General features: G+C 71.0%; 94 protein-coding genes, 1 tRNA gene, 1 pseudogene and 1 riboswitch (1 of these 97 only partly in view). Of the genes and pseudogenes, 37 read left to right on the top strand and 59 right to left on the bottom strand.

Going from position 1 to position 114,731, the window contains the following annotated elements; translation table 11 throughout:
• From ACFVXE_RS06860 to ACFVXE_RS06850, 3 genes are all read right to left on the bottom strand, one after another.
• Positions 1-765, bottom strand: partial view of a DUF5719 family protein gene (locus tag ACFVXE_RS06860; protein WP_389669872.1) — the 5' portion only. Its footprint begins 759 nt before the window's first position; only the first 765 of its 1,524 coding nucleotides appear in the window; it begins with the start codon at positions 763-765; its stop codon lies off the left edge, out of view.
• Complete coding sequence (locus ACFVXE_RS06855; RefSeq protein ID WP_389669870.1) at positions 762-4,616, bottom strand: glycosyltransferase; 3,855 nt, start codon at positions 4,614-4,616, stop codon at positions 762-764. Before ACFVXE_RS06855 ends, ACFVXE_RS06860 begins: the two co-directional genes overlap by 4 nt.
• A gap of 323 nt (positions 4,617-4,939) precedes the next feature.
• Positions 4,940-5,203: a WhiB family transcriptional regulator gene (locus tag ACFVXE_RS06850; RefSeq protein WP_030927001.1), complete on the bottom strand. Its 264-nt coding sequence runs from the start codon at positions 5,201-5,203 to the stop codon at positions 4,940-4,942.
• A 724-nt stretch (positions 5,204-5,927) separates the two neighbouring features.
• Here ACFVXE_RS06850 and ACFVXE_RS06845 point away from each other — a divergent pair.
• The 3 genes from ACFVXE_RS06845 to ACFVXE_RS06835 are packed head-to-tail and all read left to right on the top strand — an operon-like array spanning position 5,928 to position 8,758.
• Positions 5,928-6,428, top strand: coding sequence for a cysteine dioxygenase (locus ACFVXE_RS06845; RefSeq protein WP_389669868.1), 501 nt, complete (start codon positions 5,928-5,930; stop codon positions 6,426-6,428).
• Positions 6,429-6,485: 57 nt separating this feature from the next.
• Entirely contained in the window at positions 6,486-7,442 is a 957-nt protein-coding gene (cofD, locus tag ACFVXE_RS06840; protein ID WP_389669866.1) for a 2-phospho-L-lactate transferase, read from the top strand.
• The gene (locus tag ACFVXE_RS06835) at positions 7,439-8,758 is read left to right on the top strand and encodes a coenzyme F420-0:L-glutamate ligase (RefSeq protein ID WP_389669864.1); all 1,320 of its coding nucleotides are present in this window, start codon (positions 7,439-7,441) and stop codon (positions 8,756-8,758) included. The genes cofD and ACFVXE_RS06835 overlap by 4 nt, the downstream gene beginning before the upstream one ends.
• Positions 8,759-8,779: 21 nt before the next feature.
• Here the strand turns inward: ACFVXE_RS06835 and ACFVXE_RS06830 are convergent, their stop codons facing one another.
• The 3 genes from ACFVXE_RS06830 to ACFVXE_RS06820 all read right to left on the bottom strand — a co-directional run bounded on the left by ACFVXE_RS06830 (position 8,780) and on the right by ACFVXE_RS06820 (position 12,416).
• The gene (locus ACFVXE_RS06830; protein ID WP_389669862.1) at positions 8,780-9,778 is read right to left on the bottom strand and encodes a DNA-3-methyladenine glycosylase family protein; all 999 of its coding nucleotides are present in this window, start codon (positions 9,776-9,778) and stop codon (positions 8,780-8,782) included.
• A 58-nt stretch (positions 9,779-9,836) separates the two neighbouring features.
• Complete coding sequence (locus tag ACFVXE_RS06825; RefSeq protein WP_389669860.1) at positions 9,837-10,928, bottom strand: sugar phosphate nucleotidyltransferase; 1,092 nt, start codon at positions 10,926-10,928, stop codon at positions 9,837-9,839.
• Positions 10,929-11,063: 135 nt separating this feature from the next.
• Positions 11,064-12,416 (bottom strand): peptidoglycan recognition protein, encoded by a 1,353-nt coding sequence (locus ACFVXE_RS06820; RefSeq protein ID WP_389669859.1) that lies wholly within the window; start codon positions 12,414-12,416, stop codon positions 11,064-11,066.
• 138 nt (positions 12,417-12,554) lie between these two features.
• Between ACFVXE_RS06820 and ACFVXE_RS06815 the strand changes: the two genes are divergently transcribed.
• The 4 genes from ACFVXE_RS06815 to ACFVXE_RS06800 all read left to right on the top strand — a co-directional run bounded on the left by ACFVXE_RS06815 (position 12,555) and on the right by ACFVXE_RS06800 (position 18,541).
• Positions 12,555-13,307 carry a TIGR03089 family protein gene (locus ACFVXE_RS06815; RefSeq protein WP_389669857.1) on the top strand — a complete coding sequence of 251 codons (753 nt, stop codon included), beginning with the start codon at positions 12,555-12,557 and terminating at the stop codon, positions 13,305-13,307.
• 180 nt (positions 13,308-13,487) lie between these two features.
• Positions 13,488-14,753: an LCP family protein gene (locus tag ACFVXE_RS06810; RefSeq protein ID WP_389669855.1), complete on the top strand. Its 1,266-nt coding sequence runs from the start codon at positions 13,488-13,490 to the stop codon at positions 14,751-14,753.
• 223 nt (positions 14,754-14,976) lie between these two features.
• Positions 14,977-16,782 (top strand): LCP family protein, encoded by a 1,806-nt coding sequence (locus tag ACFVXE_RS06805; RefSeq protein ID WP_389669853.1) that lies wholly within the window; start codon positions 14,977-14,979, stop codon positions 16,780-16,782.
• Positions 16,783-16,831: 49 nt separating this feature from the next.
• Positions 16,832-18,541 (top strand): LCP family protein, encoded by a 1,710-nt coding sequence (locus tag ACFVXE_RS06800; protein ID WP_389669851.1) that lies wholly within the window; start codon positions 16,832-16,834, stop codon positions 18,539-18,541.
• 129 nt (positions 18,542-18,670) lie between these two features.
• Here the strand turns inward: ACFVXE_RS06800 and ACFVXE_RS06795 are convergent, their stop codons facing one another.
• Positions 18,671-19,696 carry a glycosyltransferase family 2 protein gene (locus ACFVXE_RS06795; RefSeq protein ID WP_389669849.1) on the bottom strand — a complete coding sequence of 342 codons (1,026 nt, stop codon included), beginning with the start codon at positions 19,694-19,696 and terminating at the stop codon, positions 18,671-18,673.
• A gap of 275 nt (positions 19,697-19,971) precedes the next feature.
• On the opposite strand from ACFVXE_RS06795, the gene ACFVXE_RS06790 reads away from it, so the two are divergent.
• Entirely contained in the window at positions 19,972-21,336 is a 1,365-nt protein-coding gene (locus tag ACFVXE_RS06790; RefSeq protein ID WP_389669847.1) for an LCP family protein, read from the top strand.
• A gap of 86 nt (positions 21,337-21,422) precedes the next feature.
• Here ACFVXE_RS06790 and ACFVXE_RS06785 read toward each other — a convergent pair whose 3' ends face one another.
• On the bottom strand, positions 21,423-21,971 hold the full coding sequence (locus ACFVXE_RS06785; RefSeq protein ID WP_389669845.1) for an acyl-CoA thioesterase: 549 nt from the start codon (positions 21,969-21,971) through the stop codon (positions 21,423-21,425).
• A gap of 120 nt (positions 21,972-22,091) precedes the next feature.
• On the opposite strand from ACFVXE_RS06785, the gene ACFVXE_RS06780 reads away from it, so the two are divergent.
• Positions 22,092-23,396: an LCP family protein gene (locus ACFVXE_RS06780; protein ID WP_389669843.1), complete on the top strand. Its 1,305-nt coding sequence runs from the start codon at positions 22,092-22,094 to the stop codon at positions 23,394-23,396.
• 51 nt (positions 23,397-23,447) lie between these two features.
• Here the strand turns inward: ACFVXE_RS06780 and ACFVXE_RS06775 are convergent, their stop codons facing one another.
• A complete protein-coding gene (locus tag ACFVXE_RS06775; RefSeq protein ID WP_389669841.1) occupies positions 23,448-23,933 on the bottom strand; it encodes a hypothetical protein in 486 nt (161 codons plus the stop codon).
• Between the two features lie 202 nt (positions 23,934-24,135).
• Positions 24,136-25,293, bottom strand: coding sequence for an acyl-CoA dehydrogenase (locus ACFVXE_RS06770; RefSeq protein WP_389669839.1), 1,158 nt, complete (start codon positions 25,291-25,293; stop codon positions 24,136-24,138).
• A gap of 190 nt (positions 25,294-25,483) precedes the next feature.
• On the opposite strand from ACFVXE_RS06770, the gene ACFVXE_RS06765 reads away from it, so the two are divergent.
• Positions 25,484-26,827, top strand: coding sequence for a UDP-glucose dehydrogenase family protein (locus tag ACFVXE_RS06765; RefSeq protein WP_389669837.1), 1,344 nt, complete (start codon positions 25,484-25,486; stop codon positions 26,825-26,827).
• Between the two features lie 19 nt (positions 26,828-26,846).
• On the opposite strand, the gene ACFVXE_RS06760 is transcribed toward ACFVXE_RS06765, so the two are convergent.
• The 4 genes from ACFVXE_RS06760 to ACFVXE_RS06745 all read right to left on the bottom strand — a co-directional run bounded on the left by ACFVXE_RS06760 (position 26,847) and on the right by ACFVXE_RS06745 (position 31,054).
• Complete coding sequence (locus ACFVXE_RS06760; RefSeq protein ID WP_389669835.1) at positions 26,847-27,983, bottom strand: dipeptidase; 1,137 nt, start codon at positions 27,981-27,983, stop codon at positions 26,847-26,849.
• Positions 27,984-28,105: 122 nt separating this feature from the next.
• The gene (locus tag ACFVXE_RS06755; RefSeq protein ID WP_389669833.1) at positions 28,106-29,338 is read right to left on the bottom strand and encodes a dipeptidase; all 1,233 of its coding nucleotides are present in this window, start codon (positions 29,336-29,338) and stop codon (positions 28,106-28,108) included.
• Positions 29,339-29,378: 40 nt separating this feature from the next.
• A complete protein-coding gene (purE, locus tag ACFVXE_RS06750) occupies positions 29,379-29,918 on the bottom strand; it encodes a 5-(carboxyamino)imidazole ribonucleotide mutase (RefSeq protein WP_389669831.1) in 540 nt (179 codons plus the stop codon).
• Entirely contained in the window at positions 29,915-31,054 is a 1,140-nt protein-coding gene (locus tag ACFVXE_RS06745) for a 5-(carboxyamino)imidazole ribonucleotide synthase (RefSeq protein ID WP_389669829.1), read from the bottom strand. Before ACFVXE_RS06745 ends, purE begins: the two co-directional genes overlap by 4 nt.
• A gap of 257 nt (positions 31,055-31,311) precedes the next feature.
• On the opposite strand from ACFVXE_RS06745, the gene ACFVXE_RS06740 reads away from it, so the two are divergent.
• A complete protein-coding gene (locus ACFVXE_RS06740) occupies positions 31,312-31,842 on the top strand; it encodes a GtrA family protein (RefSeq protein WP_389669827.1) in 531 nt (176 codons plus the stop codon).
• A gap of 101 nt (positions 31,843-31,943) precedes the next feature.
• Here ACFVXE_RS06740 and ACFVXE_RS06735 read toward each other — a convergent pair whose 3' ends face one another.
• The gene (locus ACFVXE_RS06735; RefSeq protein WP_389669825.1) at positions 31,944-33,209 is read right to left on the bottom strand and encodes an ATP-binding protein; all 1,266 of its coding nucleotides are present in this window, start codon (positions 33,207-33,209) and stop codon (positions 31,944-31,946) included.
• A 15-nt stretch (positions 33,210-33,224) separates the two neighbouring features.
• On the bottom strand, positions 33,225-33,902 hold the full coding sequence (locus ACFVXE_RS06730; protein WP_389669823.1) for a response regulator transcription factor: 678 nt from the start codon (positions 33,900-33,902) through the stop codon (positions 33,225-33,227).
• Positions 33,903-34,393: 491 nt separating this feature from the next.
• Between ACFVXE_RS06730 and ACFVXE_RS06725 the strand changes: the two genes are divergently transcribed.
• Entirely contained in the window at positions 34,394-35,884 is a 1,491-nt protein-coding gene (locus ACFVXE_RS06725) for an oligopeptide:H+ symporter (protein ID WP_389669821.1), read from the top strand.
• A 513-nt stretch (positions 35,885-36,397) separates the two neighbouring features.
• Here the strand turns inward: ACFVXE_RS06725 and ACFVXE_RS06720 are convergent.
• Together ACFVXE_RS06720 and ACFVXE_RS06715 are read right to left on the bottom strand one after the other, a co-directional pair.
• Positions 36,398-36,901: an ATP-binding protein gene (locus ACFVXE_RS06720; RefSeq protein ID WP_389669819.1), complete on the bottom strand. Its 504-nt coding sequence runs from the start codon at positions 36,899-36,901 to the stop codon at positions 36,398-36,400.
• A gap of 224 nt (positions 36,902-37,125) precedes the next feature.
• The gene (locus ACFVXE_RS06715; RefSeq protein WP_389669817.1) at positions 37,126-37,494 is read right to left on the bottom strand and encodes an STAS domain-containing protein; all 369 of its coding nucleotides are present in this window, start codon (positions 37,492-37,494) and stop codon (positions 37,126-37,128) included.
• Positions 37,495-37,801: 307 nt separating this feature from the next.
• Here ACFVXE_RS06715 and ACFVXE_RS06710 point away from each other — a divergent pair, with 307 nt between their 5' ends.
• On the top strand, positions 37,802-38,758 hold the full coding sequence (locus ACFVXE_RS06710) for an RNA polymerase sigma factor SigF (protein ID WP_389669915.1): 957 nt from the start codon (positions 37,802-37,804) through the stop codon (positions 38,756-38,758).
• 119 nt (positions 38,759-38,877) lie between these two features.
• On the opposite strand, the gene hutI is transcribed toward ACFVXE_RS06710, so the two are convergent.
• The 4 genes from hutI to hutU are packed head-to-tail and all read right to left on the bottom strand — an operon-like array spanning position 38,878 to position 44,391.
• A complete protein-coding gene (gene hutI / locus ACFVXE_RS06705) occupies positions 38,878-40,050 on the bottom strand; it encodes an imidazolonepropionase (protein WP_389669815.1) in 1,173 nt (390 codons plus the stop codon).
• Positions 40,051-40,082: 32 nt separating this feature from the next.
• Entirely contained in the window at positions 40,083-41,483 is a 1,401-nt protein-coding gene (locus tag ACFVXE_RS06700) for a formimidoylglutamate deiminase (RefSeq protein WP_389669812.1), read from the bottom strand.
• Positions 41,474-42,688, bottom strand: a complete 1,215-nt coding sequence (locus tag ACFVXE_RS06695; protein WP_389669913.1) for an allantoate amidohydrolase — start codon at positions 42,686-42,688, stop codon at positions 41,474-41,476. The genes ACFVXE_RS06700 and ACFVXE_RS06695 overlap by 10 nt, the downstream gene beginning before the upstream one ends.
• 44 nt (positions 42,689-42,732) lie before the next feature.
• A complete protein-coding gene (gene hutU, locus ACFVXE_RS06690; RefSeq protein ID WP_389669810.1) occupies positions 42,733-44,391 on the bottom strand; it encodes a urocanate hydratase in 1,659 nt (552 codons plus the stop codon).
• Between the two features lie 267 nt (positions 44,392-44,658).
• On the opposite strand from hutU, the gene ACFVXE_RS06685 reads away from it, so the two are divergent.
• From ACFVXE_RS06685 to ACFVXE_RS06670, 4 genes are all read left to right on the top strand, one after another.
• Positions 44,659-45,078: a hypothetical protein gene (locus ACFVXE_RS06685; RefSeq protein WP_389669808.1), complete on the top strand. Its 420-nt coding sequence runs from the start codon at positions 44,659-44,661 to the stop codon at positions 45,076-45,078.
• Entirely contained in the window at positions 45,075-45,866 is a 792-nt protein-coding gene (locus ACFVXE_RS06680; RefSeq protein ID WP_389669806.1) for a winged helix-turn-helix domain-containing protein, read from the top strand. The genes ACFVXE_RS06685 and ACFVXE_RS06680 overlap by 4 nt, the downstream gene beginning before the upstream one ends.
• A 38-nt stretch (positions 45,867-45,904) precedes the next feature.
• Positions 45,905-46,369 carry a roadblock/LC7 domain-containing protein gene (locus tag ACFVXE_RS06675; RefSeq protein ID WP_389669804.1) on the top strand — a complete coding sequence of 155 codons (465 nt, stop codon included), beginning with the start codon at positions 45,905-45,907 and terminating at the stop codon, positions 46,367-46,369.
• Positions 46,370-46,451: 82 nt separating this feature from the next.
• Positions 46,452-46,826: a hypothetical protein gene (locus ACFVXE_RS06670; RefSeq protein ID WP_389669802.1), complete on the top strand. Its 375-nt coding sequence runs from the start codon at positions 46,452-46,454 to the stop codon at positions 46,824-46,826.
• A gap of 54 nt (positions 46,827-46,880) precedes the next feature.
• Here the strand turns inward: ACFVXE_RS06670 and ACFVXE_RS06665 are convergent, their stop codons facing one another.
• From ACFVXE_RS06665 to ACFVXE_RS06655, 3 genes are all read right to left on the bottom strand, one after another.
• Positions 46,881-47,444 (bottom strand): hypothetical protein, encoded by a 564-nt coding sequence (locus tag ACFVXE_RS06665; protein WP_389669800.1) that lies wholly within the window; start codon positions 47,442-47,444, stop codon positions 46,881-46,883.
• 143 nt (positions 47,445-47,587) lie between these two features.
• Positions 47,588-48,433 carry a MurR/RpiR family transcriptional regulator gene (locus ACFVXE_RS06660; protein ID WP_389669798.1) on the bottom strand — a complete coding sequence of 282 codons (846 nt, stop codon included), beginning with the start codon at positions 48,431-48,433 and terminating at the stop codon, positions 47,588-47,590.
• On the bottom strand, positions 48,430-50,010 hold the full coding sequence (locus tag ACFVXE_RS06655; RefSeq protein WP_389669911.1) for an aromatic amino acid ammonia-lyase: 1,581 nt from the start codon (positions 50,008-50,010) through the stop codon (positions 48,430-48,432). Before ACFVXE_RS06655 ends, ACFVXE_RS06660 begins: the two co-directional genes overlap by 4 nt.
• Before the next feature lie 141 nt (positions 50,011-50,151).
• On the opposite strand from ACFVXE_RS06655, the gene ACFVXE_RS06650 reads away from it, so the two are divergent.
• From ACFVXE_RS06650 to ACFVXE_RS06625, 6 genes are all read left to right on the top strand, one after another.
• Positions 50,152-51,282, top strand: a complete 1,131-nt coding sequence (locus tag ACFVXE_RS06650) for an ABC transporter ATP-binding protein (protein ID WP_389669909.1) — start codon at positions 50,152-50,154, stop codon at positions 51,280-51,282.
• Positions 51,279-51,920: an ABC transporter permease gene (locus ACFVXE_RS06645; RefSeq protein WP_389669796.1), complete on the top strand. Its 642-nt coding sequence runs from the start codon at positions 51,279-51,281 to the stop codon at positions 51,918-51,920. The genes ACFVXE_RS06650 and ACFVXE_RS06645 overlap by 4 nt, the downstream gene beginning before the upstream one ends.
• A gap of 1 nt (position 51,921) precedes the next feature.
• On the top strand, positions 51,922-52,584 hold the full coding sequence (locus ACFVXE_RS06640; protein WP_389669794.1) for an ABC transporter permease: 663 nt from the start codon (positions 51,922-51,924) through the stop codon (positions 52,582-52,584).
• An 11-nt stretch (positions 52,585-52,595) separates the two neighbouring features.
• Positions 52,596-53,555 carry an ABC transporter substrate-binding protein gene (locus ACFVXE_RS06635; RefSeq protein WP_389669792.1) on the top strand — a complete coding sequence of 320 codons (960 nt, stop codon included), beginning with the start codon at positions 52,596-52,598 and terminating at the stop codon, positions 53,553-53,555.
• Positions 53,556-53,577: 22 nt separating this feature from the next.
• Positions 53,578-54,984 (top strand): purine-cytosine permease family protein, encoded by a 1,407-nt coding sequence (locus tag ACFVXE_RS06630; protein ID WP_389669790.1) that lies wholly within the window; start codon positions 53,578-53,580, stop codon positions 54,982-54,984.
• A 99-nt stretch (positions 54,985-55,083) separates the two neighbouring features.
• On the top strand, positions 55,084-55,506 hold the full coding sequence (locus ACFVXE_RS06625; protein ID WP_389669789.1) for a hypothetical protein: 423 nt from the start codon (positions 55,084-55,086) through the stop codon (positions 55,504-55,506).
• A gap of 26 nt (positions 55,507-55,532) precedes the next feature.
• Here ACFVXE_RS06625 and ACFVXE_RS06620 read toward each other — a convergent pair whose 3' ends face one another.
• Positions 55,533-56,294 carry an SDR family oxidoreductase gene (locus ACFVXE_RS06620; RefSeq protein WP_389669787.1) on the bottom strand — a complete coding sequence of 254 codons (762 nt, stop codon included), beginning with the start codon at positions 56,292-56,294 and terminating at the stop codon, positions 55,533-55,535.
• A gap of 151 nt (positions 56,295-56,445) precedes the next feature.
• Here ACFVXE_RS06620 and ACFVXE_RS06615 point away from each other — a divergent pair, with 151 nt between their 5' ends.
• Positions 56,446-57,282, top strand: a complete 837-nt coding sequence (locus ACFVXE_RS06615; protein ID WP_389669785.1) for a helix-turn-helix transcriptional regulator — start codon at positions 56,446-56,448, stop codon at positions 57,280-57,282.
• 296 nt (positions 57,283-57,578) lie between these two features.
• Here the strand turns inward: ACFVXE_RS06615 and ACFVXE_RS06610 are convergent, their stop codons facing one another.
• A complete protein-coding gene (locus ACFVXE_RS06610) occupies positions 57,579-58,982 on the bottom strand; it encodes a cystathionine beta-synthase (RefSeq protein ID WP_389669783.1) in 1,404 nt (467 codons plus the stop codon).
• A 156-nt stretch (positions 58,983-59,138) separates the two neighbouring features.
• Here ACFVXE_RS06610 and ACFVXE_RS06605 point away from each other — a divergent pair, with 156 nt between their 5' ends.
• The 3 genes from ACFVXE_RS06605 (at position 59,139) to ACFVXE_RS06595 (ending at position 62,861) form a co-directional block, all read left to right on the top strand.
• Positions 59,139-60,278, top strand: a complete 1,140-nt coding sequence (locus ACFVXE_RS06605; RefSeq protein ID WP_389669908.1) for an SGNH/GDSL hydrolase family protein — start codon at positions 59,139-59,141, stop codon at positions 60,276-60,278.
• A 211-nt stretch (positions 60,279-60,489) separates the two neighbouring features.
• Positions 60,490-61,710: an acetyl-CoA C-acetyltransferase gene (locus ACFVXE_RS06600; protein ID WP_389669781.1), complete on the top strand. Its 1,221-nt coding sequence runs from the start codon at positions 60,490-60,492 to the stop codon at positions 61,708-61,710.
• A gap of 290 nt (positions 61,711-62,000) precedes the next feature.
• Entirely contained in the window at positions 62,001-62,861 is an 861-nt protein-coding gene (locus tag ACFVXE_RS06595; RefSeq protein WP_389669779.1) for a hypothetical protein, read from the top strand.
• A gap of 88 nt (positions 62,862-62,949) precedes the next feature.
• Here the strand turns inward: ACFVXE_RS06595 and ACFVXE_RS06590 are convergent, their stop codons facing one another.
• Positions 62,950-63,267, bottom strand: coding sequence for a hypothetical protein (locus ACFVXE_RS06590; RefSeq protein ID WP_389669777.1), 318 nt, complete (start codon positions 63,265-63,267; stop codon positions 62,950-62,952).
• A gap of 100 nt (positions 63,268-63,367) precedes the next feature.
• Here ACFVXE_RS06590 and ACFVXE_RS06585 point away from each other — a divergent pair, with 100 nt between their 5' ends.
• Positions 63,368-63,595: a DUF4287 domain-containing protein gene (locus tag ACFVXE_RS06585; protein WP_389669775.1), complete on the top strand. Its 228-nt coding sequence runs from the start codon at positions 63,368-63,370 to the stop codon at positions 63,593-63,595.
• 158 nt (positions 63,596-63,753) lie between these two features.
• Here the strand turns inward: ACFVXE_RS06585 and ACFVXE_RS06580 are convergent.
• The 8 genes and pseudogenes from ACFVXE_RS06580 to ACFVXE_RS06545 all read right to left on the bottom strand — a co-directional run.
• Positions 63,754-64,176, bottom strand: a pseudogene (locus ACFVXE_RS06580) (Bax inhibitor-1/YccA family protein); the annotation flags it as partial.
• Between the two features lie 316 nt (positions 64,177-64,492).
• Positions 64,493-64,578: transfer RNA gene (locus ACFVXE_RS06575), tRNA-Leu, on the bottom strand.
• A gap of 251 nt (positions 64,579-64,829) precedes the next feature.
• On the bottom strand, positions 64,830-67,235 hold the full coding sequence (locus tag ACFVXE_RS06570) for a glycoside hydrolase family 2 protein (RefSeq protein ID WP_389669773.1): 2,406 nt from the start codon (positions 67,233-67,235) through the stop codon (positions 64,830-64,832).
• Positions 67,232-68,143, bottom strand: coding sequence for an ATP-binding cassette domain-containing protein (locus tag ACFVXE_RS06565; RefSeq protein ID WP_389669771.1), 912 nt, complete (start codon positions 68,141-68,143; stop codon positions 67,232-67,234). The genes ACFVXE_RS06570 and ACFVXE_RS06565 overlap by 4 nt, the downstream gene beginning before the upstream one ends.
• The gene (locus ACFVXE_RS06560; protein WP_389669769.1) at positions 68,125-69,069 is read right to left on the bottom strand and encodes an ABC transporter ATP-binding protein; all 945 of its coding nucleotides are present in this window, start codon (positions 69,067-69,069) and stop codon (positions 68,125-68,127) included. The genes ACFVXE_RS06565 and ACFVXE_RS06560 overlap by 19 nt, the downstream gene beginning before the upstream one ends.
• A 4-nt stretch (positions 69,070-69,073) precedes the next feature.
• Positions 69,074-69,973, bottom strand: coding sequence for an ABC transporter permease (locus ACFVXE_RS06555; RefSeq protein ID WP_389669767.1), 900 nt, complete (start codon positions 69,971-69,973; stop codon positions 69,074-69,076).
• Entirely contained in the window at positions 69,970-70,965 is a 996-nt protein-coding gene (locus ACFVXE_RS06550) for an ABC transporter permease (RefSeq protein WP_389669765.1), read from the bottom strand. Before ACFVXE_RS06550 ends, ACFVXE_RS06555 begins: the two co-directional genes overlap by 4 nt.
• 144 nt (positions 70,966-71,109) lie before the next feature.
• Positions 71,110-72,846: an ABC transporter substrate-binding protein gene (locus ACFVXE_RS06545; RefSeq protein ID WP_389669763.1), complete on the bottom strand. Its 1,737-nt coding sequence runs from the start codon at positions 72,844-72,846 to the stop codon at positions 71,110-71,112.
• A 222-nt stretch (positions 72,847-73,068) separates the two neighbouring features.
• Here ACFVXE_RS06545 and ACFVXE_RS06540 point away from each other — a divergent pair, with 222 nt between their 5' ends.
• The 3 genes from ACFVXE_RS06540 (at position 73,069) to ACFVXE_RS06530 (ending at position 77,648) form a co-directional block, all read left to right on the top strand.
• Complete coding sequence (locus tag ACFVXE_RS06540; protein WP_389669761.1) at positions 73,069-74,088, top strand: LacI family DNA-binding transcriptional regulator; 1,020 nt, start codon at positions 73,069-73,071, stop codon at positions 74,086-74,088.
• 205 nt (positions 74,089-74,293) lie between these two features.
• Complete coding sequence (locus ACFVXE_RS06535; RefSeq protein WP_389669759.1) at positions 74,294-75,064, top strand: ABC transporter ATP-binding protein; 771 nt, start codon at positions 74,294-74,296, stop codon at positions 75,062-75,064.
• Between the two features lie 58 nt (positions 75,065-75,122).
• Positions 75,123-77,648, top strand: a complete 2,526-nt coding sequence (locus ACFVXE_RS06530; protein ID WP_389669757.1) for an ABC transporter permease — start codon at positions 75,123-75,125, stop codon at positions 77,646-77,648.
• Positions 77,649-77,730: 82 nt separating this feature from the next.
• On the opposite strand, the gene ACFVXE_RS06525 is transcribed toward ACFVXE_RS06530, so the two are convergent.
• The 16 genes from ACFVXE_RS06525 to ACFVXE_RS06450 all read right to left on the bottom strand — a co-directional run bounded on the left by ACFVXE_RS06525 (position 77,731) and on the right by ACFVXE_RS06450 (position 96,642).
• Entirely contained in the window at positions 77,731-79,035 is a 1,305-nt protein-coding gene (locus tag ACFVXE_RS06525) for a class I SAM-dependent methyltransferase (protein WP_389669755.1), read from the bottom strand.
• 290 nt (positions 79,036-79,325) lie between these two features.
• Positions 79,326-80,711, bottom strand: coding sequence for an NAD(P)/FAD-dependent oxidoreductase (locus ACFVXE_RS06520; protein WP_389669753.1), 1,386 nt, complete (start codon positions 80,709-80,711; stop codon positions 79,326-79,328).
• A 665-nt stretch (positions 80,712-81,376) separates the two neighbouring features.
• On the bottom strand, positions 81,377-82,318 hold the full coding sequence (locus tag ACFVXE_RS06515) for an exopolyphosphatase (protein ID WP_389669751.1): 942 nt from the start codon (positions 82,316-82,318) through the stop codon (positions 81,377-81,379).
• A 94-nt stretch (positions 82,319-82,412) separates the two neighbouring features.
• A complete protein-coding gene (locus tag ACFVXE_RS06510) occupies positions 82,413-82,955 on the bottom strand; it encodes a DUF501 domain-containing protein (protein ID WP_389669749.1) in 543 nt (180 codons plus the stop codon).
• A gap of 72 nt (positions 82,956-83,027) precedes the next feature.
• On the bottom strand, positions 83,028-83,498 hold the full coding sequence (locus ACFVXE_RS06505) for a septum formation initiator family protein (RefSeq protein WP_389669748.1): 471 nt from the start codon (positions 83,496-83,498) through the stop codon (positions 83,028-83,030).
• Between the two features lie 123 nt (positions 83,499-83,621).
• Positions 83,622-84,908: a phosphopyruvate hydratase gene (gene eno, locus ACFVXE_RS06500; protein ID WP_389669746.1), complete on the bottom strand. Its 1,287-nt coding sequence runs from the start codon at positions 84,906-84,908 to the stop codon at positions 83,622-83,624.
• 303 nt (positions 84,909-85,211) lie between these two features.
• On the bottom strand, positions 85,212-85,925 hold the full coding sequence (locus tag ACFVXE_RS06495) for a transglycosylase family protein (RefSeq protein WP_389669744.1): 714 nt from the start codon (positions 85,923-85,925) through the stop codon (positions 85,212-85,214).
• Between the two features lie 3 nt (positions 85,926-85,928).
• Positions 85,929-86,100, bottom strand: a riboswitch (cyclic di-AMP (ydaO/yuaA leader).
• Between the two features lie 300 nt (positions 86,101-86,400).
• Positions 86,401-87,333 carry a transglycosylase family protein gene (locus ACFVXE_RS06490; RefSeq protein ID WP_389669742.1) on the bottom strand — a complete coding sequence of 311 codons (933 nt, stop codon included), beginning with the start codon at positions 87,331-87,333 and terminating at the stop codon, positions 86,401-86,403.
• Positions 87,334-87,438: 105 nt separating this feature from the next.
• Positions 87,439-88,731 carry a cytochrome P450 gene (locus ACFVXE_RS06485; protein WP_389669741.1) on the bottom strand — a complete coding sequence of 431 codons (1,293 nt, stop codon included), beginning with the start codon at positions 88,729-88,731 and terminating at the stop codon, positions 87,439-87,441.
• 43 nt (positions 88,732-88,774) lie between these two features.
• Entirely contained in the window at positions 88,775-89,749 is a 975-nt protein-coding gene (locus tag ACFVXE_RS06480) for a nucleoside triphosphate pyrophosphohydrolase (protein WP_389669739.1), read from the bottom strand.
• Positions 89,750-89,857: 108 nt separating this feature from the next.
• Complete coding sequence (locus tag ACFVXE_RS06475) at positions 89,858-90,511, bottom strand: SurA N-terminal domain-containing protein (RefSeq protein ID WP_389669737.1); 654 nt, start codon at positions 90,509-90,511, stop codon at positions 89,858-89,860.
• A gap of 128 nt (positions 90,512-90,639) precedes the next feature.
• Positions 90,640-91,029, bottom strand: coding sequence for a GtrA family protein (locus tag ACFVXE_RS06470; RefSeq protein WP_389669735.1), 390 nt, complete (start codon positions 91,027-91,029; stop codon positions 90,640-90,642).
• Positions 91,026-91,985, bottom strand: coding sequence for a glycosyltransferase family 2 protein (locus ACFVXE_RS06465; RefSeq protein ID WP_389669733.1), 960 nt, complete (start codon positions 91,983-91,985; stop codon positions 91,026-91,028). Before ACFVXE_RS06465 ends, ACFVXE_RS06470 begins: the two co-directional genes overlap by 4 nt.
• 207 nt (positions 91,986-92,192) lie before the next feature.
• Positions 92,193-93,725: a protein kinase gene (locus ACFVXE_RS06460; RefSeq protein ID WP_389669731.1), complete on the bottom strand. Its 1,533-nt coding sequence runs from the start codon at positions 93,723-93,725 to the stop codon at positions 92,193-92,195.
• Complete coding sequence (locus tag ACFVXE_RS06455) at positions 93,722-94,345, bottom strand: hypothetical protein (RefSeq protein ID WP_389669730.1); 624 nt, start codon at positions 94,343-94,345, stop codon at positions 93,722-93,724. Before ACFVXE_RS06455 ends, ACFVXE_RS06460 begins: the two co-directional genes overlap by 4 nt.
• Positions 94,346-94,500: 155 nt before the next feature.
• Complete coding sequence (locus tag ACFVXE_RS06450) at positions 94,501-96,642, bottom strand: N-6 DNA methylase (RefSeq protein ID WP_389669729.1); 2,142 nt, start codon at positions 96,640-96,642, stop codon at positions 94,501-94,503.
• 227 nt (positions 96,643-96,869) lie between these two features.
• Between ACFVXE_RS06450 and ACFVXE_RS06445 the strand changes: the two genes are divergently transcribed.
• Positions 96,870-97,715: a DUF4190 domain-containing protein gene (locus ACFVXE_RS06445; RefSeq protein WP_389669727.1), complete on the top strand. Its 846-nt coding sequence runs from the start codon at positions 96,870-96,872 to the stop codon at positions 97,713-97,715.
• Positions 97,716-97,794: 79 nt separating this feature from the next.
• Positions 97,795-98,526, top strand: a complete 732-nt coding sequence (locus ACFVXE_RS06440; RefSeq protein WP_389669725.1) for a hypothetical protein — start codon at positions 97,795-97,797, stop codon at positions 98,524-98,526.
• A 103-nt stretch (positions 98,527-98,629) separates the two neighbouring features.
• Here ACFVXE_RS06440 and ACFVXE_RS06435 read toward each other — a convergent pair whose 3' ends face one another.
• The 3 genes from ACFVXE_RS06435 to ACFVXE_RS06425 all read right to left on the bottom strand — a co-directional run bounded on the left by ACFVXE_RS06435 (position 98,630) and on the right by ACFVXE_RS06425 (position 101,233).
• A complete protein-coding gene (locus ACFVXE_RS06435) occupies positions 98,630-99,376 on the bottom strand; it encodes an N-acetyltransferase (protein ID WP_389669723.1) in 747 nt (248 codons plus the stop codon).
• Between the two features lie 93 nt (positions 99,377-99,469).
• The gene (locus tag ACFVXE_RS06430; RefSeq protein ID WP_389669721.1) at positions 99,470-100,243 is read right to left on the bottom strand and encodes an HNH endonuclease family protein; all 774 of its coding nucleotides are present in this window, start codon (positions 100,241-100,243) and stop codon (positions 99,470-99,472) included.
• Positions 100,244-100,366: 123 nt separating this feature from the next.
• Entirely contained in the window at positions 100,367-101,233 is an 867-nt protein-coding gene (locus ACFVXE_RS06425; RefSeq protein WP_389669719.1) for a hypothetical protein, read from the bottom strand.
• Positions 101,234-101,336: 103 nt separating this feature from the next.
• Between ACFVXE_RS06425 and ACFVXE_RS06420 the strand changes: the two genes are divergently transcribed.
• Positions 101,337-101,912, top strand: coding sequence for a TetR/AcrR family transcriptional regulator (locus tag ACFVXE_RS06420; protein ID WP_389669717.1), 576 nt, complete (start codon positions 101,337-101,339; stop codon positions 101,910-101,912).
• Here ACFVXE_RS06420 and mfd read toward each other — a convergent pair.
• The 3 genes from mfd to ACFVXE_RS06405 all read right to left on the bottom strand — a co-directional run bounded on the left by mfd (position 101,890) and on the right by ACFVXE_RS06405 (position 109,169).
• Positions 101,890-105,420, bottom strand: coding sequence for a transcription-repair coupling factor (gene mfd / locus ACFVXE_RS06415; RefSeq protein WP_389669715.1), 3,531 nt, complete (start codon positions 105,418-105,420; stop codon positions 101,890-101,892). The two genes, ACFVXE_RS06420 and mfd, sit on opposite strands and share 23 nt — an antisense overlap.
• Positions 105,421-105,798: 378 nt before the next feature.
• A complete protein-coding gene (locus ACFVXE_RS06410) occupies positions 105,799-108,384 on the bottom strand; it encodes an ABC transporter permease (protein ID WP_389669713.1) in 2,586 nt (861 codons plus the stop codon).
• The gene (locus tag ACFVXE_RS06405) at positions 108,381-109,169 is read right to left on the bottom strand and encodes an ABC transporter ATP-binding protein (RefSeq protein ID WP_389669711.1); all 789 of its coding nucleotides are present in this window, start codon (positions 109,167-109,169) and stop codon (positions 108,381-108,383) included. The genes ACFVXE_RS06410 and ACFVXE_RS06405 overlap by 4 nt, the downstream gene beginning before the upstream one ends.
• Before the next feature lie 435 nt (positions 109,170-109,604).
• Here ACFVXE_RS06405 and ACFVXE_RS06400 point away from each other — a divergent pair, with 435 nt between their 5' ends.
• From ACFVXE_RS06400 to ACFVXE_RS06390, 3 genes are all read left to right on the top strand, one after another.
• Positions 109,605-111,224: an MFS transporter gene (locus tag ACFVXE_RS06400; protein WP_389669709.1), complete on the top strand. Its 1,620-nt coding sequence runs from the start codon at positions 109,605-109,607 to the stop codon at positions 111,222-111,224.
• A 144-nt stretch (positions 111,225-111,368) separates the two neighbouring features.
• Positions 111,369-111,857 (top strand): DUF485 domain-containing protein, encoded by a 489-nt coding sequence (locus ACFVXE_RS06395; RefSeq protein ID WP_389669707.1) that lies wholly within the window; start codon positions 111,369-111,371, stop codon positions 111,855-111,857.
• Positions 111,854-113,482 carry a cation acetate symporter gene (locus tag ACFVXE_RS06390; protein ID WP_389669705.1) on the top strand — a complete coding sequence of 543 codons (1,629 nt, stop codon included), beginning with the start codon at positions 111,854-111,856 and terminating at the stop codon, positions 113,480-113,482. Before ACFVXE_RS06395 ends, ACFVXE_RS06390 begins: the two co-directional genes overlap by 4 nt.
• Before the next feature lie 113 nt (positions 113,483-113,595).
• Here the strand turns inward: ACFVXE_RS06390 and ACFVXE_RS06385 are convergent, their stop codons facing one another.
• Complete coding sequence (locus ACFVXE_RS06385) at positions 113,596-114,489, bottom strand: cellulose-binding protein (RefSeq protein ID WP_389669703.1); 894 nt, start codon at positions 114,487-114,489, stop codon at positions 113,596-113,598.
• Between the last annotated feature and the right edge of the window lie 242 nt (positions 114,490-114,731).

The following is a 114,731-nucleotide window of genomic DNA, read 5'->3' as shown; positions in this document are numbered from 1 at the left end:
GCCGACGCGCCCGGTCCGGGTGGTGACGTGGATGGTCACGTCGTCGGCCGCTGTGCTGCTCAGGGTGGAGATCAGCACCGGAACGCTGGACCTGGCCGGGACGGTGATGCCCTCCCCCACATCGGACTTGAGCGAGCCGTCCGGCCCGTAGAGCTCGATGTCGGCGACGGCGGCGGTGTCGTCGGGGTTGGTGAGGTGGACGTAGTCCTCACGGGACTTCGCGGTGCTGGCTGCCGGGAACCAGAAGTCCGTGTCGGGTGCGGTGCAGCTGACGCCGAGCAGACCGCGGGAGGCACCCACGCCGACCGTGGTGGTCTGCTGAGTGGTCCAGCCGGGGGCCAGCGCGCCGGTGGCGGTGCCGACCAGGGCGGGGGCGTCGGAGCCGGACGCATCGGCGGTGGCCGGCTTGCCCGACTTCTTCAGCGAGACGGCCGGCTTGTCGGAGTCGGCCTTCTTGCTCTTCTTCCCGCTCTTCCCGGCGGCGGTGTCGCTCGCGTCCGTCGCGGCGGACACGGACGGCTTCAGTTCGGCGATGCCCGCCGCGCCGCTGCCGCCGGCCGCCGGGGTGAAGGAGGTGTACGTCGTCTCGGCGAGCTCCGAGAGGCCGGGCGCCGGGCACAGCAGGCTGGACCGCTCCACCGGAAGCCGTGCGGCGGCCTTCGCCCCGTCGGCATCCGCGTCGCCGGGCGCGGTGAACGCGGCGAACCCGGTCACGGCGGCGAGGGCAACCGTGCCCGCGATGAGGGACAGATAGGTGGACTTCACTCGGACTCGCCTCGCGATGCGTTACCGGTCGGCCAGGGGTTCTGGGCCGGGTCGGGATTCTCGTCGGGGTTCTGCGGGTCGTACGGGGGCTGCTGGGCGTAGGGGGCCTGCGGGTCGTACCCGGGCTGCTGGGCGTACTGGCCGTACTGACCCTGGTCGTAGGCGCCCTGGTTCTGCCCGTACGGGTCCCGCTGGTCGTACTGCTGCTGCGGGTAGCCGTACGGGTCGTACCCGGGTGCGGCGCCCTGCTGGTACGGATCGGCGGCGGGCTGCTGCTCGCCCTGGTACTGCGTGTAGTCGGCGCCCGCGTACTGCTGTCCGTCCCACTCCCCGTACTGCTGTTGCTGCGGCACGGGCGCGTACTGGCCGGTGTCGTCCTGCCCGGGCGCGTACTGACCGGTGTCGTCCTGCCCGGGCGCGTACTGACCGGTGTCGTCCTGCCCGGGCGCGTACTGACCGGTGTCGTCCTGCTGCGCATACGGATCCTGCGACCCGTCCTGCTGCGCGTAGGGGTCGGCGGTCTGCTGTGCGGGGATGTACTCCCCCGCCTCTTCCGGAGTCGGCTCGGTGTCCCCGGACGCCGCCTCCGCCTCCGCGGCCGCCCGCAGCCGGCGGGCCCGGCGTCCCTCACCCGGGACCGGCTCCGACGGAACGGACGCGTCGGCCTCGGGGAGGTCGTCGTCGATCTCCCGGCGCCGGCCCGGCAGGGCCAGGACCACCAGGACCACGCCGAGCGCCGCCTGGGCCCAGATCCACGCGGCGTGGGTGATCGGCGTCTCGTACGTGAGGTCCAGCGTGCCGCCCTCGGTGGGGAGCTCGAAGCCCTGTGCCCAGCCGTCCACGGTCCTGGCGGTCAGCGCCCGGCCGTTCAGCGTGGCGTGCCAGCCGGGGTCGGCCGCGTCGGCGATCCGCAGCACCCGGCCGGAGCCGCCGGCCGGGATCGTGGAGTGCGCCTCGACGGGCTGGGAGCCGACGGGCAGCTGCTCGCCGCCGGTGCCGGAGGGGACGATCATGATGCGTGCGACCTGCCGGTCCACACGCCACAGCGCGCTGCCGTCGAGCTGGCTCAGCCGGCTCAGCCCCGGGGTCGCGTCGAGCACCCGGCTCATCTCGCGCGGTGCGCCGTCCCGCACCAGGACGTAACGGATGGCGAAACCGCTGAGCTGGCTGCCCTGGTCGGCGCCGGAGCCCGCGACCAGGTTGGCGACCACCTTGTCGAGGTGACTGTTGGAGCCGCCCGACTCGGCCAGTTCCGCGTCACCGAGCCGCGCGCCGGAGCCGCGGACGAGGGTGTAGGCGACGGAGCCGGGCGAGGTGCCGCCGAGTACCAGGGTGCGCGGCTGGTCACGGGTACCGCTCTCCTCCGCGACGAACGCGGGGACCTGCACCGGGTCGCGGCGCTCCAGCGGACCCGCGGCGCCGCCGATCATCCAGCCGACGGCTGCCAGCGCCGGGGCCAGCAACGCGGCCAGTGCGATCAGCCCGGCGACGGGCTGGCGCCAGCCGAAGCTGAGCTCGGCGACCCGTACCCGGGCACCGTCGGCGCCGACGAGTGCGGCGGCGATCAGCGCGATGCCGTAGACGAGGGTGGCGGGCCCGGCCCAGCCGGACCCGTTGGCGATCCCCGCGAAGACCAGGGCGACGAGCGCGACGGCCCAGGAGGCGCGGACCGCGAACTGACGCTCCCCGCGCAGCAGCGCGGCCAGGGCCGCGAGCACGACGCCGAGCAGCAGCACGCCGCCCGCCGCCTTCGGGCCGCCGGGGCTGATCCCGAGCAGGTCGAGTGCGGAGGCCGTACCCGTACCGGCTTCCAGGCCCGCCTCGTTCAGGAACGACGAGGGGCTGCCGAGCAACGACAGTGACCACGGTGCGAGGACGAGCAGCGGGGTGGCGGCCGTGGCGACGAAACGGAGACCGTACGCGGCGATGTCGTCACGGCGCAGCACGAGGACACCGATGCCGAGGACCACGGCGAGCGGCCAGACGATGGGCGTGAAGGCCATCGCGAGGGTGAGGAGCAGCGTGTACGCCCACGTGGCGCGCCAGCTGCCGCGGGTGCCTCCGCTGCCGCGCATGCCGTGTGCGGAGACGGCGGCACGGGCGATCAGCGGAAGCAGGATCGCCAGGACGGCGGTGCCGAGGCGACCGGTCGCGAGGGCTCCGGTCGCGGCGGGCAGGAAGGCGTACGCGATGCTCGCCCAGGCCCGCAGCAGCCGTGATTCGAGGAGCGGGCGGGAGACGAAGTACGCGGTGAGTCCGGCGAGCGGGACCGAGCAGACCAGCAGCAGAGTGAGCGCGAAGCCGGTCGAGCCGAGGAACAGCGCGGACAGGGCGGAGATCACGGCGAGGTAGGGCGGTGCGGTCTGGGTTCCGCCGGTGCCGACCGGGTGCCAGCCGTCCGCGTAGCGGCCCCACAGGTCGGATACGTCCGCGGGGGCGGGGAGCAGCGCGCCGCCCGCCAGCGCACCGCCGCCGAGGAGGCCGCGGCAGGCGACGAGCGAGACGAGGAGCAGGACGGCGAAGAGGACCGGGCCGGGCTTGCGGCCGATCCGCTTCAGCCGGGCGAACTGCTCGATCTCCAGGAAGTCGGCGTCGTCACCGCCCGGTCCGGACTCGACGGCGCCGTGCCGTGAGCCGCCGGAGTCGGCATCGGAGCTGCCGAAGTTCCCGGCGACCTGTTCCACGGTGGCGCGGACGGTGGCGCCGGGCGGCGGGAACAGCCCGCGCAGTTCGGCCGCGTCCACGACGCCCTTGCCGCGCATCCGGCGGGCGGCGAGGATCCTGCCGGGCCGCAGCAGGGTGCCGAGGAGTCCGGCGACCTCGTCGAGCGCCTGGCCCGGCACCTTGCCGACGAGGTAGGCGAGGGTGCGCAGCAGGGTGCCGAGGACGAGCCGGAGCAGCACCCAGGGCAGCATCTTGCCGCGGGCGTTGACGATCATCGTGTAGACGGCGCCGGCCTTGTCGACGCGGTGCGGGGAGGCGACGGAACGTCCGGCGCAGTCGATGGGACGGCGTTCGCGCGCGGAGGCCTCTGCGTGCCGCATCATGGCGTCGGGGGCGACGAGGACCCGGTGCCCGGCGGCGTGCGCGCGCCAGCAGAGGTCGACGTCGTCACGCATCAGCGGGAGCCTGCGGTCGAACCCGCTGAGTTCCTCCCAGATGTCACGGCGGATCAGCATGCCCGCGGAGGAGACCGAGAGGACGGTACGGACCTGGTCGTGCTGGCCCTGGTCCTGTTCCCGCCGGTCCAGCCCGGTCCAGCGGCGCCCGCTGTTGGCGATGGAGACGCCGACTTCCAGGAGCTGCTTGCGGTCGTACCAGCCGCGGAGTTTGGGGCCGACGATCGCGGCGTGCGGGTCGGTCTCGACGACCCGCAGCAGTTCGGCGAGCGCGTCGGGCTCGGGTGCGCAGTCGTCGTGGAGCAGCCAGAGCCACTGCACCGGTTCGCCGTGCGGCAGTTCGGGAAGGTCGTACGCGTCGTCGCGCCAGCTCCTGGTGACCGGGTCCCAGCCGCTGGGGCGCTTCAGGTACGGCAGGTCGTCGGGCCCGAGCCCGCCGGTCGTGCGGACCGCCTCGTCGACGGCCGTGCCGAAGCTCGTACGGCGTGCGAGGTGCAGGACGCGTTCGGCTCCGATCGCCTCGGTGACCAGCCGCGCGGAGTCGTCGGCGCTGCCGGTGTCGGCGGCGATGACCTGCTGTACGGGGCGTTCCTGCCCGAGCAGCCCGCCGAGCACGGAGGGCAGCCAGCGTGCGCCGTCGTGGGAGACGAGCACGGCGGTGACGACATGCCGGGGGAACTCTGGGGCGGCGGCGGCCGCGTACGGCGCCGTCGATTGGCTGTGCACGGACATCGAGGTACGGGCCCTCCGGCCGGGTCCGGGGGGCGTCCCCCCGGGGGCTGCATCGGTGTACACGCGCGCTCCGTCGGGGCGTTGGCGCGTCTCGGACGGGGCCCCACACTAACGGTACGGATAACCGGGGTGGCGCCGAGCGGTTGAACGAGGGCGGCGACAGGGTGGTGGTACGGGGCGCGGGGACACGGCAATGGCCCGCCGCCTGCGGGCAGGGTGCAGGCGGCGGGCCATGGGGCCGGGGCCCGGAGCGAGGCCGGTGGCGCTCCGGTGTCCGGGAGGTTCCGGCGGATCGGGGGTCGGTTGCCGTGCGGGCTCCGCGATCAGACCGCGGCCTTCTTCAGCCGCCGCCGCTCCCGTTCGGAGAGACCGCCCCAGATACCGAACCGTTCGTCGTTGGAAAGGGCGTACTCAAGGCATTCGGACCGGACTTCGCAGGCGAGGCAGACCTTCTTCGCCTCGCGGGTCGACCCGCCCTTCTCGGGGAAGAAGGACTCGGGATCGGTCTGGGCGCACAGCGCGCGCTCCTGCCAGCCGAGTTCCTCGTCCGCGTCCTCGACCAGCAGTTGCTGGAACAGCTCGGTCATGTGCGCCCCTCGTCTGTCTCTTGCGTCCCGTGATGCAGCCGTTATCGATTCGGCCGAACGACACGAGTGAAATTACAAGTGTGTGGATCCGAGCGAGTCAAGCGGAGATCTGCTATTGGGCCCGGTATTCACTCTGCGGAACCAAGCCTATGCAGAAAGTGTGCAAATCACCAAAAACCTGACATATGCCATGGGCCTCGACCGCACCCCCACCCGCCACGGAGTCAGACTTCCGGGAGGGCGACCACGTTTCGATTCGATCACCGAAGCGATCAAGATCACAGTCGGGTCACGAGGCCGCCGCGACGTTTGAGGGTGCCGTTGCTGCGCCACATCTCCGGCGCGGTGGCTGCACAAACCTTTCTCTGACTGGATTAACTGGATGAGGTGAAGCATTGCCGCCAAATCGGGCATTGAGTTGACAGTGGGCGCTTAGCTCGGTTCTCCTTGATCCCATGCCAGCGACCTCAGCCATGCGCCCCACCCACATCCGTGGGTTCCGCAGCGCTGTGCAGGCCCGCTGTTGCTGTTCCAGCTGTCTCAGCTGTTGAGGCTTTCGCGCTCCAGCTAGTTGCAGCCCTGCCGGACACCGATCTTTCCGGACATTCCCACCCAGCGGCTTCGCCGCCCCGGTGGCAGCCCGGCCCCTCGGTCCCCGGTCCTCGCGACACCCCTGCATCTGCATTCCTGCCCTGCATCCCCTTGCCGAGGAACCACCGCACCCATGAACAGCAGCAGCGACCTCCAGATCGCCGGCGACATCCTCGAGGTACAGCACCTCCTCCAGCCGGCCCGCCCGCACCCGGCCACGGTGGCCGAGTTCGCCGGTCTCGCCCGCACCATCGCCGCCGACCGCGCACAGTGGGCACCGCTCGTCCGGTACGACGCGACCACCCGCTGGTACCACCGGCTCCGCACCGGCCCCGGCTACGAGGTGTGGCTGCTCAGCTGGGTCCCCGGTCAGGGCAGCGGCCTGCACGACCACGGCCCGTCCTCCGGCGTACTGACCGTCCTGGAAGGCGAGTTGACCGAACGCACGGAACGCACCGCTCGATCGCTGGACGCCGGCACGCAGCGCGTCTTCGCGCCCGGCTACGTCCACGAAGTGGTCAACGACTCCCTCGAACCGGCTGTCAGCCTGCACATCTACTACCCGGGCCTGACCGAGATGCCGATGCACGCGGCGCGGTGCGCCGCGGCGAACACCGGCGCCGTACCCGCCTGACCCCCCGCCCGCCACCACCCCGACCCTCGTCCGGCTCCGCCTGACAGACTGTCGCCCATGCGCATTGTGGTTCTGGCCGGTGGTATCGGTGGTGCTCGTTTTCTGCGTGGCCTCAAGCAGGCCGCGCCCGACGCGGACATCACGGTGATCGGCAATACCGGTGACGACATCCATCTCTTCGGGCTGAAGGTCTGCCCCGACCTGGACACCGTGATGTACACCCTCGGCGGTGGCATCAACGAGGAGCAGGGCTGGGGACGTACCGACGAGAGCTTCCACGTCAAGGAGGAACTCGCGGCGTACGGCGTGGGGCCCGAATGGTTCGGACTCGGCGACCGGGACTTCGCGACACACATCGTCCGCACCCAGATGCTGGGCGCCGGCTACCCGCTGAGCGCCGTCACCGAGGCGCTCTGCGCCCGCTGGAAGCCGGGGGTCAGGCTGCTGCCGATGTCCGACGACCGGGTCGAGACGCATGTGGCGGTCGACGTCGACGGCGAGAGCCGGGCGATCCACTTCCAGGAGTACTGGGTGAAGCTGCGCGCCTCCGTCGAGGCACGGGCGATCGTGCCGGTCGGCGCGGAGCAGGCGAAGCCGGCGCCCGGTGTCCTGGAGGCCGTCGCCGAGGCCGATGTCATCCTCTTCCCGCCGTCCAACCCCGTCGTCTCCGTCGGGACCATCCTCGCCGTGCCCGGCATCCGGGAGGCGATCGCCGAGGCCGGGGTGCCGGTCGTCGGCCTCTCCCCCATCGTCGGGGACGCTCCGGTGCGCGGCATGGCGGACAAGGTGCTCGCCGCGGTGGGCGTCGAGTCGACGGCCGCCGCCGTCGCCCAGCACTACGGCTCCGGGCTGCTCGACGGATGGCTCGTCGACACCGTGGACGCCGGGGCGGTCGACGAGGTGGAGGCCGCGGGCATCCGGTGCCGGGCCGTGCCGCTGATGATGACCGACGTGGACGTGACCGCCGAGATGGCGCGGCAGGCACTGGCGCTGGCCGAGGAGGTACGGGCGTGAGCGCGGCCGCCGACCGGGCGCCCTCGTACCGGGTGTGGGCGCTGCCCGGGATGCCCGAGGTGCGGCCCGGGGACGACCTCGCGAAACTGATCGCCGCCACCGGGCCGGGGCTGGCCGACGGCGACGTCCTGCTCGTCACCTCGAAGATCGTCTCCAAGGCGGAGGGCCGGATCGTCGAGGCCACCGACCGGGAGGCGGCGATCGACGCCGAGACGGTACGGGTGGTCGCGCGCCGCGGCACGCTGCGGATCGTCGAGAACCGGCAGGGACTGGTGATGGCCGCCGCCGGGGTCGATGCGTCGAACACCCCCGCGGGGACGGTGCTGCTGCTGCCCGAGGACCCGGACGCCTCGGCGCGGTCGATCCGCGAAGGGCTGCGGGACACGCTCGGCGTCGAGGTCGGGGTCGTGATCACGGACACCTTCGGGCGGCCGTGGCGCAACGGGCTGACCGATGTCGCGATCGGGGCCGCGGGGATCCGGGTGCTCGACGATCTGCGGGGCGGGACGGACGCCTACGGCAATCCGCTCAGCGCCACCGTGGTCGCCACCGCGGACGAGCTGGCCTCGGCCGGTGATCTGGTCAAGGGCAAGGCGGAAGGGCTGCCGGTCGCCGTGGTGCGGGGACTCCCGCACCTGGTGGACCCGGCGGACGCCGGGGACGGGGCCCGGGCGATGGTGCGAGTCGCGGCCGACGACATGTTCCGGCTGGGCACGTCCGAGGCGGTACGGGAAGCGGTGACGCTGCGGCGTACGGTCCGGGAGTTCACGGACGAGCCGGTGGACCCGGGGGCGGTACGGCGGGCCGTGGCCGCGGCGGTGACCGCGCCGGCGCCGCATCACACGACTCCGTGGCGGTTCGTGCTCCTGGAGTCCGAGGAGTCGCGGACCCGGCTGCTCGACGCGATGCGGGACGCGTGGATCGCGGATCTGCGGCGTGACGGCAAGAGCGAGGAGTCGATCGCCAAGCGGGTGCGGCGGGGCGATGTGCTGCGCCGGGCCCCGTATCTGGCGGTGCCGTGCCTGGTGATGGACGGCTCCCACACGTACGGGGACGCCCGGCGGGACGCCGCGGAACGCGAGATGTTCGTGGTCGCGGCCGGGGCGGGCGTTCAGAACTTCCTGGTGGCGCTGGCCGGTGAGCGGCTCGGATCGGCGTGGGTGTCGTCGACGATGTTCTGCCGGGACGTGGTGCGTGAGGTGCTGGACCTGCCTGCGCAGTGGGATCCGCTGGGGGCGGTGGCCGTGGGCCGGGCCGCGGGCGAGCCGGCGGCCCGCGCGGTACGGGACGCGGAGGGGTTCGTCGCGGTGCGGTGAGGGGCGGGCGCCCGGCGGGGCTCAGAGCCGGGCGATGTCGCCTCTCGTCATGCGCGGGGCCCTGCGGGACGGGGTGCGGCCCGAGAGCAGGATCAGACGGGTGGCCCGATGGCGCTGGCCCTCGTACGGGGCGAGGAGCGTCAGCATCTCCGCGTCGTCGGCGTCCCTGTTGTCTGCCAGGGCGTGGCCGATGATGCCGGGGAGGTGGATGTCGCCCACGGTGACCGCGTCGGCGGCGCCGTTGGACCGCTGCAGGGTCTCGGCCGAGGTCCAGGGGCCGATGCCCGGGACCAGCTCCAGACGGGCACCGGCCTCGGGCAGCGCCATCGTCGCCGCCTCCTCGAGGCGGCGGGCGACACGTACCGCACGCAGGATCGTGGCCGCGCGTTTGCCGTCGACGCCCGCACGGTGCCATTCCCAGGACGGGATCAGGGACCAGGTGCGCGGGTCCGGCATCACGTGCAGTCCGTGCGTGCCGAACAGGGCCGCCGCCGGGCCGGGCGCCGGCGTGCCGTACGTACGGACCAGCAGGCGCCAGGCCCGGTAGGCCTCGTCGGTGGTGACCTTCTGTTCCAGGATCGACGGGATCAGCGACTCCATCACCAGACCGGTGCGCAGCAGGCGCAGGCCGGGGCGGCGGTGCCTGACCGCGGCGACCAGGCGGTGGCGGGGGCGGAAGGCCTCCGGGTCGTCCTCGGCTCCGAGCAGGGTGGGGAGCTGGTCCAGCAGCCACGGGGCGCCGGGCCCCCAGGCCGCTGCCTCGATCCGGCCGCCCCGGTCGGTGACGTGCAGCGTGCCCGGTCCGGCCGGCGTACGGGTGGCCCGCCAGACCGAGCCGTCGCGGTCGATGCGGAACGTCGGGTCGGCCGGGCCGCGGCGCAGCGGGGAGAGGACGAGCCGCAGGTCGAACGGGCCCGGCGGGGTCCAGTCACGGGTCAGCGCCCCGGGCGCAGGACCCGTCGGCGCCTGGTGCGGGACGGGCGCGTGCGGGCCGCTGCGGGGGGCGAATCGTCCTGCCACGGTTGAGGTCCTCGGTCGTCGGGGGTCGCTGTCGAGGGTACGCGCCGCGGCGGACCCATCACTCGTCGGACGAGAAACGGACCGACGCGTCGGGCAGCACCGCGCCGCACCAGACGCGGACGCCGTCGCGCAGTTCGTTGTCGGCGCCGACCTGCGCGCCGTCGCCGACGACCGCGCCGGCCAGCACCGTACGGCTGCCGATCCTGGCGCCGGCTCCCACCAGTGAGTCCGTGATCACCGCGCCTGGTTCGACCACCGCACCGGCCAGCACCGCGGAGCCGTCGATCCGGGCTCCTCCGCCGATCAGGGCACCCTCGCAGACGACCGTACCGCCGCTGAGCTTCGCGTCGGCGGCGACCGAGGCGGTCGGCAGGACGAGCCGGTCGCCGCAGCGGCCGGGGACGGCCGGGGACGGGGCGCGGCCGAGGACCAGATCGGCGGAGCCGCGTATGAACGCCTGCGGGGTGCCGAGGTCCAGCCAGTACGTGGAGTCGACCATGCCCTGGAGGTGCGCGCCGGAGGCGAGCAGTCCGGGGAAGGTCTCGCGCTCCACGGAGACCGGGCGGTCGGCGGGAATGGTGTCGATGACCGAGCGCCGGAAGATGTACGCGCCGGCGTTGACCTGGTCGGTGACGATCTCCTCGGGCGTCTGCGGCTTCTCCAGGAACGCGGTGACCCGGCCGGTGCCGTCCGTCGGCACGAGTCCGAAGGCGCGCGGGTCGTCGACCCGGGTGAGGTGGAGCGAGACATCCGCTCCGGAGCCGGCGTGCGACGCGACCAGGGCCCGGATGTCGAGGCCGGTGAGGATGTCGCCGTTGAAGATGAGAACCGGTTCGTCGGGGCCCGAGACGAGGCGGGACGCCACGTTGCGGATGGCTCCGCCGGTGCCGAGCGGCTCGCGTTCGGTGACGTACTCGATGTGCAGACCGAGCGACGAACCGTCGCCGAAGTACGGCTCGAAGACCTCCGCCAGGTACGACGTGGCGAGCACGATGTGCTCGACCCCGGCGGCCCGGGCCCGCGCCAGCTGGTGCGTGAGGAACGGGACACCCGCCGCCGGAACCATGGGCTTGGGAGTGTGCACCGTGAGCGGGCGCAGCCGGGTGCCCTTGCCACCGACCAGGAGAATCGCTTCTTTTGCCTCTGTCACAGCACTGTCTCTGCTTCCTGCTGGGGCCGGGCCTCGTTTTGGCTGGCCAGTGTATGCAGACCGGTCGGACCGTCCCGGTGCCGCAGCCCCCCCAGCAGTGTGCAGTGGCCGACGGATCCCGCAGGGGCGGATCCGTCAGCGGCCTTGCAGATGGGCGGAGCTGGTCCGGGCCGTGCCGAGCTTCTTGTAGAGACGTGATCCCGGGCATTCGGTTGCGAAGCCGTCCCGATGGCCGGAGATGACGTTCAGTCCGACCTTCGCCCCCTTCTTGAACCGGTTCCCGCCGCCCGAGACGAGCGTGGTCCTGCCGCTGGGGTCGGCGCCGAACAGGCCCAGCTTCCAGGCGGTGAGCTCGGCGATGGCGTTCACCACGGCGGAGGGCGGGTTGGACGTGTTGAAGGTACCGAGCACCGCGACGCCCATGCTGTTGGTGTTGAAACCGAGAGTGTGCGCGCCGAGGACGGCCTTCGTCACGCCTCCGGCGCGGCCTTCGTAGATGTTTCCGCACTTGTCGACGGCGAAGTTGTAGCCGATGTCGCGCCAGCCGCTGCTCTTGACGTGGTAGCGGTAGATACCGCGAAGGACGGAGGGCGCCTGGGAGCAGGAGTAGGTGTTGCCCGTGGCGGTGTGGTGGACGAAGGCGGCCTTGACGGTCTTCGTGTACGCGAACGCCCGCTCGCGGAGCTTCTCGTCGGCGCCCCAGCCCTTGCGGGTGATGATCCGCGGGCGGGCGCCGATGTAGGGCCTGGCGCCGGGGGCGACACCCGCTGCGGCCTCACTCCGGGCTTCGGTCTCCGCCTTGCCGAGCGCGGGCAGGACGGCCGGTTCGAGGACGCCGGCACGGTCGCCGTCGCCCGCGGATCCGGTGGCCTCCTCGCCGGCTGCCGGGCCGGCGTCCGCGGTACGGCTCTGCCGGGGGTCCTGGCCGGGGTCGACGAGTTCGAGCCGCAGCCCCTCGGGCAGCGGTATACGGGGGCCGGCGCCCCGGTCCCGTACGCCTGCGGCCCCGGGACTCACGCGGACCTCGACGCCGTCGCTCTCGCCGACCCAGAGCGGGGCGGTGGAGCCGCGGACGGTACGGGAGTCGCGCTCGGCGGTGCCGAGGTCGGCTCCGTGCTCGGCGTTGTGCGTCTCCAGGTCCTGCCAGCCCGACCAGTGGGTGGAGCCGGTGGGGCGGGTGCGGACCTGCACGGTGCCGTCGAGTTCGGCGTTCACGTCGTCCCAGACGACGCCGACCAGCGAGAAGGGGCGGACGTCCCGTCGGGGCAGACCCTGTTCGGCGAAGGGGGCGCCGGAGGCCCGGGTGGACGCGGTGGACAACGGCGACAGGTGCAGGGACTGGGTCGACCCGGGCACCTCGCCGGGATCGGCGGCCTCGGTCGTCGAGGTGGCTGCGGTGTCGGGGGCGGCGCCCGCGGGCGCGGCGAGCGGCAGGACGAAGGCTGCCGAGCAGGTGACACCAATGGCGGATGCAAGGAAGGAACGCATACGAACGATACTGACCACAAGCCGACAACTCCGGCGACTGGGGCATTTCCTCGCAATTGACGGGCCGTCTGCCGAACCGGTGTACGCGACGCCGGTGGCACCCTGCCCCGTCCGACGCCGCCGCGTACCCTTGCGCGGATGAACGCCAGCGACCGCACCCCTGCCGACCTGCTGCGTTCCGCGCTCGCCGCGGACCCGGCCCGCCCCATGGTCACTTTCTACGACGACGCCACCGGAGAGCGCGTCGAACTGTCGGTGGCCACCTTCGCCAATTGGGTGGCCAAGACGGCCAACCTCCTCCAGGGCGATCTCGCCGCGGAACCCGGTGACCGGCTCGCCCTCCTGCTGCCCGCGCACTGGCAGTCCGCGGTCTGGCTCCTCGCCTGCTCCTCGGTCGGCGTCGTCGCCGAAGTGCAGGGCGACCCCGCCTCGGCCGACCTGGTCGTGTCCGGACCGGACACGCTGGACGCCGCCCGCGCCTGCCGCGGCGAGCGGATCGCCCTGGCGCTGCGTCCGCTGGGCGGCCGGTTCCCGCAGCCGCCCGAGGGTTTCGCCGACTACGCCGTCGAGGTGCCGGGCCAGGGCGACCGGTTCGCGCCGTTCGCGCCGGTGGACCCGGACGCGCCGGCGCTGGCCGTCGGCGGCACCGTGCTGACATCGGCGCAGCTGGTCGCGCGCGCCCGCCAGGACGGCGCGGAACTGGGCCTGGAGCCCGGTTCACGGCTGCTTACGGGACGCACGTACGACAGTTGGGAAGGGCTCAGCGCCGGGCTCTTCGCGCCACTGGCCACCGGTGGTTCCGTGGTCCTCTGCCGCAATCTGGAACAACTGGACGCGGACGGGCTCGCCAAGCGCGTCGAGAGCGAGCGGGTCACCGGCACCGCGGTATGACAAGCACCCCGAGGGCACTCGTCCGGCCCACAGCGGGCCGAGCCCTCCGGGCTGCACGTCGACTCCGGTACATCATCTGCGGTACAGACCACTCAAGGCACAACCAAGCGTGAGGCTCAGCCGTCTACTCCTGCGACCGGCGGCCCAGCGCGCTGCCGAACGTGAAGGATGGACGCAGACGTGACCGAAAGCGCCGGCACGCCACCGGACCCCGACCGCTCGGCCGCGGGTGACGAGGACGGGCCGCAGGACGAGCCGCAGCACGGGCCGCAGGACAAGTCGCAGGACGGGCCGGGCGCGGATCCCTCCGGGGTGGAGTGGCAGACCGGCGGCGTACCGGTGCGGCGCAGGCGCCGCTGGGTGCGCTGGGTCGCGCTCGCCGCCTCGTTCCTCGTCCTGGTCGCCGCGGGCCTCGGCTGGTGGCTGTACCGGAAGCTCGACAACAACATCAGGACCGACACCTCCGCCGCCTCCGAACTGCGCGCGTACGAGAGGGAGCGCCCCGCGTCCGTCGTGCACGACGCGGAGAACATCCTGCTCATCGGCTCCGACAGCCGCGCCGGCGACAACCGCCGGTACGGCCGCGACGACGGCGGCAGCCAACGCTCCGACACCACGATCCTGCTGCACCTCGCCGCGGACCGGAAGAGCGCCACCGCCATGTCCGTGCCCCGCGATCTGATGGTGGAGATCCCCAGCTGCCGGCAGCCGGGCGGGAAGCGCACAAGGAAGCAATTCGCCCAGTTCAACTGGGCCTTCGAGTTCGGCGGCACCGCCTGCACGATCCGTACGGTCGAGCGGATGACGGGCATCCGCGTCGACCACTACATGGTCGTCGACTTCAACGGCTTCAAGGACATGGTCGACGCCGTCGACGGCGTCGAGATCTGCCTCAAGAAGTCGATCGACGACCCCGACGCGCACCTGAAGCTCCGCGCGGGACGGCAGAAGCTCGACGGCGAGGAGGCGCTCGGATACGTACGGGCCCGCAAGTCCCTCGGCAACGGCAGTGACACCGACCGGATGGACCGCCAGCAGCGCTTCCTCGGCGCCCTGGTGAACAAGGTGCAGAGCAACGGCGTCCTGCTCAACCCGACCCGGCTCTACCCGGTGCTGGACGCGGCCACCAAGTCGCTGACCACGGACCCGGGGCTGGACACCCTCAAGGACCTGTACGAGCTGGTGCGCGGCATGCGTAACGTACCAACCGAAAAGGTGCAGTTCCTGACTGTCCCTCGGCAACCGTACGCGGTCGACCCGAATCGGGACGAACTCGTCCAACCCGAAGCCCGCAAACTCTTCAAGCGGCTCCGCGACGACACCCCCGTCACCGTGGTCCCGGCGGACGAACTCAAGCGGGACGCGGACGCCTCGGGCTCCACGAGCCCGACACCCACCCCCACCTATTCGGGCACGAATGCGGCCACCGGGCTGTGCAAGCGGTAAAGCAATTTCCAAAGAGACATCGACGATCAGCGTGTAATGAGCAGAATGACCGGTTGTAAGTGCCGTGGAATGTGTCACGCCCGTCGCTCGACTCCGAATCGGACGGATAGTGTGACGCGATCCGGTGCTTCCGGCCATCAGGTCGCGCACTGCTGGAGCGAAAGAACGAGCGCCTTGTCGGGGGAGGCGCCTCGCGTGGCACCGACGGAGGACTCACACAACCGTGGATGCGCAAAGCCGTGGGCGGGCGGACGAAATCGACCCCGCAGACCAGTGGGTCCTGAACCCGCAGACCGGCGATTACGAATTGCGACTGAACCATTCCGGAGCGGATTCGGGGCGCACGCCCGGCGCTCCGGCCCCCCGCGGATCCAGGCGCGCAGGCGCGGACCGTGAGAGCGGCGGCGAGCGCGGAGACGCGGTTCGTGACGGCGACGGCTCGCGCAGAGGCGGCGCACGCGGTGGTTCCGGGCGCAACACCGGTCCGCGCCGCGAGGTGCCCGGACAGCGCGGCCGTCGTGCGGCCAACGGCCCGCGCGGGCCGGAGGGTTCCGGCCCGGACACCGCGGGCCGGCGCAAGCGCAAGCAGCCGAAGGGCCGCCGCAGGAAGGCGCTCATCTGGACGGGCGGCGTGATGGCTTTCCTGCTCGTCGGCGTCTCGGTCGGCGGATACGCGCTGTACCGGCACTTCAACGGCAACCTGAGCACCGTGGACGTCGGCGATGCCGGCAACAAGGACGTCGTCACGGCCAACGCGCCCCTCAACATATTGGTCATCGGTACGGACAAGCGCACCGGTAAGGGCAACGAGGGCTACGGCGACAAGGGCAGTACCGGCCACGCCGACACGAACATCCTGTTTCACGTGTCCAAGGACCGGACCAACGCCACGGCGCTGAGCATCCCCCGCGACCTCATCACCAACATCCCGGACTGCAAGACCAGGCAGCCGGACGGCTCGGACAAGGTCATTCCGGGTACCGAGAACATCCGGTTCAACGTCAGCCTCGGCCAGGACGGCCGCGACCCGGGCTGCACGATGGAAACCGTCAAGGAGCTCACCGGTCTGAAGGTCGACCACTTCATGATGGTCGACTTCAACGCGGTCAAGGAGCTGTCCACGGCGGTCGGCGGCGTCAAGGTCTGCCTCGCCCACGCGGTCAATGACCCGAAATCCCACCTGAAACTCCCGAAGGGCGAGAGCACGATCCAGGGCGAGGACGCGCTCGCCTTCGTGCGTACCCGGCACAGCTTCGGCAATGAGAGCGACCTGGACCGGATCAAGGTCCAGCAGCAGTTCATCGGGTCGATGATCCGGCAGATGAAGTCGGACGACACGCTGACCAGCCCGACGAAGCTGTTCAAGCTGGCGGACGCGGCGACGAAGGCCCTGACGGTCGACAAGGCGATCGGCTCGGTGCCGAAGCTGACCTCGCTCGCCAAGGAGCTCAAGAAGATCGACACGAAGAACATCACCTTCGTCACGCTGCCGGTGATCGACAACCCGGCCGAGCCGACGCCGATCACGGTGGTCGTGGACCCGGTGAAGGCGCCTCAGCTGTTCTCGATGATGCAGGACGACACCTCGCTGACCGAGGTGGCCGCACAGAAGAAGGCCGCCAAGAGCAAGCAGGACGCACTCCTCAAGGGCACCAAGGCCGCTGCGGCCGACGTACGCGTCGATGTCTACAACGGCGGCGAGATCCCCGGCGGGGCTCAGCAGACCGTCACCTGGCTGCAGAACGACAAGGGCGTCCTCAAGTCCACGAACAAGGCCAACGCCCCGGCGAAGGTCGCCAGGACGACGCTGGCCTACGCACCGAACCAGGCGGACCAGGCCCGCGCCCTCGCCGAGATGATGGGGCTGCCCGGATCCGCCATGAAAAAGGGCACCAAGGATGCCGAGGGGCTGCAAGCGATGGTCCTGACGCTGGGCGCGGACTTCAAGGGAGCGGGCACTCCCCTCACCGGGCCGGCGAAGATCGACATTCCGAAGGCCAGCGCCGACAAGGCAGAGTGCGCCAAGTGACACCGGGTCACCGCGCGATAACGCGAGTCTGAGCAGCAGGGGGGTCCTGGTGGGACGGAGCAGCACACCCGGGGAGGGGACGCGACCACGCGTCCGGCATGCCGGCCAGCTCGGCTGGGACGACAGCCTGTACGGCGACGGCCCGTCCGCCGGCTCCGACGACGGGCACGGCAGCGGACGGGACGGCCGGCGGAGCAACGGCGGCGCCGGGGACCGGGACCGTCCGGGGGGCCACGGCGGGAGCCGCCGCGGGCAGTCGCACCGGCGCGGTCGACGCGGGAAGCGCCGCGTACTGCGCTGGGTCGCCTGGATTCTCGCCGTGGTCATACTCGGCGGCGCCGGCGCCGGATACCTCTACTACCAGCACCTCAGCGGGAACATCAAGAAGGCGGACCTGACACTCGGCGACAACAAGATGACCGAGCACAAGGCCAACGCCGCCGGTCAGACCCCGATGAACATCCTGCTCATCGGCTCGGACGCGCGGGACTCCAAGGAGAACCAGAAGCTCGGCGGGGCCAAGGAAACCTTCGGGGCGTCGCCGCTGGCCGATGTGCAGATGCTGCTCCATCTCTCCGCCGACCGCAGCAACATGTCGGTGATCAGCATGCCGCGCGACACACTGCTGAAGATCCCGAAGTGCACCGACTCGAAGACGAAGCACGTCTACCCCGCAACCACGGGCCTGGCGATGACCAACGAGACGCTCGGCCGCGGCGGTCCCGGATGCACCGTGGCCACCTGGTACGAAAGCACCGGCATCACCATCGACCACTTCATGATGATCGACTTCTCCGGTGTGGTCTCGATGGCCGACGCGATCGGCGGCGTCCCGGTCTGTGTCAAGGGCAACGTCTACTCCCACACGCGCGCCGGCAAGGGCTCCGGGCTGAAGCTGAAGAAGGGCACCACGAAGGTCAAGGGCAAGCAGGCCCTTCAGTGGCTGCGGACCCGCTACGGCTTCGAGGACGGCACCGACCTCGGCCGCACCCACGCCCAGCACATGTACATGAACTCGATGGTCCGTGAGCTGCGCAAGGGCACCAAGCTCACCGACCCGGGCAAGCTGATGGGCCTCGCCGAGGCCGCGACCAACGCGCTGACGGTCGACAAGGGCCTCGGCAGCCCCAAGAAGCTGTACGACCTCGCGAGCGAGCTCAAGAAGGTGCCCACCAAGCGCATCACGATGACGACGATGCCGAACGTCTACGGAACGGGTGCGAACAGCGGCCGGGTGCTCCCCAAGCCCGTCGACGCGGACCAGCTGTTCCAGATGGTCCGCGATGACATCCCCCTCGATGGCAAGGCATCCAAGCGCAAGGCTCCGGCCGCCAAGGAGCCCACGTCGCCCGTCGCCGAGATTCCGGTCAGCGTCCGCAACGGGACCCGTACCGACACCGAATACCCGGTCAAGGGCCGCGCCTCGGCAGTCAAGGAGCTGCTGGCCGGGAAGGGCTTCACCAAGGCCACGGTCGACGCGCCGAACACCGACGCGACGGCACGGACCGGAGTGCTCTTCCCCAGCGAGGACGTGGAGGGCAACGCCCAGGCCGTCGCCAAGGCCCTCGGTATCCCGCTGACGGCGGTGAAGAAGTCGACCGACGTCTCGGGTATCACGCTGACCGTGGGGGCCGACTGGCGCGAGAGCGGGCCCTATTCCGCCCCCAGCGCCGAGGAGAAGGCCCCCGAGAGCGCACGGGCCCTGAACGGCGACGACGAGACGGCCTGCATGGCCATCCAGCCGGGCTTCGGCTGGTAGCTCCGAACCGGGCACAACGCACTGTGGGGGCCTTCCGGCACATCGGAGGGCCCCCACAGTGCCGACACGACTTGGGTGGAGCCCTGACCGAGCGCCTCGGGGCTCCGCCCAGTGAACGTGTGCGTCGGCTCAGGCCCTGCCGGAGACCTTCACCGCGGGGCGGCGGCCGGCCATGACCTTCTTCGCCAGCGAACGCGGACTGGTCAGGAAGCCGTAGCCCCAGGACATGTGCATGGTGGCCAGCGCCACCGGGATCCGGACCCGTGCCTTCAGCGGCAGGCCCTTGCCCGCCGGGAGGGATCCGGCCACGATGGCGGCGACGTAACCGGCCGGGACGACGAGGGCCCACGGGGTGACGGCCGCGCCGACGACGATGCCCGCCGCTATCGCGCAGACGGCGGCCGGCGGGGCCAGGTAGCGCAGGTTGATCGAGCCGGCGTGGTAGCGGGCGACGACGTGGCGCCAGCGGCCGTAGTCCTTGTACTGCTTGGCGAGGGCCCGCACCGAGGGGCGCGGCCGGTACTGCACCTTCAGCTCAGGCGAGAACCAGATCAGCCCGCCCGCCTCGCGGATCCGGAAGTTCAGCTCCCAGTCCTGGGCGCGGATGAACTCCACGTTGTAGCCGTCGGCCTTCTCCAGCGCCTCTCGGCGGAAGACACCCAGGTAGACGGTCTCGGCCGGGCCCGCCTGGCCGCCGGTGTGGAAGGCCGCGTTGCCGACGCCGATCTTCGATGTCATGGCCGCGGCGACGGCGTCCTCCCAGGCGTTCTCACCTTCGGCGTGCATGATGCCGCCGACGTTCTGCGCGCCGGTCTCCTCCAGGAGGCGGACGGCGGTCGCGATGTAGTTCGGCGAGAGCATGCCGTGGCCGTCGACCCGCACCACGATGGGGTGCGAGGAGGCCTTGATCGCGGCGTTGAGCGCCGCCGGGGTACGGCCGGTCGGGTTCGGCACGGTGTGGACCCGGGAGTCCTCCCGGACGAGCTCGGCGGCGATCTCGTCCGTGCGGTCCGTCGACGGGCCGAGCGCGATCACGACCTCCATCTCGCCGGCGTACTCCTGCTCCAGGATGTGCCGGACCGAGTTCCTGAGATGGCGTTCCTCATTGAGCACCGGCATGATCACGGAGACGGCGGGGCACTGCGCGGCAGACATGTGGTCCTCGGGGGGTCCTCGGGGGCGCCGGGGGTTTCACACCCCAGGATGCGGCGTTATTCGGCCGCCACGTTACCGCGAATGGGGGATGCGGGCGCGCCCCACCGGGTGGCTTCGCGGAGTGGAGATCGTATGGGCCTACTGTCTGAAAAATCCACTTTGCCCCGCGGAGGTCCACCGTGCCCACACCGCACCGCTCCCCTCGTCCGCCGCGCCCCCGCACCGCTCCCCCACAGCGCAGGTCGCGAAAACAGGACGAGCGGCCCCGCTGGGGCATGCGGATGGCGACCGGTCTGTCCGTGCTGGTGCTCGGGGCCGGCGGGATCGGCCACGCGGTGGTGACCAACCTGGAGAACGGGATCGACCGGATCGATCCGTTCAAGGACATGAAGAACCGGCCGCGGGCCGGGAGCGGCACGAATCTGCTGCTCGTCGGCACCGACGGCCGCGACAGGATCAGCCGGGTCGAGAAACAGCGGTACCGCCTGGGCGGCGCCCCCTGCCACTGCACCGACACGATCATGCTCGTGCATCTGTCGGCGGACCGGCATCGCGCGAGCATCGTCTCCCTGCCGCGCGACAGCTACACCGAGCTCCCGGAGCGCCGGGACCGGACCACCGGGGACGAGCACGCCGCCCATGCGGTGAAGCTGAACGCCGCCTATGCGGAGGGCGGGCCGAACCTGACCGTACGGATCGTCGAGCACATGACCGGCATCAAGGTCGACCACTACCTGGAGGTCGACTTCGCCAACTTCATGAAGACCGTGGACGCCCTGGGCGGGGTGCAGATCTGCACGGCCCGGCCGATGAGGGACTCGTACACCGGCCTCGACCTCGCCGCGGGCACCCACCGGCTGAACGGCGGACAGGCGCTCCAGTACGTGCGCTCGCGCCATGTCGACGGCGCCGCGGACATGGGCCGGATGCAGCGCCAGCAGAGGTTCCTCGCCTCGCTGATCGACCGGACGACCAGCAGCGGCGTGCTGCTCAACCCGGTGAAGTTCCGGGACGTGGCGTCGACGATGCTCAATTCGGTCCGGGCCGACCGCGGTTTCGGCACGGAGCAGATGCTGGAGCTCGGCGAGGCGATGCGCGGGTTCACCCCGGCGTCCTCCGAGTTCGCCTCCGTGCCGGTCAGCAATGTCTCGTACCCGGTGAAGGGCATCGGCTCGACGGTCAAATGGGATGTGCGCAAGGCGAGGAAACTCTTCGACGCGCTGCGCGAGGACAGGCCGCTCGCGGTCCGGCGGCCGGTGCAGGCCCGGGCGAAGACGGTCGATGTCGCACCGCAGCGGATCCGGGTCCAGGTCTACAACGGGACCCCGCGGGACGGCCTCGGCCGGACGGCCGACGACGCGCTGCACGCCACCGGCTTCCGTACGACGCGGCTGCCGCTCAACGGGCCTCCGCGGAACCTGAAGCACACCCTGATCGAGTACGACCCCCGGTGGGACAGGTCGGCGAGGTCGCTGGCGGTGGCACTGCCGGGGGCCGAGCTGCGGGCCGTCAAGGGGCAGGGCGCGATGATGAAGGTGACCACGGGCACGGACTTCGGCACGGTGGAGCGGGTACGGGCCGAGGCCCCGCACCGCGGCGAATTCGGCGCGGTCACGGGCGACCAGGAGGTGTGCTCGTAGCCGAGGCCCCCGGCCCCGCCGTCAGCGCCCGACGCCGCCGGTCGTCGACGCCGCCGGTCGACGCCGCGGGTCCTCGTCAGTCCTCGTCAGTCCTCGATGCCGTCCGCCGCGCGCTTCTCGCGCAGTTCCTTGATCGCCCGGCGCCGGGCGAGGCGGTGCGTGCGCCGGATCTGTGCCTCCTGGTAGCGCCGCTTGTCGCGCTCCGTCTCCGGGATCACGGGCGGTACGGCGCGCGGCCTGCCGTCCCCGTCGACCGCGGCGAACACCAGGTACGCGCTGCCGACCTGCTGGGCCGGGGTCGACTCGTTCCACCGCTCGGCCATGACCCGGACGCCGACCTCCATCGAGGAGCGGCCGGTCCAGTTCACCTGCGCGCGCACGTGAACAAGGTCACCGACCCGGACCGGCTCCAGGAAGACCATCTCGTCCATCGAGGCCGTCACGGCGGGTCCGCCGGAGTGCCGGCCGGCCACGGCGCCCGCCGCGTCGTCGACCAGCTTCATGATCACGCCGCCGTGCACCGTACCCAGCAGATTGGTGTCGCTGCCGGTCATGATGTGGCTGAGGGTGGTCCGGGACGCCGCGGTCGGCTTGCCCGGAATGTCGCCCTCCGGGCGCGGGGCGTGGTCTGTCATGACGTCCACCTTATTGCGGGGCCGCGCAGCCGCGGACATTGCATCAGCTTGGCAACAGCCCTGGCCCGATATCTCACACCCCCTGTAATACCGGCACGCCCGGACTGCACACTGGACCGCATGAGCGACAGGCCCGGTGGATGGACCGACGACAACCGCGATGACCGCTACGGGCGGGGCAGCGACAGCGCCCAGCCCGAGGGCGCCCGCGTCATGCGGCACGTCCAGCGGAACCCCGTACCGCCCCAGCAGCGTCCCGCGCCGCCCCAGCAGTATCCGGCGGCGCCGCGCCAGCGCCGGCCGGAGGCGCCGCAGTACCCGGGCGGCTACGACGACGACCCGGGGTACGACAACGGCTACAACTCCGGTCAGGTCTACGGCGGCGGCCACGGTGGCGGTGGTCACGGTGGGGGCCGGGGTGACAGCGGATACGTCCAGGGCCGGCCGGCGCCGGACTGGCGGCGCCGAATAAAGGTGGGTGCCCTGACTCTCGTGGTCGTGGTGCTGGCCGTCTCCATCGGCACGTACTTCTGGGCCGACTCCAAGCTGAAGCGTGAGGTCGACCTCTCCAAGGTCATCGAGCGGCCGGGCGGGGGCGACGGCACCAACTACCTGATCGTCGGTTCCGACAGCCGAGCCGGCATGTCGGCCGAGGACAAGAAGAGGCTCCACACCGGCTCCGCCGAAGGCAAGCGGACCGACTCGATGATGATCCTGCACGACGGGTCCAACGGCCCGACCCTGGTCTCGCTGCCGCGTGACTCGAACGTCGAGATCCCCTCGTACAAGGGCTCCGAATCCGGCAAGCTCTACCCGGGCCGCGGCCGCTTCACCAAGCTGAACGCCGCCTACGCCGAGGACGGGCCCGAGCTGCTGGTCCGCACCGTCGAGTTCAACACCGGTCTGCACATCGACCACTACGTCGAGATCGGCTTCGGCGGCTTCGCGAGCATCGTGGACGCGATCGGCGGGGTGGAGCTCGACATCCCCAAGGCGTTCAAGGACAAGTACTCCGGCGCCGACTTCCAGGCGGGCAAGCAGACCCTCGACGGCCAGCAGGCCCTCGCCTTCGTCCGCACCCGGCACGCGTTCACGTCCGACCTGGACCGTACGAAGAACCAGCAGAAGTTCCTCGCGGCGCTGGCGAGCCAGACGGCGACGCCGTCCACGATCCTCAACCCGTTCAAGCTGTACCCGACGATGAGCGCCGGGCTGGACACCCTGACCGTCGACAAGGACATGTCGCTGTGGGACCTGGGCCAGATGTTCTTCGCGATGAAGGGCGTCACCGGTGGTGACGGCACGTCGATGAACATGCCGATCTCGGGATCCACCCACGGGAACCTGGTCTGGGACAAGGCCAAGGTCAAGCAGTTGGTGGAGCAGCTCAAGAACGACGAGAAGGTCACCGTCTCCGGCAGCTGACGGCGTGGCGTGCAGGGCCCGGACGGTTCGCCGTCCGGGCCCTGCCGCGTGCTACGGCCGGACGCCGTCCTGCCCCTGGGGCGCTGCGGGGTCGACCTCGTCCAGGTCCTCGTAGAGCGCGTCCAGGATCCGTCCGGTGGGCGTGCCCTCCGGGGACAGCTCGGCCAGGCACCAGCCCGGCAGCTGCTCCTCGACGCCGGGCGGCAGCCGTCCGTCCGTGGGGTCGGCGAGGCCGTAGAGGATGCCGAACGCGGTCTCCTTCGCCACCTCACGGGCTATCTCGCCCAGCTCCTGGTGGCTCAGGCCCAGCCGGAGCGCCCGCCCGACCGCCCCGTCGGCGCGGCCCTCCTCCGCGTACGCCCCGGCCCAGTCCGTTGCCGCCGTGCTCCAGGCGTCGATGTCCTGCCAGACCATGCGGAGGAACCGGTAGCGGGCGAGCTGCGGAATGTTCTCCTCCGCCTCGGAGTCCGCCCAGCCCGCTGCGTCATCGGCGCCGAGCGCGGTGAACAGCGCGGTGAGCCTGTCGATGTCGTTCATGGACAGGGAAGGTACGCCACGACGGAGGGCGGGCCCACGGCTTCCGGCCGGTCCCGGCCCACGGACGGACCGGCCGGCACCGGCGCCTGGCACGGCTACCCGCGCGGTGTCCCCTCCGGTCGCCCGGGAGTCCCGGACAGTCGTGAAAGACGGCCCCCGGCATGGCGCCGGGGGCCGTCTCGTCAAAGCTGCGTCGGGGCCGTTACGGCAGGTTCCTGGCCATCACGATCCGCTGGACCTGATTCGTGCCTTCATAAATCTGCGTGATCTTGGCGTCGCGCATCATCCGCTCCACCGGGTAGTCCCGCGTGTAGCCGTAGCCGCCGAGCAGCTGGACGGCGTCCGTGGTGATCTCCATCGCGACGTCGGAGGCGAAGCACTTGGCCGCTGCGCCGAAGAAGGTGAGGTCCGCGTCGAGGCGCTCGGACTTGGCGGCGGCCGAGTAGGTGAGCTGGCGGGCCGCCTCCAGCTTCATCGCCATGTCGGCGAGCATGAACTGGATGCCCTGGAAGTCCGCGATCGGCTTGCCGAACTGCTTGCGCTCCTGGACGTAGCCCTTGGCGTAGTCGAGGGCGCCCTGCGCGATGCCGAGGGCCTGGGCCGCGATCGTGATGCGGGTGTGGTCCAGGGTCTTCATCGCGGTGGCGAAGCCGGTGCCCTCCTCGCCGATCATGCGGTCGGCGGGGATCCGGACGTTGTCGAGGTAGACCTCGCGGGTCGGGGAGCCCTTGATGCCGAGCTTCTTCTCCGGCGCGCCGAAGGAGACGCCCTCGTCCGACTTCTCGACGACGAAGGCGGAGATGCCCTTGGACCGCTTGGCCGGGTCGGTGACGGCCATCACCGTGTAGTAATCGGAGACGCCCGCGTTGGTGATCCAGCGCTTCACACCGTTCAGGACCCAGAAGTCGCCGTCGCGGACGGCCTTGGTCTTCATGCCGGCGGCGTCGGAGCCCGCGTCGGGCTCGGAGAGGCAGTACGAGAACATCGCGTCGCCCTTGGCGAGCGGGCCCAGGTACTTCTTCTTCAGCGCCTCGGAGCCGGAGAGGATCACCGGGAGCGAGCCGAGCTTGTTCACGGCCGGGATCAGGGAGGAGGAGGCGCAGGCGCGCGCCACCTCCTCGATCACGATCACGGTGGCGAGGGCGTCGGCACCCGCGCCGCCGTACTCCTCGGGAACGTGCACGGCCTGCAGATCGGAGGCGACCAGTGCGTCCAGGGCCTCCTGCGGGAAGCGGGCCTCCTCGTCGACCGCAGCGGCGAACGGGGCGATCTTCGCCTCGGCGAGCGCGCGGACCGTCTCGCGGAGCATGTCGTGCTCCTCGGCCGGACGGTACAGGTCGAAATCGGTGGAACCCGCCAAGACTCTCACTCCCCAGGGATGCTAACTACCGTTAAGTAACCCAATTTTATGCGCCATGCCTCGCAAAGACCTATGCGAGCTGTACGTGAGCTACGCGACAGGGGTACCGCAAGGCCGGTAAAACGGGGCGTCCGGGGGCACGACTATGCTCGTTCACCGCACGTCTGTCCGCATCTCCCAGGAGCACTCGATGGCCCTCAGGATCACTGTGATCGGCACCGGCTACCTCGGCGCCACCCACGCCGCGGCCATGGCGGAGCTCGGCTTCGAAGTGCTCGGCCTCGATGTGGTGCCCGAGAAGATCGAGATGCTCGGCAGCGGCAAGGTCCCGATGTACGAACCGGGACTGGAGGAGCTGCTCCGCAAGCACGTCGCGGGCATCGAGGGATCCACCGGACGGCTGCGCTTCACCACCTCGTGGGAAGAGGTCGGCGACTTCGGCGATGTCCACTTCGTCTGCGTGAACACCCCGCAGAAGCACGGCGAGTACGCCTGCGACATGTCCTACGTGGACGCCGCCTTCGAGTCGCTGGCTCCGCAACTGACCCGGCCCGCGCTGGTCGTCGGGAAGTCGACCGTGCCGGTGGGTTCCGCGGCCCGGCTCGCGGCGCGGCTGGCTGAGCTGGCACCGGTGGGGGCCGACGCGGAGCTGGCCTGGAACCCGGAGTTCCTGCGCGAGGGCTTCGCCGTGAAGGACACCCTGCACCCGGACCGGATCGTCGTCGGCGTGGAGAGCGAGCGCGCCGAGAAGGTGCTGCGCGACGTGTACGCGGTGCCGGTCGCGGAGGGGTCGCCGTTCGTGGTGACGGACTTCCCGACCGCCGAGCTGGTGAAGACCTCCGCCAACTCCTTCCTGGCGACCAAGATCTCGTTCATCAACGCGATGGCGGAGGTCTGCGAGGCCGCCGACGGCGATGTGGTGAAGCTGGCCGAGGCGATCGGTCACGACGAGCGGATCGGGGCCAAGTTCCTGCGGGCCGGGATCGGCTTCGGCGGCGGATGCCTGCCGAAGGACATCCGGGCCTTCATGGCGCGCGCCGGCGAGCTGGGTGCGGACCAGGCGCTGACCTTCCTGCGCGAGGTCGACTCGATCAACATGCGGCGCCGCGGCCACATGGTGGAGCTGGCCCGGGAGGCCGTGGGCGGGGAGACGTTCCTCGGCAAGCGGGTGGGTGTCCTCGGTGCGACGTTCAAGCCGGACTCGGACGACGTGCGTGACTCGCCCGCGCTGAACGTGGCCGGGCAGATCCACCTCCAGGGCGGCCAGGTCACCGTCTACGACCCGAAGGGCATGGACAACGCCCGGCGGCTCTTCCCGACCCTCGGGTACGCCGAGTCGGCGCTGGACGCCGTGCGCGGCGCCGATGTGGTGCTGCACCTGACGGAGTGGCGCGAGTTCCGCGAGCTGGACCCGGCGGCGCTGGGCGAGGCCGCCGCCCACCGGATCATCCTCGACGGCCGCAACGCGCTGGACAGCGCGCTGTGGCGCGAGGCGGGCTGGACGTTCCGCGCGATGGGCCGGCCCCGCGCCTGATCCCGCCGCCGGGGACGGCCTACCGGTCGAGCTCGTCGATCGTGGCCGCCGACGGGGGGCGGCGTAGCTGTGCCGCGCGCGCCGCGAACTCGGCGTCACGCATCACGCGCATTGCGTTCCCCCAGGTCAGCGCCGCGATATCGGCTTCCGACCAGTCCCGTTCCAGCAGTTCGGCGATCAGCTGCGGGTAGCGCGAGACGTCCGTCAGCCCGTCGGCGTGCGTCGCCCCCGTGTCGTACCCGGCGCCGAGACCGACACAGTCCGGGCCCGCCACCTCCCGTACGTGTTCCAGATGGTCGGCGACCTCGCGCAGTGCGGCGGCGGGGCCGCGGACCACCTGGTCGGCCGCGAAGCCGACCATGCACAGGCCGTTGTTGGAGCGCAGCAGCCGCAGGACGTCGTCGGGGACGTTGAGCGGGTGGTCGGTGAGTGCGCGGGCCGCCGAGTGGGAGAAGATCACCGGTGCCTTCGCGACCGCGAGCGTGCGGCGCATGGTGTCGAGCGAGGCTCCGGTGAGGTCGGCGAGGACGCCGAGCCGGTTCATCTCACGTACGACTTCATGGCCGAAGCGGGTGAGTCCGTCGCCCTGCGTGGTCCAGCTGGTGCCGCAGAGCGTGACACTGCGTACGCCGAGGGCGTGGTAGGCGCGCAGGGTGCCGAGCGAGTCGGCGAGGGCGTGGCCGGAGACGGGGCCGAGCAGCGCGGCGACGCGCCCGCAGTTGCGGGCGTCGGTCGTCTCGCCCGCGCCACGGGCCGCCCTCAGGGCCTCGGGGTACTCGGTGACGAGGGCGCGGACCTGGTCGATACGGTCGAGGGTCGTGCTGACGGCCCGGTCGCCCGCGGGGACCTGGAGGGACCAGAACTGGGCGCCGACGCGGCCCGCGCGCAGCCGGGGGACGTCGGTGTCCAGGGACCGTTCGCCCAGTTCGAGATCGCACCAGGGGACGGCGCGCAGGACCTGCGCCAGGCCGTTGTGGCCGTCGACGACGGGGTGGGCCGCCAGCAGCGCGCGGGCGCGTTCCAGGGGACCGGCCGGCGGCGATGCTTCGGGCTGCGGAGCCGACGGGGGCGTCGCTGGGGCCGATATGTGTGCGTACTGCGCGTCGAGGGTGCCGATCGCGGTGGCGGTGTCGGCTTCGTCCTGCAGGTCTGCCATGGGATGACTCCGTGATTCGGCGGCCGTACGGTCACCGTTTCACGTGCGGGCAGGGGGGTCGCGGCACGTTGCTGCGTTCGGGGCACGGGACGGGGAAGGCGGCCTCCCCCGTCCCGCGGACGTCAGGACGTAGCGGCGTCGAGTGCGCCGATCGTGGCGTGCGACGGGCCGCGCCGCGCACGCAGGTCGCGGGCGACGTCCTCGGCGTCGCGCAGCACCCGTACCGCGTTGCGCCAGGTGAGCTTGGCGAGGTCGGTGGCGGACCAGCCGCGGGCGAGGAGTTCGGCGATCAGGTTCGGGTATCCGGCGACGTCCTCCAGCCCTGCGGGGAGGAACGCGGTGCCGTCGTAGTCGCCGCCGATGCCGATGTGGTCGACCCCGGCGACCTCGCGCATGTGGTCGAGGTGGTCGGCGATCGTCGCCACGGTGGCCATCGGGCGCGGGTTGGCCTCGACGAAGGCGGCGTGGATCTTCATGGCCTGCGGGGTGGTGTCGAGATCGTGCAGGCCGTGGGCGCGCAGGTTGGCTCCGGCGGCGAGGGTCCACTCGACGGCTGCCGGGAGGACGAACTTCGGTACGAAGGTCGCCATGGCGATGCCGCCGTTGGCCGGGAGCTGGGCGAGGACGTCGTCGGGGATGTTGCGCGGGTGGTCGCAGATCGCCCGCGACGAGGAGTGCGAGAACATCACCGGCGCGGTGGAGGTGGCGAGCGCGTCGCGCATCGTCGTGGCCGCCACGTGGGAGAGGTCGACCAGCATGCCGGCCCGGTTCATCTCCCGTACGACCTCGTGGCCGAACGGCGAGAGTCCGCCGACGCCCGGTTCGTCGGTCGCGGAGTCCGCCCACGCGTTGTTGTCGTTGTGGGTGAGCGTCATGTAGCGGACGCCGAGTGCGTGCAGGGCGCGCAGGGTGCCCAGCGAGTTGTTGATGGAGTGGCCGCCCTCGGCACCCATCAGGGAGGCGATCCGGCCCTCGGCGCGGGCGGCCTCCATGTCGTCGGCGGTCAGCGCGCGCCTCAGGTCCGCCGGGTAGCGGTCGAGCAGCTCGGTGACCACGTCGATCTGTTCGAGGGTGGCGCTGACGGCGTCCTCGCCGGACATGTCGGACCGGACGTAGACGGACCAGAACTGGGCGCCCACGCCGCCGGCGCGCATCCGGCGGATGTCGGTGTGCAGGTGCGCCGACTGGTCGGTGCCGATGTCGCGGGCGTCCAGGTCGTAACCGACCTGTTCGCGCAGCGCCCAGGGCAGATCGTTGTGACCGTCGACGACCGGGTACTCGGCGAGGAGTTCCCCGGCCCGGACGAGGTGCTCCGAAGTGCCGTCCGCGATGTGGTCCGCGATCTGATCTGCCATGGTCGCCCGCTTCCTCTGCTTGCCGAAACCGAAGAGTCGCCTACTTGCCGAAACCGAAGGACTCGCTGCCCTCGACCTTGCTGCGCAGCCGCTTGCCCTTCTCCGTCGCCTGGTCGTTCAGCTCCTGCTGGAACTCCCGCATCCGGGCCAGCAGCTCGCTGTCGTGAGCGGCGAGGATACGGGCGGCGAGCAGGCCCGCGTTGCGGGCGCCGCCGACCGAGACGGTCGCGACGGGAACGCCGGCCGGCATCTGCACGATGGAGAGCAGGCTGTCCATGCCGTCGAGGTACTTCAGCGGCACCGGGACGCCGATGACGGGCAGCGGGGTGACGGAGGCGAGCATGCCGGGCAGGTGGGCGGCGCCGCCCGCACCCGCGATGATCGCCTTGAGGCCGCGGTCCGCGGCGTGCTCCCCGTACGCGATCATTTCGCGCGGCATGCGGTGGGCGGAGACGACGTCCACCTCGTAGCGGATCTCGAACTCGTCGAGGGCCTTGGCCGCTGCTTCCATGACGGGCCAGTCGGAGTCAGAGCCCATGACGATGCCGACGACCGGCGCGGTGGAGGCGGGGGAAGTCATTCGGTGATCGTTCCTCGCAGGTAGTCGGCCGCGTGCCGGGCGCGCTCGCGCACGTCCGCCAGATCGTCGCCGTAGGTGTTGACGTGACCGACCTTGCGGCCCGGCTTCACGTCCTTGCCGTACATGTGGATCTTGAGCTGCGGGTCACGGGCCATGCAGTGCAGGTACGCCTGGTACATGTCCGGGAAGTCGCCGCCGAGGACGTTGCACATGACCGTCCAGGTGGCCCGCGGGCGCGGGTCGCCGAGCGGCAGGTCGAGGACGGCCCGGACGTGGTTGGCGAACTGCGAGGTGATCGCGCCGTCCTGGGTCCAGTGTCCGGAGTTGTGCGGGCGCATCGCGAGCTCGTTGACCAGGATGCGGCCGTCGCGGGTCTCGAAGAGCTCCACGGCGAGGTGGCCGACGACACCGAGTTCGGCGCCGATCCGCAGGGCCAGCTGCTGGGCCTCGCCGGCGAGCTGTTCGCTCAGCTCGGGGGCCGGGGCGATGACCGTGTCACAGACACCGTCGACCTGGACGGACTCGACGACCGGGTACGCGACCGCCTGGCCGTGCGGCGAGCGGACGATGTTGGCGGCCAGCTCCCGTACGAAGTCGACCTTCTCCTCGGCGAGCACCGGCACACCGGCCCGGAAGGGTTCGGCCGCGTCCGCCTCGGAGCGGACCACCCAGACACCCTTGCCGTCGTAGCCGCCCCGAACCGTCTTCAGGATGACGGGGAAGCCGCCGGCCTCGGCGGCGAACGCCGCGGCGTCCGCGGGGTCCGTCACGATGCGGTGGCGGGGGCAGGGCGCGCCGATCTCGGTGAGCTTGGCGCGCATCACCCCCTTGTCCTGGGCGTGCACCAGGGCGTCGGGGCCGGGGCGCACGGGGATGCCCTCGGCCTCCAGGGCCCGCAGGTGCTCGGTGGGCACGTGCTCGTGATCGAAGGTGATCACGTCACAGCCGCGCGCGAAGGCACGCAGCGTGTCCAGGTCGCGATAGTCGCCGATGACGACTTCGCTCACCACCTGGGCCGCAGAGTCCTGAGGGGTGTCACTGAGGAGCTTGAACTTGATGCCGAGGGGGATACCCGCCTCGTGGGTCATACGGGCGAGCTGACCGCCACCGACCATGCCGACTACCGGGAACGTCACACCTCCAGGGTATCGGGCGTCCCGGGGACGACCGGACGATCCCCCCGTACATGCGGTGGCGGAAGGATTCATGTCACATCAGGATCGATGTCACAGGCCTGGCTCTGTTCTGACTTTGGACAGCAGTTGTTCAGCAACTGCCTCGCGGACGGAGCCACAGGCCGCCGTGGCCGCGCGAATGTTCACAGGTCGCTCACGGATGGGCTCGATAACATGGCCGGATCGACGCAATCCACGGACGGGGCTGAGCGATCACCATGAGCGAACGGGGCGCACTACGGACCCGGCTGGATCTGCTGGCCCGGGAGGTCGCGAAGTTCGGCGCGGTCGGCGCACTGGGCCTGCTGGTCAATGTCGCGGCCTTCAATCTGCTGCGGCACACCACGGACCTCCAGGTGGTGCGGGCCAGTGTGCTGGCCACGTTCGTCGCGATCGTCTTCAACTACCTGGGTTTCCGCTACTGGACGTACCGCGACCGCGACAAGACCGGGCGGACCCGGGAGCTGACGCTGTTCGTGCTGTTCAGCGCCGTGGGAGCGGTGATCGAGAACGGTCTGCTGTACATGGCGACGTACGGGTTCGGGTGGAACAGCCCGGTCCAGAGCAATGTCTTCAAGATCCTCGGGATCGGGATCGCGACGCTCTTCCGGTTCTGGTCCTACCGAAGCTGGGTGTTCAAGGCGCTGCCTGCCAAAGAGATGGCAGCGGTACGTGGCGCCGAGGGCGTGGTGGCGCAGGGAGGCGCGTCGCCCGCGGAGCAGACGCCGGCGGAGCCGGTGCGACGCTGAGCCGCCAGGGTGAGCGCGGTGGCCGCCGTGCCCGCGAGCGCGGTGCGCAGCCGGCGTAGCCCGTCCCGGCCCGGCCGAAGCGGGGTCTCGGGGTCTCGGGGTCAGCGGACCGGGCGTTCCGGTTCCTGCAGGGTCAGGGCGACCCGGCTGAGGAACAGCGCGAAGACCGCCGGTTGCAGCTGGAGCAGTTCCAGGCGGCCGCCGTCCGCCTCGGCCAGATCCCGGGCGACCGCGAGGCCGATACCGGTGGAGTTGCGGCCGCTGATCGTCCGCTCGAAGATCCGGGCACCCAGGTCGGGCGGGACGCCGGCGCCTTCGTCCGTCACCTCGATGACCGCCTGGTTGCCGGTGACCCGGGTGCGCAGCGCCACCGTGCCGCCGCCGTGCATCAGCGAGTTCTCGATCAGCGCCGCCAGCACCTGGGCGACCGCGCCCGGTGTGCCGACGGCCCGCAGGCCCTGTTTGCCGGAGCGGACGACGGCCCGGCCCTCACCGCGGTAGGCCGGGCGCCACTCCTCGATCTGCTGCTTGACGACCTCGTCGAGGTCGAAGACGACCGCCGAACCGGTGCGCGGGTCGCGGGCGTTGGTCAGCAGCCGTTCCACCACGTCGGTGAGCCGCTCGACCTGGGTGAGGGCGATGTTCGCCTCCTCCTTCACCGTGTCCAGGTCATCGGTGACGGAGATCTCCTCGATCCGCATGGAGAGCGCGGTCAGCGGGGTGCGGAGCTGGTGGGAGGCATCGGCGGCGAGCCGGCGCTCCGCGGTCAGCATCCGGGCGATCCGTTCGGCCGAGGAGTCGAGGACGTCCGCGACCCGGTCCAGTTCCGGCACTCCGTACCGTTTATGGCGCGGGCGCGGGTCCCCTGAGCCCAGACGTTCCGCGGTCTCGGCGAGGTCGGTGAGCGGCGAGGTGAGCCTGTTCGCCTGGCGTACGGCGAGGAGCACCGCGGAGACGATCGCGAGGAGCGCCACCGCGCCGATGATCATCAGCGTGCGCCCGACCTCGCGGGTGACGGCGGTACTGGACTCCTCGACGGTGACCTTCTCGCCCTGCTCCCCCTTCGCCGTGCTGCTGATCACGCTGCCGGTGGGTCGGGTACCGACCTCGATGGGGGCGCGGCCGGGGATCTTGACCAGGGCGTACCGGTTGCGGTCGACCTGCTCCGCCAGCACCGCGGGGTTGACCCGTTCCGCCCCGAGGAGCCGGCTCTCGACCACGCTGATCAGACGCAGCGCCTCGGAGTCGACGCTCTCCTGGGCGCTGTTGCTGATGGTGCGGGTCTCGACGATGACGAGGGAGATGCCGAATACGGCGATCACCACGAGCACCACGGCGAGCGTGGAGTTGATCAGTCGGCGGCGCATGACTGTTTCTGTACGTCAGCTCTTCTCGAACCGGAAGCCGACGCCCCGGACGGTCGCGATGTAACGGGGGTTGGCCGCGTCGTCCCCGAGCTTCTTGCGGAGCCAGGAGATGTGCATGTCGAGCGTCTTCGTCGACGACCACCAGGTGGTGTCCCAGACCTCGCGCATCAGCTGGTCACGGGTGACGACCCGGCCCGCGTCGCGGACCAGGACCCGCAGCAGGTCGAACTCCTTCGCGGTGAGCTGGAGCTCCTCGTCGCCCATCCAGGCACGGTGCGACTCGACGTCGATCCGTACGCCGTGGGTGGCGGGCTGCGGGGCGGGGTCGGTGGCACCGCGCCGCAGCAGTGCCCGGACCCGGGCGAGGAGCTCGGCCAGGCGGAAGGGCTTGGTGACGTAGTCGTCGGCTCCGGCGTCCAGACCGACGACGGTGTCCACCTCGTCGGCGCGGGCGGTCAGCACCAGGATCGGCACGGCGTGGCCTTCGGCGCGCAGCCTCCGGGCCACTTCGAGGCCGTCCATCCCGGGCAGACCCAGGTCGAGCACGACCAGGTCGATGCCGCCCTGAAGGCCTGCGTCGAGAGCGGTCGGACCGTCTTCACGGACCTCGACCTCGTAACCCTCCCGACGCAGGGCGCGGGCCAGTGGCTCCGAGATGGATGCGTCGTCCTCGGCGAGCAGTACACGGGTCATGCAGTGATGGTAGTCCGCATGGGGCAGCTGCCGTGAGGTGATCCACAAGCCCTGCGGCTCGGCACCCCAGCCAGAGGGAGACCTTGGAATGTGCGACTCTGGTTGCACCCGGACCTGTGATCCATCTCTCAAGTCCATTTAAATCATCCACCATCGTGTCGTATGGTGACTCAACGCCTGTTGCACTATTCAAGGACCTTTGGGCAGCTTTGAGCGCCAAAGGCCTCTTTCATATGCGGGCTGGTACCCGCCAGCCTTGAACTCAGTGAATGACCTGTGGCCGGGCCCGGAACGCGAGGATGCGCACCGGGCGTGGATCCCGATGCAGCTGGCCCCCGGACTCCGGAACCCATCCCGCACGACGTGCGGGCCCGGAGCGAATCCCTTCCCAGGCGTGAAGGGTGGGGCCTTTGCCGCAGCGGTGCCGGCCTCCCCCCACCGGGCGCGTCACGCTCACAAGGCGTCGCGTCCCGAGCAAGCAAGGATCGACCATGGCGTCCAGCCTGACGAAGGACTCCGCCAGCATGTCTGGCGCCGAGAAGACCTTCTTCGGCCACCCCCGCGGCCTGGCCACTCTCTTCATGACCGAGATGTGGGAGCGTTTCAGCTACTACGGCATGAGGGCCCTGCTCCCCCTCTATCTGATCGCCCCCGACGGCCTTCACATGAACCCCGCCACGGCCACGGCGATCTACTCGGTCTACGTGTCGCTGGTGTACCTGCTCGCCATGCCCGGTGGCTGGTTCGGTGACCGCGTCTGGGGCCCCCGCAAGACGGTCGCCGTAGCCGGTGCGGTCATCATGGTCGGCCACCTGACGCTGGCGCTGCCCATGCAGGGCACGTTCTTCGCCGGTCTCGGCCTGGTCGCCATAGGCTCCGGCCTGCTGAAGTCCAACATCTCGACGATGGTCGGCCACCTCTACGACGGCCCGGACGACGCGCGCCGCGACGGTGGCTTCACGATCTTCTACATGGGGATCAACGTGGGCGCCTTCGCCGCCCCGCTGGCCATCGGCACCATCGGTGAGAACGTCAACTGGCACCTGGGCTTCGCGCTCGCCGCGGCCGGCATGGGACTGGGTCTCCTCCAGTACATGCTCGGCACCCGCCACCTGAACGAGCGCAGCCACATCGTCCCGAAGCCGCTGTCGGCCGCCGAGCGCGCCAGCACGCTGCGCAAGGGCATGATCTGGCTGGCCATCGCGGCCGTCTTCTACATCATCACGGTCGTCACCGGTGTCTACACGCTCAACTGGATCCTGGTCCCGATCACCGTCGCGGGTCTGGTCATTCCGGTGATGGTCCTGGTGCGCATCAAGCGCGACAAGGACCTCAACGTCACCGAGCAGTCGAAGATGTCCGGCTACATCTGGTTCTTCGTCGCCGCGGCCATCTTCTGGATGATCTACGACCAGGGTGGATCGACGATGGCGATCTTCGCCGACTCGTCGGCCGACAACAGCATCATGGGCTGGAACTTCCCGGTCTCCTGGTACCAGTCGGTCAACCCGGTCCTGATCATGGCGCTGGCCCCGGTCTTCGCCGCCTTCTGGCTGGCCCTGAACCGTCGCGGCAAGGAGCCGAGCACCATCGTGAAGTTCAGCTCCGGTCTGGTGCTGGTCGGTGCGTCGTTCTTCCTCTTCCTGATGCCGCTGACGATCGCCACCGACGGCCACAAGGCCGCCGCGATGTGGCTGGTCGCGATCTACTTCGTGCAGACCGTCGCCGAGCTGACGCTGTCCCCGGTCGGACTCTCCGTCACCACGAAGATGGCTCCGGCCAAGTACGCGAGCCAGATGATGGGTGTCTGGTTCCTGGCCGTCACCGCCGGTGACTGCACCACGGGTCTGCTCTCCATCGCGGGGATCGACCTCAACGGCACCGGTGTGGTCACTCTGCAGGCCGCTCTCGCGGTCGCCGCGGGTGTCGCGATCTTCATGTACCGCAACAAGGTCAAGCAGCTCATGGGCGACGTGCGCTGACGATCTGATCCGCTCGCCGGGCCGCTGCACCGCATCGTCGGTGCAGCGGCCCTTCGCGTTCTCCCGGTACGGTGCACAGCTCGCCGGGGCCGGGACGGGCCGGGGTCCCGACCCGCGCCGGTCAAGGGGCCCGGGACGGTGCGGAACGCACTCGTCCGCGGCGCCCTCGGGGAAACCGGGGCGGGGGTACGGAACGGGAACGTGGGCGGGGGTACGGAACGGGAGTACGGAGCGGGGGCACCTGCCGGATCGGCGTCCTGCCCAGCCGGATTCCGGATTCCTGCCGGCCGGCATCGGGGCAGAGTCGAGGCGGGGCCTCGGAGCACGAGCCCGGCCGGTCCGGGTCCTGACGGGTGACGCCGCGGGCCCGTCGAGCTCCTGCCGGGTCGCGCCGCCGGAGAATCGGGTGATGCCGAGCGGAGCTCAGGACGCCACGGGAACCGGCCCGGGAGGTACGGAGGCGGATCCTGGGCCCTGGAACCGCATGGTCCGGCCACGTGGGGCCGACAGCCGCTACGCGGGCGCGGCCAGCTCCGCCCAGACGGTCTTGCCTGGCTCACCGGGCACCCGCAGGACGCCCCAGTCCAGGCAGAGCCGCTGGACGATGAACATGCCGTGCCCCCCGGGCCGTCCCGCCCGGTGCGGGGTGCGCGGCGCGGGCTGCCCCGCACCGCTGTCGACGACCTCGACGCGCAGCACCTTCGACGTGCAGCCGATGCGCAGCTCGTCGGGTCCTCCCGCGTGCAGGCAGGCGTTGGTGACCAGTTCGGAGACGACCAGCAGGACGTCCTCGGCAGCGGCACGCCGGTCGGCGCCGGCCGCAGGGAGCCAGCCCCAGTCGTGGAGAGCCTGGCGGGCGAAATCGCGGGCCGTCGGCACGATGCCGATCGCCTGCCGCAGGGGCAGCGTGCGCCACTGCCGCCCGGCCGGCTCGGCGGAGGGTGCGTGGGCGTCGTCGCCCGCGCCCTCCGGCTCGCGGCCGAGGTCGCCCGGCGGATGCTGCCGGGTGGTGCTCATCAGCGCTTCACCTCACCGATTCACCATGTCGCCATCGAACAGTTACAAGTACAGCTGCCGATACAGGTATCGACCACATTCAGAGTGTGCAGGCCTCGCAGGTCACGAGGGGGTCGCCGGGGTGTCTCCTGCCCGGCCGAATCGTGACAACACCCACTTCGCCTACGCGAATCCCGTGACACGGGCAACGGCAGGGGCGGGCGGGGCGGCGGCAGCGGCCACGATCAGGTGTCCAGCGCCGATTCCAGGGAGTCGTGGACGGTGAAAACCGCCTCGGCCCCGGTGATCTCGAAGACACGCGCCACCACCGGCAGCATTCCGGCCAAATGGACCCCTCCCCCGGCCGCCTCAGCCTTGAGGCGGGCACCGAGCAGCACATTGAGCCCGGTGGAATCGCAGAATTCGAGTCGCGAACAGTCGACCACCAAACGGGGCCGCCCCTGCTCGACCGCGCTCTCCAAGGGCTCGCGGAGCAGATCGGCCGTGTGGTGATCCAGCTCACCCACCGGCGTCACGACTTCACTGCGCCCTTCGGTCCGGACCTCGACCTGAAGTCGACCCCGGTTCGCACTGCCGACCGTCTGGCGGTCCATGCCCGTCCCTCTTCACCGTTTCGTCACTGCCCGCGTCACCGCGCACGTCACTGTGTGTCACTGCGCGTGCGGTTGCGTGTATAGCCGTCGCTGACGTGCCTGAAACATTACGCGTTCCGTGCGCCACGCGGTAGCCGAAGACCTCAACAAACCGGACATATAGCATCAATTGGTGGTTGTAACTGCCCGTCCGGACCGGGTAAGGGTAGAGGGACACCCGAAACACGACCGGCTTTGGAGGCGCCGCTTCACCGCAGGAACACGTATGGGCATCGGCAGCCATATGCCGAGAACGATGGAGGAGACCATGTCACCCCGGCTCGACGAATCGCGTACCCACGTTGCGACGTCAGTATGTCCTCAGGGACTGACCGAATCAGACTCCCCTGCCACGGGCGCCGTACCCGGCCCGCGCGCAAGCAGTACCAGTGACAACAGCAGAAGCGGCAGAAGTGACGGGCTCGAAGGACTGCCCGAGATCCCGCCGTACGACGAAGTGGCCCCGCTGGATGCCAGGGCCCTGTCGAAGACGCTCTTCGCGCGGCTCGAGTCCCTCGAGGAGGGCACCCACGAGTACGCGTACGTACGCAACACGCTCGTCGAACTGAACCTGGCCCTGGTCAAGTTCGCCGCCTCCCGGTTCCGCTCCCGCAGCGAGCCGATGGAGGACATCATCCAGGTCGGCACCATCGGCCTGATCAAGGCGATCGACCGGTTCGAGCTGAGCCGGGGCGTCGAGTTCCCGACCTTCGCGATGCCGACCATCGTCGGCGAGATCAAACGGTTCTTCCGCGACACCAGTTGGTCCGTGCGGGTCCCCCGCAGGCTTCAGGAGCTCCGGCTCGACCTGGCCAGGGCGGGCGACGAACTCGCGCAGCAGCTGGACCGGGCGCCGACCGTGGACGAACTCTCCGAGCGCCTCGGAATCACCCGCGACGAGGTCGTCGAGGGCATGGCCGCGAGCAACGCGTACACCGCGAGCTCGCTCGACGCCAAGCCCACGGAGGACGAGACCGAGAGCGCGCTGGCGGACCGGATCGGCTACGAGGACAACGGACTCGAAGGCATCGAGTACGTCGAGTCCCTGAAGCCGCTGATCGCCTCGCTGCCCGGCCGCGACCGCACGATCCTCTCGCTGCGCTTCGTCGCCAACATGACGCAGTCCGAGATCGGCGAGGAGCTCGGCATCTCCCAGATGCACGTCTCCCGGCTGCTCTCCCGGACGCTGGTCAAGCTCAGGAAGGGCCTGACGCTGGACGAGTGATTCCGGACGTGCCGTGCCCCACGGCGTCTTCTGCGGAAGGACCTGACCCGGCAACGGGGGCAGGTCCTTCCGCATTGTCGAGGGGGTGCCACGCACACGGGGCGGCGCCGGAAAAGTGCTCAGAGCACCTGCTCGCCGCGCCGCCAGACCGCGCTGACCAGCGGGACGCCCGGCCGGTAGGCGAGATGGACGTGGCTGGGGGCGTCGAGGAGGACCAGGTCGGCGCGGGCACCCGGGGCGATGCGGCCGACGTCCGTGCGGCGCAGGGCCGCCGCGCCGCCCGCGGTGGCGGACCAGACGGCCTCGTCGGGGGTCATCCCCATGTCGCGTACGGCGAGGGCGATGCAGAAGGGCATGGAGGAGGTGAACGACGAGCCCGGGTTGCAGTCCGTGGAGAGTGCGACGGTGGCGCCCGCGTCGAGGAGGCGGCGGGCGTCCGGCCAGTCGGCGCGGGTGGAGAACTCGGCGCCCGGAAGGAGCGTGGCGACGGTGCCGCCCTGGGCGAGGGCGTCGACGTCCGCGTCGGTCAGGTGGGTGCAGTGGTCGGCGGAGGCCGCGTCCAGCTCGACGGCCAGCTGGACCCCGGGGCCGTGGCCGAGCTGGTTGGCGTGGACGCGCGGGTGCAGGCCCCTGGCCAGACCCGCGGTCAGGATCGCGCGTGCCTGGTCGCCGTCGAACGCGCCCTTCTCGCAGAACACGTCGACCCAACGGGCGTACGGGGCACAGGCGTCGAGCATCGGTCCGGTGGCCAGGGCGACGTACCCGGCGGGATCGTCGGCGTACTCCGGGGGCACGACGTGCGCGCCGAGGTAGGTGACCTCGTCGGTGTGGCGGGCGGCGATGCGCAGGGCGCGGGCCTCGTCCTCGACGGTGAGCCCGTAGCCGGACTTCGTCTCGAACGTGGTGGTGCCCTGGCGGAGCGCCTCGGTCAGATAGCGGCCCACGTTGGCGGAGAGCTCGTCGTCGGTGGCGGCTCGGGTGGCGGCGACGGTGGTGCGGATGCCGCCCGCGGTGTAAGGGCGGCCGGACATCCGGGCGTTGAACTCCGCGGTGCGGTCTCCCGCGAAGACGAGGTGCGAGTGGGAGTCGACGAACCCCGGGATCATCGCTCGGCCGCCCGCGTCGACGGCGTTGTCGGTGGCGGGTGCTTTGCTTGACTCACCGGTCCAGACGACCCGGTCGCCCTCGATGACGACGGCCGCGTCCAGGATCAGGCCCAGGGGGGAATCGTCACCGGGGGAGGGGGCGTTGGTGACCAGACTGGCGATGTTGGTGATGGCGGTCGTCGTCATCGGGGGGCTGCTCTCCTTGCGGGGGTCCGGGGTCAGCCGTGCAGGGCGGCGATGGCCGAGGCGAGTGCTGCGGGGACGTCTTCGACGAGCGCGTGGTGTCCGTCGCGGACGATGTGACGGCCCGCCACGACCGTGTGGCGGACATCGGCCGCGGAGGCGGCGAATACGACGGCTTCGGCGGCCAGCCGCGGCACCGGCCCCGCTGTTCTGACGGAGTCCAGGGCGACGGTGGTGAAGTCGGCGAGGGCGCCCGGTTCGAGGGTGCCCGCGTCGGGGCGGCCCAGTGCGGTGTGCCCGTCCGCGGTGGCGGCGCGCAGCAGCGCGGCCGCGGTCCAGTGGCCCCGGGTGTGGGTGCGCAGGCGCTCGTTGAGCTCCATCGCGCGGGCCTCTTCGAAGAGGTCGATCACGGCGTGGCTGTCGCTGCCGAGGGAGAGCGGCGAGCCCGCGCGCTGAAGGGCGACTGCGGGGCCGATGCCGTCGGCGAGATCGCGTTCGGTGGTGGGGCACATGCAGGTGCCGGTGGCCGAGACGCCCAGCAGCGCGATGTCCGCGTCGCTCAGGTGGGTGTTGTGGACACCGGTGGTGCGCGGGCCGAGGACCCCGTGGTCGGCGAGGAGCCGGGTCGGGGAGCAGCCGTGCGCGGCCTGGCATGCCTCATTCTCCGCGGTCTGCTCGGAGAGGTGGACGTGGAGGGGCGCCTGTCGTTCCTCGGCCCACTTCGCCACGGTCGCGAGCTGCCCGGCGGGCACCGCGCGTACGGAGTGGACGGCGGCACCGATCAGGGCGTGGTCGCTGTCCTTGAGGAGCGAGGCGCGTTCGGCCCAGGCCTCGGCAGTGGTGTCGGAGAACCGCTGTTGGTGCTGGTCGGGCTGCTCGTACCGGCCGGGCCGCTGCCCGAATCCCGCGGCGAGATAGGCGGTGTCCAGCAGGGTGATACGGATGCCGGCCGCGTCGGCGGCGGCGATCAGGGCCTCGCCCATCGCGTTCGGGTCGTTGTACCGGACTCCGCCCGGCGCATGGTGCAGATAGTGGAACTCACCGACCGCGGTGATGCCGGCCGACGCCATCTCGGCGTACACCGCACGGGCGAGGTCGTAGTACGTCTCGGGGGTGAGCCGCGAAGCGACCTGGTACATGAGTTCGCGCCAGGTCCAGAAGGTGCCGGAGCCGACCTGGACGGTGGAGCGCAGGGCGCGGTGGAAGGCGTGCGAGTGGGTGTTGGCGAGGCCGGGCAGGGTGAGTCCGCGCAGCACCGTGGCGCCGGGCGGCGGGGCGTCGACGCCGGTGCGGACACCGGAGATCCGCCCGTCGGCGACGTCCATGGTGACGCCCGGCTCGACGTGGGTGCCGAGCCAGGCGTGGGACAGCCAGTACGTCGCGGTGGCGTGGTTCCCCGTCCCACGCTGCCCCGTCGGTGTCGTTGTCAGCTGCACGCGAGACCTTCCAGTACGTCGGCGAGTGCGGTCACCCCGGCAGTGCAGTCGTCCTCGGCGGCGTGTTCGGCCGGCGAGTGCGAGATTCCGGTGGGGTTCCGTACGAACAGCATGGCGGTAGGGACCGAAGCGGACAAAATACCCGCGTCGTGCCCGGCGCCGGTGCCGAGGACGGGTACGGCGCGCCCCGCGTCGCTCCCGCCCCGGCCCAGGAGGATCTTGCCGAGTTCGTCACGCAGGGCGTGCTGGAACTCCACGACCGGGGTGAAGGACTCGCGTACGACATCGAGGTCGATGCCCGCCCGCCCGGCGTGCTCCCGGGCGGCCCGTTCGATGCCGGTGACGACGGCATCGAGGGTGTCCTGGTCGGCGGCGCGCGAATCGAGCCAGCCGCGGACCAGGGAGGGGATGGCGTTGACGCCGTTGGGTTCCACGGCGATCTTGCCGAACGTCGCCAGGGCGCCGGTGAGTTCCGCCTCGCGGCGGGCGGCCAGCACGGTCTCGGCGTACGTGAGCATCGGGTCGCGCCGGTCGACGAGCCGGGTGGTGCCCGCATGGTTGGCCTCGCCCCGGAAGTCGAACCGCCAGCGGCCGTGCGGCCAGATCGCCGAGGCGATACCGACCGGGTCGCCGGTGAGGTCGAGGGAGCGCCCCTGTTCCACATGGAGCTCGACGTACGCACCGATCCGGGCCAGCCGTTCGGGGTCCGGGCCGATGGCGTCGGGGTCGTACCCGGCCGCCTCCATGGCCTGCGGCAGCGTGGTGCCGTCACCGTCGCGGAGCAGGTGCGCCTTCTCGGCGGTCAGCTGTCCTGCGGCGAGCCGGGACCCGACGCAGGCGAGCCCGAAGCGGGCCCCTTCCTCGTCCCCGAAGTTGGTGATGGCGAACGGCCGGGTGAACTCCGCTCCCCTGCGGCGGAGTTCGTCGAGCGCGGCGAAGGAGGAGACCACACCGAGCGGCCCGTCGAAGGCGCCTCCGTCGGGCACCGAGTCGAGATGCGACCCGGTGACGACGGCGTCGTCACCGAGCGGGTCCCCGAGCCAGGCCCACTGGTTCCCGTTGCGGTCGACCTCGTAACCGAGCCTGCGGGCTTCGGCCTGCGCCCGGAACCAGTCCCGGCAGTCGGCGTCGGCGTCGGTCCAGGCGTAGCGCCGGTATCCGCCGGTCCCGGAGTTCCGGCCGATGGGCGCGAGCTCGCGCCACATGTCCTGGAAGGAGACCCCCGGGCCGCCGCCCTCTACCGGGACCGTCACTGCCCCTCCGTCATGGGAACCCGCACGCCCTTGTCCGCGGCAACGGACTCCGCGATGTCGTACCCGGCGTCGACGTGCCGGATGACGCCCATGCCCGGGTCGTTCGTCAGCACCCGGCGGATCTTCTCGCCCGCCAGCTTCGTCCCGTCGGCGACGGTCACCTGTCCCGCGTGGATGGAGCGCCCCATCCCGACTCCGCCACCGTGGTGGATGGAGACCCAGGAGGCCCCGGACGCCACGTTGACCATGGCGTTCAGCAGCGGCCAGTCGGCGATCGCGTCGGATCCGTCGAGCATCGCCTCGGTCTCGCGGTAGGGGGACGCCACCGAGCCGCAGTCCAGGTGGTCGCGGCCGATCGCCAGCGGCGCGGCCAGCTCGCCGGAGGCCACCATGTCGTTGAACCGCTCACCGGCGCGGTCCCGCTCGCCGTAGCCGAGCCAGCAGATCCGTGCGGGCAGGCCCTGGAAGTGGACGCGCTCACCGGCCATCTTGATCCACCGGTGCAGCGACTCGTTCTCCGGGAAGAGTTCGAGCATCGCCTTGTCGGTCTTGTGGATGTCCGACGCCTCGCCGGAGAGCGCGGCCCACCGGAACGGGCCCTTGCCCTCGCAGAACAGCGGCCGGATGTAAGCGGGGACGAACCCGGGGAAGTCGAACGCCCGGTCGTAGCCCGCGAGCCGGGCCTCGCCGCGGATCGAGTTGCCGTAGTCGAAGACCTCGGCCCCGGCGTCCATGAAGCCGACCATCGCCTCGACGTGATTGGCCATCGCCTCGCGCGCCCGCTGCGTGAAGTCGGCGGGCTTCTCGGCGGCGTACGCGGCCATGTCGTCGAAGTCGACGCCGATCGGGAGGTACGCGAGCGGGTCGTGCGCGCTGGTCTGGTCGGTGACGATGTCGATCGGGGCGCCCTCGGCGAGCATCCGGGGCAGCAGCTCCGCCGCGTTGCCGAGCAGTCCGATGGAGAGCGGCCGGCGGGCGTCACGCGCCTCGACGGCGAGCTGGAGCGCGTGCTCCAGCGAGTCGGCGCGCACGTCCAGGTAACGGTGTTCGATGCGGCGCTCGATGGCGCGCGGGTCGCAGTCGATGCAGATCGCGACGCCGTCGTTCATCGTCACGGCGAGCGGCTGGGCGCCGCCCATGCCGCCGAGTCCGGCGGTCAGCGTGATCGTCCCGGCCAGCGTCCCGCCGAACTTCTTCGCGGCGACGGCGGCGAACGTCTCGTACGTGCCCTGCAGGATGCCCTGGGTACCGATGTAGATCCACGAACCGGCCGTCATCTGGCCGTACATGGTGAGTCCGAGCGCCTCCAGGCGGCGGAACTCCTCCCAGTTCGCCCAGTCTCCCACCAGGTTGGAGTTGGCGATCAGGACGCGCGGCGCCCACTCGTGGGTCTGCATGACGCCGACCGGCCGGCCGGACTGGACGAGCATCGTCTCGTCCTGCTTGAGCGTCTGCAGCGTGCGCACCATCGCGTCGAACGAGCGCCAGTCGCGGGCCGCCTTGCCGGTGCCGCCGTAGACGACGAGCTTGTCGGGGTGCTCGGCGACCTCGGGGTCGAGGTTGTTCTGCAGCATGCGGAGAGCGGCTTCCTGCTGCCATCCCAGGGCGCTCAGTTCGGTACCGCGCGGTGCCCGTACGGGGCGGGGTCCTGACATGACAATGCCTCCTCGCGACTGTGATGCTTCTATTCACATCCTGGTCGTCTGAATACTTGTAGTCAACAGGCACGCCCCAAAGACTCACCTGCAAGACTCGAGACAGCACCGAACCCGGACAGAACATGGCAGGAGCGGCAGCGGGTCGGGCAGTTTCCGACCGAGTGCCCGCATGTACCAGCGGAAAATGCCAGAACTCCCACCTGGGGCGAGCACGTTGCGTAGCCTCGGCATCACAGCCGCACGTCAGGTCGGGAGGGAATCCGCGTGCCCGGAATCGACGAGTGCCTGCTCGAAGTCATGAGGCTGCCCGGTGCCCGCGGCGCCGCGGTGGTCGACTGGACGAGCGGTCTCGCCCTCGGCACCATCGGCGACTCGCCCAACGGTGATCACGAGGCGACCGCAGCCGAGACGGCCGAGGTGGCGAGGATGGCGGCGGAGCAGCCCGCGTTCGCCCTCCCGGCCCTCGATCCGTCCGGCGACAGGGCCGTGACAGGCAGGGGTACGGCTCCGTCGGTGGAGGACGTCATCGTCACCACCGGCGGCGGCTACCACATCCTCCGCTTCGTCGAGACGGCCTTCGACAGCAGCGTCTTCCTGCATCTGTGGCTGGACCGCGCCGAGGGCAACCTCGCGCTCGCCCGGATACGGCTGGGCGAGATGGCGGAGCGGCTGGTCCTGGCATGAGAACCGCCACCGTGCCCATGAGCACGGCTCCCGCCCTCTCCCCCATGCTCCAGCGCCTCGCAGCCGAACGCGCCACCGGCGCCCTGATGCGCGACCACGGCACGCTCTATCTCGCCGACGGGCAGGTCGTGCATGCCGAGAGCCCCGCGACACCCGGTATCGACATCCTGCTCACCGCGAGCGGCGCCCTGCACCGCGACGGCTGGTGGGACGCGGTCGCCCAGGCGGGCGCCGGACAGCGGGTCGGCCGCTACCTGGTCGACAGCGGGCGGATCCCCGGCGGCGCGCTGGAACTGTGCCACCTCGGCGCGTTGTACGACGCCGCGTTCTTCGCACTCGCCCCCACCCGGAGCCCGGCCCGGTTCCGTTACGGCGTATCGCACTGGATCGGCCCCGTGCACCCCGTCCCCGTCGACGCCGTGCAGCGCGAGACGCTCCGGCGCCAGGAACTGCTGGACCGGATCTGGCCCGACGCGGTGACGGACAGCGCCCCTCTCGCGCGGGCACCGCACCCCCTGGACGCCCCCGTCCCGCCACGCCAGCGCCGGGTGCTCGACCTGGTGGACGGGGTACGCACGGCGACGGACATCGCACAGCACCTGGGCCGCTCGGCGTTCCACATCCTCGTCGACCTGAGACGGCTGACGGCCGCCGGCCTGGTCGAAGCGGTGCGGCAGGCGCCGGACGGGTCCGCCACCGCGCCCGGCCGGATCACGCTCCCCGAGGTAACGGCCGACCCCGACGTCGCCCTGCTGCGCCGGCTCAGAGACGCATTGGAGGCCCTGTGATACGCGCGCTCAGACAGCGTGCCGGGAGGAGACAGCTGATGGTTCCCGAGGCCGAAGTGCAGGACGTCCTGGTCGAACTCCAGCGGCTACGGGCCCGGGTGCCGCTCCTCGCCGGCGCGCTGGCGGCCAGCACCGACGGCCTCGTACTGGCCCAGGACACCCCGGGCGTGGAGGCGGAGGGCGTCGCCGCACTCACCGCGGCCGCACTCGGTGTCGCGCTCCGGCTGGCGGAGGCGACCGGCCGGGGCGGCTTCCGCGAACTGCTCGTACGCGGCGAGGCCGGCTACATCGCCACGTACGCCGCGGGCTCCTCCGCCGTCCTCACGCTTCTGGCCGAGGACCGGATCAACGTCGGCCGGCTCCATCTGGAGGGCCGCCGGGCAGGCACCCGCATCGGCGAACTGGTCGACGCCGCCCTGGAACGCACCGTCCAGGCCACGCCCACGCCCCGCCCTCCGGGCCCACGCGTCTCACCTCCCGGACCGCTCCCGCACCGCACGTGATGCGAAGCGCCACCCGCACCACTCCACTCCACCAGTAGCAGAGCCGGCCGCCACGGCCGGTCGAGAAAGGAAACGAGTACTCATGGCCAACACCGAAACGTCACTCAAGGAAGCGATGACGTCCATCGAGGGCACCCTCGGTGTCGCGCTCGTCGACTACACCAGCGGAATGGCGCTGGGCACCCTCGGCGGCGGCAAGGACTTCAACCTCGATGTCGCCGCCGCGGGCAACACAGACGTCGTACGTGCCAAACTCCGCACCATGGAGCATCTCGGCCTCAAGGACGAGATCGAGGACATCCTGATCACCCTCAGCGGTCAGTACCACCTGATCCGGCTGCTCAAGGCCCGGGGAACCAACGGTCTCTTCCTCTACCTGGTGCTGGACTCGGCCCGTGCCAACCTCGCGATGGCCCGCCACCAGCTGAAGCGGATCGAAGCCGAGTTGGAAGTCTGACCTCCGGCTGCCCGGGACATCCCGAGGAGGGCTCGGACAGGACTCAGGGGAGACCTAGCGACGCCGCGCCCCACCCGGCGCGGCGTCGCCGGCCGCGGGCCCGGTCGTCCGGTACGCCGCGACCTGCTTGCCGGCGGGCCGCCCCTTCTCCACCCAGTCGGTCCGTACCCAGTACAGGACGTCGTTCTTCCGCTCGCGCTGCCCGATCCGGACGGCCTTGGCCCAGAGCCCCGCTCCCGCGCCCGCGAGCATCAGCCCACCGGCGCCGGGCAGCAGGAACCCGACGGCGAGAGCCACGGCAAACCCGCCCAGCAACCACCACCGGTGCCCTCGCCGCCAGTTGCGTACGGTCACGGCCCGGTCCTGGAGGACGTCGGTGCGCCCAGCACGGGTGCCGGCCCCGGCCAACTCCGCATACCTGCCCCCGCGTACGAGCGCCACCACGACCGCGGTGACCAGGAAGAGCGCGGCTCCGGTGAGCAGTCCGATCCGCCGGCCGGTGAGCCCCGGGGCCAGCGCGCCGACGGCCGCGGCGAGCAGCCCAGGCCACCACAGCGGTACGGCTCCGGCCCGTACGATCACGGCCACTCTCGCCAGCGACTGCGCTCCGCGCCCCACGTCCGTACCCCTCTCGACGGCCTTCGACGGTGATTCCGCGGGCGCAGATTAATGGCCGTATCTGAGCAGCGTCTGAGAAAACGGCGCAGCAGGTGCGGCGCCCGTCCGTCCACCCGGCGGCCCACCGCCCGTGCCCGGCCGGGTCACTCCACGAACAGCCCGCGCGCCGCCGCGCGTGCGTCGAATTCCTCCAGTCGCGCCTGTGCGTCGGGCAGGCCGTCGCACATCGCCTCCAGCAGCACCCGCCCGAGCAGCATCGGCGCACAGGCCGTGTCGAAGGCGAGCCCGGTGCCGACGGCAGCCGGAATCAGCAGATCGCTGTGTCGGGCCACCGGCGCGAACGCCGAGTCGGCGACCGACACCACCGTCAGCCCCTGCTCCTGGGCGTACGCGAGCGCGTCCACGACCTCCTTCGGATGGCGCGGCAGCGCGAAGCAGACCAGCGCACTCGCCCCCGCCCGGCGGACCGCGTCGATCCGGTCGTGCAGCATGCTGCCCCCCTCGTCGAGCACCCGTACATCCGGGTGGACCTTGGCGGCGAAGTAACCGAAGCCGCGGGCCTGCGAGGAGGCGGCGCGCAGTCCCAGTACGGGCAGCGGGCGCGAGGCGGCGAGCAACCGCCCCGCCCGCTCGACCGGAGTGGGGTCGGCGAGCAGCTCGGCGAGGTGCTGCAGGTTCTCGATCTCGGCGCGGACGGCCTGCTGGTATTCGTTGTACGTGTCGGCGGCGGGGTCCGTGCTTCCCTCCGCGGGTCCGGGGGCGACGTCCCGCAGATGCTTGCGCAGCGCCGGATACCCGTCGAAGCCGAGCGCGACGGCGAACCGGGTGACGGACGGCTGGCTGACTCCGGCCATCTCGGCCAGTTCGACGCTCGACAGGAACGGCACGTCCGCGGCCCGCCGCACCATCGAGTGCGCGATCCGCCGCTGGGTGGGCGTGAGCCGGTGCCCCTCGAAGAGCTGCTGCAACCGAGCGGCCGGGCTGCTCATGCTGTCCCCCTTGTGCTGGTGAGTCCGGTGTCCCGGAGATCGGTGTTCCACAGTTCCGTGCAGCGGTCGAGCAGCTCCCCTGCCGCCGTCCTCACATCATCGGTGAGCGGCCGGTCCGCGAACTCGCTTTCGAGCAGGGAATCGGCGATCGCGAATGCCCGCCCGACCGGAAGATCCGGATCGGGCCTCAGGTCGCGCAGCCGCAACGCCCTCACGGCCGATACGAGTTCGCAGGCGACGACCTGCCGGTAGGCGCCGCACACGCGGAGCGTCTGGCGGGCGGCGAGCGAGGCGAAACTCGCCTGCTCCTCGACGCCCCGGGACAGCACGGCATGCCCGAGGGAGGCGGGCGCGGCGAACGCCCGCAGATCACCGAGGGCGGCCCCGGCCGCGTACTCGAGGATCATCACGCCCGAGGACGCGGGCTCACCGTCGGCGAGGAAGGGCCGAAGCCGGGTGAAGGAGGGCTCGTTGAGCGCCGAGAGCCGGGAGGTGGAGAGCCGGGCGACCTGCACGACGGCCAGCCTGAAGTGGTCGAGCGCCAGGGCGAGTTGCGCCAGGTAGAAGCCGCCGTGGTGGTAGGCGGCGGGACTGTCGTTGAGACCGGCGTCCGGGCGGATCAACGGGTTCTCGGCGGCGGCGTTGATCTCGACGGCGAGCACGCGTTCGAGCGCGTCGGCGGCGTCCTGCGCGGGCCCGTGGATCTGCGGCAGACAGCGGAAGCCGTACGGGTCCTGGATCCGCCCGAGCGGGGGTCCCGGGCGTTCGGGCGCGCCGAGCAGCTGCCGCATCCGCGCCGCGACCTGGTACGAACCGGGGTGCGGGCGGGCGGCGTGGACCGGTTCCGCGTACGCCTCGTAGGACCCGTCGACCGCGAGCAGCGAGAGCGCGGCGACCGCCTCGGTGGCGGTGACGAGCCGGCGCAGCTCGTCGAGGGCGAGGGCGGCCTGGCCCAGGGTGAGGGCGTTGCTGCTGATCAGGGCGAGCGCGTCGTTGTTGTCGAGCGGCTGGGGTTCGGGGGCGGCACCGGGCCCCTGCCAGGGGTGCTCCCCGGCGAGTGCGAGACCGACCTGCGCAAGGGCGGCGATGTCACCGGTGCCGACCGAACCGAACTCGTTGACCACCGGGTGCGCCCCCGCCTCCAGCGCCTCGCAGAGCGCGGTGACGACGGTGGGCCGCAGTCCGGCGCCGCCCGCGAGCAGCTGGTTGGCGCGCACGGCGAGCATGGCGCGGACCTCACGGGCGGGCAGCGGTTCGCCGATGGCCCCGGCGTGGCTGCGCAGCAGGCGCAGCCCGTGGTCGGCGGCGGCCTCGGTCGGGACCTCTTCGTTCCGGTTGGCGCCGACTCCGGTGGACCGCCCGTACACCCGCCCGGTCGCGGCGAGCTCACGGGCGGCCGCCCAGGACCGGTCGACACGTTTCATCGCCTCGACCCCGGGCACCGGGCGGGCGGTGCCGCGGGCGATCCGGACGATGTCGGCGACCGGGAGGGTCTCGCCGTCGAGTTCGACGACGGAGACGGCATGGTCCGTGGCCCACCCGCCGAAGGGCGAGGAGTCCATCATGTGGGACGACATCATGCGTGAATCCTCCTCATTCAGACACTGGGTCTCGCCTCTCGGGCTTCCGTAACCAGTGTTTTACCCCGAGGCATTGACAACCTATTCAGTCAACAAGAACTCTGCATGACTATATGCAGCCGGGGCAAGGGACGACTGATGATCAAATTCGACGCAGTGAACAAGCGCTTCCCGAACGGCACGACAGCGGTTCATGAGCTCAGCCTCACCATGCCGGAGGGCGGCATCACCGTCCTGGTCGGTTCGTCCGGCTGCGGCAAGACCACCACCCTCAGAATGATCAACAGGATGGTCGACCCGAGCTCCGGCACGATCACGCTCGGCGGCAGGAACATCCTCGAAGCGGACGCCGCCGAGCTCCGCCGGGGCATCGGCTACGTCATCCAGCAGGCCGGGCTCTTTCCGCACCGCACGGTCCTCGACAACATCGCCACGGTGCCGCTGCTGCTCGGGCACGGCCGCAAGCGCGCCCGGGCCCGCGCGGCCGAGCTGCTGGAGACGGTCGGGCTGCCGACCGGGGCCGGCGGGCGCTACCCGCACCAGCTCTCCGGCGGTCAGCAGCAGCGCGTCGGTGTCGCCCGTGCGCTGGCCGCCGATCCGCCGGTGCTGCTCATGGACGAGCCGTTCGGCGCCGTCGACCCCGTCGTACGGACCCAGCTCCAGGACGAACTGCTCCGCCTCCAGCAGGAGCTGAACAAGACCATCGTCTTCGTCACGCACGACATCGACGAGGCGGTACGGCTCGGCGACCGGATCGCCGTCTTCCGCACCGGCGGTCATCTCGTGCAGTGCGCGCCACCCGCCGAACTGCTCGCCCGCCCGGCCGACGACTTCGTCGCCGACTTCCTGGGCGCCGAACGCGGCCTCAAACTCCTCTCGTTGAGCACCCTCGGGGATCTTCCCCGGCAGCCGGCGACGACGGTACGGGCCGACGAACCCGCCCCCGCCGGGCGCACCGACTGGCAGCTGGTCGTCTCCGCGGGGGGCGAACCCCTCGGCTGGCTCGACCCGGCAGCCGCCCCGCAGGCCCGGGCGGGTGACGCGCCGCTGCTGCCCGTACGGCCGCTGCGTGACACGGACTCGCTGCTCTCCGCGCTGAACGAGTCGGTCGCCTCGCCGGCCGGGCTCATAGCCCGGGTCGACGACGCGGGCCTACTGACCGGGGTCACCGCCCGCGAGGCCGTGCACGCCCGGGCGGGCGCCGCCCACACCGCGGCGGTCGCACCCGCCGGGCCCGCGCCGGTCCCGGCCGGAAAGAGCGGCGCATGACCATCGAATGGCCGTGGATCTCCGACCACGCCGGCGACCTCGTCGCCCTGACCGTCTCCCATCTCCAGGCCGCCCTGACCGCTGTGCTCCTCGGCCTGCTGATCTCGCTCCCGCTGGCGGTCATCGCCCACCGGGTGCGCCCGCTGCGCGGCTTCCTGCTGGGCCTGTCGAACGTCCTGTTCACGATCCCGTCCATCGCGGTCTTCGTGCTCCTGCTGCCGGTCTCCGGCCTCACCCGCACCACCACGGTGATCGGCCTGACCGTCTACACACTCGTCGTGCTCCTGCGGAACACCGTCGAGGGCCTGGACTCCGTCCCGGCGCGCACCAGGGAAGCCGCCAAGGCGATGGGCACCCGCCCGCTGCGCATCCTGCTCACCGTCGAGCTCCCTCTCGCCCTCCCCGTGATCATGGCGGGCGTCCGGATCGCGACGGTCATGTCGATCTCGCTGGTCAGCGTCGCCACGTACATCGGCGACGGCGGTCTCGGCCAGCTCTTCACCGACGGGTTCCAGCGCAACTTCCCGACCCCGGTGGTCGTCGGAATCGTGCTGACCCTGCTGCTCGCACTGGTCGCTGACGCGCTGCTGGTCGCCGTGCAGTACGCGCTCACCCCCTGGAAGCGGAAGAGGGCCTGACATGTACGAACTCTTCGCGGACCTCGGCAGCTGGCTGACCGACGCCGGGCAGTGGCAGGGCCCGGACGGCATCGCCCACCGCCTCACCGAGCACCTCCAGTACTCGCTCCTCGCAACCCTGATCGCGACGGTGATCGCCCTCCCGGTCGGCCTGCTCATCGGGCATACGGGGCGCGGCGCCTTCCTCGCGATCAACCTCTCGTCGTTCGGCCGGGCGCTCCCCACGGTCGGCCTGGTGGTGCTGGTCTTCCTGGCCAGCGGACTGTCGATGACCCCGGTGTACGTGGCCCTGGTCGCCCTCGCCGTCCCGTCGATCGTCACCAACACCTACGCCGGTATGACGGCCGTCGACCCGGAGGTCAAGGACGCCGCCCGCGGCCAGGGCATGCGCGGTCACCAGATCCTGTGGCAGGTGGAACTCCCCCTCGCCCTCCCTCTGATCATGACCGGCCTGCGCCTCGCCCTGATCCAGGTCGTGGCCACCGCCACGGTCGCCGCCTACGTCAGCTTCGGCGGCCTCGGCCGGTACGTCTTCGACGGCCTGGCCCAGCGCGACCTGGTCCAGGTGCTGGGCGGCGCGGTCCTGGTGGCGGTCGTGGCCGTCGCCCTGGACCTCGCCCTGTCCGGACTCCAGCGCATCCTCTTCCGTCACCGCACCGCCTGAGGAGACCATCCATGACCCGCACTCCCCACCACTCCACCCGCCGCTCGCTGCTGGGCGGTCTCCTCGCCGCGGCCGCCGTCCCCGCACTCGCGGCCTGCAGCAGCGGCATCACCTCGCTCGACGGCCAGGGCGGAGGTGACAGCAGCGGCGGCGGCTCCAGCGCGGGCGGCCTCACCATCGGCACGGCCAACTTCACCGAGAACCAGGTGCTCGGCCACCTGTACGCCGAAGCCCTGCAGGCCGCCGGCGTGAAGACGAAGGTCCGCGCCAACCTGGGTACCCGCGAGATCCTCATCCCCGCCCTCAAGGGCGGCGACATCGATCTGCTCCCCGAGTACCAGGGCGCGCTCCTGCACTACCTCGCCCCGAAGGCGAAGGCCACCGAGGAGGGCGAGATGCAGAACGCCCTGGCCATCGCCCTCCCCAAGGGCCTCCAGATCCTCCCGTACGGCATGGCGGAGGACTCGGACGCCTTCGTCGTCACCCCCGCGACCGCGAAGAAGTACGGCCTGACCTCCCTCGCCGACCTGGCGAAGCAGAACGGCAAGCTCGTCATCGGCGCGGCCCCCGAGGTGAAGAAGCGGGCGGTCGGGGCGGTCGGCCTGAAGGACGTGTACGGGGTCGAGTTCAAGGAGTTCAAGTCCCTGGACTCCTCCGGCCCGCTGGTCAAGGGCGCCCTGAAGAAGGGGGACGTCGACGTCGCCAACCTCTTCACCACCGACACGGACATCGCCGCCGAGGGGTGGGTGGTCCTCACCGACCCCAAGAACCTGATCCCCGGTCAGCACGTGGTCCCCCTGATCGCGGACCGCGCTGCGGACTCCACGGTCCGCAGGGCGCTGGCCCGGCTCGGCGCCGCGCTCACGACGAAGGACCTCACGGAGCTCAACCGGCTGGTGGACAAGGACAAGAAGGACCCGGAGGACGTGGCGCACGACTGGGCCGCGGCGCACGGCCTGACAGCGAAGTAAGAGGAAAAAGGAGCATCACCCCATGGCCGACTCCCTCGTCGAGCGCCGCTCGATCGACGTCGTACCCGACGACGAACGGCACGGCACCGCGTTCTCCCAGTTCACCCTCTGGCTGGGTGCGAACCTCCAGATCACCGCGGTGGTCAGCGGGGCGCTCGCGGTCATCTTCGGCGGTGGCGCCTTCTGGTCCCTGATCGGTCTGCTGACCGGCAATCTGCTCGGCGGAGCGGTGATGTCGCTGCACTCGGCGCAGGGCCCCCGGCTCGGGCTGCCCCAGATGATCTCCAGCCGGGCGCAGTTCGGCGTGCGGGGCGCGGTCGTGCCGCTGCTCCTCGTCGTCGTGATGTACGTCGGCTTCTTCGCCAGCGGCAGTGTGCTGGCCGGCCAGGCGGTCGGCCGGCTCACTCATCTCGGGGAGACCCCCGGCATCCTCGTCTTCGCCGCGGTCACCGCGCTGATGGCGGCGATCGGTTACCGGGTCGTGCACGCCCTCGGCCGGGTCGCCAGCGTGGTCTGCGCACTGGCCTTCGTCTACCTCGGCATCCGGCTGCTGGACCGGATCGATCTCGGCGCCACCCTCGCCGGGCGCGCCTTCGACCTGCCGATGTTCCTGCTCGCGGTGTCGATCGCGGCGTCCTGGCAGCTGGCGTTCGGGCCCTATGTCGCGGACTACTCGCGCTACCTGCCGCGTGCCACGAGCGCCCGCGCCACCTTCTGGTGGACGCTGGCCGGCACGGCGCTCGGCTCCCAGTGGTCCATGACCTTCGGGGTGCTGGTCGCGGCGTCCGCGGGTGAGGCGTTCCTCGACGACCAGGTCGGCTACGTCGTCTCGCTGGGCGGCGCCGGGCTGATCGCCTCGCTGCTCTACTTCGTGATCGCGCTCGGCAAACTCACCATCAACGTGCTGAACACCTACGGCGGTTTCATGTCGATGGTGACCGGCATCAGCGGCTTCCGCGGGCAGCGGTCGCTCTCGCCGCGCGGCCGCTCCGCCTACATCGCCGTCATCATGGTCGCGGGGACGGCGGTCGCCCTGCTCGGCAAGGACACCTTCCTCACCTCGTTCAAGGACTTCCTGCTCTTCCTGCTGACCTTCTTCACCCCGTGGTCGGCGATCAACCTGGTCGACTACTACCTGATATCGCGCGAGCGGTACGACATCCCGGCACTGTCCGACCCGGGCGGCCGCTACGGTGCCTGGCGCTGGGACGCGCTGACGGTGTACGCCGTGGGCATCGTCGCTCAGCTCCCCTTCCTGGCGACGACCTTCTGCACCGGCCCGCTGGTGGAGCCACTGGGCGGCGCGGACATCTCGTGGATGATCGGCCTGCTGGTGCCCGCGCTGCTGTACTGGCTGCTCGCCCGCCGCGACACCAGCCACATCCCGACCACCACGATCACCCCGGCGGACCGGGTCCCGGCGGCCTGATCCGGGCCGCGCACGATCCGCACCGCACCGGCGGTCCGCCGGGCGGACAGGGGGGTTAGCCCTACTGTGCCGGGCCCCCGCGCTCCGTACCGTTGGAGCATGGAAGCCCGCGACCCCGAGCTCAAGAGCGAGCTCAACGCCACCCTCCAGGCCCGCAGCGAGCTGGGGCCCGAGTACGAGTCCGCGCTCATCGACTCGTTCCTGGAGAAGGTCGACCAGCGTCTCGACGTCACCCTCGACCGGCGCGTCCGCCGCCATCTCGCCGAACAGCGGACGGCGGTCGCCCGGGGCCCCCGGACGCCCCGTGACCCGCTGGGGAGCTTCGGCGAACGGTTCGGGTTCGGGATCGTCTCGCTGGTACTGGCCATCCCGCTGTCCGCGATCGGGGTCGCGAACGCCGGGATCGGCGGGCTCGTCGTGGCCTGGCTGGGCATCGTCGGGGTGAACGTCGCCCAGGCCGCCCGCGCCCGGCCGCTGTTCCGGCGCCCGCCGGAGCGTACGGAGTCCGACTGGGAGGACTGAGCGTCCCGGCCCGAGGCGGACGGCGGTCACGCCTGGCGCGTGGGGAGCACGATCAGCTGGCGCAGGTTGACGTGGCGCGGGCGGCTGGCGGTGTAGGCGACCAGGTCTGCGATGTCCTCGCCGGACAGGGACCCCAGCGCGTCGAACATGCCGTCCAGCCGGCCCGCGAGTTCGGCGTTGTCGATGTGGCTGCCCAGTTCCGTGTCGGTGAGGCCCGGCTCGATGTTGGTGACGCGCACGTCCCGCGGGCCGAACTCCGTGCGCAGGGATGCCGACAGATGGCTGAGCGCCGCCTTCGTCGCCCCGTACACGGCGTAGTCGGGGAACGTGATGTGCGCGCCGATCGACGAGATGTTCACCAGGTCCGCGGTGCGGCCGTCGGCGGCGGCCGCGAACAGGTCGGATGTGAAGGCCCGGATGATCCGCAGTGCGCCCGACACATTGGTGTCGAGCATCCGCTGCCACTCGTCGGTACGGCCCTCGCCCACCGGGTTCGGCAGCATCACTCCGGCCGCGTTGACCACCAGGTCGACCCGGCCGAAGGCGGTGTGGATCCGTTCGGCAGCCGCGTCGACGGAATCCTGGTCGGTGACGTCGGCCGCCACGACCAGCGCCTCGCCGCCTTCCGCCGCGATCTTGGCGGCCACCTCCTCCAGCCGCTCCGCCCGCCGGGCCAGCAACGCGACCCTGGCTCCCTGGGCCGCGAGCAGGACCGCCGTGGCGGCGCCCATGCCGCTGGCGGCTCCGGTGACGACGGCGGTGCGGCCTGCGAGGGACTCGTACGACATGACGTGCTCCTTGTGTTCCGGGATGGCCGCCGGGCTCTCCCCGGTGGCGGGTACCACTCTTCGCCGCCCGGCACCCGCCACCCAGGGCTGTGTCCTTCCTGGGTCCGGCAGTACCAGGCTCCGCTCCGGCCCGTCTCCTAGGATCGAACGCATGGATGGGGACCTGGGAGACTTTCTCCGCTCGCGACGCGCACGGATCCAGCCCGAGGACGTGGGTCTGCAGCCATACGGCCGGCGCCGGGTTCCCGGACTGCGCCGCGAGGAGGTCGCACAGCTCGCGGGGGTGAGCGTCGACTACTACATCCGGCTGGAGCAGGGACGCGGGCCGAGCGTCTCGGACGCGGTGCTCGACGCGATCGGCCGGGTGCTGCGGCTGGACGGGACGGAACTGGAGTATCTGCACACCGTGGCCCGGCCGGGCGCGAAGGCGCGCGGCGAACGGCCGGACGCCGCGCGGCGGGTACGGCCCGGGCTGCGGCTGCTGCTGGACACCATCGACCGGGCCCCGGCGTTCGTACTGGGCCGCCGGATGGACGTACTGGCCTGGAACGCCCTCGGCGACGCCCTCGTCGGCTTCTCCCGGATGCCCGCCGCCGCGCGCAACATGCCGCGCCAGGTGTTCCTGGAACCGGCGGCGCGCGAGCTGTACCCGGAGTGGGCGGCGGTCGCGGCAGAGACGGTCGCGCATCTGCGCCTGGACGCCGGGCTGCACCCGACGGACAGACAGCTCGCCACGCTGGTCGGCGAGCTGTCGTTGCGGAGCGAGGACTTCCGGCGGCTGTGGGCGGATCACCAGGTGAAGGCGAAGACGTACGGGGTCAAGCGCATCCAGCACCCCGTGGCGGGCGAGCTGACCCTTCCGTACGAGACGCTGGCGCTGCCCGGAGACCCCGACCGGTCGCTGGTCGTCTACACGCCGGAGCCGGGTACCGAGACCGCGGAGCGGATCGCGCTGCTGGCGAGCTGGGCGGCCGCGCCTGCCGGGTGAACGGCCGTTGGCCGCGGGCCGGCGCAGGGAAGGTCATATCGCGGGGACCGCCGCACCCCCGGTTTCCCAGGGGGCGGGACGACGGCGGTCCCCGCGAGGGACGCGTTTCCGGGTCAGGGCCGGTGCGCGCGTCCTGGCGACAGTGGAGGTCCGGGAGCCGCTCCGTCGTCCGTGTCGCCGTTTCGGGTGCCGGCGGGTTTCCCTGCCGACACCCACCAATGTGCCGGATCCTTGTTAAGCCGGTGCTGCGTGTACGTGACGTGCTCGTACCGTTTCCGCGAAGCCCCGGCCTGCCCCTACTGCTTCGGGCCGGCCTCCTTCGCCAGGAAGGCCAGCAGGTCCTGCCTGCTCACGACCCCCTTCGGCTTGCCCTCCACCAGCACGATCGCCGCGTCGGAGCCGCCCTCGCCGCTGAGCACCGACATCAGGTCCTCGACCGGTTCGCCGGAGCCGACCTGCGGCAGCGGCGTCGACATGTGCTTCTCCAGCGGGTCGGTGAGCGAGGCGCGCTGCGCGAACAGCGCGTTCAGCAGCTCCCGCTCGACGACCGAGCCGATGATCTCGGCGGCCATGACGTCCGGGTGGCCGGCGCCCGGCTTCACGATCGGCATCTGCGACACGCCGTACTCGCGCAGCACCTCGATCGCCTCGCCGACGGTCTCCTCGGGGTGCATGTGGACGAGCGTCGGCAGCGGTCCGTCCTTGTGGTCGAGCACGTCGCCGACGCGGGCGGACGAACCCGTGTCTTCCAGGAAGCCGTAGTCGGCCATCCACTCGTCGTTGAAGATCTTGCTCAGGTAGCCACGGCCGCTGTCCGGCAGGAGTACGACGACCACGTCGTCCGGTCCGAGACGCTGCGCCACCTCCAGGGCCGCCACGACCGCCATGCCGCAGGAGCCGCCGACCAACAGCCCCTCCTCCTTGGCGAGGCGACGGGTCATCTGGAAGGAGTCCTTGTCGGATACGGCGACGATCTCGTCCGTGACCGTGCGGTCGTACGCGCTCGGCCAGAAGTCCTCGCCGACGCCCTCGACCAGGTAGGGGCGGCCGGAGCCGCCGGAGTAGACCGAGCCCTCCGGGTCCGCGCCGACGACCGTCACCGAGCCGCCGCTGATCTCCTTGAGGTAGCGGCCGGTGCCGGTGATCGTGCCGCCGGTGCCGACGCCCGCCACGAAGTGGGTGATCTTCCCGTCCGTCTGCTCCCACAGCTCGGGACCGGTGGTCTCGTAGTGCGAGCGCGGGTTGTTCGGGTTCGAGTACTGGTCGGGCTTCCAGGCGCCGGGCGTCTCACGGACCAGCCGGTCCGAGACGTTGTAGTACGAGTCGGGGTGCTCCGGGTCGACGGCCGTCGGGCAGACGACGACCTCCGCGCCGTAGGCGCGCAGCACGTTGATCTTGTCCGTGGACACCTTGTCCGGACAGACGAAGATGCACTTGTAACCCTTCTGCTGCGCGACGATCGCCAGGCCGACGCCTGTGTTGCCGCTCGTCGGCTCGACGATCGTGCCGCCGGGCTGCAGCGCGCCGCTCTCCTCGGCGGCCTCGATCATGCGCAGGGCGATCCGGTCCTTCACCGAACCGCCGGGGTTGAAGTACTCGACCTTGGCCAGCACCGTCGCCTGGATGCCGGCCGTCACACTGCGCAGCCTCACCAGCGGGGTGTTGCCAACGAGACTGATCATCGAATCGTGAAATTGCACCGTGATACTCCGGGGTCTCCGAGATGGTGCGGCAAGGGTATGCGTACGGGCATGAGATTGGGCGAAGCGATTGGGCGACCGCCCCTACGGGGCAGTTAGCTCTGTGTACGGCGGTACGGCAACGAGGAGGTGGACCGGACTGTGTCGAGGGCAAGGGTGGCGCGGCGGATCGCGGCGGGCGCGGCCTACGGCGGCGGCAGTATCGGACTGCTCGGCGCGGCGGCGGCAGGCGTGTTGGTGGCGGAGGTCCAGCTGGCGAAGCGGCAGGTGGGCGGCGGTGTCGCACCGGTTCCACCGAGCGCGGACGGACGGTACGGGGTGGCGTTCACCGGCCCCGCCGAGCCGTTGCGGCTCGGGCTGCTCGGCGACTCCACGGCGGCCGGTCAGGGGGTGCGCAGAGCCGGCCAGACGCCTGGGGCGCTGCTCGCCTCGGGGCTCGCGGCGGTCTCCGAACGGCCGGTGGACCTGCGGAACGTCGCTCAGCCGGGGGCCCGTTCGGACGATCTGGAGCGACAGGTCTCGCTCCTGCTCGCCGACACGGCCCGTACCCCCGACGTCTGCGTGATCATGATCGGGGCCAACGACGTGACGCACCGGATGCCCGCCACCCAGTCGGTGCGGTGCCTGACCACCGCCGTGCGCAGGCTGCGTACGGCGGGTGCGGAGGTGGTCGTCGGGACCTGCCCGGATCTGGGCACGATCGAGCCGGTCTACCAGCCGCTGCGCTGGCTGGCCAGGAGGGCGAGCCGTCAGCTGGCGGCCGCGCAGACGATCGGCTCGGTGGAGCAGGGCGGGCGCACGGTGTCGCTGGGCGACCTGCTGGGGCCGGAGTTCGAGGCCAATCCGCGCGAGCTGTTCGGCCCGGACAACTACCATCCGTCGGCCGAGGGGTACGCGACGGCGGCGATGGCGCTGTTGCCGACCCTGTGTGCCGTGCTGGGCCTGTGGCCGGAGTCCGACCGTCTCGACGGGGCGCGGCGCGAGGACATGCTGCCGGTGGCCAAGGCGGCCTCCCAGGCAGCCCGGGAGGCCGGTACGGAGGTCACGGGCGCGCGGGCGCCGTGGGCGCTGCTCAAGCACCGCAGGCGCCGTCGTCTGCCCTCGGCCACGGAGCCGCACCCGGCCCCGACCCCGGACGGACAGCACCCGAACGGACAGCATCCCGACGGGCAGCATCCGAACGGACGGTATCCCGACGGGCAGCGCCCCGACGGACAGCGTCCGGACGGACGGCTGGACAGGGATCCCCGGGCGGGCGGGGACGCGGGCACGGGTCCCACACCCCGGACCGCCTGAGCGGTCGCTTAGAAAAGAGGTCCGCATCACACGGCCTGCCGGGTGACCTCGGCGATACGTACGGGTAACTTCCAAGTCAGCCCCGGCTGAGTCCTGCTCGGTCCCGGCCCGGCTCCGCTCGGACCCGCCGAGCGCCGCCCGGTCCGGCCGAGCCCCGCTCGGCCCCGATCAGCCCAGACAGCCAGCCTTCCAGCCCTCATGGAGCCGCGTGATGCCCGAAGCCGTGATCGTCTCTGCTGCCCGTTCCCCCATCGGCCGGGCCTTCAAGGGCTCGCTGAAGGATCTGCGGGCCGACGACCTGACCGCCACGATCATTCAGACCGCGCTGGCCAAGGTTCCCGAGCTGGACCCGAAGGACATCGACGACCTGATGCTCGGCTGCGGCCTCCCCGGCGGCGAGCAGGGCAACAACCTGGGCCGGATCATCGCCGTACAGATGGGGATGGACCACCTTCCCGGCTGCACGGTCACCCGCTACTGCTCGTCCTCGCTGCAGACCAGCCGCATGGCGCTGCACGCCATCAAGGCCGGTGAGGGTGACGTCTTCATCTCCGCCGGTGTCGAGATGGTGTCCCGCTTCGTGAAGGGCAACTCCGACAGCCTGCCGGACACGCACAACCCGCTCTTCGCCGAGGCCGAGGCCCGTACCGCCGCCCGCGCCGAGGAGTCCGGGGCGCACTGGCACGACCCGCGCGAGGACGGCCTGGTGCCGGACGCGTACATCGCGATGGGCCAGACCGCGGAGAACCTGGCCCGGCTCAAGGGCGTCACCCGCCAGGACATGGACGAGTTCGGGGTGCGGTCGCAGAACCTCGCCGAGGAGGCCCTCAAGAACGGCTTCTGGGCGCGGGAGATCACCCCGGTGACGACCCCCGACGGCACGGTCGTCTCGCAGGACGACGGTCCGCGCGCGGGCGTCACCCTGGAGGGTGTGCAGGGCCTGAAGCCGGTCTTCCGCCCCGACGGCCTGGTCACCGCGGCCAACTGCTGCCCGCTCAACGACGGCGCGGCCGCACTCGTGATCATGTCCGACACCAAGGCGCGCGAGCTCGGCCTGACGCCGCTGGCCCGGATCGTGTCGACCGGCGTCTCCGGCCTCTCCCCCGAGATCATGGGATACGGACCGGTGGAGGCGAGCAAGCAGGCGCTGAAGCGCGCCGGGCTGACCGTCGACGACATCGACCTGGCCGAGATCAACGAGGCGTTCGCCGCCCAGGTGATCCCCTCCTACCGCGACCTCGGCCTGCCGCTGGAGAAGGTCAACGTCAACGGTGGCGCGATCGCCGTCGGCCACCCCTTCGGCATGACCGGCGCCCGGATCACCGGCACGCTGATCAACAGCCTGCAGTTCCACGACAAGCAGTTCGGCCTGGAGACCATGTGCGTGGGCGGCGGCCAGGGCATGGCGATGGTCATCGAGCGTCTGAGCTGAGCCCGGCGGGGACGGAGCCGGTCGCCGCACCGTCCGGCCGGCTCCTCCCGCACCCTCGGACCGTCCGCTCCCGCCGGACAATGGCCGGTTCCGAGCCCCGACCGTGACCGAATCTCCCCCAGGATGTGATCTATGTCCCGGGGGAGATTCGTTTCCGCAGGTCACACCAGCATCAGGGGGTAACCCCAGGCACAAATACCTGTCCAATTCGTGACGTAATGCACTGACACCGGGCACGGGGAGAGGACAAGCTGATGTAGGAAGTCGGGGGATCGATTGAAACCGGGAGTATGTCAGTGAGCATCATGCCTCTTGCCCTGTTGCTGACCACCGCCGCCGCGACGGCAGTGGGCGCTGCTGCTCTGCACGCCGCTCACGGGCTGCGCAAGCAGGTCACGGCTCTGCGGACGGAGCTGGCCGCCGGCCACGCCCGTGGCGCCGCGGTGCCGCAGCAGATCAGGAGCATTGCCACCCCCGCCGCCGAGATACGCGCGGCCGTCGCCGAGGCACTCGCCGAGGAACGCGAGCGCGAGCTCGCCGAGGCCCGCGCCTTCTGGGCCTCCCAGGAGGCGCGTGACGCCGCCGACACCCCGTCCCTGCTGGGCGGTCTTTCCGGGCTCGGCGAGGACGCGCCGTTCTTCATGCCGCGCCAGGCGGACTTCGCGGGCCTGGAAGCGATGGGCATCGACGCCACCGAGGCGCTCGACGAGCTGACGGAACTGGCAGAGTTGGCCGACGTGACCGAGCTGCCGGAGATGCCGGAGTACGCCGAGGACTCGCCGGAGCTGGCCGCGGCCCGTCGCCGCCACCCCTCCCACCCCGATTTCGTACCGGTGCAGACGCCGGTCGTCACCGACCACGAGCGCACCGTGACCCGGCTGGAGGAGCTCGCCGACAGCCGGACCGAGCTCGCCGATGTCCGCCCCGGCCCGCTCGGCACGCTCGACGTGTACGTCTTCGCCGACGGCACCACGCTCTGTATGACCCCCGGCCACCGCGAGACGGCCGAGCGCCTCGCCGAGGCGCTGCTGGCGGGTGAGCACCCGGTGCTGCTGGGCGGCTCCGGCGTGTCCGGCGCGTACGCCCTGACCTTCTCCTGCGGCAAGGAGAACGTCTACATTCTCGCCGACCGCGTCATCGCCTCGTTCTGACCCAGGGGCGCTCCACGCTCCCCCGGCCCGCGCGGCGGTCCTCGACGGCCGCTGCCCCGGCAACCACGGCCCGTCCACCGGACGGCCGCTACGCGAATGCCCGGGCGGTCGCCTCCTCCACGAACCGTACGGCCTCGTCCAGCTCCACGGACGGGGCCTTTTCCAGTGCCACCGCCAGATCCCGCCCCGCGACGGCGAGTTGGTCGCCGATGGCGAAGATCCCGGCGTCCGGCATGATGCGCGGCTCCAGGTCCGGCGCCTCGACGCGCTGGGCCCGTACGGCCAATTCCCTGGCCGTGGCCAGCCCTTCGGCGGCCGCTCCGCGCTGGAGCCTGCTCTGCGGGGCGGCGCGAAGCCGGTCGGCGAACCGGTCCACGGCAATGATCAACAGGGTCGTATCGTGCACTCCGCGACCCTACGCGCCGGGTCGGGATGGTTGCCAACGGGCCTGGGCTCGGGCACGGTGTCGGGAAGGACCAGCAACGCGCAATGCGTCGGAGGCGCCGATGTCCCATGTCTTCTCCGAAGAAACCCATCGCAATCTGCTCTCCCGGATCCCTCACTGCACCGGTCGCGAAGTCGTCGACTGGCTTCGCACCGTCGACGAGGGTCCAGCCCTCCGGTTCGACGAGAAGGTCAGCTGGCTGCGGAGCGAGCACGACCTCGCCTACGGACACGCGAAGGCGCTCGTCCACGAGTACGACCTGAGGCGGGCGGCTCGGAAGCTGCTCTAGTGCTGTGACCGGATGATGCCGGGCACGCATGCCTGCCCGGTCCGGACGAAAATCCCCAGGCGTACGCACACCCGGCCCGCACGAGAGACCGGACCGACGGAAACGGCCCGCAGGCGCTGAGCCTGCGGGCCGTTCCGTCGTACGTGCGGGCGGTACGGTCAGTCGTCGCCGCTGAGGATGGAGAAGAGGCGCAGCATCTCCAGGTAGATCCACACCAGCGTCATGGTGAGGCCGAAGGCCGCCAGCCATGACTCCTCGCGCGGGGCGCCGAACGCGATGCCGTCCTCGACCTGCTTGAAGTCCAGGGCCAGGAAGCAGGCGCCGAGGATGATCCCGATGACGCCGAAGAGGATGCCGAGACCGCCGGAGCGGAAGCCCAGGCCGTCACCGCCGCCGAAGACGGCGAACAGCAGGTTGACCACCATCAGGAGCATGAAGCCCACGGCGGCGGCCATCACGAAGCCGTAGAAACGGCGGGTGACCCGGATCCAGCGCATCTTGTACGCGACGAGCACGCCGGCGAAGACACACATGGTGCCCAGCACCGCCTGCACCACGACGTCCGTGCCGATCGCGGTGTTGAAATACTTCCGGCGCCCACCACCGGCTGTCGCGGCGGCCGGCGCTCGCGGCCAAGGGTGCCGCGACCGCCTTCTCGGCGCGGGACGGCCGGTGCCCGCCGGCTCCACGTCGCCGGACCTCTCCGGCCACTCCGTACCCGCGCGGGGTCCACCTTCCCGCCGACCGGTCCTGAAACTCGTCTTTCGCAGGCTTTTCGTTTCCCGCACGCCGACCATGCACGGAAAGTGACGAGCGAGCGACCCACGGAGCGGCCGGACCCGGGAACGGAGACGAGCGGGGAGAGCCGATTTCGCAGGGCGATCGGCCTGCGCGACATGGTGCCCGGAGCCGGACTCGAACCGGCACGCCCCCGAGGGGCAGCGAGGTTTAAGCTCGCCGTGTCTGCATTCCACCATCCGGGCTTGGCGCGCGGCTCCGCGTTGGCACATGACCCTAGCCGGGGGCATCCCCCGATCAGCGGAACAGTGGCGCGATGTTGTCTTATTTTATTGACCGTTTGAGGGTCCGTCAGCACACTTCACAAGCCATAGCCACATGCCTGGGCGGGGTGGCGGGCGCGGCGGCCGTGATCCGGGAATGACGGAAAGTCGCCGCACCCGGACGGCTCACACGTCAGGGGCGCGCCCCCGACCGCCGCGCTTCCGCCACCCACCTAGGCGGAGCGGTCGTTGACGCACCTCAGGACCGGTCGGTTCCCCAGCTCCCTCGGGTCCGCGAGCACCGCGCCCGTGACGCGGAACACGGCGCTCTCCCCGGGCAGCAGAGTGACGAGCATCTCGTCCACCTCGGCCGCCGGGTCCAGCCGGTCGGGGAAGAGGGCGAGGTCCCGCAGGAGCGTGCGGGCAGTCACCACGACCCGGTATCCGGACCCCTCTCCGTCGCTCTCCGTGACCGTCACGTCGTAACGGGCGGGCGGCAGGGCGAGCCGGGTGTCCTCCTCGTAGAACTCGACCGCCCGCACCTCGCCCAGGCGCGCCACCAGCAGCTCCCGGCTGCGGTCGTCCGGCTCGGCGACGGACCGCGGCAGCGGCACCCGGGCGACCGAGCGCGCCGCCGTGCTCACCAGCACCTCCTCCTCGGCCAGCACGGAACCGTCCAGACCGTGCCGGGCCAGTCGCAGGGTGCCGGCCCACGGCGCGGCCGCGTCGTTGACCAGGTGCAGGGCCCCGTCGCGTACGACGAGGAGCCGGTCCGCGTACACCGCCCGGAGCGCGTACCAGAGCGGTTTGCGACGGCCGTCGCCGTCGACCGCGGCCCAGGAGACGACCGGCCAGCAGTCGTTGAGCTGCCAGACGACGGTGCCCATGCAGTACGGAGTGTGCGAGCGGAAGTGGCGGATGCCGAAGGCGACCGCGCGGGCCTGGTTGAGCTGGGTGAGCCAGTGCCAGTCGTCGAAGTCGTCGCCGGGGCTCGGCAGATGGTCGCCGAGGCCGCGCAGCAGTTTTCCGTTGCCGTCCTCCGCCTTCTGGTGGTGGGCGAGCAGCGGGGCGTCGGGGCTGAGGGGGCCGCTGACCGCACGGCGCAGCGTGGCGTGGGCGGGCGGGCCCTGGAAACCGAATTCGGCGACGAAGCGCGGGACCCGGTCCGCGTAGGCGCGGTAGTCGGCGCGGTTCCAGACGTCCCAGATGTGGATCGTGCCGCGGGCCGGGTCCTGCGGGTGCAGTTCGGGGGAACCGGAGTAGGGCGATCCGGGCCAGTACGGGCGGGTGGGGTCGGTGTCGGCGCAGATCGCGGGGAGCAGGTGGTGGTAGTAGCCGTACCCCCAGGTGCGCTCACCCAGCTCCTTCCGCCAGCCCCAGTCGGCGTGGCCCTCCAGGTTCTCGTTGTTGCCGCACCACAGGACGAGGGAGGGGTGCGGGGCGAGACGGACGAGGTTCTCACGGGCCTCGGCCGCCACCTCGTCGTAGAGCGGCTGCTCCTCCGGGTACGCGGCGCAGGCGAACGGGAAGTCCTGCCAGACCAGGAGTCCCTTCTCGTCGGCCAGTTCGTAGAAGTCGTCGCTCTCGTAGAGGCCGCCGCCCCAGACCCGGACCAGGTTGACGCCCGCGGCCAGTGCCTGGTCGAGGCGGTCGGAGATCCGCCGGCGGGTGAGGCGGGCCGGGAAGCAGTCGTCGGGGATCCAGTTGACGCCACGGACGAAGACGGGCTCCCCGTTGACCGAGATCCGGAACCGCTCGCGTTCCAGGGCGACGGACCGGAAGCCGGTCCTGCCCTGCCAGACGTGGTCGCCGAGGCGGACGGTGACGTCGTACAGCGGCTGGTCACCGTGGCTGTGCGGCCACCAGCGCTCGGCGTGCGGCACGCTCAGCACGGTGGTGGCGTGGTCCTGCCCGGCGAGCACGGTGAGCGTGCTCCGCTCCCCCGCCACCTCCACGACCGCCTCCAGTGCCTGCCCGCCGGAGCGGTCGACGCCCAGCGTGACGGCGAGCCGCGGCACGCCGTCCTCCGCGAGGTCGGCGAGCAGCTTCACCGAGGCGATACGCGGGCCGCTCCAGGTCTCCAGGGCGACCGGCCGCCAGATGCCGGAGGTGACCAGGGCCGGCCCCCAGTCCCAGCCGAAGTTGCACGCCATCTTGCGGATGAAGGCGTACGGCTCGGCGTAGGCGCCCGGCCGGTCACCGAGCCGCTCCCGCAGCTCCTCGGCGTAGGTGTACGGGGCGGTGAACCGCACGTCGAGCGTGTTGGTGCCCTCGATGAGCAAGGGGCGGACGGCGAAACGGTAGCTGCGGTGCTGATTGGCGGTGCGGCCGATCTCGGTGCCGTTGAGCAGGACGGTGGCGACGGTGTCCAGCCCGTCGAAGCACAGGGCGGCGTGGTCGTGGCCGTCGTTCGCCCAGTCGAAGGTGGTGCGGTAGGTCCAGTCGGTCCGGCCGATCCAGCCGAGACGGGTCTCGTTGTCGTCCAGGTACGGGTCGTCGATGAGGCCGGCGGCGAGCAGGTCGGTGTGGACGCAGCCGGGCACGGTGGCAGGGACGCCTCCTGTGGGGAGCCCGAGCGGCACGGGGCTGTCGGCGCGCAGCGTCCAGCCGTCGTGCAGGGGCAGGTGGCGAAGGGTCACGCGGGGGTCCTTCCGCAGTCGGGGAGCTGGGCGCAGGCGACGAAGTGGTCCGGCTCGGTCTCGTACAGATCGGTGTCCTGCGCCCCCGCCGCGTGGAAGGCGCAGGTCTCGACGGGCTCGGGCGGTGCCCACGGGACGTTCAGCCGGGGCACGGCCGCCAGCAGGGCGCGGGTGTAGGGGTGGACCGGGTTGCCGAACACCTTCTGGGTGTCGCCGCGTTCGACGACCCTGCCGCGGCGCAGCACCACGGTCCGTTCGGCGAGATAGGTGCCGAGGGCGAGGTCGTGGGTGATGTAGAGGACGCCGAGGCCGCGTTCCTTGAGGCCGGCCAGGAGGTTGAGCACGTCGATGCGGGTCGAGGCGTCGAGCATGCTGGTGATCTCGTCGGCCACCAGGAAACTCAGGTCGAGGAGCAGCGCGCGGGCGATCAGGAGGCGTTGCAGCTGGCCGCCGCTGAGCTGGTGCGGGTAGCGGCCGAGAACCTGTCCGGGGTCCAGGCGCACGTCCCGCACCGCCTTCTCGACGCGGTCGGCCCACTCCTTGTCCGGTACTCCGGGGTGGTAGGCGCGGCGGACGAGGGCGAAGACGCGGTCGGCCCTGAAGACGGGGTTGTAGCAGGAGAAGGGGTCCTGGAAGACGCCCTGGACCCGGCGGTAGAAGTCCTTGCCGGGGCGGACCTCCTTGCCGTCCAGGGTGAGACTCCCCTCGCTGACGCCGGTCAGGCCGAGGATCATCCGGCCGATGGTGGACTTGCCGCTGCCGCTCTCGCCGATGAGGGAGACGACCTCGCCGGGTGCGGCGGTGAAGGACACCCGGTCGACGGCGGTGACGGAACCGCCGCCGAAGGCACCGGCCCGGTAGGTCTTGGTGACGCGGTCGAGGGTCAGCATCAGGCCGCCTTCCAGCATGCGACGGAGTGACGGGGCGCCACTTCGACGACGGGGGGTTCCTCGGCGCACTGCCGGTCGGCGAGAGGGCACCGGTCGCGGAAGCGACAGCCGGCCGGCGGGTCGAGCAGGGAGGGCGGGGAGCCGGCGATGCCCTTCAGCGGCCTGTCCGCGTACCGGGCCCCGACCTCCGGGAGCGAGCCGAGCAGCATTTTGGTGTACGGGTGGCGGGGGTCGGTCGTCAGGACCTTCGTGGGTGCCTTCTCGGCCTGCTTTCCCGCGTACATCACCATGATGGAGTCGGCGATGTGCGAGGTCAGGCCGAGGTCGTGGGTCACGAAGATCATGCTGGTGACCAGGCCCTTGTCGCGCAGCCCGGTGAGTGCGCCGACGACGGCCCGTTGGGTGGAGACGTCGAGCGCGGAGGTGACCTCGTCGGCGATGAGGACGGACGGGTCGAGCAGGGTGGAGATCACCATGACGGTGCGCTGCTTCATGCCGCCGGACAGCTCGATGGGGTAGCGGTCCAGGACGTCGTGGTCCAGGCCCACCAGGTCCAGCCGGCGGCGGAGTTCGTCCGTGTCGACGGAGACGCCGCGCGAGGCGAGGAGTTCGCGGATCATGCGGCCGATCCGCCGGGTCGGGTTGAGGGCGCTCATCGAGTACTGCGGTACGAGCGATATCCGGTGGAACCGGAAGGCGTTCATGGCGCGGTCGTCGGCGATCGGAACGTCCTCGCCGTCGAGGGTGACGGTGCCGCCCGCGTGCCGCATCCGGCCGTCCAGACGGATCAGGGACTTGCCCAGCGTGGTCTTGCCGCAGCCGGACTCGCCCGCCAGGCCCAGGATCTCGCCGTCGGCCAGGTCGAGGCTGACGCCGTCCAGCGCCCGTACCTCGCCCCGCAGGGTGCGGTAGTGGACCCGTAGATCGGTGACGGTCAGGGTCATGTGCTCAGGCCTCCCTCAGCTTCGGGTTGAAGACCTCGTCGAGGCCGACGTTGGCGATGTAGAGCGAGCCGACGATCGCGGTGATCCCGGCCCCGGGCGGAACGAACCACCACCACATGCCGAGTTGGAGCGCGCTCCACTGCTGGGCGCTCTGCAGCATCAGCCCGAGCGAGACGCCCTCGGTCGGGCCGAGCCCGATGAAGTCCAGTGAGGAGGCGATGAGGATGGAGCCGCCGAAGAGCAGGATGAACGTCATGAAGAGGTACGAGCTCATGTTGGGCGCGATCTCACGGAAGACGATCCGCCAGGTGGAGCACCCGCTGAGCCGGGCCAGGTCGACGAACTCCCTGGTGCGCAGCGAGAAGGTCTGCGCGCGGATGGCGCGCGCCGCCCAGGGCCAGGAGGTGAGTCCGATGAACAGCCCCTGTACGGGCACGGACCGCACCCCGACATAGGCGTTGACGATCAGTAGTACGGCGAGGGCGGGGAGCACCAGCACCACGTTGGTGAGCATGTTGAGGATCTCGTCGACGGCGCCGCCGCGGTATCCGGCGAGGAAGCCGACGAGCATGGCGACGACGGCGGCGATGGCCCCGCCGACGACACCGACCAGGAAGGTGGCGCGCAGTCCGTGCACGAACTGTGCGTACACGTCCTGCCCGAAGGTGGTGGTGCCCATCCAGTACGTACCGTCCGGCGGCGCGGACTGGGGGCCGACGTACTCGTTGGGGTCGGCGTTGTGCAGCAGCGGCGGGCCGATGACGCCCACGACCAGGAGCAGCGCGACGAGCGTGAAGCCGATGATCAGTTTGGGGTTGCGCAGGGCGTAGTGGAGCGTCTCGCGGGTGGGCCGGGAGGGGGGCGCCGCGACGGTGTCGGTGGCCGGTTCGGGCACGGTGCTCACGACTGGCCTCCTGCCATGCCGGTACGGGTACGGGGGTCGACGAGGACGTACACGACGTCGATGAGGAAGTTGGCGATCAGCACCCCGATGACGATGAACAGGAACGCGCCCTGGAGCAGGAAGAAGTCCTGGTTCTGGATCGCGGCCAGGATCAGTGAGCCGAGCCCGGGATAGGCGAAGACGATCTCGGTGACGAGGGCTCCCGCCACCAGCACGCCCAGTTGCAGTGCGAGACCGGTGATCTGGGGCAGCACGGCGTTGCGGAAGGCGTAGCGGCGGATGAGGCGGTGCGGTGCGCCGAGCGCCGACAGATAGGACGAGTAGTCGGACTCCAGCTCGTAAATGATCATGTTGCGCATGCCGATGGCCCAGCCGCCGAGCGCGACCAGGAAGAGGGAGAGGAACGGCAGCACCCAGTGGTGCAGCAGGTCCACCGCGAACCCGATGCTGAAGCTGGGCTGGATGTCCAGGCTGTAGCCGCCCGAGAGCGGGAACCAGCCGGCCTTGGAGCCCAGCGCCCAGGCGAGGATGACGGCGATCCACATGTACGGCATCGCGGTCAGCAGGTATCCGGCCGGGAGCACGGTGTTGTCGAGGACCTTGCGGCGGGCGGCGAGCGCACCGGCCCAGTTGCCGACGAACCAGCTGAGCAGGATGGCCGGGATCATCAGCCCCAGCGTGTACGGGAGCGCGTCGAGCAGCACGTCGGCGACGGGTTTGGGGAAGACCCAGATGGAGAGCCCGAAGTCGCCCCGCAGGAGGGCGCCCCAGAAGTGGAGGTACTGCTGCCAGACGGGTTCGTCGAAGCCGAACAGGTTGTTGTAGTACGCGCGCATCGCCTCGACGGCCTCGGGTTGCGAGACACGGGCGCGGGCCACCATGGCGGCCACCGGATCGCCCGGCATGAAGCGCGGGATCATCCAGTTGACGGTGACGGCGACGACGAAGGTCAGTGCGTAGACCAGGAGTTTTCTGGCGAAGTAACGGCGCAAAGGGGCTCCCCGGGGAGAGCCCCGCCGTGGCGCGTCGAGAGAGCCCGCCTTCAACCCCGGACCGGATCAGGCCCGGTCCGGGGTCGGAGACGGACGTCGGGAGCGCGCGCACGGCGGGGCGGTCATGGAATCAGAACGGCCCTGTCACTTGGCGGGCTTGAGCTGCGTGAGCGCTTCAAAGCCGCCCATCTCCAGCCAGTTGCGCCACAGCGCGGGCGCGTACTTGGGCGCGCCCGGGGCGTCCGACGGCCAGTTCGTCCAGGTCCCGGTGGTGGACTGCGACCAGAGGCCGTTGTACCAGAGCGGGATGACCGGCATCTCCTTGAGCTGGATGTCCTGGATCTTGGAGATGACCTGCTTCATGCCCTCGGTGTCGTCGGTCTTCACCCCGCCGAGCTGCTGGACCAGCTTCCAGGCCTCCTTGTTCTCGTACCGCCCGAAGTTGACCGTGTTCTGCTGCTTCTGGACCGGCAGCTGGAACATGTACTCGTAGTACGTCCACGGGGTGTTGGACAGCTGGCGGTCATTGTTGATGACGAGGTCGAAATCACCCTTGCCACGCTGCTCGTTGAGGGCGTTCTGGTCGGGGAACTCGGTGGTGATCCGGATGCCCGCCGCCTTGCCCGAGGCCGCGATGACCTTCGCCGCCTCCATCCAGTCGGTCCAGCCGGTCGGCACGGCCAGCTTGAGGCTGATCTTCGAGCCGTCCTTGTTCTCCACGAATCCGTCGCCGTCGGTGTCCCGGTATCCGGCGCCGGCGAGGATCTGCTTCGCCTTGCCCGTGTCGAAGGAGAAGCCCTCCCTCGACACCAGGTCCTGGTCGACGAACTTGTTCCACTGCGGCAGCAGCCCGGTCGGGTCGGCCGGCTTCACCAGCTCCCCGTACACCCCCTTGACGATCTTCCCGACGTCGACGGACTCGGCGAGCGCCTTGCGGAAGGCCGCGTCGTCCATCGGCTTCTTCTTGGTGTTGGGCACCAGCCAGGCGGTGTTGGCGGAGAGCATGTAGGGCGGCTTGTCGTAGTACGAGACGACCTTCTTGCTCTTGACCAGCGAGGAGGCGCCCGGCAGGAAGTTGTTGCTCAGGTCCAGCTGGCCCTGGCCCAGCTGGCCGATGACCACTTCGTTGCTGGGGTTGGAGACGTCGACGATGTAGCGGGGCGCCGGCTTCATGGAGAGTGCCTTGACGCCCCACCAGTCGTCCCGCCGCTGCCACACGACCCGGTCCTGGGTGTGGCTCTTGAGGGTGTACGCGCCGGTCCCGACCGGCTTGTCGTTGACGCCGTCGAGGACCTCCTTGTCGGAGCGCTTGCTCCAGATGTGCTCAGGAACGATCGGGCGGCCGTACAGATTGAAGTCCCACTCCTGGTAGCGGGCCTGCTTGAAGGTGAAGCGGACGGTCGTGGCGTCCACCGCCTCCGCCTTGTCGAGCCACTCCCACAGGGTGTGGAAGGACGACGCCTCGATCTTGCCGATCCCGTAGGAGTACGCGACGTCCTCGGCGGTCAGCGGCTTGCCGTCGGACCAGGTGATGCCCGGACGGAGCTTCACCTCATAGGTCTTGGCCCCGGTCCAGCCGCCGGACTCGGCCAGCCATGGCGTCAGCTTGCCCGCGTTGGGGTCGAAGTGGAACAGCGTCTCGTAGACCAGCCCCTTGGTGCCGGTCGCGTGGTCCCAGTCGTGCAGGGGGTTGTAGTTGGCCGGCGGCCCCCACTGGGTGCCGGTCGTGTAGAGCGTCTCGTTGCGCGGAAGCGCACCGCCCGAACCTCCGCCCGAGCCGCCGGAGCCGCCCGCCGAGGAGCCGCCCCCCGTGCACGCGGTCGCGGCGAGTCCGATCACGGCGAGCGTGGTCGCGATTCGTCCCCGGAATCCCGTACCCATCGTCTCTCCCTCTCCCCGCCGTCCCTGCCGAGCGGAGTTACTGAACCGGGTAAGTGCCGTGAAGCTATGGCCGCTCCCAGGCGGTGTCAAGAGTGAGGGAGCGCTCCCATTCCCTTATTTGCAGGACGAGTTGACAAATGATCACGCCCGGTAGAGAAACCGCAGGCGACAGCGTCGGCGCTTAGGATGACCGAAAGACACGAACCGGTTAAGCGAGGTCGCATGAACAGACACCGCCCCACGATCGCGGACATCGCCCGCCGCGCCGGAGTCTCCAAGGTCGCGGTGTCGTACGCGCTGAACGACCGGCCGGGCGTCTCGCCCGCCACCCGCGCCTCGATCAAGGCCATCGCCCAGGAGATCGGCTGGCGGCCCAACAGCGCCGCCCGCGCCCTCACCCGCGCCCGCGCCGACGCCGTCGGCCTCGCCCTGTGCCGGCCCGCCCGGCTGCTCGGCATGGAGCCGTTCTTCATGGAACTGATCAGCGGCATCGAGAGCGAACTCTCCCCGCGCGGCTGCGCCCTGCTGCTCCAGGTCGTCACCGATCCGGCACAGGAGCTGGAGGCCTACCGCCGCTGGTGGGGCGAGGGCCGGGTGGACGGGGTCTTCCTCGCCGATCTGCGCGCCTCGGACCCGCGGGTCGAGGGCGTCGCCGAACTCGGCCTGCCCGCGGTGGTGATCGGCCACCCGTCGGCGGCCGGCCCGCTCACCCCCGTATGGTCCGACGACTACACGGCGGTGCGGGACACCCTCACGTACCTGACCGCGCTGGGCCACCGGTCCGTCGCCCGGGTCGCGGGGCTCCCCGACCTGATCCACACGCAGCTGCGCGACCGCGCCCAGGCCGAGATCTGCGCCGAGCTGGGCCTGGGCGAACCGGTGATCGTCCACACCGACTACTCCGGCGACGGCGGTGCACATGCCACGCGCCGGCTGATCAGCTCCGCCGCACGCCCCACCGCCGTCCTCTACGACAACGACATCATGGCCGTGGCCGGTCTCTCGGTCGCCCAGGAGATGGGGCTCGACGTACCGGGCGACCTCTCCCTGGTCGCGTGGGACGACTCCCAGCTCTCCCGGGTGGTCCGGCCGCCGCTGACCGCGCTGAGCCGGGACATCCCGGCGTACGGGAGCCATGCGGCGCGCACCCTGCTGACGCTGGTCACGGAGGGCACGGCGTCCGGGTACGAGGATTCCGCGGCCCGCCTCGTCCCACGCGGCTCCACGGCCCCGCCGCGCTGACCCCCGCAGGACCCGGGATGGCCCCTGGGGTGTACGGCCTCGGGGTCGGTGTCATACCCGAGGAGGACGAATCGCCCCCGCGGTGCGACTCAAGTGGCCCCCCGGAACGGGCACCGGGACTGACGCCCGGCGGCGGATCGGCGATGACGATGGAGAGGTCAGCCTCCGGGCTCCCCGAACGCCGTCCTGAACAGGAGTGTCCCCCGTGACCGTCACCTCCACCGCTCACCGCGCCACCGCGGTGGCTGCCCGCGCCACGGATCTTTCCAAGGTCTACGGACAGGGCGAGACCCAGGTGAAGGCCCTGGACCGGGTCACCGTCGACTTCCCGCAGGGCGAGTTCACCGCGATCATGGGCCCGTCCGGCTCCGGCAAGTCCACCCTGATGCACTGCGTGGCCGGCCTGGACAGCTTCAGCAGCGGTTCGGTGCGGATCGGCGAGACGGAGCTGGGGTCCCTCAAGGACAAGCAGCTCACCCAGCTCCGCCGGGACAAGATCGGTTTCATCTTCCAGGCGTTCAACCTGCTGCCCACCCTGACCGCGGCGGAGAACATCACGCTGCCGATGGACATCGCGGGACGCAGGCCCGACGCCGAGTGGCTGCGCCGGGTGATCGAGATGGTGGGGCTGTCCGACCGGCTGAAGCACCGGCCCACCGAGCTCTCCGGCGGCCAGCAGCAGCGCGTCGCGGTCGCCCGCGCCCTGGCCTCCCGGCCGGAGATCATCTTCGGTGACGAGCCGACCGGGAACCTGGACTCCCGCTCCGGCGCCGAGGTGCTGGGCTTCCTGCGCAATTCGGTGCGTGAGATGGGACAGACCGTGGTGATGGTGACCCACGACCCGGTGGCCGCCTCCTACGCGGACCGGGTGGTCTTCCTCGCGGACGGGGCGATCGTCGACCAGATGATGCACCCCACCGCGGACGCGGTCCTCGACCGGATGAAGGCGTTCGACTCCAAGGGCCGTACCAGCTGAGCACGGACCGCCCTCGCGCCCTCTTCCGGACCCTCTCCCCATCCCAGGACTGACAGACATGTTCCGTACCGCCCTGCGCAACGTGCTCGCGCACAAGGCCAGGCTGCTGATGACCGTTCTCGCCGTGATGCTCGGCGTGGCCTTCGTCTCCGGCACCCTGGTCTTCACCGACACCCTCGGCAACGCCTTCCGCAACCAGTCGGCGAAGAGCTACGACGACGTCGCCGTCGCCGTCACCACCCACGCCGGCCGGCGTGACGAGGGGACGTCCGGCATCGACGCCGCCACGCTCCGGAAGATCCAGGGGCTGGACGGGGTGGACACCGCCACCGGCCGGGTCTCCGGCTTCGCCGGGGTCGCCGACCCCGGCGGCAAGCTGATCGGCAACGGCTGGTCCAACACCGGCGGCAACTTCTTCCCCGGCAAGGACGGCAAGGACGCCTCCTACACCTTCGTCGACGGCAGCGGGCCGACCGACAAGGACCGGATCGCGCTCGACGAGCAGACCGCGGAGAAGGGCGGGTACCGGGTGGGCGACCGGGTGCGGGTCGCCACGAACGGGCCGGTGAAGGAGTACACCCTCTCCGGTGTCTTCACCACCGAGGACGGTGCAGTCAACGCCGGCGGCAGTCTGGTCCTCTTCGACACCCCGGTCGCCCAGCAGCTCTACCTCAAGCCCGGCCGGTTCCAGGACGTCACCGTCACCGCCGCGGCCGGCGCCTCCGACCGGAAGCTGCTGGACGCGGTGGAGCCGCTGCTGCCGAAGGGCGCCACCGCCAGGACCGGCAAGGCCCTCGCCGACGACCAGGCCGAGCAGATCGAGAGCGGCCTGAGCAACCTCAACACGATGCTGCTCGCCTTCGCCGCCATCGCCCTGTTCGTCGGCGTCTTCCTGATCGCCAACACGTTCACCATGCTGGTCGCCCAGCGGACCAAGGAGCTCGCGCTGCTGCGTGCCGTCGGCGCCTCCCGCCGCCAGGTCAAGCGCTCGGTCCTCCTCGAAGCGGGCGTGGTCGGCGCGATCGCCTCGGTCACCGGCTTCCTGCTCGGGCTCGGCCTCGCGGCCGGGCTGCGCTCCGCGATGAGCCTGATCGGCGGCAGGATCCCGGCCGGACCGCTGGTGGTCTCCCCCACCGCGGTCGGCGCGGCGTTCGGCGTCGGCGTCCTGATCACCGTGGTGGCCGCGTGGCTGCCCGCCCGCCGGGCCGCGAAGATCCCGCCGGTGGCCGCGATGAGCAGCGTCCACGCGGTGGCCACCACCAAGTCGTTGGTCGTACGGAACTCGATCGGCGGGGTGCTCACCCTGCTCGGAGCGGCCGGGATCGTCGCCGGAGCGGCGGCCGGCAAGGACGGCCGGACGATGATCGGGGCCGGTGCCTTCGTCGCGCTGATCGGTGTCATCGTGCTGATCCCGCTGCTGTCGCGGCCGGTGATCGCGCTGGTGCGGCCGCTGCTGATGAAACTGTTCGGGGTCTCGGGCAAGCTGGCCGCGCAGAACGCGGTCCGTAATCCGCGGCGTACCGGAGCGACAGCCTCCGCGCTGGCCATCGGTCTCACCCTGGTCACCGGCATCTCGGTGCTCGGGGTCACGCTCGGCCAGGCCGTCGACCGGATGACGACGGACAACGTCAAGGCCGACTACATGATCTCGATGGCGAGCGGCGACTCGCTCGACGGGTCGGCGCTCACCGCCCTGGAGAAGGCCGACGGCGTCACCGCCGTCTCGCCCCAGCAGGCCGCCTTCCTCAAGGTCGGGGGCAAGTTCCACTCGGCCTCCGGCGTCACTCCGGGCGACGTGCAGCAGGTCTTCTCCCTGAAGACGGTCTCCGGTTCCCTGGACTCGCTCGGCCACGGCCGGATCGCCGTCGCCGACAAGACCGCGAAGTCGAACGGATGGAAGACCGGCGACACCCTCCCGGTGACGTACGAGGACGACCGGAAGGGCACTGTGAAGGTCGGCGCGGTCTACCGGGAGAACCAGTTCCTCTCGCCGGTCCTGATGCCGAGGACTCTCGTGGACGCCCACCAGAGCCGCGCGGACATCCGCGAGATCTGGCTGAAGACGGACGGCGGCGCGTCGAAGGCCCACGAGAAGGCCCTGGTCGACGCCCTGGGCGACAACCCTGCGATGTCCGTCATGGACCGGCAGGACATCCGGGACACGTTCGGCGGCTTCATCGGCACGGCGCTGAACATCATGTACGGGCTGCTGGCGATGGCCCTGATCATCGCGGTGCTCGGGGTCGTCAACACCCTGGCGATGTCGGTCTTCGAGCGTCAGCAGGAGATCGGCATGCTGCGGGCGATCGGCCTGGACCGGCGCAAGGTGAAGCGCATGATCCGGCTGGAGGCCGTGGTCATCTCGCTCTTCGGCGCGGTCGTCGGGGTCGCGCTCGGCACGTTCCTCGGCTGGGCGATCGGCCGGACGCTGGCCTCCGCCATCCCGGGCTACGCCCTGGTGATCCCGTGGGACCGGATCGCGGTCTTCCTGGCGCTGGCGGCGCTGGTGGGCGTGCTGGCCTCGCTCTGGCCGGCCCGCAGCGCCGCGCGGCTGAACATGCTGACGGCGATCAAGACCGAGTAGCGGGGCGGTTCCCCGCCAGGAGGGCCGGTACCCGCGGACGACGCCGCGGGTACCGGCCCTCCTCCCTTTTCCGCCGCGCGGCTCAGTCGGTCGCGGACGCCTTCCACACGCGGGCGCGCAGCGGCATCCGGGAGGAGCCGCCGCCCACCGGACGCACCGCGAGGATCTGGTTGACCCCGATCTTGTTGTGCTCGAAGGAGAGAGCCGAGGCGGCCATGTAGAGGCGCCAGACCCTGGCCCGGCCGGGCGAGGTCAGCGCGACCGCCCGGTCCCAGTGCTTCTCCAGATTGGCGACCCAGTGGCGCAGGGTCAGGGCGTAGTGCTCCCGGATCGACTCGACGTCGCGCGCCTCGAAGCCGGCTTCCTCGAGTGTGGCGACGGTCCGCCCCAGCGGCGCGAGTTCGCCGTCCGGGAAGACGTAGGCGTCGATGAAATCGTCCACGTGGTATGCGGACTCGTCACGTTCGGGACGGCGGGCGATCTGGTGGTTGAGCAGCCGGCCGCCCGGCTTGAGGAGTGCGAAGAGGTCGTCGGCGTATTCGCGGTAACGGACCGAGCCGACGTGTTCGGCCATCCCGATCGACGAGATGGCGTCGTACGGGCCGTCCCTGACGTCCCGGTAGTCCTGGACCCGGATCTCGATCCGGTCCGTCAGTCCTTCCTCGGCGATGCGCTTGCGGGCGTACGCCGCCTGTTCGGTGGAGAGCGTCACTCCGGTGACCTGGGCGCCGTACTCGCGGGCCGCGTGGATGGCCATGGAGCCCCAGCCGCAGCCGACGTCGAGGAGGCGGTCGCCTTCCTTCAGCGCGAGCTTGCGGCTGACCAGGTCGAGCTTGTCGCGCTGGGCGTCCTCCAGGCTGCCGCCGTCCTCCCAGTAGGCGCAGGAGTAGACCATGGACGGGCCGAGGACCAGTTCGTAGAAGTCATTGCCGACGTCGTAGTGGTGGCTGATGGCCTCCTTGTCGCGGCGCTTGGTGTGCAGGGTGCCGGTGCGGCGGCGGACCTCCTCGGGGGGCGGGGGCGGGGGCGGCCAGGGTCCTGCCAGTTGCAGCAGGCTCCGGGCGGCGGCCCGCACCTTCGGGTCCCGGATCGGGTGGACGGTGTCCTTCGCGTCCGCGCCGCGCTCCCAGAGCAGTCCGGCCATCAGGTTCAGCGTCTCGTACAGATCGCCGTCGATCTCGAGTTCCCCGGCCACCCAGGCGCGGGCCAGCCCGAGTTCGCCCGGCTTCCAGAGCAGTCGGCGCAGGGCGCGGCGGTTCCGGATGACGAGAACGGGGGCACCTGGCGGCCCGGATTCACTGCCGTCCCAGGCCCGGATCCGGACCGGCAGGGGTTCTCCCAGCAACTCCTCGGCGAGAGCGGTCAGCCGCAATGCGGCGTCTGCCATGGCGTACACCTCCGTGATGGTGTGTCCCAACGTGCCCAAACATGCCCAAACATGCCTCGAACCACGCCATGCACCCGTGGTGCCACGACGAGGTACACCCCCATCAACACTCTCCGGCGCCAACGCCATCCCGCAGTGGCGCAACGGAACGGCAAAATACCTGCACACCACACGCATTTGACCGGGTGGCGGTCGAGCCGCCGGACACGCCGAAGGGGCCGCCCGCACCACGGATGGCGGACGGCCCCTTCGGGCGTGTACGGAGAGGATCCGGCGGACCGGAGCCCGGACTAGGAAGCCTTGGCCTTCTCGCCCTCGGCCTTGGCGGCGGCCGGAGCCGGGGCCGGCTTGGCGGCCTCGTAGAACTCCTCGCGCGGCGTCTCCATGGCGCCGAGCGAGACGACCTCGCGCTTGAGGAACATGGCAAGGGTCCAGTCGGCGAAGATCCGGATCTTGCGGTTCCAGGTCGGCATCGCCAGACCGTGGTAGCCACGGTGCATGTACCAGGCGAGACGGCCCTTGAGCTTGATCTTCACCTTGCCCATGACGATCATCGCGACGCCCTTGTGCAGGCCGAGACCGGCGACCGCACCCTTGTTGGCGTGGCTGTAGTCCTTCTGCGGGAAGCCGCGCATCCCGGAGATGACGTTGTCACCGAGGACCCTCGCCTGACGCAGCGCGTGCTGGGCGTTCGGCGGGCACCAGGCGTTCGGGTTGCCGGCCTTGCGGCCGACCATGTCCGGAACCTGGGCGTTGTCGCCCGCGGCCCAGATGTAGTCCGTGCCCTGCACCTGGAGCTTCTCGGAGGTGTCCACGTGACCGCGCGGACCGAGCGGCAGGCCGAAGCGGGCCAGCGCCGGGTTCGGCTTCACGCCGGCCGTCCACACGATGGTGTTGGAGTCGACCTCGAGGCCGTTCTTCAGGACGACGTGACCGTCGACGCAGGAGTCCATGGAGGTCGAGAGGAAGACCTCGACGCCACGGGACTCCAGGTGCTCCCGGCCCCAGGTGCCCAGCTTCGGGCCGACCTCGGGAAGGATCTTGTCGGCGGCGTCGACGAGGATGAAGCGCATGTCCTCGCGCTTCACGTTCGTGTAGTACTTCGCCGCGTCGCGGGCCATGTCCTCGACCTCGCCGATGGTCTCCGCGCCGGCGAAGCCGCCGCCCACGAAGACGAACGTCAACGCCCTGCGGCGGACGTCCTCGTCGGTCGTCGAGTCAGCCTTGTCCAGCTGCTCGAGGACGTGGTTGCGCAGGCCGATGGCCTCCTCGATGCCCTTCATACCGATGCCCTGTTCGGCCAGGCCGGGGATCGGGAAGGTGCGCGAGACGGCGCCCATCGCGATGATCAGGTAGTCGAAGGGCAGCTCGTAGGCCTCGCCGACGAGCGGCGCGACCGTGGCGACCTTGCGGTCCTGATCGATGGTGGTGACCCGACCGGTCAGAACCTCCGCCTTCGGCAGCACGCGTCGCAACGGGACGACGACATGCCGCGGGGAGATGCTGCCGGCGGCGGCTTCGGGGAGGAAGGGCTGGTACGTCATGTACGAGCGCGGGTCGACGACCGTGACGGTCGCCTCTCCGTAGCGCATCTTCTTCAGAATGCGTCGAGCTGCGTACAGGCCTACGTACCCACCGCCTACTACGAGGATCCTGGGACGCTCCGTGGTGCTCATGCCATCGAGTATCCACCCCCCTCGGGGGGCACGCTCGTGAGCCCCTTCACAAGGTATCCCCCACCCTCTGCTACACTCCGCCGCCCACGTGACCGAGGTCATGACGCCGCAGGGGAACCGCGGCGCACCGGCGAACGTTGTTCACCGCTTGTGAGCTGGCCCTTGAGCCCTGCCGGCGGGTGAACCACCCCTCCATCGCACACGCCCGCAACACATCCGAAACCTGTCGGCGCGGGTGCCGGGCGGAGCCACGGGCGGCCGCGAGGGCCCGTACGGAGCAGAAGTGCGCGTCGGTGGACCGAATTCCTTGTGAAGAAGTTCACGAACTTGGTCGCAGCCGGTCTCGTGGAAGGGTCCCGAAGGGGGCCGGAAAGGCTCAAAGGTGCAGGCGGGAGTGCGCATGAGCACCCGCCGTGCGCCGCTCGCCGCACCCCGTGAACGGGCCCCCGACGGCCCCCCGCACCACCGGCTCCCGGGCCCTTGGCCGTCCATGGACCGGGAGCCGCCGCCCCTTCCGTGCCGGCCGGGGCACGGGACTGCGGCCACGGCGCCCGCCGCACTGCAGGGCTGCCCGGACACACCCGGCACGAGGGCGCCCCGCCGCCCCGCCCGGCACCGCGTGGGACGCGACGCCCCCGATCCCGCCGGGACGTACGGACCGCCCCTCAGGCGATCGACCAGCCGATCCCGTCGAGGATGTCGTGCTCACTGACGACGACCTCGCGTGCCCCGGTCCGCTCCATCACGGCCAGCAGGACCAGAGCCCCGGCGGTGATCACATCGACCCGCCCCGGGTGCATCGCCGGAATCGCGGCCCGCTCGGCGTGGGTCGAGGCGAGGAGTCGTCCGGTGATCTCCTGGACCTGGTCGAAGGAGATGCGGGAGTGGTGGATCGCCTCGGAGTCGTACTCCGCCAGCCCCAGCGCGATCGCGGCCACCGTGGTGACGGTGCCTGCGAGGCCCACGAGCGTGGCCGCGTCGCCGAGCGGGACGGTCTCCTCGGCCAGGTCGAGGGCGGCCTCGATGTCCGCGCGGATCGCCGTGATCCGGTCCGGCGTGGGCGGATCGGTGACGACACCGTCGTGCACGAGATGGCGCTCGGTCATCCGTACGCAGCCGATGTCCACGGACCGCGCGGCCAGCACGTGGTCGTCGCCGACGACGAACTCGGTGGATCCGCCGCCGATGTCCACCACCAGGTAGGGCTTCGCGAGGTGGTCGCTGCCCTCCAGCTCCTTGGTGGCACCGGTGAAGGAGAACTCCGCCTCCTGGTCACCGGTGATCACCTCCGGCTCGACGCCGAGGATGTCCAGCACACCGCGGACGAACTCGTCCCGGTTCTCCGCGTCGCGGGAGGCGGACGTGGCGACGAACCGGATCTTCTCGGCGCCGTGCTCCTTGACGACCTCCGCGTACTGGCGGCAGGCGGCGAAGGTCCGCTCCAGCGCCTCCGGGGCGAGCCGTCCGGTGCGGTCGACCCCCTGCCCGAGCCGGACGATCTCCATCCGCCGGTCGAGCTCGACGAGTTCACCGGTGGCGGGATCCGCGTCGGCGACGAGCAGTCGGATGGAGTTGGTTCCGCAGTCGATGGCGGCAACGCGAGTCATGAGCTCTCCTGTCGTGGTGCCCGGGGCGAGGCCCCGCAATCAAGCCCCTCCGTCCACCGGGGAGCAGGGTTCCGGGGCGGCGCCCCGGGAGGGATCAGCCCCCGGACGGTTCCGCGCCGGGGTCGCACGGTGTCACGCACGCCCCCTTGCGCCACCACTCCGGCAGCATGGCGATCGCCTCGTCGCCCAGCGGATTGACCCCCGGACCCGCCGCCAGCGAGTGCCCGACCAGCACGTGCAGGCACTTCACCCGGTCCGGCATGCCGCCCGCGCTCGGGAAGCCCTCCAGGACCTCGATGGCGTCGCGGCGGGCGATGTAGTCCTCGTGCGCGTTGCGGTAGGCCGCCGCGAGCTCCGGGTCCGTGCCCAGACGCTCCGTCATCTCCTTCATGACGCCGTTCGCCTCCAGCGTGCCGATCGCGGAGGCTGCGCGCGGGCACGTCAGGTAGTACGTCGTCGGGAACGGCGTGCCGTCCTCCAGCCGCGGGGACGTCTCGACCACGTCCGGGTTGCCGCACGGGCAGCGGTGGGCGATCGCGCGCAGCCCGCGCGGCGGGCGGCCGAGCTGCTGCTGGAACGCGGCGATGTCCGCCTCGGTGGGCGCGGTGGACTCGGTCTGGGGAGGGGGCGTTTCCATGCCTGCCTTGGATCTACTCGGATATGTGGATACGGCTCCGCAAGGTCCTGCGGAGATGGGGAAAGGAAGAGGTCAACCTCGGTCGGCGCTGTCCACGCCGTCCCACAGGTTCGCGTGCCACGGCCGGCCGCCCGCCCGCGGCCCCCCGCTGCGTTCCTTCGCCGCGTCGGGGTCGATCACCGTGTACCCGGTCTCACCGGGAAGCACGTAGTGCAGGTGTTCCCGGGCCAGCCGCCTGATGTACGCGTCGTCCTGGAGGCGTGCCTTCTCGTCACGCAGCTCCTCGGTGCGCGCCTCGGCGTCCTGCGCCAGCCGCCGCTGGTCGGCGATCTCGTCGCGCTGCGACACGTACTGCCGCATCGGGTACGCGAGCGCCACCACCAGCGAGCAGACGACCAGGGCGAGGAAGGCGGCCCGGCCGGTGAGCCGGGAGCGGCGGGCCTGACGGCGGTTCTGGGAGCGGTAGACGCGGGCGGCGGTCTGCTCGCCGAGCAGCCGCAGCCGGGTCGCGGTGGAGAACCGGTCCCGGTCCTTCACGGCCATGTCTCCCGCCTCCCCATTACGCACGTCCGTCCCCGCACACGGTACGGGACCGAGTGCGGGGACGGACGGAGGCCGGAGCCTTTGAACCGTGACGGGCCTGCGATCAGCCCTTGCGGTTCCGGATCAGTTCGCGGAGCGGAACCGCGGGAACGCGGAGCGGCCCGCGTACACCGCCGCGTCGTCGAGGATCTCCTCGATGCGCAGCAGCTGGTTGTACTTGGCGACGCGGTCCGAACGGGCCGGGGCACCGGTCTTGATCTGGCCGCAGTTCACCGCGACGGCCAGGTCGGCGATGGTGACGTCCTCGGTCTCGCCGGAGCGGTGGGACATCATGCACTTGAAGCCGTTGCGCTGGGCCAGCTCGACGGCGTCGAGGGTCTCGGTCAGCGAACCGATCTGGTTGACCTTGACGAGCAGGGCGTTGGCGGAGCCCTCCTCGATGCCACGGGCCAGGCGCTCGGGGTTGGTGACGAAGAGGTCGTCGCCGACGATCTGCACCTTGGCGCCGAGCTTGTCGGTGATGACCTTCCAGCCGGCCCAGTCGTCCTCGTACAGCGGGTCCTCGATGGAGACCAGCGGGTACGCGGAGACGAGCTCCTCGTAGTACTCGGTCATCTCGGCGGCCGAGCGGGACTTGCCCTCGAACTCGTACTTGCCGTCCTTGTAGAACTCGGACGCGGCGACGTCGAGCGCGAGCGCGATGTCCTTGCCCGGGACGTAGCCGGCTTCCTTGATGGCCTCGACGATGAGGTCCAGGGCGGCGCGGTTCGACTCCAGGTTCGGCGCGAAGCCGCCCTCGTCGCCGAGACCGGTCGACAGGCCCTTGGTCTTCAGGACCTTCTTCAGCGTGTGGTAGACCTCCGCGCCCCAGCGCAGGGCCTCGGAGAAGGACTCCGCGCCGATCGGGGCGATCATGAACTCCTGGATGTCCACGTTGGAGTCGGCGTGCGACCCACCGTTGAGGATGTTCATCATCGGGACGGGCAGCAGGTGCGCGTTCGGGCCACCGAGGTAGCGGAACAGCGGCAGGTCCGATGCCTCGGAGGCGGCGTGCGCGACGGCCAGCGAGACGCCGAGGATGGCGTTGGCGCCGAGCGAGCCCTTGTTCTCGGTGGCGTCCAGGTCGAACATGGCCTGGTCGATCAGCCGCTGCTCGGTCGCGTCGTAACCGACGAGCTCCGGGCCGATCTGCTCGATCACGGCGAGGACGGCCTTCTCGACGCCCTTGCCCTGGTAGCGGTTGGGGTCACCGTCGCGAAGCTCAATGGCCTCGAACGCACCGGTGGAGGCGCCGGACGGGACGGCAGCACGGCCCGTGCTGCCGTCGTCGAGGCCAACCTCGACCTCGACCGTGGGGTTTCCGCGGGAGTCGAGGATTTCCCGGGCTACGACGACGTCGATGGACGGCACGAGGCATCTCCTTCTGGGATATGACGCTGGTTGTGCAGGGTCACTTTGGCCTTGCGACAAGAGCCTAACCGGCTGGGCCGCCCGGGCCCGCCGCCCGCCCGCCTCCTGGGACGAAAAAGGACCCAAGGGCACCCATAGCGGGGCAGAGTTCCAGAAATCTACTGACTGGTAACTACAAGCATTGAACGGTGAACACGTAAACCCCGACCCGGCGCGTACGGGGGAATCCGCGCCGGGTCGGGGTGCTCGGGGAGGAGAGCACCGCGGGCGCACGCCGTCGCGGAACGCCCGTACCGCTACGTCCTACTTCGTCAGGTGGAGCTGCTGACCCGGGAAGATCAGGTCGGCGTCCTTGACGATGTCCTTGTTCAGCTTGAACAGCTGCTTCCAGCCGCCCTTCACGCCGTGCTGCGCGGCGATCCGGCTGAGCGAGTCGCCGGACTTCACCTTGTACTCGCCGTCACCCTTGGCGACCTTCTCGCCGGTCGGCGTGGTGACGGTCTTCTTGGCCTCCGCCTCGGGGGCGGTGCCGCGGTCCGAGCGGGAGGCGGCGGGGGCCTCGGCGTGCTCGGCAGGCTTCGACTCCTGCGCCGGGGCGCTCTGCTGCGCGGTGGAGCCGGTGTCGACGCCCGGGTCGACACCGTCGTCGGTCAGGCCGCCGGCACCGGCGCAGGACCAGGCACCCGGACCCTGCATGTCGAGGAGCTTCTCGGCGGTGGCGATCTGCTGCGCCTTGGTGGCGAGGTCGGCCCGCGCCGCGTACTGCGTACCACCGGCGGCGGCCCAGCTGGACTGCGAGAACTGCAGACCGCCGTAGTAGCCGTTGCCGGTGTTGATGGACCAGTTGCCACCGGACTCGCACTGGGCGACGGCGTCCCACGTGGCGACGGAGGCGGCGGATGCGCCGGTCGCGCCCATCAGCGGAACGGCGATGGCGGCACCGGCGACGCCGGCGAGCGTGGCGACACGGACGGCCTTGGACGGGCGGCGGTGCTTGGCCTTGCTGTTGAGCAGCATGAAAGGTCTCCTCACCGACGCCTACGAGGTGAGCTGTCGGGTTCGGGCCAAGTGAGTTGCCCGGTCGCGCGTCCTAGCGCGCGACTTCACCCCAAGCCGGCCCTGACGGTCTTCCGACCATCGGACCCGGCGGCTTACCTGGGTCCCCCGCTCCTGCCTACGGCGCTTTACGCGTCTGTTCCCTTCGACCGACGGCAGGATTCGGCGTGACGATCGACGGGGCCCGCGGTGCGAGCGGTTCCGACCGTAAACATACGCAACCCTCACATTCAAAGATGGACATAACGGACAATCAGCCCTTACGCGCATCTGATCGAATGTCGTTTTCGCAGGTGGGGGGCGATGCGGACAGACCCGGCAGACGCGACACGCCAGTTGACGCAAAGAGACCCATGTCTCACTTACGCATAAGTGGACATAGGTCCCCTAACTACCCCGGTTTTTGGGGTGTTTTTAGCAGTTGATCAGACTGCTCTCACTTCGCATTCAGATCGAGGTCAAGGCTCTGGCCAGGGAGGATGAGGTCCGGATCGTCGCCGACAGCACCCTTGTTCGCCTCGTAGAGCGCGGGCCATCCACCGGGCACCTTCTGTGCGTCAGCAATCGCCCAGAGGTTGTCGCCGGGCCGGACGGTGTACTCGCCGTCGACCACAGCGCCGGAGTCGCGCGCCTCACTGCCCCCACGGGAGGCGTGCCGACCCGACTCGCGCTCGCCGGACCCGTCCGCTCCCCGGCCCGCCTCGGAGGCCGGTGCGCCGCGGTGCTTACCGCCCACCTCGCCGCCGGAGGAACCGGAGGAGCCGGAGGAATCGGAAGAGCCGGAGCCGGACGAGCCGGAAGACTGCGCCGAATCGGATGAGTCGGACGAAGCGGACTTACTGGACGGGGTCGCGGTGGCCGAGCCGGCCTTCTTCTTGGCCGACGCCTTCTGCGAGGACGTACCGGACTCCTCGGCGGACGGCGACGACGCGTCCGCGCTCTCCGTCGGGTCCGCCGACGGCGTGATGCCCGGGTCGACGCCCGGCAGCGACCCGTCCTCGGTCAGCCCGGAGATCACCGCACAACTGGGCCAGGCCTTCGGCCCCTTGTCGTCCAGCACCTTCTCGGCGATCGCTATCTGCTGCGAGCGGCTCGCGAGGTCCGCGCGCGGTGCGTACGACTCGCCGCCGTACGACGTCCAGGTGTCCTGCGAGAACTGGAGGCCACCGTAGAAACCGTTGCCGAGGTCGGCACTCCACATGCCGCCGCTCTCGCACTCGGCGACCCGGTCCCAGGTCGTGGCGTCGGCTGCATGCGCACCGGCCGCGCCGAGCAGCGGGATGGCGATGGCCGAACCGGTCACGCCTGCGGCGACGACGATGGCGGGTGCCTGACGAGGGCGACGGTGTCTGCCGTTCGCGGAGCCCATGGGGTTGCCTTCCGTGTGACTGACAAGTGACTGGTGAGTCGAACGGTGAACCTAGCGGGACTCGAACGCGTGTCACAAGTCGATGCAGCACAGATCACGTGAAAGTCACAGAGTTGACAGTGCGTCACCTGCATCGGAACGGGGTCCGTCCCCGAACTCCACGGGGAGCGTGCGCAGTCCGCGCATGATGAGCCCGCCACGCCATCGCAAATCGGATGGTTCCACCGCAAGTCGCAGGTCCGGAAGGCGCCTCAGCAGCGTGGCCAGCGCGGCCTGTCCCTCCAGTCGGGCGAGCGGTGCTCCCAGGCAGTAGTGGATGCCGTGCCCGTATCCGAGGTGCTGATTGTCACGCCGTGCGAGATCGAGCGTGTCGGGGTCCGTGAACCGTTCCGGGTCCCGGTCTGCGGCGGCGAGCACCACCAGCACGGGGTCGCCCGCCGCGATCCGCTGCCCGCCGAGCGTCAGCGCCTCGGTGGCGAACCGCCACGTCGCCAGCTCCACCGGTCCGTCGTACCGCAGCAGTTCCTCGATGCCGGTCTCCAGCAGCCCCGTCTCCCCCGCGGCCAGCGAGTGCTGGAGCCGCTCCCGTTGCACGGGGTTGCGCAGCAGGGCGTAGACGCCGTTGCCGATGAGGTTGACGGTCGTCTCGAAACCGGCGAAGAGGAGGATGAAGGCCATCGCCGCGGCCTCGTTCTCGGTGAGGTGCTCTCCATGGTCGCTGGCCCGGATCAGCCCCGAGATCAGGTCGTCCCCCGGGTTCTCCCGCTTACGGTGGATGAGCTCGGCGAGATAGCCGCGCATCTTCTTCACCGAGCGGGCCACCCCGCCGCGCGGGCCGCCGCCGTGGCGGATCATCATGCCCGCCCAGTCCCGGAAGTCGTCCTGGTCCTCGGGCGGGACGCCCAGCAGATCGCAGATCGCGTAGATGGGCAGCGGGAACGCGAAGTCGTGGATGAGGTCCGCGGACCCCTGCTCGGCGAAGTTGTCGATGAGACGGTCGGTGAGCTCCTGCACCCGCGGGGCGAACTCCGCGATCCGGCGCGGGGTGAACGCCTTCGAGACCAGGCGGCGCAGCCGGGTGTGGTCGGGCGGGTCGATGTTCAGCAGATGCGTCATCAGCTCCGCCTTCCGCTCACCCGGGATACCGGTCTTCCCCTTGGCGTGCGCCGGCTCGGCGTGGTGGGCCGGGTTCTTGGAGAGCCGGGTGTCGGCGAGCGCCTGCCGGGCGTCCTCGTACCGCGTCACGAGCCACGCCTCGACCCCACTGGGCAGCGCGGTTCGGTGCACGGGGCTGTGCTCGCGCAGCCAGGCGTAGGCCGGGTACGGGTCGGTGGCGAACTCCCAGGTGAAGAGTGCGGGCGGGGTCACATCGGGTACGGCAGAGCTCTGATCGGACACACCAGGACGTTATCCAACACCCGGCGCCGCTCCGACCCGGCTGTCAGCGGGTGCGCTCCGCCGCCAGGATCGCGTCCCGGTAGACGCGGCCCGCCGCCCTCAGCGCGGCCTCGGGGTCGGCGCCGTCCTGTTCCGCGCGTACGGCGAGGGCGAGGAGCTCGTAACCGATGCCGTCGCCCTTCGGGAGCGGCACGTCGAGTCCGGCGGCGCGGACCCGGCTCGCCAGCTTCGTCGCGAGCGCCAGACCGGGCTGGCCCAGCGGCACTCCGTCGGTGACCGAGTCGCGCTGCTTCTCGATGGCCTTGGTGCGCAGCCAGTGCGCGTGGACGTCCTCCGGGGTCTCGGCGGTCTCGTCGCCGAAGATGTGCGGGTGGCGGTGGATCAGCTTCTCGACGAGGGTGGCGGCGACGTCGTCGACGGAGAACGGCTCGGCCCCGTCCTCCGGGCGGCCCTCCTCCGCGATCCGGGCGTGGAGGACGACCTGGAGGAGTACGTCCCCGAGTTCCTCACGCAGCTCGTCGCGGTCGCCGTCCTCGATCGCCTCGACGAGTTCGTACGCCTCCTCGATGGCGTACTTGGCGAGCCCCTCGTGGGTCTGCCGGGAGGTCCACGGGCACTCGGCCCTGATCCGGTCCATGACCTGGACGAGATCGAGGAGACGGGCGCCGGGCAGATCGTACGAACCGGGCAGCAGCTCCAGGTCCGGCATCTGTACCCGGCCCGAACCGGCCAGCCGGGCCAGCCCGTCCGTCAGCGGCTGACTGCCCTCGCCGCCGGTGAGGATCACGACGGTCCGGCCGCCGGCGCAGGCCTCGACGAGTTGCTGCGCGGTGGGCGCGGACTGCTCGGCGGTGACCCCCGCCTCGCGCAGATACGGCAGCTGAGGATGGTCGGGCTCGGCGCACAGCACCCGGTCGGCGGCGCGCAGCGCCTCCCAGGCGGGCCAGGACAGCAGTCCGGGAGCGACCCGGTGGCTGGCGGTGAGCAGGACGATACGACCGGGGTCTTCAGCGTTCACCCCACCAACTTACCCAGGAGGGGTGCTGATGTTCCTGGCGAGTCCGGCCAGGAGCGTCAGCGCCCCTCCCGGGGGGCTGTCCGTGCTGCGTGGAGGACGATCGGGTCCTCAGGCCCCGGCGTCCACCTCCTGGGCGGCCTTGGGGGCCCGGGCGATCCAGGGGGCCTTGTAGTCGGCGAGCTGGGTCTGCTTGTTGTCCCAGGTGCCGAAGCGCGGGTTGACGTCGATGTGCAGCGACTTCGACGCCGAGCTGAGCGCCTCGCTGACGATCTTCTGCCCGGCAGGCTGTTGCAGGTCGGCGCCGAGGGCCTGGGCCAGCTTCGACAGCTGGACCTGTTCGCGCAGCACGGCATCGATCTGTCCGGGAGCGACCCAGTTCTGCTGAAGCATCACCGTCCGCAGTTGCGCCTCGCCCCCGGACTGGGCGGCCGCGGACTGCCGCATCTGCTGGATCTCGCCGCGACTGACCGTCACGCCCGCGTCCGCGGTGGCCTTGTCCAGGATCCGGTCGAAGATCAGCCCGTGCAGCTTGGCCCGGCTGAGCTGCCCGGACTTGCTGATCAGCTGGACCGAATCCTTGGAGTCGCGCTGCGCGGTGCGTACGGCAGCTGCCTGCGCCTGCACGGTGGACACCTCGATCCGGTCCCCGCCGACCACGGCTGCGGCACCGGGGTGGGCCTGGTTGCCGCAGGCGGAGAGGAGCGGCGCCGCGACGAGCGTTGCGGCGGAGATGAGGAGCGCGGTGCGACGGCGGCGGTGCAAAGGAGCCTCCCGGGGAGAGATTGTGCGGCGGTGCACAAGACCTTGCGGTGATCGATGTTAGGCAGTGGGCGTGATCCGGGCCACTGGTTCGACCAACGATTCGCCAGGAGTTGGGGATGTGGGCCGGTTCAACGGTTCCCGGCGGCTGTTTCCGGCCGCAGCATGATCGCGCGGGAGACCACGAAGGTGACCGGGACGGCCGCCAGCGCCGCGACCGGCGGTGCGTAGCGGCTGCTGAACCCGGCGCCGTCGACCAGCAGCCAGACGCCGGCTGTCGTGAGGAGGAAGTTGGCGGCGTTGGTGAGCGGGAAGAGCAGGAACTTCCGCCAGGTGGGGCGGGTCCGGTAGGTGAAGTACGAGTTCAGCAGGAACGAGCCCGTCATGCTCGCCGCGAACGCGATCACGTGCGCGGCCAGGTACGGCAGCACGGGCAGCAGGGCCAGGTAGCAGCCGAAGTACGTGAGGGTGTTCACGACGCCGACGAGGGCGAAGCGGGTCATCTGGGCCGTGACCGTCATCGGCGTACGAACTCCCGCGGCCGCTGCTGATTCGGCACGCCGGTGTTGGACGCCTTCACCAGGAAGTGCGGGCGACGCTTCACCTCGTAATAGATACGGCCCACATATTCACCGACCACCCCCACCATCACCATCTGGACTCCGGCGAGGGCCGTGACCACGACGATCAGCGTGACATAGCCGGGCGTGTCCACCCCTTTCACGAGGGCGACCCCGACGATCCAGGCGGCATAGACGAATGCCACGGACATCAGCGTCATCCCCAGGTACAGGGCGGTGCGCAGCGGCTTGTTGTTGAAGGAGAGCAGCCCGTCGAGTCCGTAGTTGAGAAGTTTCCCGAGCGTCCAGGCCGAACTGCCCTGCTCACGGGCCGCATTCTCGTAGCCGAAGGTCGTCGTGCGGAATCCGACCCAGGCGAACAGGCCCTTGGAGAAACGGTTGTACTCGGTGAGTTCGAGAACGGCGTCGACGGTGCGCCGGGACAGCAGCCGGAAGTCGCCGACGCCGTCGACCAGTTCCACGTCCACCAGCCGGTTGATGAGCCGGTAGTAGGCGCGGGCGCCGAGGGTGCGGGTGACGCGGTCGCCCTTGCGGGTGCGGCGGGCGATCACCTGGTCGTAGCCGTCGGCGTGCTCGTCCACCATGCGGCCGATGAGCTCGGGCGGGTGCTGGAGGTCGGCGTCCATGATGACGACGGCGTCCCCGTCCGCGTGCTGGAGGCCCGCGAGCATGGCGGCCTCCTTGCCGAAGTTGCGGCTGAAGGAGAGGTACCGGGTCCGCGGGTCGGCGGCGGCCAGCTCCTCAAGGACCGGAAGCGTACGGTCCGCGCTGCCGTCGTCGATGTAGACGAGCTGGAATTCATGACCCAGCCGGGTCATTTCACCCGTGACGCGAGCATGGAAGCGTTCGAGGATCTCCTCCTCGTTGAAACAAGGCACCACCAACGAGATCAGCACAGAAGCATCTCACCCTGCCGACGCGACAGATACCGGGGTGACATGCACGACGGGCGGCCATTACGCGCATCGAACCATCGTGGAAACCGTTCGAGACGGGTCATTTCTTTCGCAGCTGCGAAATTCGTTCGCATTCCCGCACCGTCCCCGGCCGGCGGCCGAGGGACCGCCGCACGCCGGATCGCGGCCGGTCCGGGAGGACCCCGGTCAGCCGCCGCGGACCTGCATCTGGCGGTCGAGCTGGCGGCGCAGCTCCACCGGCAGCGGGTGGTGCGGCCCGTACGTCCGCTCGGTGTCGTACAGCAGCGCCTGGAGGTGCCCGCGCGCCGCCGCGTGATCACCGACCGCGAGCAGCAGCTGCCCGATGCGCCCGCGGATCTCGAAGGAACGGGCCGGGTCGTTGCCCGTCGCGTACCGGTTCTCGTAGTACGGCAGCACCGCGCGGTACTCCGCGAGCGCGGCAGCCGGCTCGCCCAGCTGCTCCAGGCACTGCGCCGCGTCGTAGCGGTACTGCAGCGTCTGGCTGTCGGCAGGTCCGGCCTCCACCGCGCGGTCGTCGGCGAGGCGCCGCAGTTCGGGCAGGGCGCGGCGGTACTGGCCGTCGTCCATCAGGGTCGCCGCGTACTGCTTGCGCAGGATGCGGACCACCGGGGAGCTCTCGCCGTGCTGTTCGGCCGCGGCCGGGAGGATGCCGCCGAGTATGTCCACGGCCTGGGTGATCCTGCCCTGCCCGAGCAGTTGCTTGACCTCGTCGACGGCGGCCGCGACATCCGGTTTGGCGGCCACCGGCGCGGGCTGCGCGGCGGGCGGCGTGTTGACGCGGTCGGGCCAGGGGGCGTGCGGCCGCAGAAAGGGCCGGGTCGGGTCCAGCGGGCCGCCCGGCAGCCCCGTTCCACGGGTCGGGAGGAGCGGGGTGAGGTGCTCGTACACCTCCTGGGCGCTCGCCGGGCGGTGCTGCGGGTCCTTGGCGAGCAGTCGGAGCACGAGTGCTTCGAGGGCCTCCGGGACCTCGGGCCGGATCTGGCGGACCGGGATCGGCGGTTCGTAGAGGTGGCGGTGCAGCACCCCGAGGGCGGTGGAGCCGGAGAACGGAACGTCTCCGCTGAGCAGTTCATGGAGGAGCACGCCGAGCGCGTACAGGTCGGTGTACGGGCCGACGGCGCCGCCCATCGCCTGTTCGGGCGCCATGTAGGCGGGCGACCCGATCGGCGTTCCGGTGTGGGTGAGGCGGGTGGTGTCGCTGTCGAGGACGGAGGCGACACCGAGGTCGAGCACCGTGACCGAGCCGTCCGGGCGCACCATCAGATTGCGGGGCTTGAGGTCCCGGTGGACGATCGGCACGGCGTGCACCGCGGAGAGCGCCGCGCAGAGCTGGGCGGCGACGGCGACGGACCACTGCCACGGGTACGGGTCGTGCTCGGCGAGATGGTCGGCGAGGTCGGAGCCCTCGACGTACTGCATGACGAGGAACAGGTCGTCGCCGTCACTGCCCGCGTCGTGGACGGTGACCAGGCCCGGGTGGTCCACCTGGGCGGTCACCCGGCACTCGCGGACGAACCGGCGGCGCAGCTCGTCGACCGCATCACTGCCGGTGGGGCCGGCCACCCGGTCGGGCCGGAGCAGCTTCACCGCGACCCGGCGGTCGAGGCGTTGGTCGTACGCCGTCCACACCTGACCCATGCCGCCCTGGCCGAGTACGGTCGCCAGCTCGTACCGCCCGGCGATGACACGTCCGCTCAACGGTCCTGCTCCTTGCGGAGGTAGTCGCTCAGCTCGTCGAGCTCGGCGCGCACCTGGTCGATCCGGTGCGGCGGGTTCGGCGCGGCGGTGGGCCGCGCGGGCGGGGGCTGCGCCGCGGACGGCGGCTGGACCTGCGGCTGGTACCGGGGCGGCTGAGGCTGCGGGTACGGCTGAGGCTGCGGCTGAACGGGCAGCGGGCCGTGCATGGGCGTGGTGGTCAGGTAGCCGTACCCCGGCACCGGCGGCGGATACCCGCCGCCGAACTGCTCCTTCGCGAGCTGCTCGTAGTGGCGGATGTCCCCGAACAGGTAGTACGCGACAGCGCCGATGATCGCCAGGAACAGCAGCGGTATGAAGACGTAGTCGATGCCGTGCGCCTCGGGGTTGCTGTCGTCCCTGCCGATGACCGGCAGCAGCACGCAGACCAGCACGAAGCCGCCACCGGTGAGCCACCCGTCGGACACCCGGCGCCGCACGATCGCCAGCCTCAGCAACGGGGCCCACAGCAGGAGCCCGATCGAACCCACCGCGAGCACGACGAACAGCACGCGCATCGAGACGATCCAGGCCCGGCTGGGGACCCGGCGCTGCGGCGTCGGCGGATGACCCGGGGCGTACATGGCTGCTCCTGGTACCTGGTGGTGGAAGTCCCGCGCGCACCCGGACGAACCCGAACGGGTGTCCGTACGCGTGCGCGCGCAGATCTGGCAGATCCGAGCGTAGAGGGCGACCACCGCAACAGCCCCCGGGTTGTGCGGAACCGTTGTGGTTCCGATCACTCCGGCGTGATCGTTCCGTCCGTCAGACCGTCGTACATCCCCTGGACCAGCTGTCCGCCGAGCCGGCCGGTGAGCCGTAGCGCGTCCTCGAACGTGGCCAGGGCGCGGAACCGGTCCCCGTAGCGCTGCTGCTCGGCCAGTGGCAGCCGCGGCAGTTGGAGGCGGCGGGCGTCCAGCCGGGTGGCGGTGGACGCGTAGCTGCTGGCCTGCCGGTTGTTGGCGGTGCCGCGAAGGAAACCGGCGAGGAACCACGGATCGAGGGCGCCCGGATCGGGGCGCAGCAGCTGGAGGTTGCGGCCCAGCGCGGCGCCCGCGGTCGCCTCGTCGATCACCCGGGCGACGGAGCCGCCGCCGAGTACGGGGACGACGACATCGCCCGGTTCGACGAGGACGGGTTCCTCCGGCGGCCCGTCGGCGGCCGCCGGACCGGCGGGGAGCGTTCCGGAGGGGGCGGCGGAGCCGAGCACGTCGTGTTCCGTGAGGACGGGGGCGGTTCCGGTACCGGAGCCTCCGGTACGGAGCTGGAGGGCGCCGGCCCGGGCGAGTTCGCCGACCGTGGTGAGGGGCCAGTGGGCCGGGCCCGAGATGTCCGCGGGCGGCGGGGTGAGGGTCGCGGTCAGCCGGAGTGTCTCGGCCAGCCGGTCCCGTACATGGGTGAGTGCGGCCGGTCCGCCGCCCGCAGCCGGGGACGGCAGGTGCCGGGCGGGGGCCAGATCCACGTCGTCGTCGAGGAGTTCGATGACGGGGACGGCCCGGCCGGACCCCGGCCGCTCCCGGCCGGTTCCGGTCCCCCCGTCCCGGTCGAACGGCTCCCAGGCGTCGAGCACCGCGCTGCGCACCGCCTGCCAGTCCAGCCGGTCGCGTCCGCCCTGGGCGGCGGAACCGGCGGGGGCCGCGGGCGACTCGGCCGGCTCGGCGGTGTCCACGAGCAGCAGTTCGGGCGAGGGCCGGACACCGGTGCCGGGCTTGCGCAGCACCCAGAGGTGGAGCGGGATGCCGTACGGGGGCGCCGCGCCGGGCGGGAGGGCGATGACGGCACGCAGCGCGCCGCGGCGCAGCAGATCGGCGCGGATCCGCCGGCCCGAACGGCGCGACGCGGCGGCCGGAGGCATCAGCAGGACGGCGGTGCCGCCCTCGCGCAGATGGGCCAGGGAGTGCTGGATCCAGGCGAGCTCGGACTCGGTGCGGGCCGGGAAGCCGTACTCCCAGCGCGGGTCGTAGGCGAGCTCGTCGTGGCCCCAGTTGCGTTCGTTGAACGGCGGGTGGCAGAGCACGGCGTCGACGGCCAGCCGCGGGAACGCGTCGGCGCGCAGTGTGTCGCCGGTCCGCACGACGACCGTGGCGGGGGCGTCGCCGTCGGTGCCGGAGCGCAGGGCGAGGCGGAGTGCGCTGAGCGCGGCGAGGTCCGGGTCGGCGTCCTGCGCGTACAGGGCGTCCGGGCGGCTCACCGCGCAGAGCAGGGCCCCGGTGCCGGTGGCCGGGTCGAGGACCGTACGTGCGGGCCGCCCGCCGGTCCGCACGAGGGCCGCCATCAGTTCGGCGAGGCCGGGCGGTGTGAGGGTGAACTGGCGCGGGTTGGCGGTGAGCTGGCGGCCGAGCAGGAACTCGAAGGCCTGGTGGGCACCGATCTCACCGGCGAGTTCGGCGACCGCGCGCAGCAGCGGGACGGACGGGAGCAGCTCCTCGGCGGTGGGGGCGTGAACAGCCCGTACCGGCCCGTCGCCGTCCGCGTCCGCGGTGGCCGGCCCGAGACGCGTCGTGAGCAGGCTGCTGAGGGCGGGGTGCAGCACGTCGGCCATCCGTGCGTCGGAGACGGCGGCGATCTCCAGCCAGGCAGTGGGCCGGTCGCGGACCAGCAGCAGGGCGCAGCCCGCGTGGACCAGGGCGGGAACAGCACCGGACGGGTGTCCGGCCAGCTGCTGCCAGACCCTTTCCCGGAGCGGCACTTCGGCGAGTTTCCCCTGTTCGCGCAGCCACCGTTCGACCTCGGACAGTGCGAAGGAGGGACTGGTCTCGGTGCCGCCCACCGGTTTGGGGAAGTCGGCGTGCCGGCGACGCCAGTTGCTGACGGCGGCGCGCCCCACCCCCGCGAGCCGGGCGATTCCGGCCGCGGTCACCTCTGTCGAGTTCTCCGGCACTGGCTGTCTCCCTGGTCGGGACGCGTCCACGTGTATCCGCGCCGCCTGCTGTGTCGGCGAGCATACCGACCCCACTGCGCGAGATCGATTCACAGCGTGCATCAATCCATTTCCCGTGAACGGTGTTGACTCGGTTCACAAGCTCTGCTGTTATTGACCTGTCGCTGCATCAGATGGTGCGGCGGACCGCTCATCACTCATCCCTGCACTTGCCGGAGGGCACAGCCATGTCCCAGTTCACCCAGCCGCCGCAGTCGCCCCAGTCCGCCCAGTCCCCCCAGCCGCAGCAGCCGTACGGCCCCGACCTGACTCCGGGCCTGCGCCCCGCCCGCAACGGGCTCGGCATCTCCGCGTTGATCCTCGGTCTCATCGGCGCCGTCTCGGGTCTCGTCCCGTTCTTCTTCTGGCTGGCCGGCATCCTCGGCCTCATCGCCCTGATCCTCGGCCTGGTCGGCCGCGGGCGGGCCAAGCGCGGCGAGGCCACCAACAAGGGCATGGCCACGTTCGGCGCGGTTCTCGGCCTGATCGCGCTGATCCTCTCGGTCGTCGGCGCGGTGATCACGTTCAAGGCGGTGGACGACGCGGTGAACGACCTCGGCAAGGCCGTGTCGGACACCACGGCCTCCGCGAAGCCGGAGGCCGGGTCCACGGGCTCCGCCAAGGACAAGAAGAAGGACACCGCGAAGGCGCTGGAGGCCGGCGACTCGGCCGTGTACGACGACGACCTGACAATCACGGTCGGCGACGCGACCTCGTACACCCCTGACCCGTTCGCCGCCGGTCACACGAAGGGCAACAAGGCCTACCGGATCGCGGTCGTCATCGAGAACGCCGGCAAGGAGAAGTTCGACGCGGCGCTCGTCAACGTCGAGGCGCGGGCCGGCAAGGACGGTGTGGACGCCGAGCAGATCTTCGACGGCAAGGTCGGCGAAGGCTTCAGCGGCACGGTCCTGCCCGGCAAGAAGGTCACCGTCCAGTTCGCCTTCGACGCCCCGGCGGACGCCAAGAACCTGACCGTCGAGGTCAACCCCGGCTTCACCTACGACGCCACCCAGTGGGACCTGAAGCTCTAGCGGTGCCCGGCGGACATCCGCCGGCACCCGCCGGTCCCCGCTGATCCCCGCTGATCCCCGCACCGACCGGAGCCCCGCCATGCGTCTGCTCACCCGCATCGCCGTCACCGCTCTCCGCACGGCGACAGCGGCTCTCTGCACCGTCACCGCCCTGGGACTCACGGCCTGCGCCCCGGTCTTCGCCCAGCAGCAGGACACCGCACCGTTCGCCCGGCTCAGCGGTCCCGAGGTCGTCGACAAGGCCCTCGCGGCGACCCGGGCGGCCACCTCGGTCCGCATCGCCGTCACCACGCGGTCGCCCGACGGAGCCCCGGTCCGGGCATACGTCGCCACCGGCCTCAGGGGCCGGTGCACGGTGACGCTCTCCATGGGCGCGGCGGGCACGATGGAACTGGTGCGGACCGGCGGGACCGTCTACACGCAGTCCGACGAGGCGATGCTGCGGGAGGCGGGCAGGGGCCGCCCGCGCGCCGACGTCGACACCGAGGCCCGGAAGCTGACGGGGCGCTGGGTGAAGGCGCGCACCGCCGACCGGTACACGGCGCAGACCCTGAGCTACTGCGACCGGGAGGAGTTCCTCGACCGCCTGGCGCGCAGCAGCGGCACCGCCCGCAAGGGCGAGGTCACCGGCGACGGCCCCACCTCCTCCCTCTCCCTCACCGGCAAGGCGGGCGACGGGACCTGGTCGGCGGCGGTCGCCACCGAGGGCGGACCGCACCTCCTGAGGCTGCGCTTCGGTACCGGGACCCCGCTGAGCGTCCGCTTCTCCGGGTTCGGCACACCCTTCACGGCTGCGAGACCGGCCCTCTGAGATCCGGCCCTCTGAGATCCGGCAGGAAGAGATCCGGCAGGAAGAGATCCGGCAGGAAGAGATCCGGCAGGAACCCGCCCACCCGGGCGGGTTCCTGCCACGTTCACGCCCGGTGCCGCACCCACACGTTGGGCTCCACGTACACCGCGTACCCGTGCGTCACCGAGCACTGCACCGGCACCAGCGCCCCCGGCACCTCCACCGGACCGTTCGCGTCGAACGGCAGCCCGGTCCAGGTCCGCCACCGCGCGAGCGAACCCGACACCGTCATCGACACCGGCGCCACCGCCTCGATCACCCCGCCCACCCGCACATGGACGCGCAGCCACGGGTCGTACGGCAGTCCGTCCTCCGCCCGGGTCCGCCGGGCGTACTCCTCCATCGGCGCCGATGCGTCCAGGTGCTTGGCGCTCGGCCGCACCGGAGCGACGAGATCCTGGAATCCGAGCTTCCGCGCGTTCGCCCGCATCGCGGCCACCATCCGCTCCGAGATCCCCCGCCCCTGGAACCCCACGGCCACGGCGATCTCGATCGCGCTGACCGTGTCCGGTGCGCGCCCGAACCGCAGATCCGAGAACGCCCACAGCAGCACCTGGTCCCAGCCCCCCTCGGGCAGTTCCCCTCGCCCCGGGGCGTGCAGCGCGAACGGCACGCTGTACGCCTTCGCGACGACGGTGCCCTCCGGGTCCGTCGCGACGAGCACGTACTGCGGGAACTCGACCGCGATCCTCGGGTAGTTCGCCCAGCCGACCAGGTCCTCCAGCACGAACTGCGGCCAGGTGTCGGGCATCTCCTGCAGGGGACCGGCAAGTTCGGGACGTTCGGCGAGAGTGGTGATGTGCAGCTCCATCCGCCCCACGCTAGGCAACGCGGTCCCCGGAGCCAACCGGTTTGGCGGCGGCCCCGGCCGCGGGGTCGCCCTCGCCCGTACGCCCCGGCCCCGTCACCCGCCGCACTGCGTCAGCATCGCCCGCTTGTCGGCGGCGGTCACCGGAAGTGCGTACTTCAGCGAGACCTGCGCGAACCGCACCGCGTACGAGCAGCGGATCTGCTTGGACGGCGGCAGCCAGGACGCCGGTCCCGAGTCCCGCTTGGCGTTGTTGGCCGGGCCGTCCACCGGGATGAGGTTGAGCGGGTCGTTGGCGATCTGCTGCCGTTTGGCGTCGGGCCAGTGGGCCGCGCCCATCTGCCAGTCGTACGACAGCGGCATGACGTGGTCGATCTGGACCTTCGTCGCCTGCTGCTTGCGCCATTCGATGGTGGAGCCGGTATACGGGTCCGCGAGGGTCATGGAGACGACCACGCAGTCCGAGCCGGAACGCAGCTCGACGTCCTTCCCGTCCCTGGCCAGCAAGTCGTTTCGGGTGTCGCAGCCGTTGTGGGACAGCGGTACGCCGTCGACCGAGTCCTTCCAGGCGTAGCCGAACTTGTCCCGCTCGTAACCGGTCTTCGGGCCGCGCCCCTTGGTGGCCACCTTCTCGATGATCCGCCGGGCGGCGGACCGGTCGGCGTCGGTGGTCAGGGGCGCGAGACCCGGCTTGGTGCCGTCGGAGTTGTCCAGCGGGCTGGCGCCGAACCCGCCTGCGGGCCGGCCGCCGGCCTGCGGAGCGCTGCTGCCGCCTCCGGCGGCCACGTCCTCGGGGTCGCAGCCCGCCAGGGCCAGGACCGCCGCCGCGCTCAGGGCGGGGAGCATCACTCGGTACACGCGGGGAGACATCACTCGTAGCCGTCCTGACGGGAAGAGAGCCGAACCCGGGAATCCTACGGACGTCTTCCCCGCCGGCGGACATTCATGACCGCGGCCGGCGAAGGACGCGATCCCGATCACCCCGGCCGGGTCTCAGACCTTCCCGATTCCGAGCGTCGTCTCGGACGGCAGCAGCCCGGATCCGAGCACCGCCACCCACAGCGGCCCCAGCAGCTCGACGAGCCGCTCCCGTCCCGCCGTTCCGAGTGCCCGCCAGGGTGCGGCCGCCTGCTCGTCCGTACGCCGCTCGACCTCGGCGCGCAACGTCCGGCCCGCCTCCGTCGCCGTGCCGTCCTTCTCCGACAGGCCGCGTTCCAGCAGCCGCTGACGGGCCGCGTCCCACTCCCCGCCGCTCCAGCCCCGGCTCGCGAACACCTCCGGGCGTGCGGCGCCGATGCCCGCGAACGAGACCAGCGACTCGACCGGGTCGAGTCCCGCCCCCGCGAGTGCGGCGACATGCCCGTCCCCTCGGTGCTCACGCAGGACGGTCGCCGCGTGCCAGAGCACCAGGTGCGGCGCGTCCGGCCACGACAGGGCGGCGTTGGCCCCGGCCAGCGGGCGGCCGGTCACCTCCGCGGCCTCGGCGGCGCGCCGGGCCAACGCGGCGGCCTCGGCGACCTCCTGGCCGGTGGCCAGGTCCCCGAACAGCGCCCGGTAGGCACGGTCCACCGCCCGCGTGCGGGCCGCGAGCACCGCGTCGGGCGAGGCGGTGGACCAGGCTGCCGGGATGTACTCGCGCACCATGCCCGGACTGAAGCTGTAGAAGGTCTCGACGACCCGCTCCGCACCGGCCGCCCCCAACGGAGCCGCCCGCCAGGCGAAGTAGCCGGGCCAGCGCTCCTCGGTGCGGTAGCCGAGCGCGGCGGCCTCCTCGAAGGCCTCCGGCGCGTAGTAGAGCACCGCGTGCAACGGCTCCAGCAGGTGCCACATCTGACGTACGCGACCCAGTTCCTCGGACATGTCTCCGCCCTCCGGCCTTCCACATCTTGTCACTGACTAGTTTTAGAGAATGCTCGCCCCACCAGAACTTGTCAATGCCTAGATTCCGCGTACTGTGCTGCCCATGAGCAGCGAGCGCACCTACCACCACGGCGACCTGCGGCGGGCCGTCCTCACCGCGGCACTCGACGTCATCCGCACCGAGGGTCCGGACGCACTGAGTCTGCGCGACCTGGCCCGCCGCGCCGGTGTCTCCCACGCCGCCCCCGCCCACCACTTCGGCGACCGCACGGGCCTGCTGACCGCCATCGCCGCCGAGGGGTACGGGCTCTTCGCCGACGCCCTCACCGACGCGCCGGACCTGCGGGAGAGAGGCGTGCGGTACGTACGGTTCGCGACCGACCACCCGGCGCACTTCCAGGTGATGTTCCGACCGGAGCTGCACCGCGCCGACGACCCGGAGCTCCTCGCCGCGAAGGCCCGCGCGGCGCGGGCGCTGAGCGCCGGCGTGGACGCGCTCCCCGCCCCGGGACGCGGTACCGACAGCCGTCTCGCGGGGGTGGCCGCCTGGTCACTGGCCCACGGCTACGCCACCTTGCTGCTGAGTGGCAACCTGACCGGCCCGCTGGGCGACCGGAACCCCGAGGAGGCGTTCCGGTCGCTCACCGGGCTGTTGTTCAGGACCCCAGAATCGTCGTGAGGAACTCCCCCGTCCAGGCCAGCAGTTCGCGGCCGACGACCGGCTTGCCACCGATCTTCCCGGTGGTCGGGCGCGGCACCAGGATCTGCCGGACAGCCGGCTTGATGATCGTCTTGGGGTAGAGGCGCTTCAGCCGGAGTTCCTGCGACTCGCGCAGCTCCACCGGGGCGAACCGGATGTTCGACCCCTGGAGCACGACGTCGCCGACGCCGCAGGCACGGGCCAACATCCGCAGGCCCGCGACCAGCAGGAGGTTCTCGACCGGCTCCGGGAGCTTGCCGTAGCGGTCGGTGAGCTCCTCGCGGACCGCCTTGATGTCGTCCTCCGTGGTGGCGGACGCGATCGCGCGGTACGCCTGGAGACGCAGCCGCTCCCCGGGGGCGTAGTCGTGCGGGACGTGCGCGTCGACCGGGAGCTCGATCTTGACCTCCAGCGGCGGCTCCTCCTCCACACCGCCTTCGAGCGAGGCCCGGTAGTCGGCGACGGCCTCGCCGACCATGCGTACGTACAGGTCGAAGCCGACGCCCGCGATGTGGCCGGACTGTTCGCCGCCCAGAAGGTTTCCGGCGCCGCGGATCTCCAGGTCCTTCATGGCCACGTACATGCCCGCACCCATCTCCGTGTGCTGGGCGATCGTGGCCAGGCGCTCGTGGGCGGTCTCGGTGAGCGGCTTCTCCGGCGGGTACAGGAAGTACGCGTACCCGCGCTCGCGGCCTCGGCCGACGCGGCCGCGCAGCTGGTGGAGCTGGGAGAGGCCGAAGTTGTCGCCGCGCTCCACGATCAGGGTGTTGGCGTTGGAGATGTCGATGCCGGACTCGACGATGGTGGTCGAGACCAGGACGTCGAACTTCTTCTCCCAGAAGTCCACCACCACCTGCTCCAGGGCCTGTTCGGACATCTGACCGTGGGCGGTCGCGATCCGGGCCTCGGGAACGATCTCACGGAGCCGGGCAGCCGCCCGGTCGATCGACTCGACCCGGTTGTGGATGTAGAACGCCTGCCCCTCCCGGAGCAGCTCGCGGCGGATCGCCGCCCCGATCTGCTTCTCCTCGTACGGCCCGACGAAGGTGAGGACCGGGTGGCGCTCCTCGGGCGGCGTGGTGATCGTGGACATCTCGCGGATGCCGGTGACCGCCATTTCGAGCGTCCGGGGGATGGGCGTCGCGGACATCGTCAGGACGTCGACGTTGGCCCGTAGCTTCTTCAGCTGTTCCTTGTGCTCGACGCCGAAGCGCTGCTCCTCGTCGACGATGACCAGCCCCAGGTCCTTGAACTTCGTCTCGGAGGAGAACAGCCGGTGGGTGCCGATGACCAGGTCGACGGAGCCCTCGCGCAGACCCTGAAGGGTCGTCTTCGATTCGGAATCGGACTGGAAGCGGCTCAGCGCCCTTACGCTGACCGGGAATTGGGAGTAGCGCTCGGTGAACGTGCCGTAGTGCTGCTGGACCAGGAGTGTGGTGGGGACGAGGACGGCGACCTGCTTGCCGTCCTGCACCGCCTTGAACGCGGCCCGGACCGCGATCTCCGTCTTGCCGTAACCGACGTCGCCGCAGATCAGCCGGTCCATCGGAACCGACTTCTCCATGTCCTCCTTGACCTCGGCGATGGTGGTCAGCTGGTCGGGCGTCTCCGCGTACGGGAAGGCGTCCTCCAGCTCGCGCTGCCAGGGGGTGTCCGGGCCGAAGACATGGCCGGGCGCCGCCATCCGGGCCGAGTACAGCTTGATCAGGTCGGCGGCGATCTCCTTGACCGCCTTCTTGGCGCGTGCCTTGGTCTTCGTCCAGTCGGCGCCGCCGAGCCGGTGCAGCGTGGGGGCCTCGCCGCCGACGTACTTGGTGACCTGTTCCAGCTGGTCGGTCGGGATGTAGAGGCGGTCGCCGGGCTGGCCGCGCTTGGCGGGGGCGTATTCGACCAGCAGGTACTCGCGGGTGGCGCCCTGCACCGTACGCTGCACCATCTCGATGTAGCGGCCCACGCCGTGCTGCTCGTGGACGATGTAGTCGCCCGCCTCCAGCGTCAGCGGGTCGATCGTCTTCCTGCGGCGGGCCGGCATCCGGCCCAGGTCCTTGGTGGCGGTGCGCTGACCCGTCAGATCCGTCTCGGTGAGCACGGCGAGCTTCAGCGCGGGGTCCACGAAGCCGTGGTCGATCGCACCGCACGAGACATGGACGAGGGACGGCGAGATCTCCGCCAGGTCCGGGTCCAGGCGGGCCGCGATGCCTTCGCCGCCGAGCACCTCGACGGTACGGGAGGCGAGACCCTGCCCCTCGGTGACGTACACCGTGCGCCAGCCGTCGGCGAGCCAGCCCTTGGTGTCCGCGAGTGCCCGGGCGGTGTCGCCTCGGTACGACTCCGGGGCGTGCATCGTGAGCTTCAGGGTGTCCTCGTCGAGCTCGGCGTCGGCGGCGAACGGGGAGACCGACCACCACATCATGTCCAGCTCGCGGGCCCGGTCGCGGACGTCCGCGATGCCCCACAGGGAGGCCGCACCGACATCGATCGGCGCGTCGCCGCCGCCCGCCGTCGCCGCCCAGGACGCCTGGAGGAACTCCTGACTGGTGGCGACCAGGTCGGCCGCCCTGGTGCGGACCCGCTCCGGGTCGCAGACCAGCGCCATCGAGCCCTTCGGCAACACGTCGAGCAGCAGCTCCATGTCGTCGACGAGAACCGGGGCGAGGGACTCCATGCCCTCCACCGCGATCCCCTCGGCGATCCTGCCGAGCAGCTCGCCGAGCTCCGGATGCTGTTCGGCGAGGGCCGCGGCCCGTTCACGCACCTCGTCGGTGAGCAGGAGCTCGCGGCAGGGCGGCGCCCACAGTCCGTGCTCGGCGATCTCCAGCGACCGCTGGTCGGCAATCTTGAAGTAGCGGATCTCCTCGACGTCGTCACCCCAGAACTCCACCCGGAGGGGGTGCTCCTCGGTCGGCGGGAAGACGTCCAGGATGCCGCCGCGGACGGCGAACTCGCCGCGCTTCTCGACGAGTTCCACCCGGGAGTACGCGGCCGCCGCGAGTGCCTCCACGGTCTCGCCGAGGTCGGCGCTCTGCCCGATGCGCAGCGCCACCGGCTCCAGGTCGCCGAGCCCCTTGACCTGTGGCTGCAGCACGGATCGCACCGGCGCGACGAGGACACTGACCGGGCCGGTCTCCGGATCGTCGGCCCTGGGGTGCACGAGGCGGCGCAGCACGGCCAGGCGGCGGCCCACGGTGTCCGACCGGGGGGAGAGCCGCTCGTGCGGCAGGGTCTCCCAGGACGGGAACTCGGCGACGCTGTCCGGGGGCAGCAGGGTCCGCAGCGCGGCGGCCAGGTCCTCGGCCTCCCGGCCGGTCGCGGTCACCGCGAGCACCGTCCGGCCGGCCTCGCGGGCCAGCGCGGCCACGGCGAAGGGGCGCGCAGCGGCAGGGCCGACGAGGTCGACATGCATCCGGTGGCCGTCGGTGGCGGCCTTCACCGCTTCGGCGAGTGCCGGGTCACGTACGACGACATCCAGCAGACCGTGCAGGCTCATGAAGGGCTTCCGTCCGGGTAACGAGGGCGAGGTTCCGGCAGCCGGCTGCTGCCAGGGGCAACGCGAAGGGCCCGACACGTTTCACGGGCCGGGGGTTCCCAGCGTACGACTCCCCTGTGACACCCGCGCCCGCAATCCGGCTCGGCGGGCCGGATTGCGGGCGCCCTCCGGCACCGGCCGGCGACCTCCGACGGCACGTCGCACCCCGGCCGCACCCGCTGCGCACCCCGGCCGTCCCCCTGAGGGTGACCACGTCCTCGCGTCCTCTCCCGGCGCGCAGGGGCGCCGCGCCGGGAGCAGCGGCAATGCATCCAGCCCCGGGTGTTTGGAGGAACACCCGGGGCCGGACCAGTCATCCTACGTGGATCTCCGCGGCCGCTATTCGGTGGCGATCGCGTTCAGCACGTTCATCCGGCCCGCCCGGAACGCCGGGACCAGGGCCGCGAACAGGCCGACGAAGGCCGAGCCGACGAAGACCGTGAGGATCGTCGGCCACGGAATCTCGAGCACGCCGAGGCCTTCCAGGGCCAGCAGCTTCTGCGCGGCCGTGCCCCAGCCCATGCCCAGGCCCAGGCCGAGCAGGGCACCGAAGAGAGCGATGACCACCGACTCCAGGCGGATCATGCGGCGCAGCTGGCGCCGGGAGAGGCCGATGGCACGCATCAGGCCGATCTCCCTGGTCCGCTCGACCACCGACAGGGCCAGAGTGTTCACCACACCGAGCACCGCGACGATGATCGCGAGCGCCAGCAGACCGTAGACGATGTTCAGCAGCTGGCCGATCTGGTCCTTCAGGTCCTGCTTGAAGTCGGCCTGGTTCTGCACGGTGTACTGCGGGTACGCGGCGAGGGCGTCCTTGAGGGCGGTGTACGCCTCCTTCTCCTTGCCGTCCTGCGCCTTGGCGAACATGATCATGTTCTTCGGCATCTTGTCGGCGGGGACGTACTTCTCGGCGGTCGTGATGCTGGTGTACATCGCGCCCTTGTCGATGTTCGTGTCGTCCGAGGTGATCGCGGCGACCTTGAGCTTCGCCGTCGCGCCGTCCTTGAACGCGACGGTGATCCGGTCACCGACCTCGACCTTGTGCCGGGTGGCGTACACGTCGCCGACCGACATGGCGTCCTTGCCGTAGGCGTCGGCCAGGTTCCCGGAGACCGTCTCGCGGCGCAGGTCGTCCCGGTACGTCGGGTCAGCGGCGACGACACCCTCGTCCTCGACCGCACCGTCGGGGGTGGTCAGCTTGGCACTGACCGACTTGTAGTCGGTGATGTGCTCGATACCCGGGACGGCCTCCAGGGCCTTCGCCGCCTGCGGCACGATCGGCTGGGGCGGGTCACCGCTCGGCTGGACGATGAAGTCCGCGCCGACCGACCTGTCGAGCTCCTCGGTCGCCGAGGCGACCATCGACGAGCCGACGACGGAGAGGCAGGCGACCAGCGCGAGGCCGATCATCAGGGCCGCTCCGGTCGCTCCGGTACGCCGCGGGTTGCGCAGCGCGTTGCGCTCCGCCATCCGTCCGACCGGTCCGAACATCCGCAGTACCACCGTGCTGAGCACCCGGACCACGAAACCGGCCAGCAGCGGGCCGATCACGATGAGGCCGATCAGGGTGAAGACCACACCGACACCGAGGAAGAGCGATCCGTCGCTCGCCTTGTCGGCCTGCGCCGCGGTGTACAGGGCGGCGCCACCGGCGGCCGTGAGGACCAGACCGATCAGGGCCCGTACCCGGCCGGCGCGGCCGTCCGCCGGGGTGCCGGCATCGCGTAGGGCGGCCATCGGGGAGATCTTCCCGGCCCGGCGGGCCGGGACGTACGCGGCGACGACGGTGACGATGACGCCGAGCGCCAGCCCGAGCACCGGAGTCGTCCAGGCGATCGTGAGGTCCTCGGTGGACAGGTTCATGCCCATGGCGGTCATGAGCTTCATCAGGCCGACGGCGACACCGATTCCGGCACCGACGCCGAGGACGGAGCCGACGAAGCCGAGGAACAGCGCCTCGACCAGCACGGACCGGTTGACCTGCCTGCGGCTGGAGCCGATGGCCCGCATCAGGCCGATCTCGCGGGTGCGCTGGGCCACCAGCATCGAGAAGGTGTTGACGATGAGGAAGATGCCGACGAGGAAGGCGATCCCGGCGAAGCCGAGCATCGCGTACTTCATCACGTCGAGGAAGGAGCCCATCGAGTCCTTGTTGGCGTCCGCGGCCTCCTGCTGGGTCTGGAGCTTGTACGCGGCACTGTCACCGAGGGCGGTGGCGACGTTCTTCTTCAACTGCGTGTCGCTGACACCGGGTTCGGCGGTGACGGAGATGTGGGTGAAGACACCGGGCTTGCCGAGCAGCTTGGTCTGCGCGGTGGCGGTGTCGAGGTAGACGACGGCCGCACCCGGGTTGGTGACCTTGAAGGAGGCGATACCGCTGATCGTCGCCCTGATGTCGCCGGTGACGGCGATGGTGCGCAGCTCGTCACCGATCTTCAGGTGGTGCTTGTCCGCGGTGTCGGCGTCGACCATGACCTCGGTCGGTCCGCGCGGTGCGTGTCCGGAGGTGATCTCCATCGAACGCAGGTCGTTCCGCGTCCAGTTGCCCGCGATCGTCGGGGCGCCGGTCGAGGAGCCCATGTTCTTGTCGTGACGGTCGACGACGGTGACGGACATGCTGGTGACCGCGCCCTCGGCGGTCTTCACCCCGTCCGCCTTCCTGGCCTGCTCGACGGCTGCGGCGGGCAGCGAGACAGGCCTGCCGCTCTGCGGCATCTCGTCGGCGCCCTGCGCGTTCCGGGGGCTGACGGTGACGTCGGCGGAGGTGGCTGCGAAGAGCTTGTCGAACGTGGTGTTCATCGTGTCGGTGAAGACGAGCGTGCCGCACACGAACGCCACCGACAGCATGACCGCGACGGCGGAGAGCGCCATCCGGCCCTTGTGCGCGAAGAAGTTGCGCACCGAGGTCTTCCAGACGGTCATGACGTCCGCCCGCGCGCGTCGAAGTCCTTCATCCGGTCGAGGACCTGGTCGGCCGTCGGGTTGTTCATCTCGTCGACGATGCGTCCGTCGGCGAGATACAGCACCCGGTCCGCGTAGGAGGCGGCCACCGGGTCGTGGGTGACCATCACGATGGTCTGCCCCAGCTCGTCCACCGACCGGCGCAGGAAGTTCAGCACCTCGGCGCCGGCCCGCGAGTCCAGGTTTCCGGTGGGCTCGTCGCCGAAGATGATCTCCGGGCGGGCGGCGAGCGCCCTGGCCACCGCGACGCGCTGCTGCTGACCGCCGGAGAGCTCGGTGGGCCGGTGCTTCAGCCGCTCGGCGAGGCCCACCGTCTCCACGACCTGGCGCAGCCAGTCGGCGTCGGGCTTGCGGCCCGCGATGTCCATCGGCAGCGTGATGTTCTCCAGCGCGTTGAGCGTGGGCAGCAGGTTGAACGCCTGGAAGATGAAGCCGATCCGGTCCCGGCGGAGCTGGGTGAGCTTCTTGTCCTTGAGCCTGGTGATCTCGGTTTCGGCGAGGTGGATCTCGCCCGAGCTCACCGTGTCCAGGCCCGCCAGGCAGTGCATCAGGGTCGACTTGCCCGAGCCCGACGGCCCCATGATCGCCGTGAACTGCCCGCGGGCGATGTCCACGTCGACACGGTCGAGTGCGACGACCCGGGTCTCCCCCGTGCCGTACGCCTTGACGACCTGCCGCGCCCGCGCAGCGACGGCCGTACGCCCTCCAGTGCCCCCGTGCCTGGGAATGGTTACAGCCGTTGTCACGGTGATTCTCCTCTGTGGGTGAAGACGTGGCTTCGAGTGGGAAGCGGCCGGTGAGTCCGGCCGGGCCGGCGTGGTGACGGCGGCGGTCCTACCGCCCTCGCCCCGCCGGTACCGAGTCTGGTGTCCGGAGGTGGTCCGGCGCGCTGGTGCGCAGCGCAGTCTTGAGGTGGGGTTTTCCCCACCCCGCCCCCTGCGGTCACCCGCATTCGCGCTGTAGGAACACGCTAAGGAACGGGCTCCCGCCGCCACGTCCTCCGCCGGGAGGAACCGCCCCTGGACAGAAGTAAGGAGCTACCCCTAGGGGTCCGGGGCGCCCGGTGGAGCCGGGTCTCAGGGACTCGGCCCCGGGGTGGCCGCGGCCCGTTCCGCTGCACCCCCACGGCAACGGGTGAGACAGTGTCCCCGGGAAAGTACGTGCATGGGGAAGGGATCTTTGTGAGCGGCGCGGCCGGCGGCACCGAAGCGATATCCGGGTCCGGAGTGGGCCCCGCACCCTCCCCGGCCGCGCCCCGGGGCCGCGGCCCCGTCGTGGCCGCGCTGATGCTCGGGATGGCGCTGACCGCCATCGACGGCACCATCGTCTCCACCGCGGTCCCGCAGATCGTCGGTGACCTCGGCGGCTTCGCCGTCTTCTCCTGGCTCTTCTCCGGCTATCTGCTGGCCGTCACCGTCACTCTGCCGGTCTACGGCAAGCTCTCCGACACCTTCGGCCGCAAGCCGGTGCTGATCGCCGGGATCATCCTCTTCCTGATCGGTTCGGTGCTCTGCGCCGGCGCCTGGAGCATGGCTGCGCTGATCGCCTTCCGTGTCGTCCAGGGACTCGGCGGCGGAGCGCTGCAGGGCACGGTGCAGACCATCGCCGCCGACCTCTACCCGCTCAAGGAACGCCCCAGGATCCAGGCCAAGCTGTCCACCGTCTGGGCCACGTCAGCCGTCGCCGGGCCGGTGATCGGCGGGCTGCTCGCGTCGTACGCGGACTGGCGCTGGATCTTCCTGATCAACCTGCCGGTGGGGGCGGTCGCGCTCTGGCTGGTCGTACGCCACCTCCATGAGCCGTCCCGCATCCGCCGCGCCGCCGGGGCACCCCGGCCCCGTATCGACTGGGCGGGTGCGCTCGCCGTCTTCGCGACCGGCGCCCTGCTGCTGACCGCGCTCGTGCAGGGCGGGGTCGCCTGGCCCTGGCTGTCCGCGCCGTCGCTCGGCCTGCTTGCCGCGAGCGCCGCCCTCGCCGCACTGACCGTGGTCATCGAGCGGCGCGCCGCCGACCCGGTGATCCCCGGCTGGGTCTGGCGGCGGCGGACCATCGCCTCCGTCAATCTGGCCCTGGGCGCGATGGGGCTGCTGATGGTCGCGCCGACCGTCTTCCTGCCGACGTACGCCCAGTCGGTCCTCGGTCTCGGCCCGATCGCCGCCGGGTTCGTGCTCTCGGTGATGACGCTGAGCTGGCCGGTGTCGGCCGCGCTCTCCAACCGCGTCTACAACCGCATCGGCTTCCGCCGTACCGCGATCATCGGGATGAGCTGCGCGCTCCTCGTCCTGCTGGCCTTTCCGCTGCTGCCGTATCCCGGTGCGCCCTGGCAGCCCGCGCTGATCATGCTGTTGCTGGGCGCCGCGCTGGGACTGTTCCAACTGCCGCTGATCGTCGGGGTCCAGTCGACGGTCGGCTGGTCCGAGCGGGGTACGACGACGGCTTCCGTGCTCTTCTGCCGGCAGGTCGGCCAGAGCCTGGGCGCCGCGCTCTTCGGGGCCGTCGCCAACGGGGTCCTCGCGTCCCGGCTGGTCCACGCGCCGGTACCCGGGCTGCCGGGCGACCTGGACGCGGTCTCGCGCGCACTGGACGACCCCGGCGCGCTCTCCGCCGCCGCGACGGACTACCTGCGGCGGGCCGTCGACGCCGCGGTCGACCAGGTCTACCTCGGGGCCGCGGCGGCTGCGGCGGTGGCCGTGCTGGTGCTGGTCTTCGTGGCGCCGCGCCGCTTCCCGATCCTCACCGAGGACCCCGCAGCCGCCGACGGAACGGACGCCGGCGGCACCGCCGAACCGCCCAGGGACTAGACATCTGAAAGGTTACCGCGGGTAGTTCGGAGCAACCCTTCCCCAGCCCACTACCCGCTAGTAACGTACGCGCTTCAACAGCGCACCCGCGCTCCTGCCTTGCAGTCCTCCCCGGACCCGAGCCGCGCAAGGAGCAGCATCACGATGTCGCACGAACCCCCGCACATGGATCCGTCGCACCGGCCTCCGTACCGCCCCTCGCCCGGACCCCGCCACCACCGGCCGCAGCCGTCCCACCGGCCGCGCTACCAGCCCCCGCAGGACCCCGACTTCCTGCTGCCCTGGCAGAGTTCGGCGCCCTCGCGCCCACCGCGGTGGCCGACCCCGCCCACCACCCCCGTCCCCGCTCCCGGCCACCACAGCGATCTGCGCCGACTGCGCGCCGCCTACCGCACACTGCGGCGCGGCACGACGCTGACCGCCCTCGGCTTCTTCACGCTCTTCCTCCTGCTTTCCGGCTTCGCACCGGGTCTGATGACCCACCCCATCGGCAGCGGTCTCACCATCGGGCTGGCCCTCGGCCTGTGCCAGCTCCCGGTGACCCTGCTCGCGATCACCCTGTACGAGCGGACCGCCCGGCGCACCGTCGACCCGCTCGCCGCCGAACTCCGAAGAACGGGAACGGTCAGATGAACGGATTCAAGGACTCCGCACAGACGATGTCCCTGGCGGCCTTCATCGCCGTGGCCACCGTCACCCTGCTGCTCTGCGTCATGACCGGCCCGGACCGCGACGACCTCGACGAGTTCTACACCGGCTACCGATCGCTCTCCCCGATACGCAACGGACTCGCCATCGCCGGCGACTACCTGTCCGCGGCGACCCTCCTGGGCACCACCGGGATCATCGCCCTCACCGGCTACGACGGCCTCGTCCTCGCGCTGAGCACCGCTCTCTCGCTCGTCCTGCTGATGTTCCTGCTGGCCGAACCCCTGCGCAACGCGGGCCGGTTCACCATGGGAGACATGCTCACCCGGCGCGCCCCGGGCCGGGCGGTCCGCATCGCCGCCTGCGGCGTCACCCTCGCCGCACTCGTCCCCCTGATGGTCGTACAGCTCGCCGGCAGCGGTGATCTGCTCGCCTTCATCCTGGGTTTCGACAGCTCCGGATTCCGCACCGGCTGCATCATCGTGCTCGGCATCGTGATGATCAGCTACGCCGCGATCGGCGGGATGAAGGGAACCGCCCTGATCCAGATCGTCAAGACGGTCGTCCTCCTCGCCGCCTGCCTCACGATCTCCGCACTGGTCATGCACCGCTTCGGCTGGTCCGCCGGCGCGCTGCTCGCAGCCGCCCAGCAGGGCAGCGGCGCCGGAGCCGCCTATCTGCGCTCGGGGCTGCAGTTCGGCGGCAGCGGGATCGACATGGTGAGCTCCGAACTGACCGTGGTGCTCGGCGCCGCCTGTCTCCCGCACATCACCATGCGGATGTCGAGCGCCCGCAGCGCACAGGCCGTCCGGCGCTCACTGTCCTGGGCGGTCTCGGTGGTCGTCGGGCTCTGCCTGCTGCTCACCGTGATCGGGTTCGGCGCGGCGGCACTGGTCGGCCACAACCTCATCGTCGCCGCCGGAGCACAGGGCAACGGTTCGATCCTGCAGGTCAGCGGCGCGGTCGCGGGCAGCGGCGAAATCGGTGCGCTGGTCATCACCACCATGACGACGGCCATCTTCCTGACACTGCTCGCCTCCGTCGCGGGAATGATCCTGGCCTGCGCGAACTCGCTCGCCCACGATCTGTTCGCCAACGGACTGCACGGGATACGCGACCGGGACAAGGAACCGGTCGAGGGACGCATCGAGATGGGCACCGCCCAGGCCGCCGCGGTCGGCGTCGGCCTGCTCGCCATCACGCTCGCCGTGCTGGCCCGGCACTGGAACGTCCAGGCGCTCGTGACCCTCTCCTTCTGCGTCGGAGCGTCGGCGCTGGCCCCGGCGCTCGTCTACAGCATGTTCTGGCGGCGCTTCACCCGTACCGGAGTGCTCTGCACCCTCATCGGCGGCACCGTCGCCGTGCTGGTGCTGATCACCGGCACCAATCTGGTCTCGGGATCGCCCGCCTCGGTCTTCCCCGGGCACAACTTCAACTGGTTCCCGTTCACCACGACCGGACTCGTGTCGATCCCGGCCGGCTTCCTGGCGGGGTGGCTGGGAACCGTGCTCGGCGGGCGTACCGCGGCCGAGGAACGCCGGCTGTACGAGGCCGAGGAGCCATGGATCCTGGCGGGCGCACCGCCTGCGACAGGACGCCGCGGCGGGTGAGTCTGGCGCGGGGCCCGGGTCGGGGTCGTCAGGAGCCGGTGAGGCCGCGGCGCGCCCGCGACGGCCGGCCCCCGGCCCCGCCCCGTCCCCCGGGCCGCACGCCCGGTGATCCGTCAGTCCTGCGCAGGCGCCGCACGGCCGGTGAGCGCCGCGAGGGAGTTGCGTACATGCGCCATGTGCGCCTGCACCTCCTCGCGACCCTCCTCGTGCTCCCGCAGGATCCGCGCGGTCTCCCTGACCACCCGCTCCTCGCGCACCCTGGCCGCCGCGACCAGCTCCGCAGCCTGCGCCTCGGCGTCCTCCTGGCCGTGCCGCGCCGCCTCCTCGGCATCCGCCAGCGTCCGTCGCGCCTCCGCCAGCCGCGCCTCCGCCCGGCCGGTCAGCTCGTCGTGGTGCGCGGTCAGAGCCGCCTCGGCACCGGCCAGCTCACGCTCGGCCGCCTGCCACCGCTCGGCGTGCTCCTGCTCCTGACGGGCCAGCACGCTCGCGGTGCGGTGACGCGTCTGCGTCACCGCGGTGTGCGCCTCCTGCCGCACCTCCGCAGCCTCCTCACGGGCCGCGGAGAGCAGAGTCTCGGCGCTCTCACCGGCCGCGGCGACCGCGGCGTCGGCCTCGGCACCGGCGGCGGACCGCACGGCGTCGGAGTCCGCGCGGGCCGCGTCACGGAGCGCACGCGCCGCACCGTCCGCCGCGTCCCGCAGCGCCTGCGCCTCCTCCTGCGCGGCGCCGCGCACCGCCCGCACCTCCGCTTCGGCGAGTGCCACGATCTCCTGGGCCCGCTCACCGAGCGAGGCGTACGTCTGCGGGGCGAGCACGGCGACGGCCTCGGCCAGCCGGACCGACTCGGCCTCCAGCTCCTCGGCCAGCGCGGTCAGCCGGGACAGCTTCTCCCACGCCGCGTCCCGTTCCGCCGACAGTCCGGCCACCGCACCGTCCACCTGCTCCGGGCGGTAGCCACGTCCCCGCATCACGGCGAAGCCGTGCGCGGACACCGGTGCAGCACTCATCGTTGAAGCCCCTCTCCGACTCTCCGACACCAAGCAATACGTCAAGGATGCGGCAATTGGCAGAGAAGTCGGAATCGCATCGGTGCTTTCCGGACGGAAGCGACGGGTGTCACAGAAAGCCGTGGGGGCCGGCCCCCCGGGGGGGTGCGGGGGGCCCGGGGGGCGCGGGGGGGGTGCGTGTAAGCCCGCCCCCAACAGTTGGAGGCGGACCCCCCCAGGAAAGGAAAAAAAAAAGACGGGGC

The organism is Streptomyces sp. NPDC058231 (genome assembly GCF_042882275.1).
Taxonomy (GTDB): domain Bacteria; phylum Actinomycetota; class Actinomycetes; order Streptomycetales; family Streptomycetaceae; genus Streptomyces.
The sequence above is the reverse complement of the archived record's forward strand: the minus strand, read 5'-3'. Positions and strand labels throughout refer to the sequence as shown.

Bases quoted from the DNA above. Each gene is read 5' to 3' on its own strand.
- ACFVXE_RS06520 (WP_389669753.1), bottom strand. From the start codon at position 80,711: ATGAGCACCACGGAGCGTCCCAGGATCCTCGTAGTAGGCGGTGGGTAC.
- ACFVXE_RS06545 (WP_389669763.1), bottom strand. From the start codon at position 72,846: ATGGGTACGGGATTCCGGGGACGAATCGCGACCACGCTCGCCGTGATC.
- ACFVXE_RS06495 (WP_389669744.1), bottom strand. From the start codon at position 85,925: ATGCTGCTCAACAGCAAGGCCAAGCACCGCCGCCCGTCCAAGGCCGTC.
- ACFVXE_RS06660 (WP_389669798.1), bottom strand. From the start codon at position 48,433: ATGAGCAGCCCGGCCGCTCGGTTGCAGCAGCTCTTCGAGGGGCACCGG.
- ACFVXE_RS06815 (WP_389669857.1), top strand. From the start codon at position 12,555: ATGAACGCCAGCGACCGCACCCCTGCCGACCTGCTGCGTTCCGCGCTC.
- ACFVXE_RS06730 (WP_389669823.1), bottom strand. From the start codon at position 33,902: ATGACCCGTGTACTGCTCGCCGAGGACGACGCATCCATCTCGGAGCCA.
- ACFVXE_RS06540 (WP_389669761.1), top strand. From the start codon at position 73,069: ATGAACAGACACCGCCCCACGATCGCGGACATCGCCCGCCGCGCCGGA.
- ACFVXE_RS06595 (WP_389669779.1), top strand. From the start codon at position 62,001: ATGTCAGTGAGCATCATGCCTCTTGCCCTGTTGCTGACCACCGCCGCC.
- ACFVXE_RS06585 (WP_389669775.1), top strand. From the start codon at position 63,368: ATGTCCCATGTCTTCTCCGAAGAAACCCATCGCAATCTGCTCTCCCGG.
- ACFVXE_RS06790 (WP_389669847.1), top strand. From the start codon at position 19,972: ATGCGGATGGCGACCGGTCTGTCCGTGCTGGTGCTCGGGGCCGGCGGG.
- ACFVXE_RS06675 (WP_389669804.1), top strand. From the start codon at position 45,905: ATGGTTCCCGAGGCCGAAGTGCAGGACGTCCTGGTCGAACTCCAGCGG.
- ACFVXE_RS06785 (WP_389669845.1), bottom strand. From the start codon at position 21,971: ATGACAGACCACGCCCCGCGCCCGGAGGGCGACATTCCGGGCAAGCCG.
- ACFVXE_RS06795 (WP_389669849.1), bottom strand. From the start codon at position 19,696: ATGTCTGCCGCGCAGTGCCCCGCCGTCTCCGTGATCATGCCGGTGCTC.
- ACFVXE_RS06445 (WP_389669727.1), top strand. From the start codon at position 96,870: ATGTCCCAGTTCACCCAGCCGCCGCAGTCGCCCCAGTCCGCCCAGTCC.
- ACFVXE_RS06720 (WP_389669819.1), bottom strand. From the start codon at position 36,901: ATGAGCACCACCCGGCAGCATCCGCCGGGCGACCTCGGCCGCGAGCCG.
- ACFVXE_RS06735 (WP_389669825.1), bottom strand. From the start codon at position 33,209: ATGCGCCGCCGACTGATCAACTCCACGCTCGCCGTGGTGCTCGTGGTG.
- ACFVXE_RS06765 (WP_389669837.1), top strand. From the start codon at position 25,484: ATGGCCCTCAGGATCACTGTGATCGGCACCGGCTACCTCGGCGCCACC.
- ACFVXE_RS06710 (WP_389669915.1), top strand. From the start codon at position 37,802: ATGTCACCCCGGCTCGACGAATCGCGTACCCACGTTGCGACGTCAGTA.
- ACFVXE_RS06850 (WP_030927001.1), bottom strand. From the start codon at position 5,203: ATGACCGAGCTGTTCCAGCAACTGCTGGTCGAGGACGCGGACGAGGAA.
- ACFVXE_RS06635 (WP_389669792.1), top strand. From the start codon at position 52,596: ATGACCCGCACTCCCCACCACTCCACCCGCCGCTCGCTGCTGGGCGGT.
- ACFVXE_RS06425 (WP_389669719.1), bottom strand. From the start codon at position 101,233: ATGTCCGAGGAACTGGGTCGCGTACGTCAGATGTGGCACCTGCTGGAG.
- ACFVXE_RS06515 (WP_389669751.1), bottom strand. From the start codon at position 82,318: ATGACTCGCGTTGCCGCCATCGACTGCGGAACCAACTCCATCCGACTG.
- ACFVXE_RS06525 (WP_389669755.1), bottom strand. From the start codon at position 79,035: ATGGCAGACGCCGCATTGCGGCTGACCGCTCTCGCCGAGGAGTTGCTG.
- ACFVXE_RS06630 (WP_389669790.1), top strand. From the start codon at position 53,578: ATGGCCGACTCCCTCGTCGAGCGCCGCTCGATCGACGTCGTACCCGAC.
- ACFVXE_RS06740 (WP_389669827.1), top strand. From the start codon at position 31,312: ATGAGCGAACGGGGCGCACTACGGACCCGGCTGGATCTGCTGGCCCGG.
- ACFVXE_RS06600 (WP_389669781.1), top strand. From the start codon at position 60,490: ATGCCCGAAGCCGTGATCGTCTCTGCTGCCCGTTCCCCCATCGGCCGG.
- ACFVXE_RS06640 (WP_389669794.1), top strand. From the start codon at position 51,922: ATGTACGAACTCTTCGCGGACCTCGGCAGCTGGCTGACCGACGCCGGG.
- hutI (WP_389669815.1), bottom strand. From the start codon at position 40,050: ATGACGACGACCGCCATCACCAACATCGCCAGTCTGGTCACCAACGCC.
- ACFVXE_RS06490 (WP_389669742.1), bottom strand. From the start codon at position 87,333: ATGGGCTCCGCGAACGGCAGACACCGTCGCCCTCGTCAGGCACCCGCC.
- ACFVXE_RS06725 (WP_389669821.1), top strand. From the start codon at position 34,394: ATGGCGTCCAGCCTGACGAAGGACTCCGCCAGCATGTCTGGCGCCGAG.
- ACFVXE_RS06625 (WP_389669789.1), top strand. From the start codon at position 55,084: ATGGAAGCCCGCGACCCCGAGCTCAAGAGCGAGCTCAACGCCACCCTC.
- ACFVXE_RS06820 (WP_389669859.1), bottom strand. From the start codon at position 12,416: ATGCGTTCCTTCCTTGCATCCGCCATTGGTGTCACCTGCTCGGCAGCC.
- ACFVXE_RS06395 (WP_389669707.1), top strand. From the start codon at position 111,369: ATGTCGCACGAACCCCCGCACATGGATCCGTCGCACCGGCCTCCGTAC.
- ACFVXE_RS06440 (WP_389669725.1), top strand. From the start codon at position 97,795: ATGCGTCTGCTCACCCGCATCGCCGTCACCGCTCTCCGCACGGCGACA.
- ACFVXE_RS06760 (WP_389669835.1), bottom strand. From the start codon at position 27,983: ATGGCAGACCTGCAGGACGAAGCCGACACCGCCACCGCGATCGGCACC.
- ACFVXE_RS06620 (WP_389669787.1), bottom strand. From the start codon at position 56,294: ATGTCGTACGAGTCCCTCGCAGGCCGCACCGCCGTCGTCACCGGAGCC.
- ACFVXE_RS06455 (WP_389669730.1), bottom strand. From the start codon at position 94,345: ATGTACGCCCCGGGTCATCCGCCGACGCCGCAGCGCCGGGTCCCCAGC.
- ACFVXE_RS06655 (WP_389669911.1), bottom strand. From the start codon at position 50,010: ATGTCGTCCCACATGATGGACTCCTCGCCCTTCGGCGGGTGGGCCACG.
- ACFVXE_RS06390 (WP_389669705.1), top strand. From the start codon at position 111,854: ATGAACGGATTCAAGGACTCCGCACAGACGATGTCCCTGGCGGCCTTC.
- ACFVXE_RS06775 (WP_389669841.1), bottom strand. From the start codon at position 23,933: ATGAACGACATCGACAGGCTCACCGCGCTGTTCACCGCGCTCGGCGCC.
- cofD (WP_389669866.1), top strand. From the start codon at position 6,486: ATGCGCATTGTGGTTCTGGCCGGTGGTATCGGTGGTGCTCGTTTTCTG.
- ACFVXE_RS06530 (WP_389669757.1), top strand. From the start codon at position 75,123: ATGTTCCGTACCGCCCTGCGCAACGTGCTCGCGCACAAGGCCAGGCTG.
- purE (WP_389669831.1), bottom strand. From the start codon at position 29,918: ATGACTTCCCCCGCCTCCACCGCGCCGGTCGTCGGCATCGTCATGGGC.
- ACFVXE_RS06385 (WP_389669703.1), bottom strand. From the start codon at position 114,489: ATGAGTGCTGCACCGGTGTCCGCGCACGGCTTCGCCGTGATGCGGGGA.
- ACFVXE_RS06505 (WP_389669748.1), bottom strand. From the start codon at position 83,498: ATGGCCGTGAAGGACCGGGACCGGTTCTCCACCGCGACCCGGCTGCGG.
- hutU (WP_389669810.1), bottom strand. From the start codon at position 44,391: ATGTCAGGACCCCGCCCCGTACGGGCACCGCGCGGTACCGAACTGAGC.
- ACFVXE_RS06470 (WP_389669735.1), bottom strand. From the start codon at position 91,029: ATGACGGTCACGGCCCAGATGACCCGCTTCGCCCTCGTCGGCGTCGTG.
- ACFVXE_RS06680 (WP_389669806.1), top strand. From the start codon at position 45,075: ATGAGAACCGCCACCGTGCCCATGAGCACGGCTCCCGCCCTCTCCCCC.
- ACFVXE_RS06695 (WP_389669913.1), bottom strand. From the start codon at position 42,688: ATGTGGCGCGAGCTCGCGCCCATCGGCCGGAACTCCGGGACCGGCGGA.
- ACFVXE_RS06430 (WP_389669721.1), bottom strand. From the start codon at position 100,243: ATGTCTCCCCGCGTGTACCGAGTGATGCTCCCCGCCCTGAGCGCGGCG.
- ACFVXE_RS06565 (WP_389669771.1), bottom strand. From the start codon at position 68,143: ATGCTGGAAGGCGGCCTGATGCTGACCCTCGACCGCGTCACCAAGACC.
- ACFVXE_RS06645 (WP_389669796.1), top strand. From the start codon at position 51,279: ATGACCATCGAATGGCCGTGGATCTCCGACCACGCCGGCGACCTCGTC.
- ACFVXE_RS06560 (WP_389669769.1), bottom strand. From the start codon at position 69,069: ATGACCCTGACCGTCACCGATCTACGGGTCCACTACCGCACCCTGCGG.
- ACFVXE_RS06650 (WP_389669909.1), top strand. From the start codon at position 50,152: ATGATCAAATTCGACGCAGTGAACAAGCGCTTCCCGAACGGCACGACA.
- ACFVXE_RS06410 (WP_389669713.1), bottom strand. From the start codon at position 108,384: ATGACCGTCTGGAAGACCTCGGTGCGCAACTTCTTCGCGCACAAGGGC.
- ACFVXE_RS06715 (WP_389669817.1), bottom strand. From the start codon at position 37,494: ATGGACCGCCAGACGGTCGGCAGTGCGAACCGGGGTCGACTTCAGGTC.
- ACFVXE_RS06615 (WP_389669785.1), top strand. From the start codon at position 56,446: ATGGATGGGGACCTGGGAGACTTTCTCCGCTCGCGACGCGCACGGATC.
- ACFVXE_RS06845 (WP_389669868.1), top strand. From the start codon at position 5,928: ATGAACAGCAGCAGCGACCTCCAGATCGCCGGCGACATCCTCGAGGTA.
- ACFVXE_RS06670 (WP_389669802.1), top strand. From the start codon at position 46,452: ATGGCCAACACCGAAACGTCACTCAAGGAAGCGATGACGTCCATCGAG.
- ACFVXE_RS06420 (WP_389669717.1), top strand. From the start codon at position 101,337: ATGAGCAGCGAGCGCACCTACCACCACGGCGACCTGCGGCGGGCCGTC.
- ACFVXE_RS06780 (WP_389669843.1), top strand. From the start codon at position 22,092: ATGAGCGACAGGCCCGGTGGATGGACCGACGACAACCGCGATGACCGC.
- ACFVXE_RS06755 (WP_389669833.1), bottom strand. From the start codon at position 29,338: ATGGCAGATCAGATCGCGGACCACATCGCGGACGGCACTTCGGAGCAC.
- ACFVXE_RS06855 (WP_389669870.1), bottom strand. From the start codon at position 4,616: ATGTCCGTGCACAGCCAATCGACGGCGCCGTACGCGGCCGCCGCCGCC.
- ACFVXE_RS06435 (WP_389669723.1), bottom strand. From the start codon at position 99,376: ATGGAGCTGCACATCACCACTCTCGCCGAACGTCCCGAACTTGCCGGT.
- mfd (WP_389669715.1), bottom strand. From the start codon at position 105,420: ATGAGCCTGCACGGTCTGCTGGATGTCGTCGTACGTGACCCGGCACTC.
- ACFVXE_RS06510 (WP_389669749.1), bottom strand. From the start codon at position 82,955: ATGGAAACGCCCCCTCCCCAGACCGAGTCCACCGCGCCCACCGAGGCG.